The organism is Serratia sp. JSRIV006 (assembly GCF_019968685.1).
Lineage (GTDB): Bacteria > Pseudomonadota > Gammaproteobacteria > Enterobacterales > Enterobacteriaceae > Chania > Chania fonticola_B.
In genome coordinates this window covers 1-110864 of the sequence record NZ_CP074138.1, presented here as the reverse complement: position 1 = coordinate 110864, position 110864 = coordinate 1, and the positions used below count along the sequence as shown (strand labels likewise).

127 protein-coding genes, 1 tRNA gene and 5 pseudogenes are annotated in these 110864 nt (G+C 51.8%); 113 read left to right on the top strand and 20 right to left on the bottom strand.

Features of this window, described 5'->3' with window-relative positions; translation table 11 throughout:
- The first annotated feature begins 24 nt into the window (after nucleotides 1–24).
- Nucleotides 25–828: an N-6 DNA methylase gene (locus tag KGP16_RS27215; protein WP_371822733.1), complete on the top strand. Its 804-nt coding sequence runs from the start codon at nucleotides 25–27 to the stop codon at nucleotides 826–828.
- A gap of 835 nt (nucleotides 829–1663) precedes the next feature.
- Entirely contained in the window at nucleotides 1664–2533 is an 870-nt protein-coding gene (locus KGP16_RS27210; protein WP_223501668.1) for an LPD29 domain-containing protein, read from the top strand.
- A 247-nt stretch (nucleotides 2534–2780) separates the two neighbouring features.
- Here KGP16_RS27210 and KGP16_RS27205 read toward each other — a convergent pair whose 3' ends face one another.
- On the bottom strand, nucleotides 2781–3269 hold the full coding sequence (locus tag KGP16_RS27205; protein ID WP_223501667.1) for a transglycosylase SLT domain-containing protein: 489 nt from the start codon (nucleotides 3267–3269) through the stop codon (nucleotides 2781–2783).
- A gap of 422 nt (nucleotides 3270–3691) precedes the next feature.
- Between KGP16_RS27205 and traM the strand changes: the two genes are divergently transcribed.
- Nucleotides 3692–4087 (top strand): conjugal transfer relaxosome DNA-binding protein TraM, encoded by a 396-nt coding sequence (gene traM, locus KGP16_RS27200; protein WP_223501666.1) that lies wholly within the window; start codon nucleotides 3692–3694, stop codon nucleotides 4085–4087.
- Between the two features lie 191 nt (nucleotides 4088–4278).
- Nucleotides 4279–4623, top strand: a complete 345-nt coding sequence (locus KGP16_RS27195; RefSeq protein ID WP_223501665.1) for a hypothetical protein — start codon at nucleotides 4279–4281, stop codon at nucleotides 4621–4623.
- Between the two features lie 351 nt (nucleotides 4624–4974).
- Here KGP16_RS27195 and KGP16_RS27190 read toward each other — a convergent pair whose 3' ends face one another.
- The 3 genes from KGP16_RS27190 to KGP16_RS27180 all read right to left on the bottom strand — a co-directional run bounded on the left by KGP16_RS27190 (nucleotide 4975) and on the right by KGP16_RS27180 (nucleotide 6230).
- Nucleotides 4975–5568, bottom strand: coding sequence for a hypothetical protein (locus KGP16_RS27190; RefSeq protein WP_223501663.1), 594 nt, complete (start codon nucleotides 5566–5568; stop codon nucleotides 4975–4977).
- An 81-nt stretch (nucleotides 5569–5649) separates the two neighbouring features.
- On the bottom strand, nucleotides 5650–6027 hold the full coding sequence (locus KGP16_RS27185) for a type II toxin-antitoxin system VapC family toxin (protein WP_223501661.1): 378 nt from the start codon (nucleotides 6025–6027) through the stop codon (nucleotides 5650–5652).
- Nucleotides 6027–6230: a type II toxin-antitoxin system VapB family antitoxin gene (locus KGP16_RS27180; protein ID WP_223501659.1), complete on the bottom strand. Its 204-nt coding sequence runs from the start codon at nucleotides 6228–6230 to the stop codon at nucleotides 6027–6029. The genes KGP16_RS27185 and KGP16_RS27180 overlap by 1 nt, the downstream gene beginning before the upstream one ends.
- A gap of 1036 nt (nucleotides 6231–7266) precedes the next feature.
- Here KGP16_RS27180 and KGP16_RS27175 point away from each other — a divergent pair.
- From KGP16_RS27175 to KGP16_RS27165, 3 genes and pseudogenes are all read left to right on the top strand, one after another.
- A complete protein-coding gene (locus KGP16_RS27175; protein ID WP_223501652.1) occupies nucleotides 7267–7641 on the top strand; it encodes a hypothetical protein in 375 nt (124 codons plus the stop codon).
- Nucleotides 7642–7795: 154 nt separating this feature from the next.
- Nucleotides 7796–8104 (top strand): annotated as a pseudogene (gene trfA, locus KGP16_RS27170) (plasmid replication initiator TrfA); the annotation flags it as partial.
- 72 nt (nucleotides 8105–8176) lie between these two features.
- A complete protein-coding gene (locus KGP16_RS27165; RefSeq protein WP_223501650.1) occupies nucleotides 8177–8386 on the top strand; it encodes a hypothetical protein in 210 nt (69 codons plus the stop codon).
- A gap of 34 nt (nucleotides 8387–8420) precedes the next feature.
- Here KGP16_RS27165 and queF read toward each other — a convergent pair whose 3' ends face one another.
- Genes queF through KGP16_RS27150 form a run of 3 tightly spaced genes read right to left on the bottom strand, consistent with a single transcriptional unit; the run spans nucleotide 8421 to nucleotide 10703 of the window.
- Nucleotides 8421–9236 carry an NADPH-dependent 7-cyano-7-deazaguanine reductase QueF gene (queF, locus tag KGP16_RS27160; RefSeq protein ID WP_223501649.1) on the bottom strand — a complete coding sequence of 272 codons (816 nt, stop codon included), beginning with the start codon at nucleotides 9234–9236 and terminating at the stop codon, nucleotides 8421–8423.
- Nucleotides 9237–9246: 10 nt separating this feature from the next.
- A complete protein-coding gene (locus KGP16_RS27155) occupies nucleotides 9247–10110 on the bottom strand; it encodes a queuosine precursor transporter (RefSeq protein WP_223501647.1) in 864 nt (287 codons plus the stop codon).
- Nucleotides 10110–10703, bottom strand: a complete 594-nt coding sequence (locus KGP16_RS27150) for a helix-turn-helix transcriptional regulator (protein WP_223501646.1) — start codon at nucleotides 10701–10703, stop codon at nucleotides 10110–10112. The genes KGP16_RS27155 and KGP16_RS27150 overlap by 1 nt, the downstream gene beginning before the upstream one ends.
- Before the next feature lie 173 nt (nucleotides 10704–10876).
- Here KGP16_RS27150 and KGP16_RS27145 point away from each other — a divergent pair, with 173 nt between their 5' ends.
- From KGP16_RS27145 to KGP16_RS26975, 35 genes are all read left to right on the top strand, one after another.
- On the top strand, nucleotides 10877–11080 hold the full coding sequence (locus KGP16_RS27145; RefSeq protein ID WP_371822731.1) for a TraY domain-containing protein: 204 nt from the start codon (nucleotides 10877–10879) through the stop codon (nucleotides 11078–11080).
- Nucleotides 11081–11432: 352 nt separating this feature from the next.
- Complete coding sequence (locus KGP16_RS27140) at nucleotides 11433–11651, top strand: TraY domain-containing protein (protein WP_223501644.1); 219 nt, start codon at nucleotides 11433–11435, stop codon at nucleotides 11649–11651.
- A 52-nt stretch (nucleotides 11652–11703) separates the two neighbouring features.
- Complete coding sequence (gene traA / locus KGP16_RS27135; protein ID WP_223501643.1) at nucleotides 11704–12054, top strand: type IV conjugative transfer system pilin TraA; 351 nt, start codon at nucleotides 11704–11706, stop codon at nucleotides 12052–12054.
- A 149-nt stretch (nucleotides 12055–12203) separates the two neighbouring features.
- Nucleotides 12204–12509 (top strand): type IV conjugative transfer system protein TraL, encoded by a 306-nt coding sequence (traL, locus tag KGP16_RS27130; RefSeq protein ID WP_065684418.1) that lies wholly within the window; start codon nucleotides 12204–12206, stop codon nucleotides 12507–12509.
- Between the two features lie 14 nt (nucleotides 12510–12523).
- Complete coding sequence (gene traE / locus KGP16_RS27125; protein WP_223501642.1) at nucleotides 12524–13090, top strand: type IV conjugative transfer system protein TraE; 567 nt, start codon at nucleotides 12524–12526, stop codon at nucleotides 13088–13090.
- The gene (gene traK / locus KGP16_RS27120; protein ID WP_223501640.1) at nucleotides 13077–13820 is read left to right on the top strand and encodes a type-F conjugative transfer system secretin TraK; all 744 of its coding nucleotides are present in this window, start codon (nucleotides 13077–13079) and stop codon (nucleotides 13818–13820) included. The genes traE and traK overlap by 14 nt, the downstream gene beginning before the upstream one ends.
- The gene (gene traB / locus KGP16_RS27115) at nucleotides 13807–15201 is read left to right on the top strand and encodes an F-type conjugal transfer pilus assembly protein TraB (protein ID WP_223501639.1); all 1395 of its coding nucleotides are present in this window, start codon (nucleotides 13807–13809) and stop codon (nucleotides 15199–15201) included. Before traK ends, traB begins: the two co-directional genes overlap by 14 nt.
- A 21-nt stretch (nucleotides 15202–15222) precedes the next feature.
- Entirely contained in the window at nucleotides 15223–15765 is a 543-nt protein-coding gene (traV, locus tag KGP16_RS27110; protein WP_223501637.1) for a type IV conjugative transfer system lipoprotein TraV, read from the top strand.
- Nucleotides 15766–15901: 136 nt separating this feature from the next.
- A complete protein-coding gene (locus KGP16_RS27105; RefSeq protein ID WP_223501634.1) occupies nucleotides 15902–16141 on the top strand; it encodes a hypothetical protein in 240 nt (79 codons plus the stop codon).
- Entirely contained in the window at nucleotides 16138–16635 is a 498-nt protein-coding gene (locus KGP16_RS27100; RefSeq protein ID WP_223501632.1) for a conjugal transfer protein TraP, read from the top strand. Before KGP16_RS27105 ends, KGP16_RS27100 begins: the two co-directional genes overlap by 4 nt.
- Entirely contained in the window at nucleotides 16628–19255 is a 2628-nt protein-coding gene (gene traC, locus KGP16_RS27095) for a type IV secretion system protein TraC (protein WP_223501630.1), read from the top strand. The genes KGP16_RS27100 and traC overlap by 8 nt, the downstream gene beginning before the upstream one ends.
- A gap of 106 nt (nucleotides 19256–19361) precedes the next feature.
- On the top strand, nucleotides 19362–19772 hold the full coding sequence (locus tag KGP16_RS27090; protein WP_223501629.1) for a hypothetical protein: 411 nt from the start codon (nucleotides 19362–19364) through the stop codon (nucleotides 19770–19772).
- Nucleotides 19769–20116, top strand: a complete 348-nt coding sequence (gene trbI, locus KGP16_RS27085) for a type-F conjugative transfer system protein TrbI (protein WP_218520561.1) — start codon at nucleotides 19769–19771, stop codon at nucleotides 20114–20116. The genes KGP16_RS27090 and trbI overlap by 4 nt, the downstream gene beginning before the upstream one ends.
- Nucleotides 20113–20769 carry a type-F conjugative transfer system protein TraW gene (gene traW, locus KGP16_RS27080; RefSeq protein WP_223501627.1) on the top strand — a complete coding sequence of 219 codons (657 nt, stop codon included), beginning with the start codon at nucleotides 20113–20115 and terminating at the stop codon, nucleotides 20767–20769. The genes trbI and traW overlap by 4 nt, the downstream gene beginning before the upstream one ends.
- Nucleotides 20770–20821: 52 nt before the next feature.
- Nucleotides 20822–21769 (top strand): conjugal transfer pilus assembly protein TraU, encoded by a 948-nt coding sequence (traU, locus tag KGP16_RS27075; RefSeq protein WP_223501726.1) that lies wholly within the window; start codon nucleotides 20822–20824, stop codon nucleotides 21767–21769.
- Nucleotides 21770–21783: 14 nt separating this feature from the next.
- Nucleotides 21784–22413: a type-F conjugative transfer system pilin assembly protein TrbC gene (gene trbC, locus KGP16_RS27070; RefSeq protein WP_223501626.1), complete on the top strand. Its 630-nt coding sequence runs from the start codon at nucleotides 21784–21786 to the stop codon at nucleotides 22411–22413.
- The gene (gene traN / locus KGP16_RS27065) at nucleotides 22410–24284 is read left to right on the top strand and encodes a type-F conjugative transfer system mating-pair stabilization protein TraN (RefSeq protein ID WP_179251073.1); all 1875 of its coding nucleotides are present in this window, start codon (nucleotides 22410–22412) and stop codon (nucleotides 24282–24284) included. Before trbC ends, traN begins: the two co-directional genes overlap by 4 nt.
- Nucleotides 24285–24293: 9 nt before the next feature.
- On the top strand, nucleotides 24294–25037 hold the full coding sequence (gene traF / locus KGP16_RS27060) for a type-F conjugative transfer system pilin assembly protein TraF (protein ID WP_223501625.1): 744 nt from the start codon (nucleotides 24294–24296) through the stop codon (nucleotides 25035–25037).
- A gap of 16 nt (nucleotides 25038–25053) precedes the next feature.
- A complete protein-coding gene (gene traQ, locus KGP16_RS27055) occupies nucleotides 25054–25317 on the top strand; it encodes a type-F conjugative transfer system pilin chaperone TraQ (protein WP_223501623.1) in 264 nt (87 codons plus the stop codon).
- Entirely contained in the window at nucleotides 25307–25873 is a 567-nt protein-coding gene (trbB, locus tag KGP16_RS27050) for a type-F conjugative transfer system pilin assembly thiol-disulfide isomerase TrbB (RefSeq protein ID WP_223501621.1), read from the top strand. Before traQ ends, trbB begins: the two co-directional genes overlap by 11 nt.
- The gene (gene traH, locus KGP16_RS27045) at nucleotides 25870–27237 is read left to right on the top strand and encodes a conjugal transfer pilus assembly protein TraH (RefSeq protein WP_223501620.1); all 1368 of its coding nucleotides are present in this window, start codon (nucleotides 25870–25872) and stop codon (nucleotides 27235–27237) included. Before trbB ends, traH begins: the two co-directional genes overlap by 4 nt.
- On the top strand, nucleotides 27237–30065 hold the full coding sequence (traG, locus tag KGP16_RS27040) for a conjugal transfer mating-pair stabilization protein TraG (protein WP_223501619.1): 2829 nt from the start codon (nucleotides 27237–27239) through the stop codon (nucleotides 30063–30065). Before traH ends, traG begins: the two co-directional genes overlap by 1 nt.
- An 8-nt stretch (nucleotides 30066–30073) precedes the next feature.
- Nucleotides 30074–30589 (top strand): hypothetical protein, encoded by a 516-nt coding sequence (locus KGP16_RS27035; RefSeq protein WP_223501618.1) that lies wholly within the window; start codon nucleotides 30074–30076, stop codon nucleotides 30587–30589.
- A 293-nt stretch (nucleotides 30590–30882) separates the two neighbouring features.
- Nucleotides 30883–33078: a type IV conjugative transfer system coupling protein TraD gene (gene traD / locus KGP16_RS27030; protein WP_223501617.1), complete on the top strand. Its 2196-nt coding sequence runs from the start codon at nucleotides 30883–30885 to the stop codon at nucleotides 33076–33078.
- Nucleotides 33078–38324: a conjugative transfer relaxase/helicase TraI gene (gene traI / locus KGP16_RS27025; protein ID WP_223501614.1), complete on the top strand. Its 5247-nt coding sequence runs from the start codon at nucleotides 33078–33080 to the stop codon at nucleotides 38322–38324. Before traD ends, traI begins: the two co-directional genes overlap by 1 nt.
- Nucleotide 38325: 1 nt before the next feature.
- Nucleotides 38326–39063: a type-F conjugative transfer system pilin acetylase TraX gene (traX, locus tag KGP16_RS27020; RefSeq protein WP_223501611.1), complete on the top strand. Its 738-nt coding sequence runs from the start codon at nucleotides 38326–38328 to the stop codon at nucleotides 39061–39063.
- Between the two features lie 63 nt (nucleotides 39064–39126).
- Nucleotides 39127–39543 (top strand): hypothetical protein, encoded by a 417-nt coding sequence (locus KGP16_RS27015; protein ID WP_223501609.1) that lies wholly within the window; start codon nucleotides 39127–39129, stop codon nucleotides 39541–39543.
- Nucleotides 39544–39605: 62 nt separating this feature from the next.
- Entirely contained in the window at nucleotides 39606–39914 is a 309-nt protein-coding gene (locus KGP16_RS27010; RefSeq protein WP_223501608.1) for a hypothetical protein, read from the top strand.
- Between the two features lie 224 nt (nucleotides 39915–40138).
- On the top strand, nucleotides 40139–40699 hold the full coding sequence (locus KGP16_RS27005; protein ID WP_371822728.1) for a phospholipase D family protein: 561 nt from the start codon (nucleotides 40139–40141) through the stop codon (nucleotides 40697–40699).
- Nucleotides 40700–40888: 189 nt separating this feature from the next.
- The gene (locus tag KGP16_RS27000) at nucleotides 40889–41149 is read left to right on the top strand and encodes a replication regulatory protein RepA (RefSeq protein ID WP_223501606.1); all 261 of its coding nucleotides are present in this window, start codon (nucleotides 40889–40891) and stop codon (nucleotides 41147–41149) included.
- A 231-nt stretch (nucleotides 41150–41380) separates the two neighbouring features.
- The gene (gene tap / locus KGP16_RS27750; RefSeq protein ID WP_074423337.1) at nucleotides 41381–41455 is read left to right on the top strand and encodes a RepA leader peptide Tap; all 75 of its coding nucleotides are present in this window, start codon (nucleotides 41381–41383) and stop codon (nucleotides 41453–41455) included.
- On the top strand, nucleotides 41448–42530 hold the full coding sequence (locus KGP16_RS26990) for a Replication protein (protein ID WP_371822727.1): 1083 nt from the start codon (nucleotides 41448–41450) through the stop codon (nucleotides 42528–42530). Before tap ends, KGP16_RS26990 begins: the two co-directional genes overlap by 8 nt.
- Nucleotides 42531–43662: 1132 nt before the next feature.
- The gene (locus KGP16_RS26985; RefSeq protein ID WP_218520574.1) at nucleotides 43663–44142 is read left to right on the top strand and encodes an Hcp family type VI secretion system effector; all 480 of its coding nucleotides are present in this window, start codon (nucleotides 43663–43665) and stop codon (nucleotides 44140–44142) included.
- 14 nt (nucleotides 44143–44156) lie between these two features.
- On the top strand, nucleotides 44157–44879 hold the full coding sequence (locus KGP16_RS26980; RefSeq protein WP_218520575.1) for a hypothetical protein: 723 nt from the start codon (nucleotides 44157–44159) through the stop codon (nucleotides 44877–44879).
- Entirely contained in the window at nucleotides 44876–45214 is a 339-nt protein-coding gene (locus KGP16_RS26975; RefSeq protein WP_218520576.1) for a DUF2645 family protein, read from the top strand. The genes KGP16_RS26980 and KGP16_RS26975 overlap by 4 nt, the downstream gene beginning before the upstream one ends.
- A 186-nt stretch (nucleotides 45215–45400) precedes the next feature.
- Here the strand turns inward: KGP16_RS26975 and KGP16_RS26970 are convergent, their stop codons facing one another.
- Complete coding sequence (locus tag KGP16_RS26970) at nucleotides 45401–46018, bottom strand: TetR/AcrR family transcriptional regulator (protein ID WP_218520517.1); 618 nt, start codon at nucleotides 46016–46018, stop codon at nucleotides 45401–45403.
- Between the two features lie 131 nt (nucleotides 46019–46149).
- Here KGP16_RS26970 and KGP16_RS26965 point away from each other — a divergent pair, with 131 nt between their 5' ends.
- The 7 genes from KGP16_RS26965 to KGP16_RS26935 all read left to right on the top strand — a co-directional run bounded on the left by KGP16_RS26965 (nucleotide 46150) and on the right by KGP16_RS26935 (nucleotide 52138).
- The gene (locus tag KGP16_RS26965; protein WP_223501605.1) at nucleotides 46150–47406 is read left to right on the top strand and encodes a Tm-1-like ATP-binding domain-containing protein; all 1257 of its coding nucleotides are present in this window, start codon (nucleotides 46150–46152) and stop codon (nucleotides 47404–47406) included.
- A complete protein-coding gene (locus tag KGP16_RS26960) occupies nucleotides 47403–48230 on the top strand; it encodes a phosphoenolpyruvate hydrolase family protein (RefSeq protein ID WP_223501604.1) in 828 nt (275 codons plus the stop codon). Before KGP16_RS26965 ends, KGP16_RS26960 begins: the two co-directional genes overlap by 4 nt.
- 209 nt (nucleotides 48231–48439) lie before the next feature.
- The gene (locus KGP16_RS26955; protein WP_223501603.1) at nucleotides 48440–48934 is read left to right on the top strand and encodes a hypothetical protein; all 495 of its coding nucleotides are present in this window, start codon (nucleotides 48440–48442) and stop codon (nucleotides 48932–48934) included.
- Nucleotides 48935–49273: 339 nt separating this feature from the next.
- A complete protein-coding gene (locus KGP16_RS26950; RefSeq protein WP_223501602.1) occupies nucleotides 49274–50131 on the top strand; it encodes a hypothetical protein in 858 nt (285 codons plus the stop codon).
- A 72-nt stretch (nucleotides 50132–50203) separates the two neighbouring features.
- Nucleotides 50204–50440, top strand: coding sequence for a hypothetical protein (locus tag KGP16_RS26945; RefSeq protein ID WP_223501600.1), 237 nt, complete (start codon nucleotides 50204–50206; stop codon nucleotides 50438–50440).
- A 278-nt stretch (nucleotides 50441–50718) separates the two neighbouring features.
- Nucleotides 50719–50988, top strand: coding sequence for a hypothetical protein (locus KGP16_RS26940; RefSeq protein WP_223501598.1), 270 nt, complete (start codon nucleotides 50719–50721; stop codon nucleotides 50986–50988).
- Between the two features lie 805 nt (nucleotides 50989–51793).
- The gene (locus KGP16_RS26935; RefSeq protein WP_223501596.1) at nucleotides 51794–52138 is read left to right on the top strand and encodes a colicin E1 immunity protein; all 345 of its coding nucleotides are present in this window, start codon (nucleotides 51794–51796) and stop codon (nucleotides 52136–52138) included.
- Nucleotides 52139–52148: 10 nt separating this feature from the next.
- On the opposite strand, the gene KGP16_RS26930 is transcribed toward KGP16_RS26935, so the two are convergent.
- Nucleotides 52149–53288, bottom strand: coding sequence for a colicin-like pore-forming protein (locus KGP16_RS26930; RefSeq protein ID WP_223501594.1), 1140 nt, complete (start codon nucleotides 53286–53288; stop codon nucleotides 52149–52151).
- A gap of 490 nt (nucleotides 53289–53778) precedes the next feature.
- Here KGP16_RS26930 and KGP16_RS26925 point away from each other — a divergent pair, with 490 nt between their 5' ends.
- The 15 genes and pseudogenes from KGP16_RS26925 (at nucleotide 53779) to KGP16_RS26855 (ending at nucleotide 65589) form a co-directional block, all read left to right on the top strand.
- Nucleotides 53779–54024, top strand: coding sequence for an AbrB/MazE/SpoVT family DNA-binding domain-containing protein (locus tag KGP16_RS26925; protein ID WP_223501593.1), 246 nt, complete (start codon nucleotides 53779–53781; stop codon nucleotides 54022–54024).
- Nucleotides 54024–54356 (top strand): endoribonuclease MazF, encoded by a 333-nt coding sequence (gene mazF / locus KGP16_RS26920; RefSeq protein ID WP_223501592.1) that lies wholly within the window; start codon nucleotides 54024–54026, stop codon nucleotides 54354–54356. The genes KGP16_RS26925 and mazF overlap by 1 nt, the downstream gene beginning before the upstream one ends.
- Nucleotides 54357–54369: 13 nt before the next feature.
- Nucleotides 54370–54681 carry a hypothetical protein gene (locus KGP16_RS26915; RefSeq protein WP_223501591.1) on the top strand — a complete coding sequence of 104 codons (312 nt, stop codon included), beginning with the start codon at nucleotides 54370–54372 and terminating at the stop codon, nucleotides 54679–54681.
- 50 nt (nucleotides 54682–54731) lie between these two features.
- Nucleotides 54732–55055 (top strand): hypothetical protein, encoded by a 324-nt coding sequence (locus KGP16_RS26910; RefSeq protein WP_223501716.1) that lies wholly within the window; start codon nucleotides 54732–54734, stop codon nucleotides 55053–55055.
- 112 nt (nucleotides 55056–55167) lie between these two features.
- Complete coding sequence (locus KGP16_RS26905; RefSeq protein ID WP_223501714.1) at nucleotides 55168–55437, top strand: hypothetical protein; 270 nt, start codon at nucleotides 55168–55170, stop codon at nucleotides 55435–55437.
- A gap of 354 nt (nucleotides 55438–55791) precedes the next feature.
- Nucleotides 55792–56337 (top strand): plasmid pRiA4b ORF-3 family protein, encoded by a 546-nt coding sequence (locus KGP16_RS26900; RefSeq protein ID WP_245398329.1) that lies wholly within the window; start codon nucleotides 55792–55794, stop codon nucleotides 56335–56337.
- Between the two features lie 179 nt (nucleotides 56338–56516).
- A pseudogene (locus KGP16_RS26895) lies at nucleotides 56517–57358 on the top strand (ISKra4 family transposase); the annotation flags it as partial.
- A gap of 529 nt (nucleotides 57359–57887) precedes the next feature.
- A complete protein-coding gene (locus KGP16_RS26890; RefSeq protein WP_223501712.1) occupies nucleotides 57888–58283 on the top strand; it encodes a hypothetical protein in 396 nt (131 codons plus the stop codon).
- Nucleotides 58284–58785: 502 nt separating this feature from the next.
- Nucleotides 58786–59355, top strand: coding sequence for a fimbrial protein (locus KGP16_RS26885; protein ID WP_223498391.1), 570 nt, complete (start codon nucleotides 58786–58788; stop codon nucleotides 59353–59355).
- A 71-nt stretch (nucleotides 59356–59426) separates the two neighbouring features.
- Nucleotides 59427–59966 carry a fimbrial protein gene (locus KGP16_RS26880; RefSeq protein ID WP_371822215.1) on the top strand — a complete coding sequence of 180 codons (540 nt, stop codon included), beginning with the start codon at nucleotides 59427–59429 and terminating at the stop codon, nucleotides 59964–59966.
- Between the two features lie 152 nt (nucleotides 59967–60118).
- A complete protein-coding gene (locus tag KGP16_RS26875; RefSeq protein WP_223499712.1) occupies nucleotides 60119–60763 on the top strand; it encodes a fimbria/pilus periplasmic chaperone in 645 nt (214 codons plus the stop codon).
- 136 nt (nucleotides 60764–60899) lie between these two features.
- Entirely contained in the window at nucleotides 60900–63485 is a 2586-nt protein-coding gene (locus tag KGP16_RS26870; protein WP_223500371.1) for a fimbrial biogenesis usher protein, read from the top strand.
- A gap of 5 nt (nucleotides 63486–63490) precedes the next feature.
- Complete coding sequence (locus KGP16_RS26865) at nucleotides 63491–64021, top strand: fimbrial protein (RefSeq protein ID WP_223501722.1); 531 nt, start codon at nucleotides 63491–63493, stop codon at nucleotides 64019–64021.
- 13 nt (nucleotides 64022–64034) lie between these two features.
- On the top strand, nucleotides 64035–64547 hold the full coding sequence (locus tag KGP16_RS26860) for a fimbrial protein (protein WP_223501710.1): 513 nt from the start codon (nucleotides 64035–64037) through the stop codon (nucleotides 64545–64547).
- 88 nt (nucleotides 64548–64635) lie between these two features.
- Nucleotides 64636–65589 carry a fimbrial protein gene (locus KGP16_RS26855; protein WP_223501708.1) on the top strand — a complete coding sequence of 318 codons (954 nt, stop codon included), beginning with the start codon at nucleotides 64636–64638 and terminating at the stop codon, nucleotides 65587–65589.
- Between the two features lie 258 nt (nucleotides 65590–65847).
- Here KGP16_RS26855 and KGP16_RS26850 read toward each other — a convergent pair whose 3' ends face one another.
- Nucleotides 65848–67071 (bottom strand): IS91 family transposase, encoded by a 1224-nt coding sequence (locus tag KGP16_RS26850; protein ID WP_223501706.1) that lies wholly within the window; start codon nucleotides 67069–67071, stop codon nucleotides 65848–65850.
- Between the two features lie 29 nt (nucleotides 67072–67100).
- Here KGP16_RS26850 and KGP16_RS26845 point away from each other — a divergent pair, with 29 nt between their 5' ends.
- From KGP16_RS26845 to KGP16_RS26830, 4 genes are all read left to right on the top strand, one after another.
- Nucleotides 67101–67358, top strand: coding sequence for a hypothetical protein (locus tag KGP16_RS26845; RefSeq protein ID WP_223498395.1), 258 nt, complete (start codon nucleotides 67101–67103; stop codon nucleotides 67356–67358).
- Nucleotides 67359–67732: 374 nt separating this feature from the next.
- Nucleotides 67733–67912 (top strand): AAA family ATPase, encoded by a 180-nt coding sequence (locus KGP16_RS26840; protein WP_223498396.1) that lies wholly within the window; start codon nucleotides 67733–67735, stop codon nucleotides 67910–67912.
- Between the two features lie 371 nt (nucleotides 67913–68283).
- Nucleotides 68284–69258 carry an IS30 family transposase gene (locus KGP16_RS26835; protein ID WP_223498397.1) on the top strand — a complete coding sequence of 325 codons (975 nt, stop codon included), beginning with the start codon at nucleotides 68284–68286 and terminating at the stop codon, nucleotides 69256–69258.
- Between the two features lie 45 nt (nucleotides 69259–69303).
- Complete coding sequence (locus KGP16_RS26830; RefSeq protein WP_223498398.1) at nucleotides 69304–69960, top strand: AAA family ATPase; 657 nt, start codon at nucleotides 69304–69306, stop codon at nucleotides 69958–69960.
- Between the two features lie 45 nt (nucleotides 69961–70005).
- On the opposite strand, the gene KGP16_RS26825 is transcribed toward KGP16_RS26830, so the two are convergent.
- On the bottom strand, nucleotides 70006–70965 hold the full coding sequence (locus KGP16_RS26825; RefSeq protein ID WP_223498399.1) for an Rpn family recombination-promoting nuclease/putative transposase: 960 nt from the start codon (nucleotides 70963–70965) through the stop codon (nucleotides 70006–70008).
- 401 nt (nucleotides 70966–71366) lie between these two features.
- Between KGP16_RS26825 and KGP16_RS26820 the strand changes: the two genes are divergently transcribed.
- Both KGP16_RS26820 and KGP16_RS26815 read left to right on the top strand, forming a co-directional pair.
- A complete protein-coding gene (locus KGP16_RS26820) occupies nucleotides 71367–72062 on the top strand; it encodes an IS6 family transposase (RefSeq protein WP_223498400.1) in 696 nt (231 codons plus the stop codon).
- A 114-nt stretch (nucleotides 72063–72176) separates the two neighbouring features.
- Nucleotides 72177–72416: pseudogene (locus KGP16_RS26815) on the top strand (recombinase family protein); the annotation flags it as partial.
- Nucleotides 72417–72597: 181 nt separating this feature from the next.
- On the opposite strand, the gene KGP16_RS26810 reads toward KGP16_RS26815, so the two are convergent.
- From KGP16_RS26810 to KGP16_RS26800, 3 genes are all read right to left on the bottom strand, one after another.
- A complete protein-coding gene (locus KGP16_RS26810; RefSeq protein ID WP_223499784.1) occupies nucleotides 72598–74730 on the bottom strand; it encodes a TonB-dependent receptor domain-containing protein in 2133 nt (710 codons plus the stop codon).
- Nucleotides 74731–74882: 152 nt separating this feature from the next.
- Nucleotides 74883–75371 carry a DUF2946 domain-containing protein gene (locus KGP16_RS26805; protein WP_223499785.1) on the bottom strand — a complete coding sequence of 163 codons (489 nt, stop codon included), beginning with the start codon at nucleotides 75369–75371 and terminating at the stop codon, nucleotides 74883–74885.
- A 331-nt stretch (nucleotides 75372–75702) separates the two neighbouring features.
- Nucleotides 75703–76401, bottom strand: a complete 699-nt coding sequence (locus tag KGP16_RS26800; RefSeq protein WP_223498385.1) for an IS6 family transposase — start codon at nucleotides 76399–76401, stop codon at nucleotides 75703–75705.
- A 62-nt stretch (nucleotides 76402–76463) separates the two neighbouring features.
- Here KGP16_RS26800 and KGP16_RS26795 point away from each other — a divergent pair.
- From KGP16_RS26795 to KGP16_RS26780, 4 genes and pseudogenes are all read left to right on the top strand, one after another.
- Nucleotides 76464–76619, top strand: a pseudogene (locus KGP16_RS26795) (helix-turn-helix domain-containing protein); the annotation flags it as partial.
- Between the two features lie 287 nt (nucleotides 76620–76906).
- Nucleotides 76907–76983: transfer RNA gene (locus tag KGP16_RS26790), tRNA-Ile, on the top strand.
- Between the two features lie 339 nt (nucleotides 76984–77322).
- Nucleotides 77323–77580 carry a TraR/DksA family transcriptional regulator gene (locus KGP16_RS26785; RefSeq protein WP_223498386.1) on the top strand — a complete coding sequence of 86 codons (258 nt, stop codon included), beginning with the start codon at nucleotides 77323–77325 and terminating at the stop codon, nucleotides 77578–77580.
- 226 nt (nucleotides 77581–77806) lie between these two features.
- Nucleotides 77807–78139 carry a hypothetical protein gene (locus KGP16_RS26780; RefSeq protein ID WP_223498387.1) on the top strand — a complete coding sequence of 111 codons (333 nt, stop codon included), beginning with the start codon at nucleotides 77807–77809 and terminating at the stop codon, nucleotides 78137–78139.
- Between the two features lie 638 nt (nucleotides 78140–78777).
- Here the strand turns inward: KGP16_RS26780 and KGP16_RS26775 are convergent.
- Nucleotides 78778–79287 carry a phospholipase D family protein gene (locus tag KGP16_RS26775; RefSeq protein ID WP_223499710.1) on the bottom strand — a complete coding sequence of 170 codons (510 nt, stop codon included), beginning with the start codon at nucleotides 79285–79287 and terminating at the stop codon, nucleotides 78778–78780.
- A gap of 27 nt (nucleotides 79288–79314) precedes the next feature.
- Between KGP16_RS26775 and KGP16_RS26770 the strand changes: the two genes are divergently transcribed.
- From KGP16_RS26770 to KGP16_RS26715, 12 genes are all read left to right on the top strand, one after another.
- A complete protein-coding gene (locus KGP16_RS26770) occupies nucleotides 79315–80013 on the top strand; it encodes an IS6 family transposase (protein ID WP_223501704.1) in 699 nt (232 codons plus the stop codon).
- A 514-nt stretch (nucleotides 80014–80527) separates the two neighbouring features.
- On the top strand, nucleotides 80528–80743 hold the full coding sequence (locus KGP16_RS26765) for a hypothetical protein (RefSeq protein ID WP_065684367.1): 216 nt from the start codon (nucleotides 80528–80530) through the stop codon (nucleotides 80741–80743).
- A gap of 59 nt (nucleotides 80744–80802) precedes the next feature.
- Nucleotides 80803–81015, top strand: a complete 213-nt coding sequence (locus KGP16_RS26760) for a hypothetical protein (protein WP_223501702.1) — start codon at nucleotides 80803–80805, stop codon at nucleotides 81013–81015.
- 93 nt (nucleotides 81016–81108) lie between these two features.
- Entirely contained in the window at nucleotides 81109–81411 is a 303-nt protein-coding gene (locus KGP16_RS26755; RefSeq protein ID WP_223501701.1) for a hypothetical protein, read from the top strand.
- Nucleotides 81398–81613, top strand: a complete 216-nt coding sequence (locus tag KGP16_RS26750; RefSeq protein WP_223501699.1) for a hypothetical protein — start codon at nucleotides 81398–81400, stop codon at nucleotides 81611–81613. The genes KGP16_RS26755 and KGP16_RS26750 overlap by 14 nt, the downstream gene beginning before the upstream one ends.
- Before the next feature lie 33 nt (nucleotides 81614–81646).
- Complete coding sequence (locus KGP16_RS26745; protein ID WP_223501697.1) at nucleotides 81647–81931, top strand: hypothetical protein; 285 nt, start codon at nucleotides 81647–81649, stop codon at nucleotides 81929–81931.
- Between the two features lie 42 nt (nucleotides 81932–81973).
- A complete protein-coding gene (locus KGP16_RS26740) occupies nucleotides 81974–82789 on the top strand; it encodes a tyrosine-type recombinase/integrase (protein ID WP_223501696.1) in 816 nt (271 codons plus the stop codon).
- Nucleotides 82790–82792: 3 nt separating this feature from the next.
- On the top strand, nucleotides 82793–83002 hold the full coding sequence (locus KGP16_RS26735) for a hypothetical protein (protein WP_065684373.1): 210 nt from the start codon (nucleotides 82793–82795) through the stop codon (nucleotides 83000–83002).
- A 61-nt stretch (nucleotides 83003–83063) separates the two neighbouring features.
- A complete protein-coding gene (locus tag KGP16_RS26730; RefSeq protein WP_065684374.1) occupies nucleotides 83064–83534 on the top strand; it encodes a hypothetical protein in 471 nt (156 codons plus the stop codon).
- On the top strand, nucleotides 83518–83841 hold the full coding sequence (locus KGP16_RS26725) for a chromosome segregation protein ParM (protein ID WP_223501695.1): 324 nt from the start codon (nucleotides 83518–83520) through the stop codon (nucleotides 83839–83841). Before KGP16_RS26730 ends, KGP16_RS26725 begins: the two co-directional genes overlap by 17 nt.
- Nucleotides 83842–83970: 129 nt before the next feature.
- A complete protein-coding gene (locus tag KGP16_RS26720) occupies nucleotides 83971–84453 on the top strand; it encodes a hypothetical protein (RefSeq protein WP_223501693.1) in 483 nt (160 codons plus the stop codon).
- Between the two features lie 2 nt (nucleotides 84454–84455).
- Nucleotides 84456–84893, top strand: coding sequence for a hypothetical protein (locus KGP16_RS26715; RefSeq protein WP_223501692.1), 438 nt, complete (start codon nucleotides 84456–84458; stop codon nucleotides 84891–84893).
- Between the two features lie 731 nt (nucleotides 84894–85624).
- On the opposite strand, the gene KGP16_RS26710 is transcribed toward KGP16_RS26715, so the two are convergent.
- Nucleotides 85625–86890, bottom strand: a complete 1266-nt coding sequence (locus KGP16_RS26710; protein WP_223501720.1) for a DUF1173 family protein — start codon at nucleotides 86888–86890, stop codon at nucleotides 85625–85627.
- A gap of 552 nt (nucleotides 86891–87442) precedes the next feature.
- Here KGP16_RS26710 and KGP16_RS26705 point away from each other — a divergent pair.
- The 13 genes from KGP16_RS26705 to KGP16_RS26645 all read left to right on the top strand — a co-directional run bounded on the left by KGP16_RS26705 (nucleotide 87443) and on the right by KGP16_RS26645 (nucleotide 97115).
- Nucleotides 87443–87682 (top strand): hypothetical protein, encoded by a 240-nt coding sequence (locus KGP16_RS26705; protein ID WP_223501691.1) that lies wholly within the window; start codon nucleotides 87443–87445, stop codon nucleotides 87680–87682.
- A gap of 2 nt (nucleotides 87683–87684) precedes the next feature.
- On the top strand, nucleotides 87685–88017 hold the full coding sequence (locus KGP16_RS26700; protein WP_083196345.1) for a hypothetical protein: 333 nt from the start codon (nucleotides 87685–87687) through the stop codon (nucleotides 88015–88017).
- A 369-nt stretch (nucleotides 88018–88386) separates the two neighbouring features.
- A complete protein-coding gene (locus KGP16_RS26695; protein ID WP_065684380.1) occupies nucleotides 88387–89070 on the top strand; it encodes a DNA methylase in 684 nt (227 codons plus the stop codon).
- Complete coding sequence (locus KGP16_RS26690; RefSeq protein WP_065684381.1) at nucleotides 89067–89291, top strand: hypothetical protein; 225 nt, start codon at nucleotides 89067–89069, stop codon at nucleotides 89289–89291. Before KGP16_RS26695 ends, KGP16_RS26690 begins: the two co-directional genes overlap by 4 nt.
- A 5-nt stretch (nucleotides 89292–89296) precedes the next feature.
- A complete protein-coding gene (locus KGP16_RS26685; protein WP_218520529.1) occupies nucleotides 89297–89710 on the top strand; it encodes a DUF1380 family protein in 414 nt (137 codons plus the stop codon).
- A 59-nt stretch (nucleotides 89711–89769) separates the two neighbouring features.
- Nucleotides 89770–90570: a hypothetical protein gene (locus KGP16_RS26680; RefSeq protein ID WP_218520530.1), complete on the top strand. Its 801-nt coding sequence runs from the start codon at nucleotides 89770–89772 to the stop codon at nucleotides 90568–90570.
- Nucleotides 90571–90751: 181 nt separating this feature from the next.
- Nucleotides 90752–91369 (top strand): IS66-like element accessory protein TnpA, encoded by a 618-nt coding sequence (gene tnpA / locus KGP16_RS26675; RefSeq protein WP_223500317.1) that lies wholly within the window; start codon nucleotides 90752–90754, stop codon nucleotides 91367–91369.
- Nucleotides 91366–91713 (top strand): IS66 family insertion sequence element accessory protein TnpB, encoded by a 348-nt coding sequence (gene tnpB / locus KGP16_RS26670; protein WP_223499772.1) that lies wholly within the window; start codon nucleotides 91366–91368, stop codon nucleotides 91711–91713. The genes tnpA and tnpB overlap by 4 nt, the downstream gene beginning before the upstream one ends.
- A 19-nt stretch (nucleotides 91714–91732) precedes the next feature.
- A complete protein-coding gene (locus tag KGP16_RS26665; RefSeq protein WP_223499771.1) occupies nucleotides 91733–93304 on the top strand; it encodes an IS66 family transposase in 1572 nt (523 codons plus the stop codon).
- A 320-nt stretch (nucleotides 93305–93624) separates the two neighbouring features.
- A complete protein-coding gene (locus KGP16_RS26660; RefSeq protein WP_223501690.1) occupies nucleotides 93625–94053 on the top strand; it encodes an antirestriction protein in 429 nt (142 codons plus the stop codon).
- 80 nt (nucleotides 94054–94133) lie between these two features.
- Complete coding sequence (locus tag KGP16_RS26655; RefSeq protein ID WP_065684455.1) at nucleotides 94134–94391, top strand: hypothetical protein; 258 nt, start codon at nucleotides 94134–94136, stop codon at nucleotides 94389–94391.
- A gap of 735 nt (nucleotides 94392–95126) precedes the next feature.
- Nucleotides 95127–96503, top strand: coding sequence for a DUF3560 domain-containing protein (locus KGP16_RS26650; protein ID WP_223501689.1), 1377 nt, complete (start codon nucleotides 95127–95129; stop codon nucleotides 96501–96503).
- 45 nt (nucleotides 96504–96548) lie between these two features.
- Nucleotides 96549–97115: a methyltransferase gene (locus tag KGP16_RS26645; protein ID WP_223501688.1), complete on the top strand. Its 567-nt coding sequence runs from the start codon at nucleotides 96549–96551 to the stop codon at nucleotides 97113–97115.
- Nucleotides 97116–97514: 399 nt separating this feature from the next.
- Here KGP16_RS26645 and KGP16_RS26640 read toward each other — a convergent pair.
- Nucleotides 97515–97640: pseudogene (locus tag KGP16_RS26640) on the bottom strand (hypothetical protein); the annotation flags it as partial.
- Nucleotides 97641–97938: 298 nt separating this feature from the next.
- Here KGP16_RS26640 and KGP16_RS26635 point away from each other — a divergent pair.
- The 7 genes from KGP16_RS26635 to KGP16_RS26605 all read left to right on the top strand — a co-directional run bounded on the left by KGP16_RS26635 (nucleotide 97939) and on the right by KGP16_RS26605 (nucleotide 102809).
- Nucleotides 97939–98283, top strand: a complete 345-nt coding sequence (locus KGP16_RS26635; RefSeq protein WP_223501686.1) for a hypothetical protein — start codon at nucleotides 97939–97941, stop codon at nucleotides 98281–98283.
- 79 nt (nucleotides 98284–98362) lie between these two features.
- Nucleotides 98363–99226: a DUF4942 domain-containing protein gene (locus KGP16_RS26630; RefSeq protein WP_223501685.1), complete on the top strand. Its 864-nt coding sequence runs from the start codon at nucleotides 98363–98365 to the stop codon at nucleotides 99224–99226.
- Between the two features lie 102 nt (nucleotides 99227–99328).
- Nucleotides 99329–99649: a hypothetical protein gene (locus KGP16_RS26625; RefSeq protein WP_223501683.1), complete on the top strand. Its 321-nt coding sequence runs from the start codon at nucleotides 99329–99331 to the stop codon at nucleotides 99647–99649.
- Between the two features lie 521 nt (nucleotides 99650–100170).
- The gene (locus KGP16_RS26620) at nucleotides 100171–100800 is read left to right on the top strand and encodes a ParA family protein (RefSeq protein ID WP_065684391.1); all 630 of its coding nucleotides are present in this window, start codon (nucleotides 100171–100173) and stop codon (nucleotides 100798–100800) included.
- A gap of 5 nt (nucleotides 100801–100805) precedes the next feature.
- Entirely contained in the window at nucleotides 100806–101189 is a 384-nt protein-coding gene (locus KGP16_RS26615; protein WP_223501682.1) for a hypothetical protein, read from the top strand.
- Nucleotides 101190–101442: 253 nt separating this feature from the next.
- Nucleotides 101443–102414 (top strand): plasmid segregation protein ParM domain-containing protein, encoded by a 972-nt coding sequence (gene parM, locus KGP16_RS26610; RefSeq protein WP_218520534.1) that lies wholly within the window; start codon nucleotides 101443–101445, stop codon nucleotides 102412–102414.
- Nucleotides 102415–102416: 2 nt separating this feature from the next.
- Complete coding sequence (locus tag KGP16_RS26605; protein ID WP_223501681.1) at nucleotides 102417–102809, top strand: plasmid partitioning/stability family protein; 393 nt, start codon at nucleotides 102417–102419, stop codon at nucleotides 102807–102809.
- Nucleotides 102810–102917: 108 nt separating this feature from the next.
- On the opposite strand, the gene umuC is transcribed toward KGP16_RS26605, so the two are convergent.
- From umuC to KGP16_RS26590, 3 genes are all read right to left on the bottom strand, one after another.
- The gene (gene umuC / locus KGP16_RS26600; protein ID WP_223501680.1) at nucleotides 102918–104177 is read right to left on the bottom strand and encodes a translesion error-prone DNA polymerase V subunit UmuC; all 1260 of its coding nucleotides are present in this window, start codon (nucleotides 104175–104177) and stop codon (nucleotides 102918–102920) included.
- A gap of 7 nt (nucleotides 104178–104184) precedes the next feature.
- Nucleotides 104185–104604 carry a translesion error-prone DNA polymerase V autoproteolytic subunit gene (gene umuD / locus KGP16_RS26595; RefSeq protein ID WP_065684396.1) on the bottom strand — a complete coding sequence of 140 codons (420 nt, stop codon included), beginning with the start codon at nucleotides 104602–104604 and terminating at the stop codon, nucleotides 104185–104187.
- A gap of 394 nt (nucleotides 104605–104998) precedes the next feature.
- Nucleotides 104999–105151, bottom strand: coding sequence for a hypothetical protein (locus KGP16_RS26590; RefSeq protein ID WP_218520539.1), 153 nt, complete (start codon nucleotides 105149–105151; stop codon nucleotides 104999–105001).
- 309 nt (nucleotides 105152–105460) lie between these two features.
- Between KGP16_RS26590 and KGP16_RS26585 the strand changes: the two genes are divergently transcribed.
- The 7 genes from KGP16_RS26585 (at nucleotide 105461) to KGP16_RS26555 (ending at nucleotide 110246) form a co-directional block, all read left to right on the top strand.
- Nucleotides 105461–106015, top strand: a complete 555-nt coding sequence (locus KGP16_RS26585) for a single-stranded DNA-binding protein (protein ID WP_218520540.1) — start codon at nucleotides 105461–105463, stop codon at nucleotides 106013–106015.
- Nucleotides 106016–106070: 55 nt separating this feature from the next.
- Complete coding sequence (locus KGP16_RS26580) at nucleotides 106071–106307, top strand: DUF905 family protein (RefSeq protein ID WP_218520541.1); 237 nt, start codon at nucleotides 106071–106073, stop codon at nucleotides 106305–106307.
- A gap of 66 nt (nucleotides 106308–106373) precedes the next feature.
- Entirely contained in the window at nucleotides 106374–108416 is a 2043-nt protein-coding gene (locus KGP16_RS26575) for a ParB/RepB/Spo0J family partition protein (protein WP_223501674.1), read from the top strand.
- Between the two features lie 38 nt (nucleotides 108417–108454).
- On the top strand, nucleotides 108455–108901 hold the full coding sequence (locus KGP16_RS26570) for a conjugation system SOS inhibitor PsiB family protein (RefSeq protein ID WP_218520543.1): 447 nt from the start codon (nucleotides 108455–108457) through the stop codon (nucleotides 108899–108901).
- Nucleotides 108898–109620, top strand: a complete 723-nt coding sequence (locus KGP16_RS26565; protein WP_223501672.1) for a plasmid SOS inhibition protein A — start codon at nucleotides 108898–108900, stop codon at nucleotides 109618–109620. Before KGP16_RS26570 ends, KGP16_RS26565 begins: the two co-directional genes overlap by 4 nt.
- 2 nt (nucleotides 109621–109622) lie before the next feature.
- On the top strand, nucleotides 109623–109937 hold the full coding sequence (locus tag KGP16_RS26560) for a theronine dehydrogenase (RefSeq protein ID WP_223501718.1): 315 nt from the start codon (nucleotides 109623–109625) through the stop codon (nucleotides 109935–109937).
- Nucleotides 109938–110030: 93 nt separating this feature from the next.
- The gene (locus tag KGP16_RS26555; protein WP_223501671.1) at nucleotides 110031–110246 is read left to right on the top strand and encodes a hypothetical protein; all 216 of its coding nucleotides are present in this window, start codon (nucleotides 110031–110033) and stop codon (nucleotides 110244–110246) included.
- The last annotated feature ends 618 nt before the right edge of the window (nucleotides 110247–110864 follow it).

Genomic DNA, 110864 nt, shown 5'->3' with positions numbered 1-110864 from the left:
GAGCGGCTTTTTAAGGACGCTATCATGTCACAACTGAGTTTTGCCGATCTGTGTAACGCGTTTGAAAACGCACCCGTGAGAAAACCCTCGTTAGTCAGTGAGCCAGTCAAGGCCATGCCGCGTATGATTAGCACCGCTGAGGCCCGTAAGCAGTTTATCAGCGTGTTTGCGCATACCGCGCATAATATGCGGCGGTGGGATGTATTTAGCGATTTCATCTCACTGGCGGCCAGTGAGTTAGATCTTGCTCGCATCAGAACGCCTGAAAATATCGAGCGCAGCCGACAGATTTGCGACCGCTACAATCCAGGCGACCAGGACAACCTGAAAAAGCTGTTTTGCCTGCTGGTCGCGGCGCTTGAAGGTAAATACCATGACTTTCTGGGTTCGGTTTTCATGGAACTGGAGCTGGGTTCTGACCGTATGGGGCAATTCTTCACGCCGTATGATATTCAACTGATGATGGCAAAAATGCTCACAGGGGATATCGCTGAGAGAGTACAGAAAAAAGGCTGGGAAGAAATGCAGGAACCTGCCTGTGGTGCGGCGGGGATGGTCGTTGCTTATGCTGAATGTATGCTCGATGCAGGCTTAAACCCGTCTGAACACCTGTTTGTTACGGGGATTGATCTTGATCCCATCGCGGCAGATATGGCGTTTATCCAGTTGAGCCTGTTAGGTATCCCTGCCGAAATCATTACTGGAAATACGCTTAGTTGTCAGTTTAGCCGTGTGCGGTATACCCCGGTTTATTACATCAACAACTGGCAGGAACGCAGAGCGTTGCGGCGCAGAGTGGAGGCCATGAAAGCGATCTTGGCAGCCTGAAGCACAGGGCAGGGGAGATCCTGCCCAAATGGCGCCCAAAAGCGACGCGTGCCGTGCCGGCACTGAAGAACAGCAGCGCTAACGCGCTGCTCTCATTCCGCCGCGCCTGCATCGCTCCTGTTTGCCATGGCAGTATTGATCCCCCAGGTAGGATGCTTCTCTTTTTCATTCTCTTCTGTTTCCTTTCGGCCTTCTATCACTGGTGATGCAGCTGGCTGACAAACCACGTCAAGGGCCACCTGGATACCTTCGGCTCCCCAGCTTTGCTGGGTCGTCACCCCTACTCAGCTAACCCGGCACGGGGTGCCAGGTAAGCTTCTGCCGAACCCCGCGAGCGGGTTTCGGGCCTGACGGCTAGGGCCTGATATCTAACGGCCAGGTCAACCCCGGCAGTTGGCCAGGGCCAACGCATTCACTGCCCTACGATAGGGCCGTAGGGCGCTAAGGACGCCACGGCTGTTTGCCGTGTCGGGTGTGTGCTCGTTGTTTGCCCCGTGTCAGTCACATCACCGACTGAGTCCCTCGCCCCGCTAAAAACTACCTGCCTGGCGGCTGAATTCAAGTCTGTCGCCGGCACCCGTTCGCACTCCCTGTGGTCGCTTGCGCTGCGGCTTTGTCGCCACACTTGATTTCATCCTTTTACCAGGCAGGTCAATTTAGCGGTTGCGGCGAGAGGCTCAGTGGGATGTGACAGTAAACACTAACAGGAGAAATAACGTGCACACACAAAACGTCAACGTCAACAGCGCAGCGGAAGCTAGCAGGATATTCATTTGCCGTTAAGAAGACATCATCCGCTTGATCGAAAAAAGCAACCAGAAATGGGAGAGTAACTATGAGCGCTAATATGAAAAATATCGATAAAACTCTGATCGTTGTTGGGCAGGTCGTCAGCACTAATCTGTATGGCCGGGGGCGTGGCGTTATTTATGGTATTCATGGAGAACAAAAGCCAGAAAGTGTTCTTTTATTCGGCAATGGGGTAGGGGTACGCGGGGGTAATGCAGAATTTGACATAGCATTTGAATCTGGCTCATTAAGCAAAAAACTGCCCGAGGGTATTTTGCGTGGAATACAATGGAAAATTTATGATGAAGTTGTCGATGAAAAGGAAGTTGTCATAATTTACAGCAAAGCATTAGCCGCAGAAAAGGCCAAAAAGGAAGAGGAAGAAGTGCAAGAAATTGCCTTTAATCTGGCTGTTGAAAAAATCAAAACAGCACCAGAGTACAAAGATCTGGCCCAAGGGATTAATGGAGCAAAACAAGTAGGATGTAATATGAGAAAAGAGTTAAAAGCAATGTTTCCAGGGTTTAAATTCTCAGTGAGAAAGGGCCATGGTGATAGTATTTATATTAAATGGACTGATGGGCCGCAGGAAGAAAAAGTTAAGAGCATAGTTGATAAATACAAGGCGGGGCGTTTCAATGGAATGATAGATCTCTACGAGAATAACGAAACACCTTTTAATAAAGTTTACGGCGGGGTGCAATATGTATTTACAGATAGAGAGTATAGTGATGCGTTAACAGAAAAGGCTATCAGCATATTTAATGAAAAATTCTCAAACCAGTTTAACACCGAAATCACTTTGGAAAAGTACAAAAAAGGTGAGTTGTGGAGAATAGGACAAGATAGTTTCTGTGGGCGTAATGGGGTAGATGGCGAGATAAACAAGATACGAAGAAATTTGTCTAGCATCTAAAACCAAACCCCTCCTGAGAATTTCTAGGGGGGGTATTGTGGTGTTGTAAAAAATTTAGGAAAAAAACTCAGAACGCCAGGAAAGGTGTTCATTCAAGTGAGAAATGAATGACTCATTGAGTTTATGGTTTTCGGATTGCACTCAAGAAAAAGGAATCGTTATTTATAGAAAGGATGTTGTTCATGTTTTATTTGGAAGCTCTCGTTTTTAAGGAGTTGTAAAGTATACTTAATTTATAATCTTTGACTTAATCTCTCCTATTTTGATTGTTTTGTAAATTAAAATTTTTCTTGCTTTCTTTAATTGCTCTGTAGGTGGCCTCGATTTTCTTGGCATAAGTGTAGCGTCGTTGGGCCTGTTTCTCTGACTCTTTAAATCCTGCGTTATATGCTCCTACAGCATGCCAGCCTATTCCCCACTTATTAAATGCGACGGCAAGAAAGTATGCGCCAGTATAAATATTCATGCACGCATCAGTCATGAGGGTTTTACGGGAGATACCCATTGCGGCAAGTTTAGGGATATGCTGGGAGTTAATCTGCATTAGGCTCATGTCAATACTGCCATCCTTATTGGTTCCGATAGCTGACATGTTAAACCGAGATTCATTCCAGGCAATTGCGCGGAGTAAGTCCGGATCGATCTTGTAATCCCTTCCTGCCAAATCAAAACAATCCGATGCGTTTACTATACCTGAAAAAAGCAGAGATACAGTCAAAGCGGCCATTTTCTTCATATACTTCCTCCGGTCTGATTTCTAGGTAGTAGGTTAATCTATTCAAGTCCGCAGTTCAATATATATGCACTCGTCACCACAAAAAGCACCACACCCCACGCAAAAATTACTTTTTGCTGACTTGCTTTTAAATACAGTAAGTTAAGAAAGTAATAATGTGAAATAAATTATAATAGTGTTCATTAACGACTCTAAGGCGATACAAACCGAGTCGGTAATGACTCTACGACAAATCATGAACGAATCAGAGCCGAAGAATCATGAGGTTGAGACGAGTTGACCCTAGAGTCAATTCTATATAAGATTCGCCGTGTGACTCTCCGTGTATCTAGATTCGACTTGCGATTCGATTTTTGGGTGATTCGTTATGTTTATGATATTTCAGGGTCAAATAAAATCCTAATAATATAAGGAAAAGTGCCGTGGCTAAGATCCAGGTGTACGCCAGTGATGATGTAGCAGACAAGATAATGGCAATAGTAGAAAAACGCCGTCAGGAAGGTGCTAAAGATAAAGATGTCAGTTTTTCGAGTGTCACTACGATGCTCATTGAACTGGGGCTTAGGGTGTATGAAGCCCAGATGAAAAACAAAGAGACAGGATTCAATCAGGCTCTCTTTAATAAGACGATGCTAGAAAATATGCTGAAAGCGCAGATGGCGACAAGTAAGCTGTTAGGCATGATGTCTCTCAGTCCACATTTAGAAGGGAACGATAAGTTCATATTTAAAGATATGGTCACAACAATCCGCGAAGATGTAGACCAAATCGTATCAAATTTCTTCCCTAAAGATGAGGGTGGTGAAGATGATGTCTAATTGAAACAATAATTTTTTGCGGTTCATTTTACCTTAAATTTAGCATGGCAAAAATAATTTTCTTTGCTACATTATTATCGGATTTAATGAAAATTTGATTATCGGCGATTTAGTTTGCTGAATCGCTGGTACGAAGGGATAGAGCCCTACGTACCAGCCACCCACTCGACCTAAAAGGGAGGTTGTCATGAGTGCTGTTAGATCCTAGAGATCTAACATCTACAAGTCAATCCTTAGCTGATATTGTTAATCGTTTTGATAAGTATTATTCGTCATCACCGTTACCTTTTTGTATTCGCGATCAGGCTCGATGTTATATTTATTCAAACGCCGCATACCTGAAATTTATTAAACCTGCACCAAGTAAATTGCCGGGGGCAGGTTTTGATGTAACGACTGTTGAAGTGATATTGTCAGCCATTGAATTAGATGCATTCTTAATGGGGGCGAATGCCGCCATGTGCCGTACATTTATGCGCAATGGTGACTTGTTTCAATTGCGTATCGAAACTCGTCATGTTCAAGGGGAAATGTAATCTCTTTGGATTATTAATCCATTTCCTGCATACCTAATTCGGTTTGAGAAACCGTCTGTAGATGGCAGTGGAGATATCAATGATATCTGGGGTATTGGGTGAGTAGACTACTAGCCCACCCAACAGGGGCAAAAACGGGTAGAAAGTATTATCGAAGTGGCTTGATGTGATGCTCAGGGACGTTATCAGTTCAAGTGTACTAGCTCGCCGGTTTGAATTAACCATCGGTAGTCTGTTGTTCGCAATGTGCCTGCCGTGCTTCTGCCCAATTCTGATTGTCTTTGTTCCGTGCAAACGTCGATGCTTTTGCCAGAAGTCCGCGCCCTGCTTGAAATTGCCACTTTGTTACTTCTAGGGCTTTGGATAGAGTTCCATCCTGTATTTTGTTAAATTCAGATAATCCCAGTTATTCCTGCATACCCATTTCAGCACGTTTTCAGGCTGATGGATGTTTTTGTTAAATTGGGTCACTGTTTGTTCGTATCTTTCATCCGAGCAGATAGCACGCCAAAAAACATCATGAGTATTCTGGAGCTGCATGAGCATTGTGCCATCTAACGGGGAACGAAATGCAGTAATAGAGTTATCTGGATTGATGGCAAAGAAAAAATAATCCTCGGTCTCCAGCATGGTGTTGAGCACAGCCTGGATGATGGGGTTGCCGGAGGGAACAAGACCGTGATATGTCGCATGTCCATAAAATTCAAAAGCAAAATGAAGTACCGGTTCTTCCATTGTTCCAATAACAGAATGCCCAAAGTGCATCCCTTGCTGAGTGGACTCAGTAGGGATCGATATTTCTGGCCTCAAGGCAATGAACCCACATTTTTCGCCTCGTTCTTCTACATATCCAAAAGCAAAACATGGAGGGTTATCTAACATTAAATCTTCAATAAATAATGAGTTAACGCTTAATAGAGGTAAATACTTTTTGAGATCGCCCATTTTTTATTCCTTTCTGCCCGGCAACTATTTGTTTTGTCTTCTTGATTGTCTTTCGTACAAACACATTGGGTTTTGAATACGTCAATGAACCGGCTGATAGCTCGCATTAAGACGTTTAGCAAGCCTCTCAAGTCGCTTATCCAGCGTCCAGAGTCTCGCACCTGGTGTTATCAGGGTCGATGCAAGTAACGTAATATCAACCAGTCCACATCCAAGCCCGTACAGCTTCTCGTTTTCAATAAACGTCATAACTTCGGTAATATTAGCCTGATGACACTCTGGTAACAGCCCCAGATCGCCAATCGTTCGCAGTCTTGGCGCCGGTGGCGTTCCACAGGCTATCTCTGCCAGTATCATTGGGTGAATCAAAACCAGATCCCAACTCAGCAACTGAATCAATCCATCATTCCGGTTTCTGAAATGGTCAACCCAGACAGACGTATCAACCAAAATAGTCATTATGCGGATGGCTCCTCGCGGCGGCGATGGATCACCTGCATTTCAGGCGATGAGCCGCCAAGCGAAGCAAGCCTTTTTGCTGCCTGTACCCGAACAAACGTTTTCACTGCTTCCCGGAAAATATCAGCCTTGTCCATACCCGGATCTGCCATTTCCAGAGCCTGCGCATACAGCAAATCATCAATGGTGACTGTCGTTCTCATAAAATAGCCTCCCAAGAATTATATTGATGTTATTTTGCATCAAATTATACATCATGGCAATGGGCAATATGTGCATTTATACGGCAGCTAAAACGCGCTGTACGCGATTTTTCGGGGTAAGTTTGATTCAACACTTAAAAATCAATTTTATGGCGATTCAGGACGCAGGAAAACGAGAGGTTTGACCTTGTTGACACTCTCTGGTACTGCAAATCTGCTGTTTATTTTTGTTGAAGCTGGTTCAGTTGTGAAAACAATGTTCCCAAAATCACCACCACCGCTCGCCGCAAGAGCGGATTAGGGAGCGGCAACGCCGCGAGTCTGCCCGATCGAGGAAGCGGCATTTAGTCTGTTGGTACATGCAAACTCCGTCACTCAACGGCTAAAAATCCGCTCCCTTGCAGGATTTAAGTTATCCACAGGCTCAACTCTTATCGCACATACGCGAAGATTAAAAGATCATTATATTTTTTGATTATTAAAAGATTACTAGAAAAATGAATTGTTTTATTTTAAATATAAATCAATACATTATGTTTCTTATTGCTTTTTTTTGGTACTCGCTATCCCGTGATGTGGTACTCGCTATTTTTGTATTGATTTATCTATGTATTGGTTGTATTGTTATGTTCTGTTTTTTGATCGTGAGGTATCTGGTTATGTCTTTGGAGTTAGGGGAACCTCGAGCTGTGCTTAGGGGAAGAATGAAGTCTAATAGACAAAAAATCATTGAACTACGTACAGAGGGGTATTCTTTTGCGCAGATTGCGAAATGGTTGAGTAATAACGGGATTAAAGTGACTCCAGATGGGGTTAGAAAATTTCTTTTGAGAGAAGAAAGTAAGTAACTTTATTTCAGCCCCGCCCTCGCCAAAGTTAGGGGCTGACCAACGAAGAGGTATTACTATGTCGGCATTATCGATTGTAGTCTTGTGTGAGCGTCTGTGTAAAGGTGTGCTAGCCAGAATCCCTGCAATGTCAGCGGAGGAGTTAAATGATTTCCTCGATGTTCTGGCCTTTGTTAAGGCTGCTAAAAATGGCTGAATTACCAAAAGCACTTCAAGCCAAGATGGATGCTATTATAAAGGGTATCCAGCAAGCTAAGCGTTGTTATGCTGTTGAAGATCTTGTTCAAAACTTCACTGAATTGCCAGAATCTATCCCCGTCCTATCGGAACAGAAGCGAGCTGTCCCAAATGCGATTCTACGTTCATCGCTTTTTGGCGTGGTGGGGAAGGGGCATCGTGAGTATAAAGAAAATGAACTTAAAGCGAGTGTTCAGGGGTTAACTGTGAAGTTCACAGGGAAGCAGTTAGATCAAGCCGATTTGGATGTTTATCTTGAATGTATACGACGTTGTTCTAATTATGCATTAGGGGGGGGGTACGATTTTCAATCTATGATTTTTTAAAATCGATAGGTCGTAATACAGGAAAAAGTGATCATGAATGGGTAAAAAAATCTTTTTTGTGACTATCTGCTAATGCTGTTGAAATTGGTGATGGCCGTTTTTTTATCGAGGCAGTCTTCTAAATGAGGAGTTTAGCGATGAAAAAACAGATGATTTTGTGATTGCTTTGAATCCTAATATTGCTGCGTTTTTCTCTAGTGAGGTTTGGACTGGACTATCATTGTTTGAACGAAACAAGCTGAAAGGTAAATCATTAGCACAATGGTTGCACGGATTTTACAGTAGCCATGCAAGGCCGTTCCTGTACAAGATTGATACTATCAAAGATCTTTGTGGTAGCGATGTTCAACTATCAAAAAAAATCAAACAAATGCTAAAAAAATCTCTTTCCGATCTATCTTCCGCTACTGGTTGGAAGTGCTGGATTGACGATAACGATCTGGTTAATGTGAAGAAAAAATAATGTATTAGCGCCATCAGCGAGTGTTCGAGCACCCACTGATGGCTGACCATAACAACCTATCTAGGAGGCCGTATGGCTGCGTTTGATCCTACCCAAGATCGCCAGACGATCAATGTTTCTTTTTCTGACTTTGAAAGATTGGAGCAAAATCTATTTATTTCTAATAAGTTACTTGAGTTATCAGAGCGAGGGGTGTTTGTTAATCACCATATTGATTTGTTTTCTATTTTATCGCTGCTTATTTCCGATTCGATATCAATTATGAAGCATTCAGATTATTAATACTTGCGTGGCGGTTAATTTCCGCCACGATTTATTATTGGTTTTCCAACCTACCTACAGGTATTTCACTTTCAAAATCACTCCTGAATGGGTTGATGTCTAAACCACCTCGGCGAGTATATCGCGCAAAGACGGTTAATTTTTCTGGGTTGCAATACTTTTTTATGTCTGTAAATATTCTCTCAACACATTGCTCATGAAATTCGTTGTGCTTTCTAAATGAAACTATGTACCTTAATAATTTTTCTCTATCAATTGCATTGCCTTCATATTTTATGAAAACAGTGCCCCAATCAGGTTGGTTTGTCACCAAGCAATTTGATTTTAAAAGACGTGAGTAAATGGTTTCTTTTGCATTTTCTTCTCTGGTTGCATTTTCAAGAATGGATGGAGTGAATGAGTAATCAACAAAGTCTATATCTATATCATCTATGCAATCACCAACGGGTTCATTTATTTTGTTTGATCCTGTTGTTATTTTAACGCAAACGCTGCTTTTCGTTACTAGGCCAAGGTCGCTCTCGATTTTTTTTTGTAATTCATCTACAGATGATACTTTTGTTTGGTTGAAACTGTTTAAATATAGCTTAAATGATTTTGACTCTATCAAGAAAGGCGATTCACAGGGAACTTTTATTTCAGCTATCGCTACAAGTGGTTTGCCTTTTTGATTTAGCCATGATAGTTCAAATGCTGTCCATAGATCAAATCCATCAAAATTAAGTTTTTGACCATCTAACCCAATTTCATTTCTTCCAAGATCTCTTGGTATCGGATCTAGCAAACTACAGTCGTATAAATCAATATATTTTGATTTTTGCCCTAAGTTTTTAGTATTAATGCTTTTCATTATCCCACCATCATTTCATAACGATATGTTTGTTAAATAGCCATCTTACCCCGTAGATCGGAAAGACACCAATGAATGCGTATACTGTCTTTATAATAAACTGCGTTAATATCATAACTTCCATTACATTCCAGCTAAGGACTCCATAAAATGCAATAGTTATAAAAAGAATGCTATCTATTGCAGAAGCAATCAATGTGCTTGTTAGCACCCTTAAATAAAGATATTTTGAGTTTGTTAGTATTTTTAATTTGTATAAAAAATAGGCATTTACATTTTCAGATACAAGATAAGATACTGATGATGCTATCAAAATTGAAATGATACTTTTGACCATGCTGGAGAATTCAGAGTCCATATCCCAATCTGACATGGACGGTAGAAAACTAACAAGCCACAATGATGAACAGAAAAAAACGTTTACTATGAAGCTAAGTAGGATGGCTACTCTTGCTAATCGCAACCCGTAAAACTCATTTAAAATATCCACAAGTATGAATGATATTGGGTATGCAAAAATAGCGGCTGGAATTATCATGTTCAATAATTGAACTTCTACTATCTTTACTCCTGATATACTGCAAAATGTAAATAGTGATGTTAGAAATATACATATTACTGTGTAAATCATCCAGTAACTGTCGCGTCTATCTTTGATGTCATAAATAGTTTTTGTCTTTATTTCATTCTTATAAAGCTTTCTATATATCTCCCTGCTTTCTTTGTGGTTTAAATCATCTAAAATCTCGCTATTAACCAACTCATCCAATGGGATATCAAGCACTCTTCCAGTGGAAAACATCATTATGGTTGCTGTTGTTTTTCCATTCATCTTGAAACCAATTAGTTTGTACTTAATGTTGTACGTATTCATTAAAGCCTCTCTTCTATTATTACCCCGATAAGCTTTCCCTTTTTTGTGTTTTCAAATTTTTCATCTAAAACGACATTATTGTCTTCTGTCAAAATTAATTTAATTCCAACAGCGTTATTTGCTGGGAATCTTTTTATTATAAGTATATCTCCAATGGAAAATAGTTTGGAGTGATTACTGCCAATTTCCATTGCAATAATATTAGAGTCTGTTTCAAAATGATATGTTAATGGGTATTTAACAACTAACTCTCCGATAGGTTTGTTTAAGGTTTTAAGTAAATCCTTTTCAGGGATTACTGGGACCGCTGAGGGGTTTTTATTCCCAGATATATCCATTAATTGGTTTTTTAACTCAATTTTCTCTATGTCTGAATTTTCTATTACGTCGTAAGTCGTACCAAAAAAGTTCGCTACTTTTTCAACCGTTGAGTGCTGAACATTATTAACCTTACCATCAAGTATCCTGTACAGGGATGCCCTTGTAAGGTTGATCCGCTCAGCGAAGGAAAGCTTTGTTTCTCCTCTAGATCTTATTAAGTAGTTGATGTTTTTAATTATGTTTTCTTTTCTTTCATTATTTGACTGTGCCACTTATCTACTCTCAGCAGAATATGAACATTTCAAGTTTATACACAAAAAAAGCCAAAAAAAAAACAAAACTGTGATGTTTGTCACAATAAATACAAAAAAAGATACAATAAGAGTGTTTATGTGTATCATTTATTGATGGTTAACATGAGAACCCTACGAGAGGAATGGGAACAGTGAGCGAACCTAAGTATAAATCAGTATCAGTAGGTTTTCAGGTTTCGGCTGAGACAAACAAGCTTCTGACTGAGGCCGCAGAACGCAGCCGCAGGCCCAAGGCAAAGGAAGCTGAACTTCGCCTTACTGATCATTTAATAAATTTTCCGGATATCGCAACACCGGGGCGTCGTTTTGGTCATCAGAAGGATAGTCAAAAATGAAACATTTTTTATCTCAGTGACGTTGTTAGCACTTGGGTTGTCTGCGATGCCCGCACATGGGGTATTGGTTGAGTAGACCCGCTAGTTACCTGGACGGGCCCCTCCTCAGAACCGGACTTGCGGAACTACCGCATCCGGCTCCCGACAGACCAGTGTCCCCACACATATTCAGCGGGACTGGAACATTGATCGGGTTTTCCATAACGATGGATAACCCAGCATTTTCAGGATCAGATCTAGCTTTCCCCACGTCATCGGGCGGTGGCCGGCTGAGGTATTTCCGCACGTCCGGGTAACCTGCGGGTCTACTCACCCACAACCCCTATCTGCTTGTACGCTTTAAGGTGGCAGAATGATTAAACGACAATCTTCACGCGGTTCTATTGTAACTATGTCGATTTACTTAGATCCGGAAACCGATCTCAAGCTTCGTAAAGCAAAAGATCGGAGTGGTCGTTCCAAGTCAGCAGAAGTGTTAATCCGGCTTCGTGATCATTTGGGAAAACATCCTGATTTTTATAACGCAGAACTTGCGGAGGTGATGAACAATAAGACGGAACCAAAATCCTGATTTATCAACGTAACGATGTAATTAACTCACAAACTATCGAAGGAACAATGAAATGACAGAAGTCTCTGTGATGAATGCAACACCGGCACCCGCTGCTAAAAAGAAATTCAGTAAATTTGGCGTTCTCAAAGCGCTGAAGTTCGGTCTGCCAATTGCGGCGGTGTCGGCTTTCTTCCCAGAAACGGTGATGGCAGCCGGAGCCGGTAAAGACCTGATGGCAAGCGGCGACGGTACCGTTAAGAGCACCTTTGGGTCCGGTTCAAGCGTGGTGAAATGGGTCATCCTGGCTGAGGTGCTGGTCGGAGGGGTGATGTATATGACCACCAAGAACCTCAAGTTCCTTGCCGGCTTCGCCATTCTGTCGGTGTTTATCGCCATCGGTATGTCTGTCGCCGGGTACTAATTCCCCGTTAGTGGAAATAGAAAGCGTCCCTGATTATTAATTTTATTTAATTTCGAATGCGTTTATTCGCGTTCACAGGATTGCTTTGACTGAATTCTGGTGGGCAGAGATTTCTCGGCTGCCCACCAGTTATCCGGAGGCCTATTTAAATGGCAGACGAGTCTCTCAAAAAATACCGATTCCCCGAAACGCTCACCAATCAAGGGCGCTGGTTTGGTCTGCCTGTGGACGAACTCATCCCGGCCATTATTTGCCTGGGATGGGGGATCTGGTCGCAGCATTACCTTTTGGGGATTGTCGCGGGCGTCCTGGCGTATCTGGCCATTAAGAAACTGAAAAAAGGGCGTGGCAGTACATGGCTGCGGGACCTGGTGTACTGGTATATGCCGACTTCCCTGTTGAGGGGCATTTTCCACGACGTACCAGACTCCTGCTATCGGCAGTGGATCAAATAGACAGGATTATTCAGATGGATCATGGAGCACGCCTCAGTACACAGCGCGTTATCGCCATCGGGTTTCTCTCGCTGGGGACGCTATTGCTGCTGAGCCTCAGCACCAACGTCATTCAGGGGATCAATAACTATCGCCTGCAGAACGAACAAAAGGTGGCGGTTACGCCGATGCTCTACAACGCACCGTTCGCCGTATCACAGAATCAGGCCGATGCGTCGTACCTGCTACAAATGGCCCTCTCTCTCATTGCCTTGCGCGTCAACGTCACGCCGGAAACCGTGGATGCCTCACACGAACAATTGCTGATGTATGTCCGTCCGGCCTCCCAGAACGCGTTAAAAATCAAACTGGCAGAAGACGCCACGCGGATCAAGGACAACAACGTTAACTCGGCCTTCTACATGACCAGCGTGAAGGTGTATCCGGGCAGCAGCCGCGTTGACGTTCGCGGACAGTTGAAGACCTGGATTGGCGATTCCAAACCTTACCCCGAGCTTAAGCAGTACGTCTTGCAGTTCGAACGCCAGGACGGGGTTAGCTGGCTGGTTCACTTCGGAGAAATTAGCGATGAACAAAAATAGCCGTATTACGCTGACCGCGTTGCTGATGCTGGTTACCGGGCATACAGCGGCAGCACCGGCGGCGGTGTCCGCTACTGTCGTGCCGCTGGCGAACGGGGGGCAAGCGAGTATCGCTGTCAGTAACACTGACCCCAATCTGTTTACCGTGGCCGGAGACCGCGTGACAGCACTGACCAGCCTCGACGGTGAACTGACCAGGCAAGAGCAGACCGCCAGCGGCGGCGTCATCGTCAGCACCCTCAACAAAAAACCGTTCACCTTCATTCTGGAAACGGAACGCGGCCTGAATTTCTCTGTGCAGGCGGTGCCCCGTGCGGGTGTGGGCCGGACGATACGTCTGGTCAGTGAACTCTCTGGTACCGGTGACGCGGCGCGGAGCTGGGAAGAATCTTCCCCGTATGAAGCCATGCTGGTGTCGCTGAGTCAGCATCTGCTCGGCGGCAAGCTGCCGTCTGGTTGGCAGAGTATTCCAGTGACGAACGAACTGCTGAACGCCCCCGTGGGCCTGGTCGCCCGCGCTGAGCGCGTATGGGTGGGCAACCATTTGAAGGTGGTCAGCTATCGCGTCACCAACAGCACCTCCAGTGCCCGCAGCCTGACAGAGAGTGACTTCTGGCAGCACAGCATCCGGGGTGTGCTGTTCGCCGAGCCTGCACATCAGGTGATGGCGGGCGGTGCACTGCAGGTCTTCATCATCAGTGGCGGAGGGGCAGTGGATGGCCAGTATTAATGCAGTCGTAAAACGTAAACAGTTTATCTGGCTGGGGATTGTATTGGCCACCCTCGGCGTGGTCGGGGGGGGGGGCTGGTATCTGGCGGAAGCCCGTTATGAGGGAAGCGAAGCAGCGCCCGCGACGGACGAGCCGGCCCCGGACATGACCGGCGTGGTGGACAGCACCTTTGACCAAAAGGTGCAGCAGCATGCGACGACCGAAATGCAGGCGACCGCCGCTGGCATGCAGAAACAGTACGACGCGATGCGTCGTGAGATGGAGTTGCTGAGTAAGGGGCAGGCGGACTACCAGCGCCAGATTGACAAACTCAACGGGGATAACGCGGCGTTGGCGGCGCAGGTGAGTGCGCTGGGGGCGAAACCCGTCACCGGATCGGGCGAACCGGCACCGCAGCCACCATCACCGCCACCGGGACCAGAAGGTGAGCCGCAGCCCGTGGGTTTCCCGCCGCAGGGCAGGGGCGCGGTACCCCCGCCGACAGCTTTCTATCCCGGTAATGGCGTGATGCCACCGCCGCAGGTGAGTTATCAGTCCATCCCGGTGCCAAATCAGGTGCGACGTAAAACGTTCAGCTATGGCGACGGGAACAAAGGCCCCTCGCTGCCGTATATCCCTTCTGGCAGTTTTGCCAAGTCGATGCTGATTGAAGGGGCTGATGCCAATGCGTCCGTCACCGGGAATGAATCCACGGTGCCGATGCAGGTGCGCCTGACCGGACGGGTTGAGATGCCCAACAGCAAAACCTACGACCTGACCGGCTGCTTTGTCGGCCTGGAAGCCTGGGGCGACGTTTCCAGTGAGCGGGCCATCGTTCGCACACGCAACATCAGTTGCCTGAAACACGGCGTCACCATCGACCAGCCGATTGCCGGGCATGTGAGCTTTATGGGCAAAAACGGCATCAAGGGCGAAGTGGTAATGCGCAACGGAAAAATTCTCGGTTGGGCCTGGGGCGCCGGCTTCGTTGACGGTATCGGGCAGGGGGCGCAAACCGCCTCTCAACCGGCAGTGGGTCTGGGGGCAACCGCGTCGATAGGGGCCGCGGATGTCCTGAAAATGGGCATTGGCGGAGGGGCATCGAAAGCCGCTCAGACGTTGGGTGACTATTACATCAAACGCGCGGAGCAGTATCACCCGATCATCCCTATCGGGGCGGGTAATGAGGTCACTGTGGTCTTCCAGGATGGCTTCCAGCTGAAAACCATTGAAGAGCTGGCGCAAGAGGCTTCACAGCCAAAAACAGAGGGCGAAAGCAGTAGTCCGGTGCCATCGCCATCCATGCCCAACAACATGAATGGATTTAATACCGACCAGATGCTCCAGCAGTTGGGGAAAGTCAACCCGAACCAGTTTATGCCCGGCACTGGGGCACAGTAATCACGCACAGAGGAACCGACCATGAACAAGATACCGCTACTCACGTTGACCCTGGGCAGCATCCTGACCTTGTCAGGCTGTGCAGGGACGTCTAGCGACTTTGAATGCAATGCCACCACGTCAGATACCTGTATGACCATCGAACAGGCAAACGAAAAAGCCAAACGGCTGGAAGAGGGCAGTGGGGTAAAGCCGGATGTGGCCGCGTTGCCTCGACTGGCTGAAGGCAACTTCCGCACGGTCTCTGCGCAGCCACTGGCAACACCGACAACCCCGGTAACGACGATCGCCATGACGTCCGTGAGCACGCCGCGTCAGAATGCGCCGTTTACCCGCAGTGTGCCAGTGACAACTCCGCCCACCGCGACCGTCACCTATCAGCCACGGCCGGTGTCGATATCGACTCACGACATGATTGTCGACCCTCGACCATTGCGTGTGGGCGAAAAGACGGCAGGTCTGTGGATTGCGCCCTATATCGATACGCAAGACGTCTATCACCAGCCGACTCGGGTGTTTTTTGTTGTTAAACCGTCAGCGTGGGGACAACCGCGCGTTCAATGACGTATTCCCCCTGTAAAGGGGGCTTTTTCAAAATCCGGTTCTATCACGCGTGCCCTGAAACGTGAAAAGGGATGGGCGGTAGCGTGTCCTGAGATGCATGCCGCACCAGGCCAGATCCAAACAAGGAGACTGTAGAATGAAAGCGAATAAGTCGGGTGAGTCAGGAAATTTCGTGGTGCTGGCTGAAAGTCAGGAAGAGCTGGGATGTGGCAAAACGGCTATAGGTGTTGAGGTTGTGCGGGTGTTTCTGGCGCACGCTGATGTCAGCCAGCTTAAAGAACAGTACAGCGGCGAGGCGGGTGAAACGTTCGCTAAGGCGATACACGAGAACTGCACTGCCAGGGTTTCGTTAAAACAGAATAAGGAACATAAATGATGAACAAAACGCTGTACGGCGTGCTGCATGCACTGAGATGGTTGGGCTGGCTGATTAAGTACGTTTTCATCTGGCCAGCCGCCATGCTGATGCTGTTGCTTATCATGCTGTTCTGGCTGGATAACACTACGCCGGGCACCCTGATGGCGGAGGAAATCGCGTCAGTTTCCTGGAACGCGCAGACGGGGGAATACCGCATCCCTGTTTGTGCGGAAAGGACGGTTGGTACGGCGGTTACAGACGTCATGGGGGCCGCGCCCACGGATGTTTGTCGCGATACGGTACTGACCAACGCGGAAGGCTATGCGGCGCACATTGACGGATCACTGCGAGTGCTGCAAACGTTATGGGTGGTGTTCGGGCTTTTCTTTGTCTTAGGGGCGTTTGCCCTTGGATGCCGCCCGTTCACCTACCGGACATGCCGTCCAGGAGTGAAATTGGCGGCGACGCCTGTAACGGTTGAGGAAAGCCAAAAGGGTGGTCGCCATGAGTAGCCCAATGGACGCGGTGACCCGCACGGTCAATGCGTTGGTCACTGCGCTGAAAATGCCCGATGACTCGGCGAAAGCCAATGACATTCTCGGGCAGATGAACTTCCCGCAGTTCAGCCGTCTGTTGCCATACCGTGATTATGACGCCCAAACCGGGCTGTTTATGAATGACAAAACGATGGGGTTTATGCTGGAAGCCCAGCCCATCAATGGTGCGAATGAGACCATTGTCTCGTCACTCGAAAACCTGATGCGCACCAAACTGACCCGGGAGGTACCGCTGGCCATCCACCTGGTGTCCAGCCCTCTGGTGGGGCAGGACATCCAGTACGGTCTGCGCGAATTGTCCTGGACCGGCGAAGAAGCCGACAAATTCAACGCCATCACCCGTGCCTATTACCTGAGAGCGGCGGAAGAGGGGTTTCCCCTGCCAGAACACCTTAATCTGCCGCTGACCCTGCGTAATTACCGAGTCTATTTCTCCTGCTGCGTCCCCCGCAAACGGGGCAGCAAGGCCAGCGTGATGGAGTTGGAGAACCAGGTGAAAATCATCCGCGCGTCCTTGCAGGGAGCACAGATTGTGACCCGGGGCGTGGATGCCGATGCCTTCATCCGCATCGTGGCGGAAATGGTGAACCACAATCCAGATGCGCTGTACACCAAGGATCGTGAACTAGATCCGCTCAAGGACCTGAACTATCAGTGCGTGGATGACAGCTTTGACCTGAAGGTGAAAGCGGATCACATGACGCTGGGCCTGCGTGAGAACGGGAAAAACAGCACGGCACGTATCATGAACTTCCAACTGACCCGCAACCCGGAAATGGCGTTTCTGTGGAATACGGCTGACAACTACAGCAACCTGCTGAGTCCGGAGCTGTCCATTTCCTCTCCGTTTATTCTGACCTTGATCCTGTCGGTAGAAGACCAGGTGAAGGCCCAGAATGAGGCCAACCTGAAATTTCTCGACCTGGAGAAAAAATCTAAAAACAGCTACGCCAAATTTTTCCCGGGTGTGGTTCAGGAGGCGCAGGAATGGGGTGACCTTCGCCAGCGGTTGGCCTCGGGTCAGTCTTCACTGGTGAGTTATTTCCTGAACATCACTGTTTTCTGCCGGGATGAACAAGAAACCGCGCTTAACGTGGAGCAGGACGTGCTGAACAGCTTCCGTAAAAACGGATTCGAGCTCATTTCCCCGCGTTTTAACCAGATGCGTAACTTCCTGGCTAGCCTGCCGTTCACCGCCGGTGGCGGTCTGTTTAAGCAGTTGAAAGCGTCCGGTGTCGTGCAGCGTGCCGAAAGTTTTAACGTGGCCAACCTGCTGCCCGTGGTGGCTGATAGCCCGTTGGCCACCGCCGGGCTACTGGCACCCACCTACCGCAACCAACTGGCATTCATCGATCTGTTCAGCAAGGGAATGGGCAACACCAATTTCAACATGGCGGTCTGTGGCACGTCAGGGGCCGGGAAAACCGGTCTTATCCAGCCGCTTATCCGCAGCGTGATCGACTCCGGTGGGTTTGCGGTGGTGTTTGATATGGGCGATGGCTACAAATCCCTGTGCGAAAACATGGGCGGTGTGTACCTCGATGGCGAGAGCCTTAAGTTTAACCCGTTTGCCAACGTCACCGACGACACCATCAATGAGATGGCCGAGCGTCTGCGTGACCAGTTGTCGGTGATGGCCAGCCCCAACGGGAATCTGGATGAAGTCCATGAAGGCCTGTTACTCAAGGCGGTGAAAGCCACCTGGTTGTCGAAGAAAAATCAGGCACGCATTGATGACGTGGTGGACTATCTGGTGATGGCTCGTGACAGTGAAGGATACGAAGGGTCGCCGACTATCCGCAGCCGTCTGGACGAAATGGTGGTGTTGCTCACCCAGTACACCCGTGATGGTGTGTACGGCAATTATTTCAATTCGGATGAACCGTCGCTGAGGGATGATGCGAGGATGGTGGTACTGGAGCTGGGCGGTCTGGAAGACCGGCCGTCGCTACTGGTTGCGGTGATGTTTTCGCTCATTCTTTATATCGAAAACCGCATGTACCGCACGCCACGCAGCCTCAAAAAGCTCAATGTAATTGATGAAGGCTGGAGACTGCTGGATTTCAAAAACAACAAGGTCGGGGCCTTCATCGAAAAAGGCTACCGTACCGCCCGCCGTCATACAGGCTCGTACATCACCATCACCCAGAATATCGTCGACTTCGACTCGGACACCGCTTCCAGTGCGGCGCGCGCGGCCTGGGGGAACTCGTCGTACAAAATCATTCTCAAGCAGTCAGCCAAAGAATTTGCCAAATACAACCAGCTTTATCCAGATCAGTATTCGCAGATGCAGCGCGACATGATCGCCCGTTTTGGCAACGCAAAAGACCAGTGGTTCAGCAGTTTTATGCTGTCGGTGGAGCACCTCACTTCCTGGCACCGGCTGTTTGTCGACCCGCTTAGCCGGGCAATGTATTCGTCAGACGGGCCGGACTTTGAGTTTGTGCAGCGTCGTCGACAAGAGGGATTGACCATTCACGAAGCCGTCTGGGAACTGGCCTGGCAGAAGTCCGGCCCGGAAATGGCGTCGCTGGAGCGGTGGTTGCAGGAGCATGAGGGGATAACCCTTTGACTGCGCATCGTTCTGAAAAGCCAGAGATACATGGAGTATCTGCGCACTGTGACTACGTATCAAATCCCTGCCAGCGGTTGCGCGGGGCATTAAGAAGGAAACATCGATGTTTGTGAAGAGAAAAACCTTTGATGCCTGCTTTCATCAGCTCACCAGTTGCAGGCTCTTATTGTCCGCCAATCATGAATCGCTTGCGCAGTTGCGCTCAGCGGCAGAGGTCGGTGGTGGGATTTATAAACGCATCCTGGAATGTCGTGAAATGGCTGAAGGCGTTCGTCGTATGACGACGCCCGGCAGTGACCAGCGTCGCCTGCTTGACCATCTGGTCTATATGGATGGATGGCTATTGCAACTGGCGAACGCATTGCCGCTAAGCGGGCATACGCGGCAAATACGGCAGGCGGTATTGAACGGCGACGTTGCAGGGATATACGAGGGTGAACATTGGCTGGGGGCGGTGATGGAACAACAAACCGAGCTCCAGGAGCGAGTGCGCATTGCAGGAGGGAAAACGTGAAAAAAACAACAGTACTTACGGTGTCACTCATCGCCGGCACGCTGCTCGCCAGCGCCGGTATCAGTTGGCTCACTTGTCGCCTGAATGCCCCTGTGGTGGCGGCATTTAACATGAAGTCCACGGTGGATGCCTTCTTTGAAAGCACCACACGCCGGTCGCTGGACGAGGCGCAGACCAAGGCGCTGTCAGAGCGCTTTAATGCCGCGCTCGAAGCCAGCCTGCAGGATTGGCAGACCCGTCACAACGGTCTCATCCTGGTGGCGCCAGCGGTTGTGCAGGGCGCACCGGACATTACCCGCGACATCCAGAAGGACGTGGCCCGCCGGATGAAGGCCTCCTCATGAGGGCGGTCGTTGCCCTGAGCCTGACGTTGTTTGCGGGCAGCGCACTGGCCACGGATTTGGGGACGTGGGGCGACCTCTGGCCTGTGGCCGAGCCGGACATGCTGAGCGTTATCGAGCAGCGACTGCAGTCCCTGCAGCAATCCGGGGAAATGGACAAAAAGATGACAGAGTTTAAAGACCGTGTGGTGCGCAATAGCCAACGTCCACCGGCTGTGGAAGGGATAACGCGTGCCTTGCGCTACGAACGGCGCTGGTTCGACCCGAGTATCCGCCTGGACAAGGACGTGTCCGATCATGAAGGCCGGGTGTTTGCCCGGGCCGGTGAGGTCTTTAATCCCCTGAACGTGGTGCCGTTCAACGAGACCCTGATGTTCATTGATGGCGACGACGCAGAGCAGGTGGCCTGGGTGGCGCGTCAAAAACCGGCGACGCTGATTGCCCGCATCATCCTGGTGAAAGGCAACATCCCTGAGACGTCGGAAAAGCTCGATAGCCGTATCTTCTTCGACCAGAACGGGGCACTGACGACCCGCTTCGCCATCAGCGAAGTGCCGGCCCGCGTGACGGCAGCACCCAGCGGGCTGCGCCTGAAGGTGGAAGTTATCCCGCCGGAGATGACGCAGTACGACAGCCAGGGAGCAACGCATGAGTAAGGTGCTGGCCACCCTGGGTGGTCTGTTATTACTGGGGGTGAGCTACGGGGCGATGGCGGTGCCGGGCGCAGGAGCCGTGGCCTGTGAGGGGCGGTTTGTTAATCCGATCACCGATATCTGCTGGCGCTGCATGTTTCCGTTGTCGCTCGGCAGTGTGCAGGTGACCGGTGGTGACCTGCCGGACACACCCAACCCCGCCAGTCCCATTCAGTTCTGCCCGATGCCGCCGCCGATATTCCAACGCATCGGACTGGCCATCGGGTTCTGGGAGCCCATGGCCATGACGGACGTGACCCGCTCACCGGGCTGCATGGTCAATCTTGGCGGGTTCTCCATTAATCTCGGCAAGATGGGTATGGGCACCGCGAAGAAGGACGACAAGCAGGTCAACGGCGCGTTCTACCATGTGCATTGGTACAAATACCCGCTGACTTACTGGCTCAACATCATCACCTCAATGGGGTGTTTGCAGGCGGGTGACCTGGATATCGGGTATCTGTCCGAGATTGACCCCACCTGGGGGGACAGCGCTCTAACGTCCATTCTGAACCCGGAAGCGGTGATTTTTGCCAACCCGATAGCCCAGGGGGCCTGCGCGGCAGACGCCATTGCCAGCGCGGTGGGCATGCCGCTCGACCCGTTGTTCTGGTGTGCCGGTTCGCAGGGCTCGATGTACCCCTTTAACGGCTGGGTGAGCAATGAGTCCAGCCCCCTGCAGTCGTCGGTGCTGCTCAGCGAGCGCATGGCGTTCAAGTTGCACAGGCAGGGGCAGGTGCTGGAGAGTATCGGCGCAGACGGTGCCGTCTGCCAGCAGTATCCGTCCCCCATCATCCCGAAATCGCGCTGGCGTTATCAGATGGTGAACATGATCCCCGATGTGCTGCAGTGCCATCCGTTCGGGCGCACCGTGATGCGCTGGGAAGTGGGACACAATCTCCCGTCAACGCGAAAAAACTACGGCTACCTGTTGTGGCGCAAACGTAACTGCGTCTTCCTCTGAGAAAGGATCTCCTGATGAATACCCTACACCGACTGGCGGCAGCGATATGGCTGTCGGCCTACTGCACCTCTGCGCTGGCCACCGGGATACACGAGGACAACCGAGAGTTCCTGCGCCAGCAGGAAAATCTGAGTAACCAGCTGCGCCAGCAGGACAATGCGCCGCTGCGCCAGAGGCTGGAACAGCAGGTACGCCAGAACCCCCTGTCCGGAGGAGACCGGCAGTTTATCGACGGCCTGAAACAAGGACAGATGGACGCCCAATCCGATAAACCGGCGCAGGGGGCGCTGTACTTCGTGTCGTTCTCCATTCCCGAAACCGGCCTTAAACGCATGCTGTCGGAAGCCCGCCGTTTCGGTATTCCGGCGACACTCCGGGGGATGGTGCAAAACGACATGAAAACCACGGCTGACGCCATCATGGCGCTGGTCAAAGACGGCAGCACAGACGGGGTGGCGATTGACCCCACTCGCTACCGCGAGTACGGCATCACCAGCGTGCCGTCTCTCGTGGTGTTCTGCCCGGCGGGTCACGATGTTATCCGGGGCAACCTGCGGCTCAAGCAGGCGCTGGACAAAGTGGTCGAGAAGGGCGACTGCCGGGATGAAGCCCGCCGTCTGCTGGAAGAAGGAGCGAAGAAATGAACCGCGTGTGCCTGGTTTCTGTGGCCGTGCTCCTCATGGTGGGGATGGCCAACGCGCAAACCGATGCGGATGCGCAGTACAAAGCCGGGGCTGATTTTGCCCGTGAGATAAAGGGCAAAGGTGACAGCAGCCTGAACAACTTCAATCCGGCCGACAGTATCCCGAACTACACCGACTCCCCCGGCGAGAAAAATTACTACGGGGGCGTGAAGGCGACCAGCGATGGCGCATTGAAAACCGACGGCGGTCACGCCTGGAGCCAGACCGAAGCGGGGAAAGCGGTGACCGACTCCATGATGAATAACCCGAAGGAACCGATTTCACCGGATGCGCCGTTCATCCAGTCCGGGAAGGAGGTTCAGTCCCAGGCAGACACCATTATCGGTAAAACGGGACAGCTGCAGTGTGAAGCCCAACAGATCAACCGCAGCGAATTCACGCGCCATGTGTGCGAACGCGATACGGCGGTGCTGCGCACCTGCGAACGCGCTGCTGAAATCGGTGGTTATTACGATACCCGTGATGAAACGAGGAACGGTCACTATGGACGCCAGAATATTAATTGGTGGCGTGAGGGAGGCATCATTCGCGGGCAGTTCTCAGCGCCGTTTACTGGCCCTGTTCATTGGGCGTCGTTAAATAATGAAGTGATGAATGACCTTCATTCTATCAGTTTCCCCATAACCGTCTCGATATGGGGAAATAACATTCACTATGGAAACAAGGATTGGGGAGTGAGAAGTATCAACACTGCCGGTTTAATGCTTACGCAAGGCCAACCCGTCGATATCGTTATTTCCGTAGATGGAGGAGGGGGCAGCAATCAAAGTAGCATCGTTGATTCGGTGCTTAATCTGCTTAAGAACGGCGGCCGTTGGGAATATGTCTTCGACATCGATTTTACCGGTAGCACCAAAGTGCAATTCTGGGTGCCCACCACCTCAGTACCGGCGGAATGCGCGCTGGCACAGGAAGCCGGTGCTGTGAAGGTCAATACCGTATGCAGTGAACCGGGCGGTGAACGTCCGGTGGTGGTTAACGGGCAAACCTATATCGTCGGTGCCAGCTGCTGGCGTTTTACCGATACGTATCGCCTGCAGGAAGTCGATGTGGGCAGTTGCGGAAAGTTTGCCAACAACCCGGCCTGCACGGTGGCGGAGCATGCCTGCGCGTTCAATGACGAACAGGGGGCCTGTCTGCGCGAGAACGTGACCTACTCCTGTGAACAACGCACCACCGGCACGGTGATGATTTGTGGCGGCGAGACCTTCTGTCTCGATGGTGAATGTGAACGTGCTCAGAAGGGAAAAAACAATGATTTCGCGCCGGTGGTGTCGGCGCTGGCGGCCCTTGCAGCGGCGGGGAAAGACGTGGCAGACCTCAACGGCGTGAATGTACGCGCATTCACCGGCAGTGCGAAGTTTTGCAAGATGGCGGCGGCAGGATTCAGTAACTGCTGCAAAGACTCGGGCTGGGGGCAGGATATCGGGATTGCCAACTGCAGCACCGAAGAGAAAGCGCTGGGCAAAGCCAAAGAGAAGCAACTCACCGTCAGCGTCGGGGAGTTCTGCTCGAAAAAGGTGTTGGGTGTGTGTCTGGAGAAAAAACGCGGTTACTGCCAGTTCGATTCAAAACTGGCTCAGATTGTTCAGCAGCAGGGGCGTAATGGCCAGTTGCGTATCGGCTTCGGGGCTGCCAAAAGCCCGGACTGCCGGGGTATCACCCAGACCGAACTCCAGCAGATTAAATTCGACAATCTCGACTTCTCCAACTTCTTTGAAGATTTACAAAACAACCAGAACATCCCCGACAACAACGCGCTGACGGAACGTGTCCGTGAGCAGATAGCCACGCAGTTGCAGAGTAAGTAAGGCGGCCATATGAAAAAACGACTCTCCGTGACGGCGGCCGCGCTGCTGCTCAGCCTGCCGGTGCTGGCGAAGGATGCCGGCTGGCAGTGGTACAACGAAAGCCTGAAGCGGAAAACGGAAGAACCGCCCACGGCCACAGCACCGCCCGCACAACCGGACATCATGGAAAAACTGGCCACGCTGCAACAGGCCACGAAACGGGCGATGTATGAAGCCATCCTGTACCCGGGCGTGGAAAACTTCACCCGCTATTTCCGGTTGCAGAATTACTGGACGCAGCAGGCCGGATTGTTCTCGATGAGCGCCAAAAAAGCCATGCTGGTGCACCCGGAACTGGACTACAACCTGCAGCACAGCCACTACAACGGCACCGTGCGCAATCAGCTGGCGGCGGATTTTGCCGACCAGCGCCGGGCTATCGAAACACTGGCTCAGCATTACGGGGTGATGTTCTTCTACCGGGGGCAAGATCCCATCGACGGACAACTGGCGCAGGTGATCAAGAACTTCCGCGAAACCTATCACCTGAGTGTTATTCCGGTGTCCGTGGACGGCATCATCAATCCGCTGTTGCCCGACAGCCGCGTTGACGCTGGCCAGGCCGAGCGTCTGGGTATTCGTCACTTCCCGGCGCTGATGCTGGCCGACCCGAAAAGCGGCACCGTGAAGCCCGTGTCCTACGGGTTTATCAGTCAGGACGACCTGGCCAAACAGTTCCTGAACGTTTCCACCGATTTTGCCCCCAACTTTTAGTTTTCGGAGAGTCTGTATGCGTAAATTCCGCTTTCGTCTGCCTGAGTTTGACAACGTCGGGCTGTGGATACTGACACTGGGCGTCTGGTTTCACATTGTTTCCCGCCTGATCCGCCCCAATCCATCAATGGCCATTTTGCTGGCGCAGATTATCGGGGTGTCGCTCACCCTGTGGGGAGGCTACCGCATCCTCAACGTCTGGATTGCCCGGGCACGGGCGGCAGAGCAGGACGCCACCGACCGTAGGCCGGTAACAGGAGCTGAACACCATGAAGGTTAAACCACTGTTACTGTTGACCGTACTGTGTGTCTGCCCTCCGGCCATTCAGGCAAGCACGATGGACGAACTTCAATCGTTATGGAGTCCCAAAGGCCTTGGCGCCGCCGCACCTGAAACCAAAACAGAAACCCCAGCATCTGCCGCGACGGCGGTCACTGCAGCTCCAGCCCGCCAACCGGTCTGGTTCCGGCTGAGCAACGGGCAGCAGGCCAACCTGGCGGAATGGAAGGTGGTGCTGTTTATGCAGGGGAGTTGCCCGTATTGCCACAAATTCGACCCGGTGCTGAAGTCGCTGTCTGAACGCGTGGGATTTGGCGTGATGGCCTACACCATTGATGGGCACGGCGACGAAGCGTACCCCGAAGCCTTACCGGTGCCGGCAGATGTTATGCGGACATTCTTCCCCAACCTGCCGGTCGCTACCCCCACCACGTTTCTGGTTAACGTGAACACCCTGGAAGCGTTGCCGCTGTTGCAGGGGGCCACTGACGAGCAGGGCTTTATGGCTCGTCTCGATACCGTGTTGCAGATGCGTCAGGGAGGGCGCGCGCTATGATGAAAACCCCACGGGCCGCCCTGTGTGCGGCACTGCTGACGTTGTCGGTGACGGCTGCAGCCGATGTGAACAGCGATATGAATCAATTTTTTAACAAACTCGGATTTGATTCCAACACCAGTCAGCCCCAGGTCTGGCAAGGGCAGGCGGCAGGTTACGCCTCCGGTGGATCGATGTATGCCCGCACCCAGGTGAAAACCATCCAGCTGGTCTCGATGACCCTGCCGGACATTAACGCCGGCTGCGGTGGTATCGATGCCTACCTGGGTTCGTTCAGCTTCATCAACAGCGAGCAGCTGCAGCGGTTCGCCAAACAGATCATGTCCAATTCTGCCGGGTACTTCTTTGACCTCGCCCTGCAGACCACCGTACCGGAAATCAAAACTGCCAAAGATTTTCTGCAGAAAATGGCCAGCGACATCAACAGCATGAATCTCAGCTCCTGTCAGGCCGCACAGGGCATTGTCGGCGGGCTGTTCCCGCGCACGCAGGTTTCCCAGCAAAAGGTCTGTCAGGACATTTCCGGAGAGAGCAACATGTTTGCCGACTGGGCGGCCTCACGGCAGGGCTGTACCGTGGGCGGCAGCCTGGACAAGGTCCGTGATAAAGCGAGTGATAAAGATAAAGAACGCATTACCAAAAACATCAATGTTATCTGGAGTGCGCTCGGTAAAAACCGGATGTTTGACGGCAACAAGGAACTGAAAGAGTTCATCATGACCCTGACCGGCACGATGGTGTTTGACGAAAACGGCAACATCACCCCGCTGCCCGCCAGAACCACTGACCGTGACCTGATACGCGCCATGATGGAAGGCGGCACGGCGCGGGTGTACCACTGCAACGACAGCGATAAATGCCTGAAGGTGGTGGCGGATTCGACGGTCACCATCAGCGAGAGAAACGCGCTCAAAAATCAGATTAAAGACATCCTCGCCGGCATTCAGAACAAGGCCGTGACCGATGAGAAGCTCACCGAAAAAGAGAAGGGCTTCATCACCAGTACCACCATCCCGGTATTTAAATACCTGATCGACCCGCAAATGCTGGGGGTGTCGAACAGCCTGGTGTATCAGCTGACCGATTACATCGGTTACGACATCCTGCTGCAGTACATTCAGGAACTGGTTCAACAGGCACGGGCCATGGTGGCCACGGGGAATTATGACCAGGCAGTGATTGAGAGCATCAACAACAACCTCAACGAAGCGACCCGCCAGATAGCGTCATTCCAGGCGCAGGTGCAGGTCCAGCAGGATGCACTGCTGGTTGTGGATCGGCAGATGAGCTACATGCGTCAGCAGGTCTCGGCCCGCATGCTGCAACGCTATCAGAATAATTACCACTTCGGGGGGGCGCGCTAATGCAGGAAATCTATGTCATTGCCGGCGGCGATTGGCTGCGGGCGACCCTCAATGCCATCGTAACCTTCATGAACGGCGGCAGTTGGGCGACGATACAACGCATGGTGATCGCTTTTTCAGTGCTCCTGGTCGCGGTGAACTGGATACGCCGCCACAGCGTGATGGATATGCTGGGTTGGGCCGGAGTGATGGTACTGATATCCCTGCTGGTCGGGGTGCGCACGCCCGTGCAGATCATCGACAACAGCGACCTGACACGGGTTTATCAGGTGGACAACGTGCCGGTGGGGCTGGCGCTGCCCGCTTCACTGACTACCAAAATCGGTTATGCCCTGGTACAGGGCTATGAAATGGTGTTTTCGCAGCCCGACAGCGTCACCTACAGCAAGACCGGGATGATATTTGGGGCGAATCTGGTGTCGCGCAGTACCGACTTTCTGTCGCAGAACCCGGAAATCACCACGCTGTTTACCGACTACGTCCAGAACTGCGTGATGGGTGATATTTTCCTGAACGGGAAATACAGCATGGAAGACCTGATGAACAGCCCCGATCCCTACACGCTGATTTTCTCCCGGCCCAGCCCGCTGCGCGGTGTGTTCAACGACAAAAATCAGTTCATGACCTGTGAGGAAGCGGCCGCTGTTATCAAACCGAAGCTGGCGCTCGATACGCAGACCGGCGGCAAGACCTGGAGCTACTATGTACGTCAGGCATTTGGTGGCCGCCCGAACCCGGATGCGTTGTTTAGCCAGATGGTGGGCGACAGCTACAGCTATTTCTACGGGGCTGGACAGGGTGCCGCGCAGATTATGCGTCAGAACGTCACCATGAACGCGGTGCGCAACGGCATCATGAGCTACGCAGCCCGTAACGGCGACACTGCGAGCCTGCTCAATATTTCCACCACCTCGTCGATGGAAAAACAACGGCTGGCGCATGCCACTGTCGGACAGGTGGCGTTGCGCTCCCTGCCGATGTCGCAAACGCTGATTGTGGGGCTGACGATTGGGCTGTTCCCGCTGATGATTTTAGGTGGGATGTTCAATGCCGTGACGCTGAACGTGCTCAAGGGCTACGTGCTGGCCATCATGTGGGTGCAGAGTTGGCCGCTGTTGTATGCCATCCTGAACAGCTGCATGACGTTTTACGCCAAAGCTAACGGCTCGCCGGTGGTGCTGTCTGAACTCTCACAGGTGCAGATTAAATATTCCGACCTCGCCACCACGGCCGGTTACCTGTCGATGCTGATCCCGCCCCTGGCGTGGGGCATGCTCAAGGGACTCGGGGCGGGCTTCTCGAGCCTGTACAGCCATCTGGCGTCCTCAGCCATCAGCCCTGCAGCCACGGCAGCGTCCGGCGCGGTCGACGGCAACTACTCTTACGCCAATATGCAGACCGAGAACGTCAGCGGCTTCAACTGGAACACCAACAGCTCGACGGTGTTTGGGCAGATGAGCCACCAGTTGGGGAATGGTGCAATGACCACCCGCACCCGTGGCGGTGATACGGTGGTGGACAGCTCCGGGGCCATGTCAAAACTGCCGGTTGATATCAACGTGTCGCGCCAGATTGCGAGTGCGCAGCAGCAGATGTCCCGAGAGTCTGAGTCTCAGGCGCAGACGGCAATGAGCGGGTTTAACAGCAGTATCAGTAGTGCCTGGAACTCCCTGCAGCAATTTACCGGCCAACGCGGCAACAGCAGCACGACGACCCAGGGTGCCGACAGTTCGCAGGGCGGACAATCAACCATGATGGCCGGCAAAATGCGCAGCGCCGTAGAAAGCTATGCCAAAGCCAACAACATCAGCGAAGACCAGGCCACGCAGGAACTGGCTCAACGGTCGGTAAATTATACAGCAGGACTGAACGCCTCAATCACAGGTAAAGGCAGTATGGGAGTTAAGATACTTGGTACTGGTGCGACAGTGGAAACAGCAGTAAGTGGAAAGGTTAGTCGAGACGGGGTAGATCACGATAGTCACTCCGCCAGTTCAGGAACCCGGGCCAGTCAGGATGCCCGCCACGATGCCAGCGCCCAGGCGGCGTCGGACTTCAAAGAGGGTATGGACTATTTTACCAGCCAGAAAACCAGCGAATCCGGTAGCCACAGCCAGAACAATGCCGATTCACGGGTAGACCAACTGGCGGCCTCGCTGAACAGCGCGAAAAGTAGCTACACCCAGTACAGCGATGCACACACTCGCAGTCATGAATATGCGGAGATGGCCTCGCGTACGGAGACGATGTCCGGGCAGATGAGCGAAAACCTGACCCAGCAGTTTGCCAACTTTGTGGCGAAACGCGCCCCGGATAATGCCGAAGCGATCCTGACCAACACCAGTTCACCGGAAGTCGCGGCGCAGCGTTCGGCGCTGGCACGGGAGTTTGTGAATGAGCAGGTGGCACCGGGCGTTGACGCGCACTATACCAGCGGAAAAGCCGCACTGGGCAGCGGAATGGGGACGGTCTCCGGCGGTGGTAATACGGATGCGGTACTGGCCGATTTTGCGAACAATAGCCAACAAATAGACCGCCATACGACCAATGCTGGCATCGCTAATAACGTTGGTGATAAAGTGGACACAATGATTAGTGGTAATAAAAACGCGCAGACGGAAACTCGTCATAAGATAGAGGGTCAGTCGAGTGAAATCAGTGACCAGCATGACAGTTTGAAAGAGAATCACTCTGAAGTGCGAGCAACACAGAATAAAAAATATTCTGACGAGAAAGACAAGCAGACAAGTATTCCGGGGGCATCTTCGAAGGGAGAACTCATGGAACGGGCGAGGGAAGCACAGGATCAGTTTAATAAGAAAAAGTGAGGTCAGTAATGCTAACGCAAAAGATCATCCGGCAGGAAATAGAAGAACTGAAGGCGATTATGGCCAGTGACTCACTAGTTGTTCCTAGCATGTGGGAATGTGCAAAACCCGGAGTATTAATCCTACTGTGGTTGTTTATTTGCCCCCTGTTGGCGTTCTCATTAAGCGACGTAATTTTATCAGAAGTGGCTAGTGCCGTGGGTTTTAGTACATTTATTGGTTTTATCATTGCGTTTGGGATTACAAATGGATTGGGTATGGTCTATGCAGTGCCAAGGCATTTTAGGGAGAAGTCAATTGTAATGATGTTAATTCAACGTAAGGTGGTCAAGTATTCTACAGTGTACATGTTAACTGTGTTTGCTTTGGCTTTATTTGGTGCTTTCGGTATTCGTGATTCTTTTGGCTATTTGATGCCTCTAATGTTTATTACCGGTGGTTTTGTATTCTTTTTTAATGCAGACATCTCCCGTTATAAACTTTCTGCATTCACCGAGATCGTGAAAGCCGTTAAAGCACAATAATTGCACCCTGCCTGCTGGGGCGACTGAGTTCCCCAGCAGGCAATTCGGCCCCTGCTCTGCTGACAACCCAATTGCCTTACTGACTCCCCGCCTTTAACCGTAAACGCAGAACGACTGTGCAAATCCTTTGTGCAGTCGTGAAGTGTTGCCGGCGAAGTTGGAATCTGTGGTCGAATTAAATGTGCGATCGGTTTGGTTCTGAATAGGCAAACGCAGCGGCAGAAATAGTTATCAGCGCTGCAACCAATTTTGCTTTTTTCGTTTAATCCTCTCTTTTATACCGGATGGATATCATGAGCTTTAATGCCAAGGATATGACCCAGGGTGGTCAGATTGCGAGCATGCGCATCCGTATGTTCAGTCAGATTGCCAATATTATTATTTACTGCCTCGTTATTCTGTTTGCCATTATTGTCGCGCTGACCTTCTGGGTGAAACTGTCCTGGCAGACATTTGTTAACGGTATGCTGTATTTCTGGTGCCAGACGCTGTCGCCAATGCGCGATATAGTTAAATCCCAGCCAGTCTATACCGTGCGCTATTACGAGAAAGAGCTTAAGTACAACGCGCTGCAGGTATTGCAGGATAAATACCTTATCTGGTGTGCCGAGCAGGTCTGGGCGACGTTTCTGTTGGCTGCCATCATCGCTGCCGTGGTCTGCGTGGTGGCGTTCTTCGTCACCACCTGGGTGCTGGGTCATCAGGGTAAGCAACAGAGTGAGGATGAGGTCACCGGGGGACGTGAGCTGACCGATGACCCGAAACGCGTGGCGAAGATGCTTAAACGCGACGGTATGGCGTCCGACATTAAAATTGGCGACCTGCCGCTCATCAAGAACTCCGAAATCCAGAACTTCTGTCTGCACGGCACGGTCGGTTCCGGGAAGTCCGAGGCGATACGTCGCCTGATGAATTATGCTCGCAAACGTGGCGACATGGTGATTGTCTACGACCGTTCCTGCGAATTCGTCAAAAGCTATTACGACCCGGCCACCGATAAAATTCTCAACCCGCTCGATGCCCGCTGTGCGGCCTGGGATTTGTGGCGTGAGTGTCTGACTCAGCCGGATTTTGACAACATTTCCAACACGCTCATCCCTATGGGGACCAAAGAAGACCCCTTCTGGCAGGGGTCCGGGCGTACCATTTTTGCCGAGGCGGCGTATCTGATGCGTAATGACAAAGACCGCAGCTACAGCAAACTGGTCGATACATTACTGTCGATTAAAATCGAAAAGCTGCGTGCCTATCTTAAAAACTCGCCGGCGGCCAACCTGGTGGAAGAGAAAATCGAGAAGACCGCCATCTCTATTCGGGCGGTGCTGACCAACTACGTCAAAGCCATTCGCTACCTGCAGGGTATTGAGGGTAACGGCGAGCCGTTTACCATCCGTGACTGGATGCGTGGGGTGCGGGAAGACGGGAAAAACGGCTGGCTGTTCATCTCATCCAACGCCGACACCCATGCGTCCCTCAAGCCGGTCATTTCGATGTGGCTATCCATCGCCATCCGAGGGCTGCTCGGGATGGGTGAGAACCGGGATCGCCGGGTATGGGTGTTTGGCGACGAACTGCCCACCCTGCACAAGCTGCCGGACCTGGTAGAAATATTGCCGGAAGCCCGTAAGTTTGGTGGTTGCTATGTGTTCGGTATTCAGTCCTACGCGCAGCTTGAGGACATCTACGGCGATAAAGGCGCCGCCACGCTGTTTGACGTCATGAACACCCGCGTATTCTTCCGTTCACCGACGCGCAAAATTGCCGAATTCGCTGCTGGGGAGATTGGCGAGAAAGAAATCCTCAAAGCCTCCGAGCAGTATTCCTACGGGGTAGACCCGGTGCGTGACGGGACGTCGGTAGGCAAGGACATGGAGCGGGTGACGCTGGTTAGCTACTCCGACATCCAGACGCTGCCGGATCTCTCCTGTTATGTCACGCTACCGGGACCCTATCCGGCAGTGAAGATGGCCCTGAAGTACCAGCCACGACCGAAGGTCGCACCCGAATTCATCCCGCGCACCCTGGATGAGCAGGCGGATGCGCGTCTGAACCTCGCCCTGGCCGCACGCGAAGACGAATCTCGCAGTCTGGCAGTGCTGTTTACGCCGGATATTCCGGTTGAAGCGGTTGTGTCAGTGGTAGCCAGCGCACCTCCCGCGCCTGTGGACGTCCCTGTCGCGCCGGTTGCACCTGCAGCGCCCATGGAGCGCCCAGCGACGAGTGGCGCACCTGCGGCTACATCCGGTTCATCGGAAGCAGCGGTGGGCGTTGGCGGTACCGAGCAAGAGCTGGCCACCAAAGCCGAAGACGCTGAAAAGTTGCCGCCCGGTATTGATGTCAGCGGCGAAGTGGTGGACTGGGATGCCTTTGAAGCCTGGCAGGCTGAGCAAGATAGGCTGTCAGGGAAGGATATGCAGCGCCGTGAAGAGGTGAACATCAATGTGCATCGTTCGCCTGAAAAAGACCTCGAACCGGGAGACAACCTCTGATGCTAAGTTTGTGGAGAGTTAAATCGGCCGGCAGTGCCGGCAACTACTACACCGACAAGGATAACTACTACGTCATTGGCAGTATGGGAGAACGCTGGGCGGGCGAGGGGGCTGCTGAGCTGGGGCTTAAAGGCGAGGTGGACCAGAAAATCTTCACCCAACTGCTGGAAGGTCGCCTGCCGGACGGAAGTGATCTCAGCCGTATGCAGGAGGGTGCCAACAAGCACCGCCCTGGCTATGACCTGACCTTCTCAGCCCCCAAAAGTATTTCAGTGATGGCCATGCTCGGCGGCGACACGCGGCTGATTGACGCACACAACCACGCGGTGGATACCGCTGTGAAGCAGGTGGAGGCACTGGCCTCGACGCGGGTGATGACCGACGGTAAAAGTCAGACCGAGTTGACCGGCAATCTGGTGATGGCGCTGTTTAATCACGATACCAGCCGTGACCAGGAGCCGCTGTTGCACACCCATGCCGTGGTGGCCAACCTCACCAGGCACGGTGATGATTGGCGCACGCTCAGCAGCGATAAGGTCGGCAAAACCGGCTTCATCGAAAACGTGTACGCGAACCAGATAGCCTTTGGCAAAATTTACCGCGCCACACTGCATCAGGATGTCACGGCGCTGGGCTATGAGACTGAGATAGTGGGAAAGCACGGCATGTGGGAACTGAAAGACGTACCGGTCGTCGAATTCTCCAGTCGCACTCAGGCGATTAAGGAGGCCGTAGGGGAAGATGCATCGCTAAAATCACGCGACATGGCCGCGCTGGATACGCGGCGTCCGAAAGAAAAGGTCGATCCAGAGCAACGGATGAGCGAGTGGATGCACACACTGAAAGCCACCGGCTTCGATATCCGGGGCTACCGCGAGTACGCTGACCAGCGTGCGCAGGCGGGTGACATCCCGGCCCCGGCCGTGGAGGCCGTCGACGTCAGTGCGTCGGTCGGCCTGGCCATCGGCATGCTGAGCGACCGGCGGGCGCGCTTCACTTACTCTGAACTGCTGGCCACCACAATCGGTCAGTTGCCCGCGCAGCCGGGGGTGGTGGCGCAGGCGCGCGAGGGCATCGAGTCGGCGATTAAAAACGAACAGCTTATTCCGCTCGATAAAGAAAAAGGCCTTTTCACCTCAAGCATTCATGTACTCGACGAACTGTCGGTGGCGGCCCTGAGCCGTGACCTGCAGCGGGCCGGGCCGATTGATACCTTTGCGGATAAAGCACAGCCCCGTACTCGAGCGTACTCTGACGCGGTCAGTGTGCTGGCGCAGGACCGTCTGCCGGTGGCGATTGTGGCCGGTCAAGGGGGGGCCGCTGGTCAGCGTGAGCGTGTAGCGGAGTTGGCCATGATGGCGCACGAACAGGGGCGTGAGGTGCAGATAGTGGCGGCAGATCGCCGCTCGGCCCGCAGCCTTGCGCAGGATGAGCGCCTTGGCGGGGAGCACATTACCGACCGGCGGGCACTGACGGAGGGGATGACCTTTTTGCCGGGCAGCACGCTGATTGTCGACCAGGCCGAAAAGCTGACACTCAAAGAGACGCTGACGCTGCTCGATGGTGCCCTGCGTCATAACGTGCAGCTATTGATGACCGACAGCGGGCAACGCAGCGGCACCGGCAGCGCCCTGACGGTGATGAAAGAAACGGGCGTTAATACGCTGAGCTGGCAGCAGGGGGAGAAAACCCGGGTGGACGTCATCAGCGAGCCTGACCGGCGTCAGCGTTATGACCGGCTGGCCACCGACTTTGCCCGCAGTATACGGGCGGGAGAACACAGCGTGGCACAGGTTGCCGGTGTCCGCGAACAGGCGGCACTCACCGGTGCGGTGCGTAATGCCCTGCGCGCAGAACGCGTGCTGGGTGAGAAAGAGCACACCATCACCGCGCTGGAGCCGGTGTGGCTGGACAGTCGCCATCAGCAGGTGCGTGACCACTACCGTGACGGGATGGTGATGGAGCGTTGGGATGCTCAGGCGCGACGTCATGAACGGTTTGTGATTGACCGCGTTACCGCCCGTAATAATAGCCTGACATTGCGCAATGCGCAGGGTGAAAGTCAGGTGATCCGGCTGGTGTCGCTCGACAGCAGCTGGTCGTTGCTTCGTGCCACGCAAATCTCGGTGTCAGAAGGGGACCGATTGGCTGTGTTGGGCAAAACACCAGGCGCACGGCTTAAGGGGGGCGATACCGTGACCGTCACCGGCTTTGATGATAAAGGCATAGCCGTGACCCTGCCCGGTCGCAAGGGAACGGTAACGCTGCCGTCCGGAGACAGTCCGTTTACGGCGCCGAAAGTCGGGCAAGGCTGGGTGGGATCGCCCGGGCGCAGCGTGAGTGATAACGCCACGGTCTTTGCCTCACTGAGCCTGCGGGAGATGGACACCACCACCCTCAACAAGCTGGCCCTGAGCGGTCCGCAGGTGCGGCTGTACTCGGCGCAAACCGAAGCGAAAACCACGGAGAAACTGGCCAGACAGTCGGCCTTCAGCGTGGTGTCGGCACAAATCAAGGAAGCCGCCGGGCATGACCGACTGGAAGATGCGCTCACACACCAAAAAAACGCGCTGCACACCCCGGCGCAGCAGGCCATTCATTTGGCCATCCCTGAGCTGGAAAGTCGCAACCTCGCCTTCACAAAACCTCAGCTGATGGCGGCGGCCAGCGAGGCAGTGCCGACAGGACCGGGACTGGCGGCGATTGAGCGGGAAATAGACCAGCAAGCCCGGGAGGGGGCGCTGATGTCGGTACCGGTCTCACCGGGGAACGGCCTGCAACTGTTGGTTGCCCGTGCATCTTATAACGCCGAGAAAAGCATTATCCGCCATGTGCTGGAAGGTAAGGATGCCGTTGCGCCGTTGATGCACCGTGTGCCAGGGGCGCAGATAGAGGGGCTTACATCCGGGCAACGCAATGCCACGCGGATGATCCTTGAGTCCTCTGACCGTTTCACCCTGGTACAGGGCTACGCAGGGGTGGGGAAAACGACCCAATTCCGGGCGGTGATGTCGGCTATCGGCACACTACCGGAGGAGCAGCGGCCCCGCGTCATTGGCGTGGCACCCACCCACCGAGCAGTGAGCGAAATGCGCGATGCCGGCGTGCCGGAGTCGCAGACGCTCGCTGCGTTTATTCACGACACGCAACAGCAGCTGCGCGGCGGCGAAAAGCCGGATTTTCGCAACGTGCTGTTCCTGGTGGATGAAAGCTCGATGGTCGGCAATGCCGATATGGCCCGGGCCTATGGCCTCATCGCCGGGGGCGGCGGACGGGCGGTGTCCAGTGGCGACACCGATCAGTTGCAGTCTATCGCACCTGGCCAGCCGTTCCGTCTGCTGCAAAACCGCAGCGCCATCGACGTGGCGGTGATGCAGGAGATCGTTCGCCAGACCCCAGCCCTGAAACCGGCGGTCTACAGTTTGATTGACCGGGACATCGACAGCGCCCTCAACACCCTTGAGCAGGTGGCACCCGCACAGGTGCCGCGTCAGGCGGGTGCCTGGCAGCCGGAGAGTTCGGTGGTGGAATTCGGCGCGGCGCAGGAGAAGGCTATCGAGAAAGGTCTGGCTGACGGGAGCCTGACGCCCGGCGCACAACCCGCCACCCTCTATGAAGCCATCGTGCGTGACTACACCGGGCGCACACCGCAGGCGCAGGCACAGACCATCGTGGTGACAACCCTGAATGCCGACCGGCGGGCGCTGAACGCGCAGATACATGAGGCTCGTCAGGCGGCCGGTGAGCTGGGTGAGCAGGAGGCCCGACTACCGATACTGACCTCCGCCAACCTGCGTGACGGTGAGCTGCGTAAAATGGCCACCTGGCAGGCGGCGCACGACAATCTGGTGCTGATGGACAGCACCTACTATCGGATTGACAGCCTGGATAAGGACGGGCAGTTGGTCACCCTGAAAGATGAACAGGGCAACACCCGCTCGCTGTCGCCCACCCAGGCTGTGACAGAGGGGGTGACGCTGTATCGCCCGGACACCCTTACGGTGTCGCCCGGCGACCGGATGCGTTTCTCCAAAAGCGACAATGAGCGGGGTTTTGTGGCCAACAGCGTCTGGACAGTATCCGAGATTGACGGTGACAGGGTCACGTTGTCAGACGGGCACCAGACCCGGACGGTGAACCCCGCTGCCGAGCGGGCAGAGCAGCATATCGACCTGGCTTACGCCGTCACTGCCCATGGGGCGCAGGGGGCCAGTGAGCCGTTTGCGATTGCGCTACAGGGCACCGAAGGGGCACGAAAAGCCATGGTGAGCTTCGAATCGGCCTACGTGGCGCTGAGCCGTATGAAGCAGCATGCGCAGGTGTATACCGACAACCGTGCGGCCTGGGTTGAGGCGATGGGAAAATCCCGCGCACGCAGCACGGCGCATGACATTCTGGAGCCTCGCGGTGACCGGGCAGTCAGTAATGCTGAGCGTTTGATGGGCACGGCAAAGCCGCTGGGAGAAGTGGCGGCCGGACGCGCAGTGCTGCGCCAGGCTGGATTATCGCCGGACGGGTCTATGGCGCGTTTCATCTCGCCTGGCCGTAAATATCCGCAGCCCCATGTGGCTTTGCCTGCCTTTGACGGCAACGGTAAGCCGGCAGGTATCTGGCTGAGTTCGCTGATGCCCGTTGAGGGTGAAGTGCGGGGGTTAACGGACGAAGGCCGCGTGATGGGCAGTGAGGCAGCCACCTTTGCCGGCCTGCAGGTGAGCCGTAACGGGGAATCACTGCTGGCGGCCGATATGCCGGCTGCGCTGAAGCTGGCGCGGGAAAATCCACACAGCGGCGTGGTGGTGCGTCTGCCTGGCAGCGAGGGGCGGCCCTGGAACCCCGGTGCTATCACCGGGGGCCGGATCTGGGCGGATGGTGTATCGGACGATATGGTCACCGGCACACAGCATGGCGAAAAGCTGCCGCCGGAGGTGGTGGCGCAGCAGGCGCAGGCCGAACAGCAGCGCCGCGAAATGGAAGAACGGGCCGCGCAGGCGGTGCGGGAAATGGCGCGCAGCGGTGATAAGGGCAGAGAAGGAACAGACCCGGTACGGGAAGTGGCGCGTGAACTGGAACGGACGCAGGAACCCACCCCTGACGCGGTCAGGGTACCGGACAATCATGAAGAACGTCGCCGTGATGACGCGGTGGCACAGGTGGCACACGAGAACGTGCAACGTGAACGTCTGCAACAGATGGAGCGCGAGGTGGTGCGTGACCTCGACCGGGAAAAAACACTGAGCGGAGACTGAGATGCGGGCAGAGGATAATGTGTTCTTCCCCCTGGTGGTGGTCACGGACAACTGGCTGCAACGGTTGCTGGTCTGGACGCCGGGGCAAACCGATCTGATTAAAACTGTGGCTCTGCTACTGATGGTGGCCGACCACACCAGCCTGCTGTTCGGGCTCGACAACGACGCGCTTCGGCTACTTGGACGGGGTGCTTTCCCGCTGTTCGGCCTGGTGTGGGCGATGAACCTGGCCCGCCATCCACGCATCCGTCAGTCGTCGCTGAACCGGTTGTGGGTGTGGGCTGTGGTGGCACAGGGCGGCTGGATACTCGCCGGGCTGCAGCCGTATGAGGGCAATATCCTGTTTGCCTTTGCGGTCAGCGGGCAGGCGCTGGCGCTGATGCAGCAGCACGGTCCCCGCGTGTGGCCGCTGTCGTTGGGACTGGTTCTGGTGTGGTATCCCTTTTCGGGCGGCAGCTATGGCCTTGCCGGCATCATGATGCTGTTACTGGCCTGCGGGGTGTGCATGACGGCCAGGCGCACCACGCGCACCGGACTGGCGTGCTGTCTTGCGCTGGTGATGCTGGCGCTGAACGCCGGCGACGGTGCGGCGATGGTGATAGCGGGGCTAGTGATACCGGGCGTCACCCTGACAGTGCTGAGCAGCTCCTATCGTCTGGTCACCCGCTTCTGGCCCCGGGAATTTTTTCCGCTGTTCTACACCGTACATCTGGCGGTATTGGGACTGATTGCGATGTAACGTAACGGCCAGAAAGATAGGTTACGCGAATTAATTTAATATATCAATGGGAGTTATGAATTCATGAGTAATGAAATGAAAAGTAATAAAGCGCAATTGTCCACGTTGCCACAGCGAATTCTTCTCGATCCACGCATCGCCTTGGTACAAATGCTGAATATTCTGCTGGCTGGCAGCAAAATTCTTATAACCGCGTTGTATGTTATGCCTTGCGCATTTTTCTGGTTACATGTGTTGCTCATTAATTTCTTCCCGCAACTTGTTACAGAAATGATGGCAGGGATTAGCCATATTTCAACAACCGAGGAGGCGATGGTTGCATTGCAAGCGACATTCGGCCCCCACGGAACCGCAGCGCATTTCCTCTTGGTTACCTGGGTACTGTGGACTGTGTTGCGATTGGTTATGGGGTGGAACCCAGGGTTTCGTAACTGCTGGCGTGATGCGCACAATCGTGAGTTACAGGGGCCGAATGAGTGACTTTTGTTTACAGGAATCACAGTCAAGTGACTGATAATTAAATTTAATGCTAAGGGCTAGACATGCGAACAATAACCACACGCGAACAGTTATTAGTGAACGGAAAAGTCAGGGAAAGAGTAGCCACGCATATTGTGACGGGTGCTCACGGATATGAAACGCTTTGCACAAGCGGTTATAACGTCAGTTATAACGACAAGCGGGGACTGATTGAAAATTGCGAAAAGCAAGAGGAACTGCCGATCACCTGCCCTACCTGTTACGTTGTCTGGCATGATGTACACAAATTTAATTCTGGCAATTTCGACACGGAATCAGGAAAGGGAAGTTTTACAGAGATAGACCTAACAGAGATTTCGATAGGACGATAACACTCGAACCTAGGCGATAAACGTCAACTCAATACCATCATTGGGTGGAAAATAATTCTACGGGTCGACACTAATCGTAATTAACTTTGCATAAAAGCCTGACGCCTCCGCAATGCGTCGTTGTCCAACCGCGCTCGGGGAGAAAAACAAGTTTTCACTCCGAACGGGTTCTCATTACCCATCTTCTGGCGGTTGACGCCAGTCCGTATTAAAAAAGGAACGCTATGTATTCCCCTAACCTCGCGATGCACAGAAAGGTACTGGCCGGCCTGTTCTGCATGACCTTGTTTGTCGCACAGCCTGTTGCCACCGCAGCGGTGATTGAGACCGGTTTCTCACCGGAAGGAAGCGCATTGCCGCTGGTACTGAAAGCCATTTCGACCGCACAGACAGAGGTTCGTGTGATGGGGTACTCCTTCACGTCACCTGAAGTGGTACGCGCATTAATCAACGCCCGAAAACGTGGGGTGGACGTCAGGGTGGTACTGGACCACAAAGCTAATGCCGGCAAGCAGAACAAAGCCAGTCGGTCAGCCATGAATTTACTGGTAGGCACGGGCATCCCGGTTCGCACAGTGAGCGCATTCAAAATCCTTCACGATAAGGTGATCGTCACCGACAGGCGCAACACGCAACTGGGGTCATATAACTACAGTCGAGCAGCAGAAAAATCCAATTCCGAGAACGTGCTGGTCGTGTGGGATGACTCTGTGGTGGCTCAACGCTATTTGCAGCACTGGATGTCGCGATGGGATATCGGAAAGGAGTGGCGTTCGTCGTATTGAGAACTTTCCTCATGCCTTTCAGTAACCCTATGACGATTTGATCCTCCCGGCTCAGGTCGTCCGCTCATCCTGCATTTTTATCTGTCACCCGCGCCAACGGGACTGAAAAATGCTTTTTATGCTGCTAACTTACGGATTCTGTAGTACGCTTTGCCAAACGATTCTTGTTTGATCCTTGAGGAGGCAAAGATGTCACCACAGGTTAACGCAGTATCTTCCTCAACTAAAACCAAGCGTATTTACCGTAAGGGTAACCCGATGACCGCGACTGAAAAGCAGTTGGCATCCGTTGCTAGGAAACGCGTAACGCACAAAGAAGTTAAAGTGTTTGTTCGAAACCCACTGAAAGATCGCATGATTAAGGTCTGCGAAGAAGATGGTTTGACCCAGGCGCAGTTCATCGAGAGGTTAATAGAACAGGAACTTACCCAGCGAGGATTGCTCGGGTAAAGTCTTTACCTTCTTGCGGGTTGATGTATCGAGTGCTAGATTACTGATCGTTTAAGAATTCTTGGCTGGCCACGCCGTAAGGTGGCAAGGAACTGGTTCTGATGAGGTATCTACCCGGAGCCAGAAAAGCAAAAACCCCGAAAATCTTCTCAACTTGGCGGTAGGGAAAGATTATCGGGGCCCACTTAAAACTGTATAGAAGCTGTTGCTCTATACGGGGAGTATAGTTTCATGCTCAGAAAAGTTCAAGACCTTCTGTGTGCAATACTCTTTCAGTGCAACTTAAGCGCAGGGCTATTTGACTAGCCTGAATTACGCTTCTGATGCACCGATAATCGAACCCAATCGTACCCGGCGTGGGGAGGCTAATGCCTTACGCAAAGGGACGTCAAAAATCCATCGTCGTTATCAGCCTGGGCTGAAGTGTGCTGTACCACGTGGCATGGCGTCGAAAGTGGTCGCCCGCGTGAGCAGTCACAATTGGCATCGCAATCCCGACCTGGTTGAGCTGCGTCAAAATGGGTATGTCCCCTATACCAAACGCAATGATCCCTATTACATTCCCAAACCGATGCGCGTTCACGCACGTTCCGAGGCCTGTGAGGCTCTGACGGCTCTGTCACAGGTGATGGCGGCCAACTGCGACTTTAACCCGGACAGCGACTATCCTTTCGAAATCATGGCTCCGATGGAGCAATTGGCGCATTACATGGGTGTGTTGCATGTCTACGACAGTGGCCGCAAAGCCTATGACGTGGCGCTCAACGCACTCTCGGTGATGGAGCAGCTGCAGTACGCGATCGTCCTGCATGGCAAAGATACCGACAGTGGCCAGAACAAGCCGTTGCGTGTCTGGCTCAGTGAAAGATTCTTCACTAGCCGTGGTATTGCCGTCGATGAAATTCGCCAGTGGCTCGGCCAATTCCGCACCTGGGCGATTAAGAACGGCCTGACGGAAACGCTACGCACCAAATATGAGCGCCATTTACTGCGTATCGAGCACATTGGCATCGATATCAAGAATCGTCACTCCTTGCGTAACCGGCTTAAGCAGATCAAGCGCTGGGTGGTCAACCCGGACTTGGCCCGCGAGAAAGAGAAGGTGGTTGGCCAGCTCGAAGACGCCCTCGATACGCTTGAGCAAGGTGATCGTCTCGATCTGCTCCTGGACGGTCTACAGAGCAAAATCAAAGCCGATGGCAAAGGCCACAAAAAGGCCCAGAACCGGATGTATCAAGCCTATGTCGCCTGGTCGAACAAAACCATGCGCCACGAGGTTGTGCAGCTGGAAATGGCGCTACAGCGCGATAATCCGGGGCTGCTTCACAGCGATCCGGAAGCCTATTATCAACGGCTGCTGGAACGGGCCGGCAAACTCTAGTCACCAAAACCAGACTGAAAAAAACCGTGTCACCCTGACGCGGGTTTTGTGCTGCCTGGCGTTCAGGAATTGCTGTTTTTGCAAGCGATGCGCGCGCCGACGATGGCGAAAATGAGGCGGGGTGGCCATCATCTTCCAGACCCAGATATCCGAGAGCGTAAACAACAGCAGTTAATTTCGAAGAAGGCAGTTAATTTCGAACCATAACGTACTGATATCCTTATTTTCGAACGTTAATCCATAACAAAATAAGCCTTTTAAAAAAGGGGATGTCATCGCGCTCAACAGCGCTCGATGATACGTCCTTCGCTCTGCTCAGGCAGAACACCCCGGGAAACTCAAACACCGAGCAAAAACGCAGCTCTTGTAACAAAAACCCCACCGGCTACGCCGGTAAAGTAGCTCCCGCAAAGCGGGCTATGTCGCTGCACCTGATTGCTCAATGAAACAAGACTATCGTGGCCAAAATACATCAGAGGTTCCTTCTGTTACAAACACCTCCCCACCCACTGCAAAGCCGCCGCCGCCCCGGCCTTTGGCCGGGAACAGCAGTGGCTTTAAAATGGGTGTTGTAACTAACAATAGAGTAGCTGCGGGAAATGTCGCGATAAGCCTGACATACACGCTCGTAAGCGGCCCTTACGGCCCGCATAACGCGGAGATACGCCCCGGCTGCGGCTACGCCTTGCCGTGACCACTCCGACAGCGCAATTTAACTCCTGTATCGCGATAGATAGGTTTGGCTTAGCAGGGCGAGGGATGGGATAGGTGAAACCTATCAGAACAGGGCGGCGATGCCGCGTTACCGGCGACCTAAACCTACGGTGTTCTCTAAAGCTACTGTAGTCGCCTCCATGCGCGATGCGCATAAATACAGGCGGGTTGCCAAACCTCACGTCGCTCATTAGCGCCGGTGCGGGCAGCCAGCATTTCCATTGAATTGATCCAGATACTTACCTAGAATCGGGAGCATAAGAAACAGTCATTGCGCCAGTAAAAATCATCGATAACAAACGGCGACCATCCTTGCGATACTTTTGCCCACTTTTCCACCAGTCGAATTGAGCAGTACCGAATTTACCCCGGCAAGGAATGGCCTTTCGGGGGGAAACTACCCAAGGACAAGACTGACATGGCAAATAACATCTACCTCACCATCAAGGGCAAAAAACAGGGGCTCATCTCAGCGGGATGCTGCACCCTGGACTCCATCGGAAATAAATACCAGATCATGCATAAAGACCAGATCCTGGTCCTCCAGTTTGACCATGCAATCAGCCGCAGCCAGCACACCAACCATCACCCGATCAAATTCTGTAAACCTATCGACAAATCCTCCCCCCTCTTTGGCATCGCCATCACCAACAATGAAGAGCTCGAACTCCTGTTTGACTTCTACCGCACAACACAAACCGGGGCACAAGAAAAATACTATTCTATCCAGCTCACTGGAGCGACCCTGAAAAATATCGCTGTATCCTACCCGCATGCCCTGACCCATGCAGAAAACCAGCCTGAAGAAATGATCACGGTTGCCTACAAGAGCATTGACTGGAAACACCACATCGCCGGAACCGGCGGCTACAGCATCTGGGATGATCGTGTGTATTAAGAGGAAAGGAAGCCATGCAAAACAACATCGTTGCGCGGAACAAATTCTGTGACATCACCCAGATCAAATTCAGAAAGTGGGATGAGATCGACGCGATGTATTGGAAACTGACCAAAAATAACCCTGAGAGGAAAAGCGGAGAATATTACTCAAACGCTTACAAAGATGCCTACGTTCAGTACAACAGAAGACTCATCATTGAATCCGCCAATGCCTTCGGTATTCCGCCAGAACTGCTGGGGGGAGTTGCCTGGATAGAAGCAGGAGGAAAGCCGGAAGAATACAAACCGCTGACCATGATCTGGCGGGAACAATTCAGCTTCATGAAAAATGTCAAACCGGCAGACCATACCTCTGTTGGCTCAGTAGCCATGCAAATTCGTGTCGCGGCTACTACGCTGGGACTCGATCCGGGAACGCTGACCACTCGCGATCAATTAGAACTCGCCACTTGCCTGCTGGAAGACGAATTTAACCTGCGTCTGGTTGCACAGCACCTGAGAGACCTGATCCTCTATGACTACCCAGATGCCGCGACACTTCACCCAACAGATATACAGTACAGAATGGCCGGGATCCGCTACAACCGGGGTATTGAACGCCAGCGAGATGACTTTATCCGGTGGATGAATGGCAACCTCCAAAAAGGTGATCCTAACTGGCCCTATATATCCTATGGTGAGCGCCTGCTCTCTATCCGGCCCCACATCAAAAGACTGCTGGAAATAAACTGGTGAAGACATACCAAAAAAGGCTGGTCGAAATCCTCTCCCTAGTTGGATATTTTATCCTCGTTTATCTATGCATGCAGGTTTTTAGCATAGGCGAATATGACTGGATGCGGGAACCAGGCGACAGCGTGTGCAGCGTGCTGCTTGACCCGGATGACACGAAAGACATCACAGCACCACTGTTCCTGTTCTTCCTGGGAACGCCGCTCCTGATAGCCCTGGTACGAGATATCGTATTTAGGAATGTCTTCAAGGCTGTACTTTATTGCTTTGGGCTGACTGTGGTTATTGTCTACTGGTGGTGGTCTTTTTGGGGACAATACGGCGCGTGTGTTAGCTGAATTTATTCCTCATTTTCTTCAGAGCATAACGGAAAAGTATTAAAGGCCGGATCCACTTCCGGCCTTTAATAAAATAGATAAATTCATATGCTATTTTCACCCACACACTTACAGACCAAGGTGGTTAAATAATACGTTACACATACATGTATTTCAGATATCCAAACCGTCCCTTATAACTCACAGTTAATTATTCTCTTCCAGTGCCTGGCGCAGTAATAATTTGGTTCCCCAGACGGTTAGATCAATAATCTCTTCCTTGTCGAGTCCAAAGCTATCTTTAAGTACTGTCATCGCTTCAGTACCATAAAGAACCGACATCAACATCACCAGCTTTTGGCGTGTTTCTTCTGGTATCTCGCTTTTTAGTGGTTCCAGGGCTTCGGTTAAAGCAAACTTTCGGTTGCTCTTTTTGATATACCTCACATCTTGGTTTTCAGCGTCTCCCGAGAAAGACTCCTGCCAGCGTTGCTGAGAAATTCGTAAGGCATCACGCATTAGCGCTTCATGCGTGTCCAGTTCGCCAAATCCCCAAGTCAGCAGTTTTTCTACATTTTCTTCAGCAGCATTGTTCATTGGAGGTTTGTCAAACGAGTTGATCACTTGCTTAACCACATACTCCACGAACTCACTGTGTGTCGAAAAATAGCTTTTGAGAGTTACTTTGGCGTACTCGGCTTCTCGTGTGATTTCTTCTGGGGAAGGGAATTTTTGCTCCTGATAGAGCTTTAAAGCCGCACTCGTCATGCGTTCCAGCGTTCTACGGCGAACTGGTGACAGGTTGTTTTCATCGAACAAGATCATCGTGATGCCTCATTTTTTCAACAAAAATATCCCATGACATAAAAATATCTTGCGAGATATAAAATATTAGCATAGCTTTATATTGCACTATATCAACAAATCTTTCACGTCTTACATGGAGTGAGTCGTCTATGTCTAAATTCGTATACATCATAGGGACCGCAGATACCAAGCTGGAAGAACTGCTCTGGCTGAAGTCCTGTCTGTGTTCCGCAAGTGTAGATTCTCATATTATTGATGTTTCTACCGGTTCATCCAATGCATTTCATGTAAATAATCAAGTAGATATCAGTGCTGCACAAATTGCAGCATACCATCCTGAAGGCATGGACGCTGTTTTTTGTGGAGAACGGGGGAAAGCTGTTACCGCTATGGCTACTGCGTTGGCTCGCTTTTTACAGAGTACGGTGGAGGATATTTCCGGTCTTATCGGTATTGGGGGGTCGGGAGGGACGGCATTGATAGCTTCAGCCATGCAGACAATGCCAATCGGAATGCCCAAACTCATGGTGTCCACAATGGCGTCGGGTAATGTTGAAGGGTATGTCGCCGGCATGGATATAGCCATGTTGTATACTGTTACCGACCTCAATGGCCTGAATTACTTATCACGCACTATTCTGGCTAACGCGGCTAATATGATTGCTGGCGCCGTAAATTTTGCAATTGATCACGACCACATCCAAAAGCCTGCTTTAGGGCTAACAATGTTCGGTGTAACAACGGCCTGCATTAATCAGTTGGTAGCATTGCTGGGTGAAGAATACGAATCATTGGTCTTTCATGCTACCGGCAACGGTGGAACGAGCATGGAACGATTGATTGAAGGCCGTGGAATTGTCGGTGTTCTTGATATCACGTTGACCGAAGTGGCAGATTTATTGTTTGGTGGCGTTCTCGCATGTAATGAAACACGCCTCGATTGTATTGCGCAGACGCAGACGCCATGGGTAGGGAGTGCCGGAGCTCTCGACATGGTAAATTTCAGCGAAAGGAACAGCATACCTGAGCGTTATGCTCATCGACAATTTGTAGAGCATAACGCTCAGGTGACACTGATGCGCACAACACCAGAGGAAAACTACCAGCTCGGAGTTTGGATTGGCAATAAGCTCAATCGATGTAATGGGCCGGTACGCTTCATCATCCCAGAAGGCGGATTTTCAGCGTTAGATGCCCCTGGACAGCCATTCTTCGATCCGAATGCAAGACAAGCTTTTGCAGAAGGATTGGAATCTACGGTGATCCCGACGGCACAACGCCAAATTATCAGAACGCCTCACCACATCAATGCACCTGAGTTTTGTTCGCTTGTAATTGAGCAGTTCCAGAATGTAATGCAACACCAGGGAACCGCTTATGATTCAACACCAGGGAAATCCTTATGAAAAACTACAATATAGTGAAAGAGAAGCTGCAACTGAAAGTCCTGCGTCAGGAACCGATTATCGGTGCCGGGGCAGGAACGGGCCTATCAGCACGATGTGAAGAAGCTGGCGGAGTCGATTTGATTGTGATCTACAACAGTGGTCGCTTCAGAATGGCTGGGCGTGGTTCGCTGGCGGGATTAATGCCGTACGGTAACGCCAACCAGATTGTGCGTGAAATGGGTAATGAAGTGCTGCCAGTGGTAAAAGATACGCCCGTACTGGCTGGCGTTTGCGGAACAGATCCCTTCTGCAATATTCCGCATTTCCTGGACGAACTAAAAGCACAGGGATTTGCCGGTGTGCAAAACTTTCCTACTGTCGGGCTGATTGATGGAAACTTCCGTAAAAATCTAGAAGAAACTGGGATGGGTTATGGCCTGGAAGTAGACATGATCCGCCAGGCTCATGAGAAAGGGATGCTGACCACACCGTATGTATTTAACGAGCAGGATGCAGTTGCCATGACTGAAGCCGGTGCTGATGTCATTGTGGTGCATATGGGGTTGACCACTGGGGGCGATATTGGAGCAGATACCGCACAGAACTTAGAGTCTTGCGTCCCAGTGATCAATGCTTGCGCCGCAGCTGCAAAAGCAGTACGAGAGGATGTGATCGTGCTGTGCCACGGAGGTCCTATCGCAGAGCCAGATGACGCAGCCTATATACTGTCCCATTGTCCTGACTGCCACGGTTTTTACGGGGCAAGCTCGATGGAACGTTTACCTACAGAAGTAGCGATTAAAAATATCGTTAATGAGTTTAAGAAAATAAAAAGGAAGTAATAATCAGTATATTAACCCTGCTAATAAAAAGACATGTGAAGTAAAATGTAAAAACAAACAACTAGGCATTTTTGATGCGTAGTTGTTTGCCTTACCGCCTGAGACCAAGCGGTCTCCGTTCGAATCTATTAGAATCAGTTAATATGATGTTAATCTAATCGCTTTTGATTAAAGTTATCAATCAATAATGGCTGTATAGGAGTTTGCCGATGAGTATATATGAGAGTGAGTGCAAAAAATATTCAGAGTTATTTTTATCCAAGATGGAAGAGAAATTTAAACTGAAGGAGGCTGAAAATAATGAAATACGCAAACATCAAATGCGGTATCTTTTTTTGGTGTTACTGGTTGAGCAAGTGGTTAAATCAAGCAGTTGGGGCATGTTGACCTCTTTAAGAGCAACTGAAACATGTAAAAAGCTGGTTGATAATAAATATATTCCCATTGATTTGTGCTATAGCATTATCGCAAATTCGTCAGGAGAAAAGTTAATTTTATTACCTAGCGATGTCAGTTGTGACAAGATTACTATGCGCTGGGAAACACCTGAAAAAGAAAGCAGTGAGCGTGATGATTTATTGATTTATTGGAATGATGGCCAGTGGGATCTCAGATTTGGGAGAAATTCAAACGACCAGGGACGGGTGGATGAGAACGCTATCCGCTACATTCTGCATAAACACTTTTTCAATGATTCACACTGATGTGATCGAAGACCACCAATCCGTATGGATGAGATGTTCTCCCTCGTACCAGATTGGTCGTTTCAGTTCTCTGCAGTTTTCGGAAGGTTCGATGTCTAGGGGGGCCGCTTGGAAAACGGAAAATAAACTACGCTAAGAGGGAGCAGTTTGGAGATAGGGGATTTTTGTACGCTAAGCGTATAAAATACATAGGGTTACGCTCTTTGCGTTCGTTTTCGTTCCATTGGGCTCCGAACACCGCTATCTATGTCTTTCAGACGTTATTTACGCATCACTGTTTACTTGTTCGTAAGTTAGGTCAATAATGCGTAAGTTGATTAACTTACGTGGAATCTGTTTATGTTTAGAGCCAATGAAGATTCGGAAAAACTGCGCATCAAGGCATTCGACTACCTGCTAATGAAAGAGAGCTTTCCATGGCGTAAGGACAATCGCGGGACTGTTTCCACTGAGGACAGAAATCGAGCGGAGCACGCTTTGACTGTCATTCATGAAAAGTTCGGGCCTTTTGTTACGTCTTATCCTGAGTGGCATCCGGTTATTGCTCTTGGGCGTGATGTGCATAGTCGTTCAGGTACTCAAACTACCCCCAGCTTCGCGCATCTTGATCACACGAGTTATATGGCAAATGCGATTATTACTTGCCCGTATGGCAGTACGGATGAGCTGATTGCTACGGTGAAAAGTTCTTACTGGGGGTTAGTTCAGTACCTGAATAGTGATGATGGGCGTTATAGCAGCATCGCTGGCTGGTTACGTATGGCTGCTGATTCCATTGAATTACGTGCTGCGTATATAACTGATGAATTAATCGAATCGTTTACAGATGGTAATTATGACTACGACGATAGTGATGTTTTCAGTGATGTTTCTGACTTGATTCCCCTGTATGCACATGACGCAAGACCAATCCTTATATGGTGGAGTTGGAATAAACATCAACTGGAGTCTGACGGCACAATTTCGCCAGCTATCGCTGTTCCGTTAATGCTTTCCCGTACCTTGGCTGATATGTCATATGCCGAGTTCGCTGAGTCGTGGGAAGATATGCGCTATCTGCTTCTCGGAAGCCCACATGGTGCTCGCTCCTCGCTACTCCTCAACCAGTTGACAGTTAAACAGCTTCGCACGATGTTTAACGGGTTAATGGAGTCTGGTGCGTTTGGGCCATCCAGAAAACACCTTACAAGCTACTAGCCATTGCTGAATTGCTCTCAAACGTAGTTCGCCGGATTGAGGTTTACCGGCAAATTACCTAAAGGATTATGTATGGATAAAAAAATATTTTCTTATCAAGAAATAACGGAAGTGACTGAAAAGTTTATACGTAATGAAAGGGATTCATTAAAAGAGCTCGATATCGATATGGTTAACATATTCGACACGCGGCCAGATCGTTGTGCGGCGGCAGCTATGGGCGCTTATGAGCTGTGGAACCAGTTAACGGCAGACTTTCAGACGCCAGTGGATAAAGCGCGCTTGCTCGATTTGGCATTCTCCATATGATCACCGTATTGATAGCATTTCTGCGCTCGAGGCCTCGCGCCTGGTGACTCAAGTGCTATCAATTTTAGCGACCGGCAGCAGATGGAGTCCACGTAAACGCTATCAAATCGGTGTTGGCCGCTAGCTCCGGGGGGCAAGAGTGATAGCGCCGCCCTGATTGGGCAATACCGGAAAATCACCCAAGCAGGTGTTCATGTGATTGGCCCTCAAACACACCTTGCAAAAAAGTATTATCTGGATGTGATAAAATGCCTGAACAAACAAAATGAGGTGTTTATATGACAGACGTAAATGTGGGTGGGACTGGACTAGAGCTATATCCTGATGAGTACAAAGACCTTTTAAAGAAGGTGCTTGCTTGTATAAATAACAACGATGGATCATTTGATATCGATTCGCTATCCCTTGAGTTGAAATTCATTGATAGGGAATATCTCTCTGCTTTAGTGGGGAAGCTAAAGTTTCACCAGCTTATTATGAAAGATGAGCGCGAGAAAATGTGCCTTTCGGATAAGGGCAGAGAAGCTTTCCCTTTGGATCATTGGTGAATTGGGCTTTACCGGCAAACAGCCTAAAGGAACGGTGTTCTGCCTGGTTTATTAAAATGTTGATATCGTGGGCTATAACATGAGACAGGATGGTTATGCTAACTAAAATACTAAATAAAATTCTTGTAATGCTGTGCTTCTGTTTTATTGCAGCATTTTTACTGCTTATGGTGTCGGTGCCTTTTCTCGTTACATGGGAACCCGATACCGTTCGTAAGGATATCCTAATCACTGCGGTATCTTATGGCTTGCTTGCCTATGGTAGTTATCATTATCTTGCCGGACGTCGGAGCCGTTAAGGAATTATTGTTAGCATTTCCTTTCTCGATACCTAGTGCCTGGTCAAGAGAGTGCTATCAATATTATTTTTTCATATTCATATTTTTTACTTTAAAGAAGGTTTAGAGTTATGAAAAAATTTTTAGAACTGGGCGTGATTGACCTGTTGATTACTATTTGCCTGCTTACCGCGGGTATAAATCTTCTCAGGTACCTGTTTGGCTGATCTCGCGTGCTACCTGCTCATTGCCGATCGCCGAACACGTTGGCCTGGAGTGTAATGGTTTATAGATGGACCATGGGGGGGGGATGCGCTTTCTCTGTTCCACGATCGTCCTTTCCGACCTCTGCCGATCTCGGAAAGCCTCTTACAGATGCAATTTGCCGTTCATGCCAGCGTACTGGTTAGGATGCCTACTTTTCAGTGAGCATGACATTTATCATTTCAGCATGACTACGTCTTCACACGGTAAGAGTGGTAAAGTAGAAATCAAGGTGCAGGAACGGGAGTGACAACACGGGAGAGATGATGATGACCAAGGCATTTTATCTGAAGAATATAGTGTATGGTTCTCTGTGGGCGGTCTTGGCCGCGTTTATCTATTACAGTGGTTTCAATCAGGGCCATTCGGTAGGCATGTATCTTATCTTTGGGCTGTCTGCCGTCCTCTTTCCTTTCGCAAAATGCCTGGTTGAAACGCTGGCCCTTAAATACACCACGCGTGAGTTCTGGTCGCGGGGACTGTTTGTTGAGACCCCGGCAAAGAATGGCCTCTACGCCCTGTATCATATGGCTTGCTTCGTGGTTTCCATCCCGCTTGGTCTTCTCTATCTGCTGCTGAATAAAAACGCCCTACAGGGTAAAGTGTAGGGCGCTAGTTTTATCTAAAGATTTTGTCGTTGATTTTTTGGATCAACGCATCATTGATGAGCGTGCTGGTGATGGCCAGTAACAACCCATAACCCAGAATGCCCAACGGTGTGGCGGTTAACACCGCAAAGGTAAAGGCAACAAGGGCCGATGCCGCCAGTGAGGCACCAATGGTCTCAGCCCTGACATAAAAGGACCGGTAATCGCCGGTCCGGATCCCTTTGGCTAACTCCACGGCCAGAGATACGGCGTCTATGGTGTACCCAACCGCGCCGAAGGCTTTACTGAATTTGGCCAGATTTTGGGCCACCAGATCGCGATTCACAGATTCCAGGGCACGGGCAATGGCCTCACGATCCTGCACACTGAATTTACGATGTATCGCAAGCCCATACTTTTCATACGCTTGCAAGGCCTCGGTGACATTCCTGATCTTTTTCCCTTTTGCCGAATCCGCCAGTTCCCGTGCGATGGCGGCCGAGTTAACCCCGTATTTCGCAGTAACCTCTTTAAAATAATCAGCAGTGAATCTCACCGCCGAATTGATTTCATTGAGATAGGCGCGAAGCAGATCCTCCGCTTTATTCTCTTGAGCTCGCCTCGCTGATGAGTTGCCACTATGATTGCCAAACGCCAGTCTGGGATGAAGGTCCTGTTTCTCATTTAATACTGTGACAGAGTAAATATTATCGCCACTTCGAACGTAATACTCGGGCTTGTTACTATTTTCACCGAGGAATCGACCGGTATCGACCACGTTCGCATGTCCTGAGAGTGGATAAAAAACCCCACCCATGTTCCATTTATTAACGTTGTCTCCGCGAGCTGTTGGACTATTTCCGATTAGTGAATTTAATACGCGAGTAACTCCATTCGCGCCGTCATCGACCAATGATGAATTAAAACTAGTCATCACGATACCATTCATAACAGGATGACCTTCGGCATTGATCGTCACTGTCCCAAATTTACTTTTGTGAGATTCACCCGGTTTTAACATTTTCACACTGGTTGACGCTGCCCCGCCACCATTACCGCCATTGCCCCCATTACTGCCGCCGCCCCAGTGAACGCCAGTTTGGCGACCACTCCCTCTTTCTGAACTCCAATTGGTCCCATCACCATTACCGCCCCAACTAAATCCGGCCATGTTATTTCCTTAATTTATTGTTTTGAAATACTGTTGTGTGTAAATACTTTTCGATTTACGTTCGCGGATATATAATCGTTTCTATCATTCACAAGACATAACTAATTTAACACTATGTCTGCCTTAGATAATACGCGTGATACCTCGGTAGATATATGTGAGCCGGTTGTGTGGTTAATGGCACAGAATTTAAATAAAAAATGTCTAATAAATAATGGGCTTTAATGAAACGGCGACGGGGATGAATCCATCGTGGATGATGGTGAAGGCGAGGGGGGACTCGTCGTTTGGCGGGCGATCCTCTTCTCATAGCCGTGGGAGTGGTCTTTCCGCTTTGTGCTTTTCTCGGAAGGTGTGCTTTCTGGCCAGTAACGGCCTTTCCGACCTCTGTAGAAGTCGGAAAGCATCGTATCAACATTGTTGACATTTCGCAGTAATTTGACTAATGTTTCTACAGTGTCGATACATTACGGCTGATAAGGAGGAGAACATGTCTCAAGTTGTGGTAAAAAAATGGGGCAACAGCCCGTCAGTCAGGCTTCCTGTAGCCATCATGAAAGCGGCATCGCTCAACGTGGATGATACTGTTGAGGTCAGCGTCGAAGAAGGACGTATAGTCATTGTACCGGTGCGGGCAAAGGTCTATTCGCTTGACGGCCTGTTGGCAGGCGTGACGGACGAGAACATTCACCAGGCCGTTTCGTTTGGTGAGCCTGTTGGCAATGAGGCACTGTAATGGTTAAGGGTTACGTTCCTGACGCCGGTGATATTGTCTGGCTAGAGTTTGATCCCCAGGCGGGGCATGAACAAGCGGGCCATCGCCCTGCATTAGTGCTAAGCCCAGCCGTATACAACGGGCGGATTGGGTTAATGCTGTGCTGCCCGATGACGACCAAAATTAAAGGGTACCCTTTTGAAGTCATTGTCCCTGGTGAACGTGAGAGTGCAGTCCTTGCAGATCAAGTTAAGAGCCTGGATTGGAAAGAACGTAATGCCATAAAAAAGGGAAAGGTGCCTGCGTCGGTACTATCAGATGTACGTGCAAAGGCAAAAGCCTTAATTGGGTAAACATGGAGGTATTATGAAAGATAAAATTACAGTTTTTACACGCGATAAAATACAAGGTGATAATAATATTTTAAATCCTATTTCTGAGCTTCGTAATGAACCATTAATTATAATGAACCTCATGCAAGAGTTATCTGATAGTAAATTATCGGAAGATGAATTTTCACGCGCTAAAAAAATTGTTATTGATGTTTGTCATAAAGTCGAAGAGCCAACATTACTTACTTTAGTGAATGCATGGAAGACTGAGCCTATGCTTGCAGACTTTGCAGAGTCTATTGCTGAAAATGCTTTGCCACGTGCACATGGCAACCTTTTTAATTAATAGGATTATATAGGATCCAAGTAATTGGTAAAATCATAAGGAGATGGGAAATGCAATTTCAGTTTCAAACGTTTGTTAGTCAGGTGGTGACAGTGGCAGTGCCAATCATCATTTTAATGGCGTTGATAATGTTTATTTGTCTAAAAAGAAACTTATTGTCTGTTTCGTGTTTATTCATCTATCTCGCCATGGCGTGGCTATTTTCCCATGGCTTCTATTATAATCCTGAATTATGGTCGTCAAAGCCAGATATGGCTACTGCTATCCTATATGGTTCCGCATTTTCAGCAGTGATTTTCGGCCTTTTTTGGTCCTTGGCTTATGCTCTGACTTCAATGGATAAACAGGAAAATAAAGTGCATATTGATAAATAATGAAGGTAAGAAATGGAGAGTGCAATATTATCGATAACGTTTGATAGTGCCTCTCCTAGTAGTATTTAACTATATATCAATCTTAATGAGTTGATGAATACAGGATACCGCAATGATTTTATTGACTGTCGATAAGTTTCCGGATGAATATAAAATAGTGAAACTGCATGGAATGATACAAACTGTTTTTTCTTTTGAGTCTAATAGCCGAGGCGTTATTCCCTCAAGACTCAGCCGCTTCGCGCTGGAAGAATTCACAGGCGCTGCAGCAGACATTTCTGGCGGTGAAGCAAATGCGGTCTATGGAATAACGGTGATCCCCCTGGATGAGGGCAACGTTCTCTATACCGGTACTGCCGTCACTGTGGAGTCAGTGGGTTAATCATGTCGGGGTTCGTGAACCGCCGTTGCCTGTCGTGGGATCGGCCTTTCCGATTTGCGTGGTTTTCGGAAGGTTCGATGTCTAGGGGGGCCGCTTGGAAAACGGAAAATTAACTACGCTAAGAGGGAGCAGTTTGGAGATCGGGAATTTTTGTACGCTAAGCGTATAAAATACATAATGTTACGCTCTTAGCGTTCGTTTTCGTTCCATTGGGGAGAGCATGAAAAAGTGTGGGGCAGTCACCGAATGTATCGCCTGCTGGGGCTAGAATATCCAACATTATTTCATAACAATACCTGCTATCTGGCTATGAAGATCTACGTCATCAAAATTACTGTTCGTGGCGTAAGTCCCATGGTCTGGCGTCGGCTAAGAATCGCTGTTGATACGTCGCTGGCCGCACTTCACTCCATTTTCCAGATCGTGCAGGGCTGGGGTGATGATTACCTCCATCAGTTTCATATTTACGGCAAAGATTACGGTATCTCTTACGACGGTGGCATTGGCTTTCCGGATAACCCGTTCCAGACCGTGATTGATGATTTTAGTTTTGATATCGGCGATCGCTTTACCTACGAATACAACTTCTTTGAGCACTGGCTTCATGACGTTCGGGTTGAGGCCATTCATGAAGACTCAACGCTGAAAACACCATTTTGTATGAGCGGCCATGGCATGCCCGGAGCAACGGCTGCGGATGAAGCGGATAAGACGCTGGCTTTTCTGGAGGCCATCGTTAATGCGGATGATGCAACAACGGTCGGAGAAATCCGGATCTTTGTTGACGACCTGGATGCTGTTCGGTTCAATCGCAATAAAATCAACAGGCAATTGAGCAAACTCGACCTGGCGGCGCCAGCACTGGAACCTGAAGTGATCTGGTTGGATCGCCGCCGCTGACGGATATCTATAAAGGTGTCCTTCTCTAATTCAGGAAATTGGCGCGCTCAGGACCAGAGGTGTCAGACTCAGGATCGCCTGCGACCACGTAAGCCTCGGCATTTCAATATATTATAAACTTCGCAACCAGATGAAAAACCAGTAACCAGGAGATAATCCCACCACCGCAGGAGGCAACGATGAAATTGACGCTCCAGATAGTTATAACCGATGAGTCAGGCGTGAGCCGAACGGAAGAACTGATGACATTACAGAAGTCAGGAGATGCCCGAAATGATATCGGATTATCGCTTTCAGAGTCGAAGAGCTTGCTGAATACCGTCCAGCAGTCAATGGTTCAGCAGCAGGCGGACGAATACACTCACCAGCATATCCAGTGTCCTCACTGCCTTGCAGCGCGCAGAATCAAAGGCCGGCAGAAAATACAGTACCGGACACTGTTTGGCATTATTCCCGTATCGGGGCTCCGGGTGTACAGATGCCGCTGCGAAAAAAGTACAACAAAGACCGTCAGCCTTCTCAGTGACTGGGCGGGCGATCACACTCATCCTGCCCTGAAATATATAGAAACCCGCAGGGCCTCAATGATCTCGTATGAAATGACGACCCGTCTGCTGAAAGATATTCTGCCAGTGGGAGACAGCCTAAATGCCTCAACGGTGAGGAATAACTTATGTCAGGTGGCGCAGCGCCTTGATGCAGAGGCAGAAGCGAATTCTGGCTTTCTTTCCGGTTGCCCCCGCGACTGGGGGAACCTGCCCAGACCAGGTAAACCGCTTGTGGTAGGTATTGATGGGGGTTATGTTCGGGATCGGGACGACAAAAAGCGAAATTTTGAAATTATTGCCGGCAAATCCTTTTCAGTCGGGTCTCCGACAGACACGCGCCGCTTTGGTTTTGTCCAGAATGACGACTGCCATCCGGAACGCAGACTAATGGCACACCTCTCCGCCCAGGGAATGCAGGCCAACCAGCAGATATTTTTTTATCCGATGGCGCGGATAACCTGAGGGAACTGCAGTAATTTTGTTGCGTTAATGACATATAAGCAATACGACGCAATAACGCGTATAAGACAAAGCATGTGTCGATTTCGCGTCGGAATTTATGGTTTTGACGCTATCACTGTTCAAATGCTCCCGCTGATCCAATTTGCAGCCGCGAGGTTGCCATGCTCAATAAAAAACACCATTTTTCAATTGGTTATTTTTTTCTGAACCTGTTGTTTCTTAAAAATACAATAGCATTAAACGATCGATAGTGTATTTTCAATTTGTTTAACCTATAGATTAAATCAATCAATCAAGACTGATTGATCTGTTAAACCGATCAATGTATGATGCGTTTCAAGATAAGTGCCAATGTCAGTCCAAAGCCGTTCGCAAGCATCACAGACTCATTGGGCGTTAAATATACAGGGGCGAACTTCCATGGTGTTGTATTTCAAACGTGTTATTTAGAGGCTCAAATTCGGTAACCTGTTGGTCTCTGTGCATGTTCGTCCATTTTTAGGTTTCCACACGAATCCGTGTGATGTGCGTGTTACTGCCATGACGATGGCCATGCCCCTGATACCCAAGCAGAAAAACAGACAGCGTGGTGTTATGACACAAAAAATTCTCAAAAATGCAGCGCTGCGCCTTCTGGTTGAAAGCGGCAGCGTCAGTGCCTTAAACGTGGTTGGGACTGATGGCGGCTGGATATTAAAGGTTAAGTACGGTCTGAGTGAGCAGACCCTGGCGTCACAGGCTCGCCCGGTCAGGGTGTTCAAAAAGCTGGACACATTGGTCATGTACCTCAAAAAAATTGGGTTTGAACAATTTGATATCGATACATCAGGTTATTCCATTGATGCACGCGCCGGCCTCACTCGTCCGGATCGCTCAGTGGCGCTTAAGCGGATACATGAGGCTGCAGCAAGTCATGTGGAACCAATTAAAAGATAACCTGACGATTAACCTACGTCATGAATGGAATAATTAATGACAATTGTTTCAAGGAAAACACGAACTCCCCCAATGATAGAGGGTGATGGTAAACTGAGTTTTCTTGCCACCACCAAACGGAGGGTATTCTGAATAATATGTCATTGTTTTCCGGCGTCGCAGGTGATGGCTTTGTTGCCTTTTTCACTCTCACTCTCACCCTCACTGATTAAGTGGTGAGAATAAAAAAGTAAATATATATCATAAAAATCTTACAGTTAAATGGGTGACTGGAATCTGTAAGTTACGTTTCAATAATGAGATAAGTGAACAACACCATGATGAGAAAATGAAGATAATCCACCTGTGAAATCATTGTGATTTTCACAATGTAAACAATCATTCTTTACTGGGCATTTTAACGCTCAATACAGTGTATGAGTGAGAGCTAAATTATTATTTCTCCTCATACTGCATTCGATATGCACACTTTTTCAATAAACTCTAAACATGGCTAAACAGTATGAAAATTAAGTTAATTTCTTCTATCATCGCAGTCTCGTCACTTGCATTTCCGATGATCTCTTCCGCTGCAACAACAGTTAATGGTGGAACCATCAAATTTACAGGTGAAGTCGTTAACGCCGCCTGCGCAGTTGATGCCGGCTCATCCGATATGACAGTTCGTCTTGGGCAAGTCCGCACGGCCATGCTTAATCAGGCAGGAGCAAAAAGTGGTCACCAGTCTTTTACTATCGTCCTGAAAGACTGCGACACTACCGTATCAACTAAAGCATCTGTGGCTTTCCAAGGAGTTGCGAGTGGTTCAACTGGGGGAGCGATACCAACACCTTTTGATAACGTTTTGGGGTTGAGTGGCGGTGCCGCAGGGCAGGCGACAAATGTAGGTATTCAGCTTTTCTCTGACAATGACACAACGCCATTGAAAGTCGATGGCACTCAGTTCTCCACGCCGAAAACACTGAGTGATGGTGAAAACAGGCTTTCTTTCATGGCTGCATACTATGCAACCGGCGTAGCTACTGCGGGCTCGGCTAACGCAGAAGCAAACTTTAAGGTTCAGTACCAATAATTCTCACTGCAAGGAAGCACTCAAGGTCAGGATGACCTGTTTTGCGTAGCCCGCCCAGGAGAAAAGCTATGTTGAAAATGCAATCGGCGTTTTTTTTGATGCTGCTGCCTCCTGTTGTCTTCGCTGGTAATCAATGGAACGTGACAGTCGCAGGTGGAAACATGCGATTTCAGGGAGAGATTATTGCTGAGGCCTGCCGTGTTGAAGCGGGGAGTCATAACATGACCGTGATTATGGGACAGGTTAGCAGCAACCGGTTTCACGCTGTAGGAGAGGACGCGGGACCTACCCCCTTTGAAATTAATCTGTTGGACTGCAGCACCGCGGTAAGCCAACGGGTTAGCGTGGCTTTTCATGGTATAGCCGATGGCAAAAACCCGGAGCTCCTGTCAGTCGGCGAGGGGAATGGTGTGGCATCGGGCGTTGGAGTGGCCATTTTTGATGAAAAGAACCAGTTAATCCCGGTCAATGGCCCCGTGCGTTCTTGGACCACATTACCCAATGACGGCCCTTTATCTGTGCATTTTGTCGCTAAATACCGCGCTACCGGGCATACCGTAACGGGTGGTGCAGCCAATGCTGAGGCCTGGTTTTCCCTGACATATGAATAACGCGTGGTTTTTGCAATACATCACACGTTCACCGAAAAGACAAAATCACTATACCGGAGTTGTAGTAATCCATGTTTACCAAAATGAATCCCCAACATATGCCAGTATCAGTGGCTCGCCTTTTGCTGACCGCTATTGTCGGTACGGCTATCATGCTTGGCGCCACTCATGCAGATGCCGGTGTGGCTCTTGGCACCACACGCGTGATATACCCGTCTGACCAAAAGCAAGTGCAATTGGCGGTCACTAACAACGATGAAAAAAGCACCTTTCTGATACAGTCATGGGTGGAGAATAGTGACGGAAAAAAAGATGGGCGTTTTGTGATTACACCGCCGCTGTTTGCCATGCAGGGAAAAAAAGAAAATACCCTGCGTATTATCGATGCAACCAATAACAAGCTTCCCCAGGACCGCGAAAGTCTCTTCTGGATTAATGTGAAGGCCATTCCCTCTGCCAGCAAGGTCGAGAAGAGTGAGAACACCTTGCAACTGGCTATTACCAGTCGTATCAAACTCTATTATCGTCCTGTCGGACTGACGTTGAAACCGGAGATTGCGGCAGAAAAGCTGCGCTTCAGTCGTCAGGGGACGGAGTTGAAACTCATTAATCCCACGCCGTATTTTCTGACGGTCACTGAGTTGAACGCCGGTACCCGCATCCTGGAGAATGCACTCGTGCCTCCGATGGGAGAAACCACGGTAAAAATGCCCACAGACGCCGGAACAGCCATCACCTATAAAACCATCAACGACTACGGTGCAGTGACGCCCCAGATGAAAGGGGTGATGCAGTAATACGGTGTCTGTCACATCGGTAGTGGATGCCACCGAGTGATGAAATATCAAGTTCCCCTTGAGCGATGTGTGTTGTCGCAGAGGTGGGGGTCTTTTACTGAAGTAGGGAGCAGGCCGTTTCGGCTCACAGACCGTTATGTTTTCAGAAAGAATCTCTGTACGTCGTTACGTGCTGGCGCCACTTGCTGCGTTGATGGTACCGGTGTTTCCGATCAGCGCCGAGTTATATTTCAACCCCCGTTTTCTGTCTGACGACCCGGCGGCAGTGGCTGACCTCTCGCGGTTTGAAGGTGGTCAGGAACTGCCACCCGGCACTTACCGGGTTGATATTTATCTTAATAATGCCTTCGTTGCTACCCGAGATGTTGCATTTCAGGCACAGGAGGGGCAACAGGACTTGATGGCGTGTCTTACCGCCAAGCAGTTGCTTGGCTTCGGCGTCAATACTCGTACCATCCCCGGCGTGTCAGTGCTGGCTGCTGATGCCTGTATCCCATTCAAGGAGGTGATGCCTGATGCCACACAACAATTTGATACCAGCCAACAACGACTGTATCTGACTGTGCCACAAATCTATATGGGTAATACAGCGCGAGGCTATATCTCACCCGAGTATTGGGATAGCGGTATAACTGGTGCACGTCTGAACTACAGTCTTACCGGTAACCAAGCCCGCAGTCGTCACGGAGGCAATAGTCAGTATGCCTATATGAACCTCAATGGTGGGGTGAATATGGGGTCCTGGCGCCTACGAGATAATAGCACCTGGAGCTACAGCAGTGGCGGGGGGGCGACTGCACAAAAAAACACCTGGCAGCACATTAATACTTATGCCGAACGTGACATCGTTCCCTTGCGCTCACGCCTGACGCTGGGTGACAGTACCACCGCTGGCGATATTTTTGACGGTGTCCAGTTCAGAGGCATCCGTGTAGCCACCGATGACAATATGCTTCCAGACAGCCAGAAGGGGTTTGCGCCGGTTATTCGTGGTATTGCCAGGGGGACGGCCAAGGTATCGGTCCGCCAGAATGGCTATGAGATTTACCAGACAACGGTCCCGCCCGGCCCCTTCGAGATTAACGACCTGTATGCAGCAGGTAACAGTGGCGACTTGCAAGTGACTATCCGTGAGGCTGACGGCAGTACGCGCAGCTTCAATGTGCCTTATTCCTCCGTTCCAGCATTGTTGAGAGAGGGGCATTCTCGCTTTGAGTTGACGGTGGCGGAATACCGTAGTGGGAGTAGGCAGCAGCAATCACCGACGTTTGTTCAAGGGTCGCTAATGCGCGGTCTTCCCGATGGGTGGACCCTGTATGGTGGGGCGCAATTGTCTGACAAATTCCACGCATTCAACGCGGGTGTTGGCAAGAATATGGGATATTTTGGGGCCATGTCCCTTGATATCACTGATGCCAATGCCACGCTGCCGGATGACAGTGAGCATCGGGGGCAGTCAGTACGTTTCCTTTACAACAAGTCGCTGAGCGATACGGGGACCAACCTCCAGTTGCTCGGCTATCGCTATTCGACGCAGGGTTACTTTACGCTGGCTGACACTGCCTGGGAGAAAATGAGTGGTTATACCATCCAGACGCAGGACGGCCCGCTGCAAATCGAACCGAAATACACGGATTATTACAATCTTGCTTACAGTAAGCGTGGCAGGCTTCAAGTGAACGTTTCGCAACAAATTGGCCGAGAAACCTCATTGTATCTGAGTGCAAGTCGGCAGTCCTACTGGCGTACACGCAAAGCGGATGAGCAGCTTCAGGCGGGACTCAGCTCTGTCACGGGGGGCGTCAACTGGAGTATGAATTACAGCCTGACGAAAAATGCCTGGCAGGATGAGCGTGACCATCTGGTGTCATTCAACATGAGCATTCCATTCAGTTACTGGATGGGCTCCAACAGCAAATCGGTCTTGCGAAACTCGCGGGCCAGTTACAGCACATCGAATGACCTTGATGGAAAGATGACCCAACTTGCCGGTGTCAGCGGTACGCTGACCGAAGACAACAACCTGAATTACAGCGTACAGACCGGTTATTCAGGGGGGGGCAATCAGGGCAGCGGTTCAACAGGGTATGCCGCGCTGAACTACACCGGCCGCCTGGCGAATGCGAATGTCGGCTACAGCCAGAGCGACAGTTATAGCCAGCTCTATTATGGTGTGAGCGGCGGTGTTTTGGCCCACGAGAATGGCGTTACCCTCAGCCAACCGCTCAATGACACGGTGGTATTGGTCAAAGTACCTGGTGCAGGTAATGTGAAAGTGGACGGTCAGAAAGGCGTGCGAACAGACTGGCGTGGCTACGCTGTTATCCCGTATGCCATGAATTACCGTGAAAACCGTATTGCACTGGACACGAACACCCTGGCGAGCAACGTTGATTTGGAAGACGCCGTCACGACGGTCATTCCTTCGCAGGGGGCTATTGTTCGTGCTGATTTTCAGGCCAACGTGGGCCTAAAAGTGCTTATGACACTCAATAAAAATGGCAAACCGGTTCCGTTTGGGGCTATCGCAACCGCGTCGGGCAACCAATCCGGCAGTATTGTGGCTGACGGGGGGCAGGTTTATCTCACCGGCCTGCCATTGACGGGGCAGGTATTTGCCAAATGGGGGGATAGCCCCGAAGCGCAATGCAAGGCGGACTACCGGTTGCCACCGGAGAGTGCGCAGCGTGCGCTGAACGAAATCAGTGCGGAGTGCGAGTGAACAAGATGATGAACGGACGACTTTACTCCCTGTGCCTGTGTGGGGTGCTGTTCAGTGGTATCAGCCATACTGTTGACGCAAGCACGATAACGATTACCGGCAACATACGCGATAACGCCTGTGCGGTTGCAGCTTCTTCCACCACAGTGAATGTGGACCTGTTGGTGAATGCAGCCAAGCAACTCAGTTCGGCCGGAGCGACTACGCCAGCGGTGCCCTTCAGTATTGAACTCGCCCCTTGTGGTCCAATGGCGACGAATGTGAAAGTCGGGTTTACCGACACTAGCCGTATACCCGACACCCCCCTGCTGGCGCTGGATAACACGTCATTGGCAGCTGGAATGGGGGTACAACTGCTGGACAGCACCAGGACTGGCATAAAACTGAATGCCGACTCAACTAATCTCCAGTGGATCCCGTTAAAGGGGGGGCAGCCCAATACGTTGAACTTTTATGCAAGACTGATGGCAACAGGGGCGACGGTGAGTGCTGGCACAGTGAGTGCCACCGCCGGTTTTACCCTTGAGTTTGAGTAAATGGAGCTTGGAAATGAAATATAAAAGTGCCGGGCTCTTGCTTGGCCTGTCTCTGATGTTGCCGTGGCTGGTACACGCTGCTGATGTCACAATCACGGTTAACGGCAGTGTTGTTGCCAGGCCTTGTCAAACGCCTCCGGGCGATACCACGGTGGATTTTGGCGATGTCTATACCACGTCGCTGAATACCGCTAGGAGCACTACTGCATGGCAAGACATCACGTTGATTCTGAGCGGATGTCCCGTGGGAACATCAACCGTCAAGGCTACGTTCACTGGGCCGGCAGCGAGTAACGCGAACTATTACGCCAACAGCAGCATTACCGGCAGCGCTGGCGGTATTGAGCTGGAATTACAGGACAGTGCAAATGGTCTTTTGAATAACGGGGCGTCGAGGGATATACCGGTGGATTTTACAACCGGTACAGCGGAGCTGCCAGTCAAGGTGCGGGTGCGTTCGGAGAGTGGACAGCCCACCGAAGGCAATATTGAGGCAGTGATTAACGTGACTTACACGTATTTATGAATGATGGATAAGTTTATCTATGGTATTTCTGAATGCTGTATTTTAATACACGGTAATAATGTAGTTATAGGTTATGAGGTCTGATTTTATGATTAATTTAATAAAAATCACGGCGATAATTATCGTTAGCATGATATATTCACCATCAAGCTTAGCTCTTGCTTGCTTTTTGGATAATAATCGCATTAATAATATAGGGGGCGGTGGTGGGCAGAGCTTCACTGCGGAATTATATTTAAATTTAAATCCGACAATAGGCGTAAATGAAAATGTCATTATCGATCTTTCATCTCGGCTAATGTGTGAAAATGAAACTGGTTCTGGATGGACGGACGAATTCTATATAAAACAGGGATCTCGACTGGTTGATATACTAGGGACGTTGAAGGCGGTCATGAGATATAATGGAACGCCGTATGATCTCCCATTAAATCAAGATACACCTAAGACAGTGTTAAGAAACCGTGGTGACAGTGCAGATCTAAATGTAGTACTTCTACTTAGTCAGGTTAATAATGCGGGAGGAGTAATCATCAATAGCGGTGACGTGATTGGTGAGATTATATTATTTGCATCTGGATCGAATTCTGGTGCTAATTACGACTTTTATACAGTAAATTGGAAAATTATTTCCAATAACAACGTTATAGTACCAACAGGAGGCTGTGATGTTTCAGCACGCGATGTAAGCGTTACTCTTCCCGCGTATGATGCAACCTCAAATCAAACGTTCTCAGTGCCACTGTCGGTCAATTGCCCCAGTGGTAACAAGAATTTGTCGTATTTTTTATCGGGTACGACAGCCGATACCGCAGGGAAAATATTCAGTAATACGTCAACCTCTTCTCCTGCCAGCGGTATAGGGATACAGATGTTGGACCAAAACAATAATGCGATTACGGTCAATAATGCCGTACCCCTGGGAACAGTCGGTAATACGCCGGTCAATCTGAATCTCAAAGCTACCTATGCACAAACCGGTGCTCAGGTTACTGCAGGCAATGTCCAGTCCGTTATTGGGGTGACATTTACCTATCCGTGAATGAGCTCTGTTGCATTAGATAGGATGCTGTTTTTATGATCTCATCTGCCTGTGTCTCTGAGCTGAAACGTCTTCTGTCGCCTGCATTATCGCGTCGATATTTTAGCTCAATGTGTTCATGGTTAGGAATTTGGAAAGGCGTTTTAAAAACTTCCTGACCATAAATTGCAGCGTGATACATGCCCGTTTAGCGTGGCATAGCAAGATGTTATTGATAAAAATACCGGTTTTGATGTGTTTTAATCTAAAAACCATTTTTCAGGCGCACTTATCCAACACCGTGGTCTGAAGCCAGCGTTTTTTTGCCATCTTCTGCAGCCTGTCAGAGAGTATTTTGGTGGCGTGATCGCCCGCCACGGCGCCGGCAAAACGCAGTCGGCCCTTGCACAGGATGCACTGGTACGGGTCGGTACCCAGAAAGGCTTTCATCAGCACCGCGAACCCTGGCTTCTGTGGTTTCTCGCGCGGCGTCATCTCCAACGCGTCGTAAACCTTTGGCAACAGCGTGCCGCGTTTACGGTTGGCCAGAAAGCCGTAGTAACGCACCATTTTAAAGTGTCGGGACGGGATGTGGCTGACATAACGCCACAGCATCTCCTCCTGGCTCAGTTTCTGGCGTTTGTGCTGCTGCGTGTTGTGGTCGTAGTACTGGTGAACGACCGAGCCGCCACGGTAATGACGGAGCTGCGACGCCGCCACCGGCGGGCGTTTCAGATAGCGGCCCAGGTATTTCACGCTGCGCCAGGCACCGCGGGTCTTTTTGGCGAAGTGAACCTTCCAGTGGCGCTGATATTGCGCCTGCAGGTAGCGCTGCCACTGTTTCTCATCGCGGATATGGCCGAGACCTGGCAGCGCGGCGGGGCTAACGCGGTCATGGCTGGCGCGCAGTAAACGGATGACGGCGCCGCGCCAGATTTCTTCGACCTGCTGTTTTTTGAAGAACAGGTCACGCCAGACCCCGTGTTTGACATCGAGGCCGCCACGGGTAATTGAGACGTGGATATGCGGATGCTGATTGAGCTGGCGTCCGTAGGTGTGTAGTGCACAGAAGATGCCGACTTCGACGCCCAGCTTGCGCGCGAGTCTGAGCATGGCGCGGGTGGCGCAGCGAAAAAGGTCGTTGAGCAGCGGCCAGTTGTTATTGAAGAACGGCCAGAGCAAGTGCGGCATGGTGAAGGTGATATGTTGCCAGTCGCAGTCGGGGAGAACATGTTGCTGCCCAGCAATCCACTGCTCGGTGCCTTTGAGGGCGCAGCTGCTGCAGGCTTTGGATTTGCATGTCTGGCAGAGGAAACGCGAATGTGTGCATTCAGCGGAGCTGCAGCAATAGCGGCGAACGCCCATGGCGCAGGTCCCGCAGGCAAGCATGCGCTCGACAGAGAGTTTGGTCCAGTCGGTGAGCTGATGGCCATTCTTCTCAAGGAAGCGCTCCCAGCCTTCATCGTGCTGGAACAGGAGCTTTGCGGGTCGCGGTATGTACATGAAAGACAGTATAAAATACGGCGATGAGGGTGGAAAGGACTTCGGCTGCGCAGCAGACGAGCTCACGCCGCAGGCGTGCTACCGTTCATGCTGCCTTTGATGATGAAGGGAAGCAAATAGCACCGATCATGGCCAGAGTGACCGGCAATGTTGAAGGGCTGGCGAAACTACTGGATCGCTGCCGCTGGCAGTTAGCTCTCTGTCAGGATAAACAGATGCCCTACCTGTTTCAGTTGATTGCCTCGCTAAATGGGGTTCCGCGCCCATTAGCCCCACATTCTTGGTAAAATTATATATATCAATACACTATGGTGATATTCTGTTACTCATTGATGGAGCACATTAAAAAATGTTGTTTATTTCACAATATCACATGTCGTGATATCTGAAACTGCATTTATTGGTCTGAAATGGGTTATCTACTGTCGTTTTTTGCCTGTTTTGATACTACGTGGTGTCAAAACCAAATTTTGGCACTTCTCCGGGCGAATTTTTCGCAGAATGAAGCACCGAACTTACCAACAAACTTACAAATTAACGGAAATATCAAAAAAATGATATTCTATTTAATTCATAAAGATAGATATCAAGCTTGGGACCTTGGGGGCAAATGGGCGAGAAACGCCATAATGGAATTTCTCAGGTTCAAGGCGTCATCCCCATGTTGAGCGAAATCTGGATCCGTGGTTACCGCTCTGTGCGCAAGCTCACTATGCCCCTTGGCAGGATCAATCTGGTTCAGGGGGCCAACGGCTGCGGCAAGAGCAACCTCTACAACGCCATCCACCTGCTCGCGAGCGCCGCTAGTGGTGAGCTGGCCCGCGCCATCTGTGCCGAATGAGGGATCCACCAAACCATATGGGCAGGAGGCCTGCGTCCTGACGATCGTGCCGATGCGCCCAAACGCATCATCCTCGGTATGCAGGCCAAGCAGTTTGGCTACGAGTTGCAGATAGGCTTGCCCCCGCCGCCGGTCAGCCCGTATTTCGGCTTCGATCCCGAGATCAAGCAGGAGGAGGCGTGGCTGGGGGAGCGACGCTCCCCCTCAAACCTGTTACTCATGCGGAGTAATCAGGCGGTCAAGGTGCTTGGTATCGATGGGGACAACGTGGACTATACCCCCGCCCCATTCCCAGTTGAAATGCAACAAAGTGACCCACTGGCTAGACCCGGATAAAATCACCGTTCTGGCCCTACTGGAGATCCCTTTGCATGCAGGGAAAACATCTGACTCAGAAAGAGCGGTTCTACATCGAAAAACGTCGTGATGATGGGGTTAATCAGGCCACCATTGCCAGGGAGCTCCAGCTTCCGCGCTCTACCATCAGCCGGGAACTCAGACGCAATACCGACGCCGCTTTCAACGGCGTTTATTCCTGCAGAAGGGCAGAAAAACTGGCCAGAGGACGGCGTCAGAAAGCACGTCCGGATAACGTGGTTAACCAGTTTGAACCGCACATTCAAGAATTTATCAGGCATGCGCTATCTACCCACACTTCACCTGAAGTCATCAGTGGACGCCTGTTCCTGGAATTGGGTTTATCGGTCAGCAAGAACTCGCTCTATCGCTATATCCAGCAGGAGCGCCAGGCCGGCGGAGACCTGTATCAACAGCTCCCCCATCGGGGTAAGCGGTATAACTATCAGACCGACCAGGCCAACCGTGGTCCTATTCCCAACCGCGTTGGCATTGAGCACCGGCCTGCCGAAGCGGACCTCAAACAACAGCCCGGACACTTTGAAATTGATACCATTTTTGGCAAAGACCAGAAGTCATTCCTACTGACCGTGGTCGATAAAGCCGTCAAGCTGGTCATCATTCGCAAACTGCCCAACAAGCGTGCAGAGACGGTGGTCGCCGCGTTCAGGGACATCGTCGCCAATACTTTCTGCGAGTTTAAAACCCTGACCGCCGATAACGGCCCTGAGTTTTCGCAGCACGAGGAAATAACGAAAATAACGGGAGCCACGGTCTACTTTGCCCGGCCTTATCATTCCTGGGAGCGTGGATTGAATGAGCACACTAGCGGGCTGATACGGCGGTTTTACCCGAAAGGAACAGACTTCAATCAGGTCACCCATCGCAAGGTCGCAGCACTCGAACACCTGCTCAATACGCGAGGGAGAAAATGTCTGGGCTATCGTTCTCCGAATGAGGTATTTTTAACGCACTTACAGGCGGCATAATGCCCTACCGTTTTGTTGCGTTTCGACTGGGAATGGGGCCCCGGTATGTTGCCCCACGAGTCGGTGTTCGGGCATCTTGCGGAGCCTGAGCGCTATCCCGAGATTGCCAGATTGCGCCACCTTATCAACCAGTGGCGCTTCTATCATCACTTCGATATCGCCTCCGGCTCGCCCCTACGCATTCCCCAGCCTTGCATCAGAACCCCGGTTCTGAGCCATGACGGGGGGGATCTCGCGGCGGCCTTTGCCACTATCGTCGACATTGGGGATGTCGAATTGCTGCACGGCATCCTCGCCCGTGCCTTTCCCGATGCCCGTTTCCACGTGAGCAACAGCGAAGCGGGACTCGAGATGATGATGACGCGTGAGGGGCTGCGGCGACCGCTGCGGGCCCGTGAGCTCTCCGATGGCACCTTGCGTTTTCTCTGCCTGACCGTGGCACTGCTCAGTCCGCGTCCGGCACCCTTGGTCGTGTTGAACGAGCCGGAAAGCAGCCTACATCCCGATATGCTGCCGGCGCTCGGTCAGCTGATTGGCGAGGCGTCGCGTTACTCTCAGCTCTGGGTGACGACTCACAGTCCGGTGCTGGCACAGGCGATTGAAGCCCATGCATCGTGCCGTTATATCCCGTTGCAACTGATTAACGGGGAGACCTGCCTACATGATCCGACGCGCCGTGAGTGGCGATTTGACGAGAACTAGCCAAGGCGTGTTGTCCGGCAAGGTCGTAAGTCTCTCCAAAACGGGTTAATGACGGATCTGCGCCAGCTCATCGGCAGTGAGACCCGTGGCGTTCATTACCGTCGCCAAATCAAGGCCACTGTCGAGCAGCGAACGGGCGATCTTCAGTGCGGCTTCGCGCTCGCCTTCCTGCCGCCCTTTCTCGATGCCCTTTTCGATGCCCTTTTCGATGCCGAGCTGGAGGCCTTCCAGGCGGCCTTTCTCGAGCCCTTTTTGCTCCAGTTTTTGTGCAATCGTCATAAGTACCTCTTCGTGCTGTGGCGCGCGGCGGGCCAGTTCTCGGATAAAAGCCTCCGGGGCGGCCGTATCGCCAACCTGCAGCATGTAATTCATCAATGATGCCAGTTGATCACTCGTAGTGTATCCGGCCAGCAGCAAAGTGACCAGTTGTTCCATCAGTTCAAACAGATCGCGCTGTCGGATGTGTTTCTGCAGCAGCGTCAGCGCCGCCATGCTGCGGTGGCCCATAATCTCTTCGTCGGGGATGACTGTCACATCAACCAGCGGAAACGCTGCGGTGTACAGTTTTTCCGCCAGCACGGGAGCATCAAATTCCTGCAGCCAGTTGGTCGAGTACGGATAAGGGCTGCGTTTACCGGTATAGAACAGTACCGGAATGACCAGTGGCAGCTTCTTATGGCCGGCATCGAGGTGACGCTGCATGGCGGCGACCGCATAGCGTAGCAACCTGAACGCCATGTGTTTGTCCGCCGTGGATTGGTGCTCGATAAGTACCATCACGTAACCGTCAGTACCGGCGGTAGTTTTCAGGCTGTAAAGCACGTCGCTGAAATACGGGCGCAGGCTTTCTTCGACAAAGCTTCCGGACTCCAGCTTCAGCGTGCTCAGATCACAGATAGCCTGCAGCTCTGCCGGCAAGTGCAATTGCATAAAATCCCGGGCGGTATCGGGATGCGTCAGAAACTGTTTGAAGGCCAAATCATGTGGCGTAGGGGTCTTTTTCATGAGGCTATCGTAACATGTTGGTCCCCCGGCTCACTATCGCAGCGTTGGGTTTTGTCGGTACCACGGTCAGCGGAGTCCGCTGACGCCAGCCAGCAGGTTATATGCTCGCTGACGGCGACGTCATGTAGAGCCACGCCGACTTTTTGGCCGTAAAAACGCAACTGGCAGAAGCAGAAGCCTGGGCAGTTGCCAGGAACAATTCGGTATCATGTAGTTTTTCGCGGAGTAGAGTGAGCGTCATCCCAAGACGTTGATAGGATTTGGCCGCCGGGTGTGGAGTGTTGCGGTGCTATTTAAGTATCCCTGTACCGAACCGGTTCAATCCGGTACTGTTTAAGCGGCTCTGTCGCGTTAAGGCGGCGTCAGGTAATATGCTGTTTTTTTTGTAATGTTGCCTATTAATGTCTCTGATCAGGAATGCCTTTAAACGCTTGCATTATCCCATCGATATCATCGCGCAATGTGTTCGTTGGTATCTGGCTTATGCCCTTAGCTTGCGCAATCTCGAGGAAATGATGGCTGAACGCGGCATTGCTGTTGACCATGCCACACTGCATCGCTGGGTTATCCGTCTGGTGCCGTTGTTGGACAAGGCATTCCGCCGGCATAAACGTTCGGTGGGTCGTCGATGGCGAATGGATGAAACTTACATCAAAATGAACGGGCAGTGGAAGTATCTGTACCGGGCTGTTGACACATCAGGCCAGACAATCGACTTTCTGCTCACTGCCAAACGTGATGCCGCCGCCGCATTGCGCTTCTTCCGCAAGGCCATACGTCATCACGGCGAACCCGAGGGGGTCACTATCGATAAAAGTGGGGCCAACACAGCGGCTTTGGCCACGCTCAACGCCGACAAACCCGATGAGGAAACGATTACAGTGAGGCAAAGTAAGTACCTAAACAATCTGGTTGAGCAAGATCACCGCAATATCAAACGCCGGATAAGACCGATGCTGGGATTCAAATCGTTTCGACGGGCACAGGGGCTTTTGGCGGGCATCGAATTGATCCACATGATACGCAAAGGACAATATCAGCATCCGGAAAGTGAGGTATTGTCACCTGCGGAACAATTTTATCTGTTGGCTGCCTAAATAATCGGCAACACCCACTTTGGCTGGCCTGTGCCCGTTAATGCGACAGAACCCTTTAAGCCTTACTGACCTACTTTAAACGAACTGGTTTCGTTAAAGGACTTAAACAGTACCATGACCATGTTTGTTCGTGCCTACCTCCGTGCCTCAACCAGTGAACAGGACGCCCAGCGCGCCCGGGACATGCTTGAACGATTTGCCCGTGAGCATAAAATCACTATCTGTAACTATTATGCTGAAAATTAATCCGGTGCCCGCCTCGATCGTCCGGATCTGTTTCGTCTGCTGAAAGACTGCCAGCGTGGTGACGTTCTCCTCGTTGAAGATGTTGGAGAGCATGAAAAAGTGTGGGGCAATCATCGAATGAGTCTTCCGCTGGGGCTAAAATAACCAGCATCCTTTAGTCACCATGCTTGTTATCGGGGTTTGAGGGCCAATGATGTAAAAAACCACGCTAAGGAGATAATTTATTGTTTATGTTGAATGTGATGGCCCTGGTAACTATCAGGGCCGACTGCCATTGTCTCAGACTGCGTCAGAACTTCACGTTAACTTTTGCCCACAAGGTGCGGCCCGGTTCATTAACAGACGTATTCGCGGAATAGCCGAAACTGCTATTTCCAGCAAGGTTCAGGTGTTCACTGTAATCCTTGTTGAACAGGTTATCGACACCCGTGCTGACTTTGACGTACTTATTGACTTTGTACGCCGCATTCGCAGAAAAGACCGCAAAACCCGGGCTGGCGACAAAATCCTTGCCAACGACATTCCCTTCATTCTCGGCAATCCGGTTCTGGCTGCTGACCAGACGTAGCAAACCGGTACTGCTCCAGTCCCCTTTTTCCCATGACAGCCCTAGGCGGGCTTCCAGCGGTGGGATTTGTGGCAATGGTCTGCTGTCACGGGTATTTTCAGCCCACGAATAAGCCAGACTGGTCTCGGTTTTCCAACTGTCCGTCAGTTTATAACTGAAACCAGTCTCTCCCCCCATAATACGGGCATTAACGTTATCGGCTTCGCTAACGCGCGCATTGTTGGGATCATAACGGAACAGAATAAAGTCGTTAACATGCCCAACGTAGGCGGACACCCACCCGTTCAGTTTCTTGGTGCTGTACTGTGCACCTATATCCAACTGAGTGGTTTTCTCCGCTTTTACACTATTAAAGGCGCTGGTATTGCCACCAGGCCCATAGGTTGGAGAGAACAGTTCCCAATAATCAGGGAAACGCTCGGTATAACCCACACCGGCATACAGCATCAGTGGCATGTCTGCCAGCGAGTGTTCTATGCGGGCAAACCCGGCATGTAACACATCGTTGCGTCCTGCAAGGCCGGTGTCGGTAAAGTTATCTACCAACACACGATCCAGACGCGCACCGCTCACGACGTTATCTTGATCGGTGACTGTCCAGGTCAACTCACTAAAAACGCCATAATTACGGAAGCGAGCATCTTTCACCCAGCTATCGCTTTCTTTGTTACGGTGCGTGTTCTGCTGCATGTCTGCGCCGCTTTCAAGCTTGATATCACTCCACAGCCAGGTTCCCATCATGCGGCCACCGACGGTCCGGCGATCAAGTTGCATAGCCATGGGCATGCTCATATTCATGCTCGAACTGCTCGCCGTGTTCATTGAGGATGACATGTCCATAGCCGATGACGTCCCCATGCTCATTGATGAACTGTCGTGCATGGCGCCCATGGACGAACCCATGCCGCCCATTGACAGGCTGCCGGGGGTTCTCAGCGAGAAATTATCCATGATGTGATCGGCGTAGTTGTAATAAGTACTGGCTTCAAATTTGTCGAACACGTCCCCGATGTTGGACTTTTCAAAGCGCATCCCCAGGCTTTCGCGTTTGAATTGTGAACCATCCATACTGCGCCCGGCATAACGCGCTTCGCCATCGCCTTGCCCTGCGGTCAGCTCCAGCCAGGTGTCTTTATCCGGCGTCCACCCCAGTGCCATATCCGCGTTCCACTTATCCCACTGAGAAGGCACTCGCTGGTTGTTACCATCCTTGTAGTCGTCAGAACGTGATTTGTTACCGATCAAGCGCAGGTAACCTTGCTCATTCCCCAGACTGAGATCCGCATTTTGATCCCAACGATTATTTGATGCCCCGAGCAGGCTGGCATCACCCTGAATACCGGCTTTCTGAAAAGAAGGTCGCTCACGTTCGAAATGCACTGTCCCCGCAGAGTTACCCGGCCCCCAAAGCACCGTTTGCGGCCCCTTGGTCAGCGTCAGAAGATCATAACTTTCCGGTGAAATATAGGAGCTCGGTGCATCCATACGCGCGGGACAGGCTCCGAGCATTTCACTGCCGTTGGTCAAAAGGCGTAAACGCGAACCGAACATACCGCGAAAAACCGGATCGCCATTGGTTCCGCCGTTACGGATTTGAGAAAACCCCGGGATGGTTTTCAGATAATCAGACCCGTCACTGGCCGGAACCGGCTGGCGCGGTGTTTTAGGTGAAGTCACGATCGTCAGTGGAGAAATGGCCGGTGCAGTAACTACCATCACCGACACATCATCTGGGGTAGCAGCGCTATTCTGATGCTCTTCATAGCCGTCTTCAGCCTGAACAAACACGGGTAAGGTGAACATCAAAGCCATCACCGTTGCAAGCGGTGATAAAGAGAATCGAGTATTTTTCATGGTTAAAGCCTGTTTTTATCGGCCTGCCTTTCCCAAGCAGGCACTCGCTGACCACCATATGAAATGGCCAACATAAAGCGTCACAAAACGGTGAGCCTGTATCCGGCTCTGTTTCGTGCTCGGTGAATTATTGTCTTGCTGAACGGCAAAACTTAATGCAGTGAAAACAGGCTAGGCGGTGCTCGGGGCTGGTATTCGGAGTAACAAGCGGACAGTAACGGAGCAACAATGACAGGCAAAAACGGTGCCTGTGAAACAAGCCGTATCAGCCAGATAAAAGGAATGAAAACAGTCTGGATCAGCGGCAAGTGAATAAGGAGTTGACAATAGCCGCAGGCGATGTCCTCCATCGGTGAACTGCCCGGCTTTGAAACCAGGTGATGGGACATGCCCTGATCAATAGCGCAAGCAGAGCCTAAAGAAGAATGGAGATCATGCTCCATACCTGGCATGGCGTGATGCATGGCCGCCATATCAGGCATATTATTGTGTGTGCTGGTGATCGCTGCCGAACAAGGCTGACTGGCACGCTGGTGCTCCAGCGATTTCGAAATCACCGGGGCCAGGAACAGCATCAATATCGCCAGCAGAGACAGATAAATGGGGAACTGGCGGCGAGAAAGTAAAAAAAGCGATAGCAACCGAACAACCGCACTTTAAAAAAATGTTGCGCTATAGTACCGAATGAGGAAGGGGATTGTTACAAAAACTCTATTCATCTATCAAAATAAAGAAGTTGATCATGGTTCAATACGAAATCCCATCTCCAATCCTACACAAATCCGAAGGATCACCAGATGCTGTATCTGACGCTAAAAGTGGCAGAAAACCAACGTGCCCTATACGCAACTTGTAGATCCTGTCGTTCAGGTTAACCGGGACCATCACGGCGGCATATTCGGAGAAACCAAGCTTAAAGGGTTCTGTCGCATTAACGGGCACAGGCCAGCCAAAGTGGGTGTTGCCGATTATTTAGGCAGCCAACAGATAAAATTGTTCCGCAGGTGACAATACCTCACTTTCCGGATGCTGATATTGTCCTTTGCGTATCATGTGGATCAATTCGATGCCCGCCAAAAGCCCCTGTGCCCGTCGAAACGATTTGAATCCCAGCATCGGTCTTATCCGGCGTTTGATATTGCGGTGATCTTGCTCAACCAGATTGTTTAGGTACTTACTTTGCCTCACTGTAATCGTTTCCTCATCGGGTTTGTCGGCGTTGAGCGTGGCCAAAGCCGCTGTGTTGGCCCCACTTTTATCGATAGTGACCCCCTCGGGTTCGCCGTGATGACGTATGGCCTTGCGGAAGAAGCGCAATGCGGCGGCGGCATCACGTTTGGCAGTGAGCAGAAAGTCGATTGTCTGGCCTGATGTGTCAACAGCCCGGTACAGATACTTCCACTGCCCGTTCATTTTGATGTAAGTTTCATCCATTCGCCATCGACGACCCACCGAACGTTTATGCCGGCGGAATGCCTTGTCCAACAACGGCACCAGACGGATAACCCAGCGATGCAGTGTGGAATGGTCAACAGCAATGCCGCGTTCAGCCATCATTTCCTCGAGATTGCGCAAGCTAAGGGCATAAGCCAGATACCAACGCACACATTGCGCGATGATATCGATGGGATAATGCAAGCGTTTAAAGGCATCATTTCTGATCAGAGACATTAATAGGCAACATTACAAAAAAACAGCATATTACCTGACGCCGCCTTAACGCGACAGAGCCCAAAGGCGTCAGGTTTGGCCGCAGGCGCACCATCGACCGTAACGCAGTGCTTGCGCTTCGTCAGGAAGGTAATGGTGCTACAGCTATAGCCAGGGAGCTAAGCATCGCCCGCTCTACGATATATAAAATTCTGGAAGACGATAATCTTACACAATAGAGCCTGTTTTTTAAAGTTAAGATAATGATAAAAATAACTTTTTAGACGTTAGGTGGCACTTTTCGGGGAAATGTGCACGGAACCCCGACCTTTGTGCTTTCCTCATGTGATTTGTTGGAAGTATAAACATATCTTTACAATTTGAAGACAAAAAAATACCTGTCTTGGGGTATAAAAACGATGCCTGACATGCCCATATGACCAGGTACCCCAACTATTTTGAGATTTGGAAAATCTCCTCACGCAGGTAATGCATACCTGCGTTTTTTTTACTATTTTTTGATGAAGGCCCTTTAGCTCAGTCGGTTAGAGCGCGCGACTCATAATCGCTCGGTCGCTGGTTCGAGTCCAGCAAGGGCCACCAATTACGATTATCGCATATTGGCTATTCGCTCTGTGTCCAGGCTGATGGTGTGGCGAAGACGGTAGATGGCTTGATACACAGGCAAAGGGGACATTCTGGTTTAGGGATCTCCACTCTCTGAATTTGCGGACAGCTGAATGTCCCCTTTGCTGTGATGAGTGTCTCTCCCCGACTATGATGCCTGCCAGCGGTATGTTTCTGTCGTTACGCGCTTTAACGATAACATCATCAACCTAAAAAATGGCGGTTGTTGAGACAAGGGGCTACGTTTACAAGCTGTAATCGTGTTAGGCGGGCCACCCATTGGCTCAATGTGTATTTACCGGGATTGATAAAATCATGGCAGATATTGCTGATGAAGCACAGAATGAACATGAAAAGATGATCGAACGTGGCTTGATGGCCATACGGTCACAGTTTACAGCAAGCAGTGCGCTTGTCTGCCAAGATTGCGGTGAGCCGATACCGGAACGACGTCGTCACCTGTTACCTGGTGTCAAGACCTGTGTCCTGTGCCAGGAGCGAAAAGAGTTCCAGCATAAGGTTGGGGTTTATCCTTTGTTGACTCGCCATGCTGTCAATCAGGACGAAGAGTGATTGGTGGATCTATAGGGGGATGAAGCCCAACTGATTAGAAAAGTACGTTAGCGTGTCAACATTTTTATTTCCAGACAACCTATATATATCTATGAAGCTAATCTGGTAAAACTTTCAAAAAAAATTGCCGTGTTTTTCCCTGCGGTTGTGATCCCAATCCCTATAGGCGACAGCTGACGTTTATTTGTTTATCCCGTTATTTTTAAACTATTTTGGTGTGGTTCTTATGAAGCTAAGTACAAAACTACGTTCATTTACTTTTTTAGTTGTCGGCGGGTTATCGATATTAACATCTAACGCTGTCGCATCAACTCCGGATGTATGGGACGAACATAATAAAATGGTTATAGCTAGCTGTATTAAAGCAAGCAACTTTAAGGAAATAACGCCAGTTGTAAGCAGGTTGATGGGATTTTCAGATGAAGTTGGTTATACGGCACTATTATTACAGGGTTTTTATCCTCAACAACATATGGAAAATCAAAAGGGGCGGGAACTTTGCCTTTTCAATAAAAAAACGCAAAAAGCCTATATCAGCGAAGTTGACGGTTATCAATAATAGATAGGGGGTGTTGGTACCAGCGTCCATACTGAGCAATGGGCGGTTTTTTGCTTACCATTCTGATGTTCATTTATGGGATCTTTGCCGCGATGACGCTACCAATACTGCAGATCAGGAAGAAACATCTTGATGATTAGGTGGTTGGTCTTAGCGAGGCAGAAACAAAAAAACCACCAAAAAAGGTGGTTTTTTTGTGCTGTTCAGGTTAGCGGCCTTCCCAGCAGGGCTGTGTTACCAACGTAACGCAAGCGCATCCAAGTGCCTATATTTTGGGCTGCTTTACATGCACTGTCAAGTGCCTGTTCGCGAAAGGTTAGTGTACAATATGGTGGGGCCTTCCCGCTGTGTAGCAACGGGCATCGGATTCAGGGAGGGATTTCCAACGGCCGTAAACGCAAGCGCATCCAAGTGCTTGTATTCGCGGTTTCATCTCCGGTGGTGGCATCGTGAAGCGGTCTTCGCAAAGGACCGCACAATGAAACGGTACATTTGTATTGTCATCGTTGTATCTGGTGCATTGTTGTCATCTGGGAATGGGGGTTGGAGTATTTCCAACAACTCAATTTCGGTGATCATCAACGCAGCAGACAAGTAAGCCAGGTGACCGCCCCTATATTGGGGCGGTTTCCTTACGCTCAGTATGACGACTGCCAGTCTGTACCGTCATCCCAGCGTGACTGCCAGTGTGCCAGGTACGACTGAGCCAGTGCAGGCATCTCGCGTATGACCAAGACACTTTCTGAGTTGGCCCGGGCCGCAGCTCTCGTGTAGTTAAAACTTCCTACTTCAACAGTATGATTATCCTGAATAATTACCTTATCGTGCATAATGGCGTAGTGACCGTTCGTCCGTAACTGAATTCCTGCGTTCACCACGATGTTTATTGCGGCCTGATTAGCCTTATTCCGGTTTCCTTTATCATCAAGCACGATTTTTACGTCCACTCCGCGCTGATGTGCATTGACCAGTGCTTTTACGACCTCCGGTGAGGTGAAAGAGTAGCCCATCATGCGGATGCTCTGTTTTGCTGAATCTAAGGTGTTCAGAACCAACTGCAGTGCGCTGCCTTCCGGAGAGAATCCTGCTTCAATAGTCGGTGTCGCAATGACAGGGCTCTGTCGCGTTAAGGCGGCGTCAGGTAATATGCTGTTTTTTTGTAATGTTGCCTATTAATGTCTCTGATCAGAAATGATGCCTTTAAACGCTTGCATTATCCCATCGATATCATCGCGCAATGTGTGCGTTGGTATCTGGCTTATGCCCTTAGCTTGCGCAATCTCGAGGAAATGATGGCTGAACGCGGCATTGCTGTTGACCATTCCACACTGCATCGCTGGGTTATCCGTCTGGTGCCGTTGTTGGACAAGGCATTCCGCCGGCATAAACGTTCGGTGGGTCGTCGATGGCGAATGGATGAAACTTACATCAAAATGAACGGGCAGTGGAAGTATCTGTACCGGGCTGTTGACACATCAGGCCAGACAATCGACTTTCTGCTCACTGCCAAACGTGATGCCGCCGCCGCATTGCGCTTCTTCCGCAAGGCCATACGTCATCACGGCGAACCCGAGGGGGTCACTATCGATAAAAGTGGGGCCAACACAGCGGCTTTGGCCACGCTCAACGCCGACAAACCCGATGAGGAAACGATTACAGTGAGGCAAAGTAAGTACCTAAACAATCTGGTTGAGCAAGATCACCGCAATATCAAACGCCGGATAAGACCGATGCTGGGATTCAAATCGTTTCGACGGGCACAGGGGCTTTTGGCGGGCATCGAATTGCTCCACATGATACGCAAAGGACAATATCAGCATCCGGAAAGTGAGGTATTGTCACCTGCGGAACAATTTTATCTGTTGGCTGCCTAAATAATCGGCAACACCCACTTTGGCTGGCCTGTGCCCGTTAATGCGACAGAACCGGCTCGCCCCGTTGTCCCCTCCGCGGGATCGGCCTTTCCGACATCCGTGGTTTCCGGCAAGTCGGTACCCCGCCCCGGAAAACACCACATGTAGGAGTTCACCCCTGATAGAGCCACTGTATGTGGTGGTTTACCCCGCCAGAACCGGTTCAGAAATCACGGTGTTCATGATTAATTTGATTCCGAGTTAGGGTATAATTCCAGAAAGCGGAAGCCAAAAAAGGATCCATAAGGATCCTCACGACGAATTACTTTTGGTGCAGCCGCGCCCCGCTTGGGCGATAATTTGGGGCACCGGCGATCGCCATCGATGCACTCGGCGAAAAAACGGGCGTTTTAGGACAAGATTGCGCTACGTGAAATCTGAACGTCGACGTGGGGCGTAGATGGGCAGATTTTACGTAGCGCTACCCAATGAAGTATGGCGGTCGTGAGACGAGGAATTTCAACAAGGAGTCTTTATGTTCGGGTTCAGTAACGCTGGTGACACAGGAAATGTGAACGATTGGATGCTGTTTGCGGTTATTTGCTTTTTCGTGGCAAGTGCCTACTTCATTTTTATGGCGACTGATCAGGCGCGTGAACGTCGGTGGAAAGCCTTTACGGCTACCAGCATCGTAGGTATTAGCTTTTGGGCCTTATCGGGCTACGTGGGCTGGTTTATCAGCAACATGTGAGCAAAACCAGGTAGCGCAGCGTTTTCGCATGCGAAACGATAGGGGTCAGGGAGGAAGGGATGTTTGAACATGCCGTCGAGAGCGGTAGTCCACTGGATATGTGGCTTAAGTTGTCGTCTGTGTTGTTTGGTGCAGGTATTGTGATCGCGATTTTGATTTTCACCTTTATCCTGGCGGGGCTCGTGCGTGACCGCAGGTGGATGGCGGCATGTACGTTGGGCTCCTGCAGTGCCGCTTTGGTGGGTCTGATGTTTGCGGTGTGGAACATTTAGCGCAGCAGCATTTTGGCCTACCGGCATGTGTAAGTGTACAACGACAGGGTATCAACCAGAGAAGTGTTATGGAAATTATTCTCGGAGACGTTTATGAAAACATTTTTAGTGTATACCGAAGACCTAAGGGGTAGAGAAACATTGACATCTATTTTGAAAAAACACTTCAACAACGGTATTTTCGAACAATTATCCATCGCTTATGAAAATGAGAGAAATTTTATCCGTATAGATTTATCCGACAATGTCACTATCGAAATGATGAAATTCTTCATTTCAGAAGTACCTGAAGGTCATCAAATGCATCAAATTCTTGCAACTAATTTTAAAGAATCCGAATTAAATTGGCGAGAGGTGTACCCGGCATCTGATGGCTACATCTATGGAAACAGCTGATTTCTTCAGTAAGTTTGCACGCATGGGGCCTTTCGTCGCGGGTATTGGCCTGTCACGAATACTCTGGCAAACGACCAGTGGCCACGGTCGTACCGTCACCCACCTGGTTAACGTCGGCGTGGTTACGCTTCAGGAAGGGCGTTTGTTGAAAATGACGGTACTGTGGTTGTCCCTGGGCATAGGTATTCGTGTTCCGGGATGAGTCGAAACATAATGAAAGGCAAAGGAGATAAGTATGGGACAGAATTTAACGCCTGAGCAGGCCCGCTTTGCAAAGATGGTGGTCGGTTATCCGCGACTGTCAGGGTACTGGGATTTTGACCAACGCATTTGCCATGAAACCGAATTGCGCAAGGCGCTGAATGCCATGAGCAGCGGTGAGGAACATCTGGCGCGCTTCTTTCTGGGACTGTGGAATGGCAACGATGAAGGGTTTGACATGCTAGACGCGGTACGCGATCTGGATCACCAGGAACGCCAACAGCTGATTGACTGGCTGCGCGATCCGTTCTGGCCATAACAATGTATATGAACATGCAACAACGTCGCCTGGCTTATAAATATGAATGAACAAGCCAACTACCGTGCAAAGCTGGTCACCACCGGTACGCCAACAGGCCAGGCAACACCCCTGCTGGCCTCCGAGAACTACCAGCATGCGCTGGCATTGCGCAAAATGGCACTGGTTTATGAAGAGTTGCCGCGCTATCTGCTGGCACCCGAGGTGGCTGCTTTGCTCCATTATCTGCCGGACTGGCCACAGCATGCATTGGTCAACTTGCTTTGGAACACCGGTGCCCGTATCAATGAAGCGCTGTCCCTGCGTCGGCGTGATATCCGCTTGACCGTCGAGATGCCCCATATTGTGCTGCGCACAGCAAAACAACGCCGTAATGGTCCGGGACGTCCCGCAAAAGGGAAATCCGCCAATCGGTTGATACCGTTGACCGATCCGCACTTTGTCGACGAGCTGCGCCGGTTGTTTGCTAGCACGAAAGAGCAGTTCGAGATTGACTCCGTGACAGGCGAACGTACACCGCTCCCGATTTGGCAGGCCACCGATCGCACGGTACGCAATTGGCTCACCAAGGCGGAACGGCAGGCTAACAGCGAGGGAGTTTATTTCAGCGTGCCGGTCACTCCCCATGTCTTTCGACACAGTTACGCGATGCACATGCTGTACCAAGGTACGCCACTGAAGGTGCTGCAGGGACTGATGGGCCACGAAAAAGCCGAGAGTACGGAAGTGTATACCCGCGTGTTTGCGCTCGATATCGTGGCCAACCGCCAGGTGCAGTTCTCTGTGCCGGCACAGGATGCGATCGAGATGATGCGCACCGTTCACGCTCAACCAGGTCTACCAGACAACGGACAATGAAAGATGATCCCAGAGCTGACTCACGAGCTGCGTGCGCGGTTGCGCTACACCGCAACGCAGGCCTTAGCCCAATTTGCCAAAGAAACACCTGAAGCCAAAGAGGCCATTCATGATTATATGGAAGCCGTGGCACCGGCGACAATGATAGCGCTGTTGGACGAAAACGAACGGTTCCGGGCAATGATCGCGGACTTATTGGCAAAAGCTGAATAATCTCTCTTATTCATGTCCACATGAATAAGGTGCGCAACACAAAGGCAGGAACAACGTGAAAATGGAAAGTCGATGGTTGGCGCTGCAACGCAAGGTGCTCAACTTTTACGATAACAGACCTGTGATGGCATGGGGCTGTTTCATCGTGGTTGCCGCTCTGGCCACCTGGCATGCCTGGGCCGTGTTTCTGCCGATTTTATCTTCGGCTGAACCCGAGCAGCTCGGTTACCATTTTTTGATGGCCACCCTGTTCACGGCCATTGGCCTGTTTATGGCGTACTGCCGAATTCAACGGCTGGAGATTATCCTCAGTGAGCCTGGCAATCTTAGCAAAGTGCTTGAGGCCCATGATGGTCCTGTCTCGCCTGAATTGCTGGACACGTTGCGCTCAGTGGCGGATGAGTTCGGGGTGAGAGGAAAGTTTGAGGCCTTTCTTGCCCAGTACGACGTTGCTGCCCTGCCCACCACACAGGTGGTGTATAACCGGTTGGTCACCCTGGCAGAAGAGGCCGCGCATGACAAGCCACACTGACATGCCAGCACCCTCAAAACCGGGCAGGCTGTCAGCTATTCAAAAAGACGTCCTGTTCTTATTGGCCAGCATTGAAGCCCGAGGCAATGACCGGCCGGTACCGGTGGCGACGTTGCTGCAGATGATCAATCGTGTCCGGGTAGAATCGGTGTTTGCCACCAACTTCAGGGCATCCTGCCACACCCTTGGCGCACGGCAGCTGGTGAACACGTTTCGTAATGAACAGCGTCACCTGGCATTGATGTTGACAGATAACGGGCGTGAGTGTGCGGCGCTGATCGTGGCGAAGCGTACCCAGGTCTCCTGAACACCCATCTAAAGCAACTAACGCTAACGCCCTGCGGTTGTTCAAACCCCTCCCGCGCGACAGGCAAGCTGACGGCACGGAAGGGATTTATCGATAAAGGAAACAGCGTACGAAACAGGGAAATGTGAAATGACTGAAAAACGCGTATTTGTTCACAGATTACACCTCTTTATCATCAGAGGATTTGTAGACTACCCCGTACTCACCTGGGGCAGTGTCGTGTTGTCACTGGCGATCGCCTGCTGGGGATGGCTGAATTTTGTGTACCCTGAGTGGTTCGCAGAAGGACCTTTCATCTCCGCCTTGCAGGTTTACTTTGCGGGGTTAGTGGGGGTGGTATTTACGGTTTTCTGCCTGGTACTGCTGTTTGACTTCAGCCAGCGCAAACGGATCATGTGGATGGATATGGCATGGCAATTCCATCATTATCAGAATGCCACCCCGCCTCCTCATTTGCTGGACTACATGATGCGGATGGCGGACGTGTTCAATGTGGGGGGGCCGTTTAGGGCGTTCCTGGCCAGCTATCCGGAGGACGCAATGCCCACGACAGAAGTGGTGAGGAATCACCTGAAAATGTTATTGGATGAACAACGGAATAATAAGGGATGAGCATGCGAATAAATGGAAACCCGCTGCAGGTACTGCAACTCAGGATGATTGATTTTCTCGATAACCATCTGGTGTTGTCCAGGCTCTGTATCCTGCTGCTGCTGAGCATGGGGTCGGTGTATTGGTGGCTAGGGTTTGAAGCCACGGGGCTCTCGTTGCGCCATTGCCTGTTCGCCGGTATGTTAACCGTTCCCGCCTTGTTCATGATGTATTGCCTGACCAACCGATTCAACATCCTTCTGGCTTCACCGTCTCATACCATGTTGGGTGACGACGATCTGGCCACACTGAAAGATCTGGCTGCCGATCGAGGCTACCTGGACGAATTTGAGACATTTGTTGCACGCCATGACACGGCTACCCCGCTGACCGTGAATGCAGCGTGTCGCATGGTTGTCAAATTGGACGAGAAAAGAAGGAAAATACGGCGTCAGAAGTGAGCCGAAAAACAGGTTTTGTATCGGCGATCAGTGTGACGTTTATCTAGTGATGACCGTGATGTTGACCAGCTGCAAATCGCAGCCGTACAACTGGGCGTCCAATGCGAGATCGCTGAAGGCCTGCAGCATGTCATCGAGTACAGATGGGGGCACCTGATTTTGAGACGAAAAAAAACCCGGTCTGGTAAACCGAGTTAATTTTCTGTACCGGCATGAGTGGTTGTCATACACGGTACGGTGCTACTTGTACCTGCTAACTGTATATAATTTTAACGCTGTTCGGTGATCCAGTCAATGTTGCTACGGGTATCGAAGGCCTTTATACTCCCTGCCGTTGGTAGTGCGACGTTGTTGCAGCCTCTCTAGCGTGGATACGGGTTATTCGTACAGGTTTTTTATCCCGATTGGAACCAGGTGGTGCTGTCCGATCTGCTTCCACCCAAAAGAGTGCTGCTTGTACCTGCTAACTACTGGTATGCGCCGTAAGGGGGAACCCAAAAGCACTTGCTGCGTGTGGCGCTCTCCTGAATAAGGAGGCTGCCAAGTGATAAGTCTGACAACTATCCTTGTGGTGTTGAATATCATTCACGTCACATTGCAGATTATCGTTGCCATCAAGCAACTGACCGGACGCCCGTAAGGGAGAAAGGAACTTGAACAAAGGCGGGGGTTAACCACCCCGCCTTTTTTCGTATCAACGCAGAACCGTGAAGTGATAAATCACGGGTGATTTATCTGGCTTGGGGAAAACTACGCATATTCTCACCCAAAGGATCAGCGGTCGCGTCCCAAAACCACCATCCCAGCGGGCCAAATTTGTCGTTATACCAGGTTGCCTTCACGTGTCGGTGAGCAAGATAGTCCGGTGTGGCCATGCCGAAAACTTCCAGGGGCAAGGACGGGCAGCCCGGAACGTCGATCAGGCAAAAGTCGGGGAGGTACTCATCCAGGGCGGCATCATAACGCAGCGGTTTGGTGAAATGACGGTTTTGTGCATGTAACCGTGATTCAAGGTGATGTTCATGGCTTGAATCCACGGGGATGTAGCGATCGCTGACCAGCATCAATCCCAGCTGAAGAATATTGGCGCCGGCGATATTGTTTTTGGACAGGAAAGGTACGTCTGTCAGTGCAATGGCCATAACGCGCTGACCAGCTTGCCATCCGGCAGCTGCTGCAGGAAAACGTGTCAGGGTTTTTAGCCACAGTGCGGTGTTGATGTTCAGATGGGGCAGGCCATGGTAATCCTTCACCCACAACTTCGCAGGATCGCGAGCTCTGTCTTCTGTGTAAGTTGCCAATTCAGCAATAGCCACCATGCGGTTTTTCTTTTGAATGGCCTGCTGCGTACGGGTTTCGTTTTTCAGAGCGGTAACTTTCTGTCGTTCTGCAGGGAGAAGCAAGACATCACTGAGACACGTCTTTCCCGCATCGATCGTGCTGGCCTGTTGGTTTAAAAGGTAGCTGACAAGACTCGCCGTTCGCTTGCCTTCCATCCTCGGACGCCACAAATTCAACCCGGCAGATTCCCACAACAGATGCAGCAAGCCGAGGATCGACATGCTTGGCTGCCCCTGAGTTGATCGCCGTGCCGGCGCGATAGGTGGAACCCCATCGACGTCAGCCTGGTCGGCTTCCCTGCTTTGCAGTGCGTAGGTCAATTTGATTTGCAGGCGAGCATTCGACTTTTCCTTGATGACCCCTTCCGCGTAACCCTGCTGCCCCCCTTCTTTGTTCAAACGGCTGTAGAAGCTGCAGTTTTCTGCGTGTTCGCTGCCAGTATGGGGGTGTTTGGCCAGATGATATTTTTGATTGATGTATTTGATCATTAATCGAGGCCCGCCATGCAGTGTCTTGCATTGGCAGAGCGCGTACCCATCAACCGCATACGCTTCTTGAAGCCTGGTCTGCATGGCTGGAGAGGTATGCCGTTCCGGGCTGAATTTGTATATCCCGCAAACCGAATGAACATGTATCCAGTGTGATGCCTGTTTCATCATTCCCTCGACTGAACGTGGTTTAGACAATGAGAGTGCGTTTTTACAGCGGCTATTTCAATAAATATTAGCCGAGCAGCTTACCCACCCTGGCCGCAGGTTTGCATACCTTGCGAGTAGACAGCTATACTCCGCGCCAGTCGCGGGCTTGCATACCTTGCGACTGACGGTGGCCCGTCTTCAATGCACTGCCGTGGCCACCGTCTCTCAATTCTCCTTGTCTGAACGATCACCACATTATCCCTTTTCCGTTGCGGCCAGGATGCGTGCAGGTCCATAAATCTCAGTTTATGGACCTGCGGGGATCGGACAACCGCAGGGCGTCAGCGTGGGGCTTGCGCCGTAGCCCAACGTAGTCGTGCCGTGTCGTCTGCTCAGGGACGCGTTGCCACCTTCTCACCCGTTCGCACTTACGCCGTTCCGTCGTTCGCTTGCGCTGCGGCTTGCGGCGGTGCCCTGGCATACGCCACTTTCCGCCCGACTGTGTTTTTGCTACGGCGCAAGCCGGTATCCCATTCCACTTTTACCGGAGGGGGCGAGATCCTCGCCCAGATGACCATGATGCGAAAAATGACTGTCCATGCCTTCAAACAACGTCTCTCTACTTACCCGGACGAGGCGTTGTGCTGTGGCACGTTCTGGTTGGCTGCAGACGTGCTGGCGCTAGACAACACCCTGGATGAGGACGCTATAGAAGCTGTTATGGAGCGTGCTGAAGATTCTCACGATGCCAATATCGGGTTCAATAGGGATCACCTGCAGGCGGCCATTGACACAGTCAAAAGGGGATGAACATGACCTGGTTGATCAGCTTTGACATAAAAACCGCTGGGGTTGAAACCGAAAAGCACCTCATCGTGCAGGCCGATTGCCTGGCCATGGCAGAACACGGGGTAAAACAGATGGGCGCCACCTGGTGGCCAGAACTGCAGCAAGACGAAGGAGAACATTGGTGGTGCTTTGACCAGGGTGAAGTGTGGTTCAGTGCGATCACGCTCCTGGAGGATGTGGAGTTTTCTATCCTCCGGGGGCTGGGGTTCTTAAGTCTCTGGCAGGTCAGTGAAACACCTGACGGGGTGATCGTCAGGGATGAGTTTGGCCACTGCTGGCAGGATTACAGGCGGTAACAATCCGTATCGGGCAGGGAAACCTGTCCGTTCTTGCCTGAAGGAATAAGGATGTCGCGGTGCTCCTCCTTCTCGCCGCTGCGCGGGGTGTCAACTGCCGGTGCCAGTGTGCCTCACCCTGCGGCCACGGGGCGGGCGCTTTTTCCGCTCCTGCCCTGCGTAGCGGAGAGTTTACGCAGGTCACTCGCCTGCTTGATGAACGCCCTTCAAGCCGCTTTCGCGGCATATCCTTGCCGCGATACCCCTGCGGCTGCGGTATTCCACGGTCGGCCTGACCCGTTGCAGGGTGCGGCGTACAGGCACCGGCAGCAGGGAACGGGGGCCGTACCGACCCCCTCCTGTCGCCGTCTGACCATAAGGAGTACCCCTATGTCTCGATTTCTTTTGGGTAACTGTGTCCCGATCATGTCCGAATTCCCGGCTAACGCCGTTGACTTCATTCTCACGGACCCGCCGTATCTGGTCGATTTTCGCGATCGTTCCGGCCGTTCTATTGCCGGCGACAAAACCGGCGAATGGCTCCAGCCAGCCAGTGATGCCATGTACCGCGTGCTGAAAAAGAACGCGCTGATGGTCAGTTTTTATGGCTGGAACCGTGTCGATGCATTCATGGCCGCGTGGAAGCAGTCTGGTTTTAGGGTGGTGGGCCACCTGGTCTTTGCCAAGACCTATGCCTCAAAATCCGCCTATGTCGGCTATCGCCATGAGTGCGCCTATATCCTGGCAAAGGGCCGTCCTGCATTACCGGAAAACCCGCTAGCCGATGTATTGGACTGGAAATATACCGGCAACCGTCATCACCCAACGGAAAAGCCCGTGACCAGCTTACAACCCCTGATTGAGTCATTCACACACCCTGGTGCCATTGTTCTCGACCCGTTTGCGGGCAGTGGCTCGACCTGCGTCGCCGCGTTACGGGCAAAACGGCGTTATATCGGTATCGAGTTATTGCCCCAATACCACGCGGCTGGCGTCCAACGGCTGGCCGCAGTACGCCGCGCCATGCAATACCCGGCTGCCAATGATGGTGAACACTACCCGGAGGCGGCATGAAGAACTACGAGGGCTTTGAGGCGCTTCGCGAGGATATCGCCAAGGTCGGCCACATGATGGATGAATTGCATATGGCGCTGTTCAAACTGACGAGCACGTATCCCGTCACGGAAGACGCACTGGTAATTCGACTCGCAGGACAGAGCCTGCGGCGGATCAACACGCTGTGTCTCGAGGCATATCGCGAAATGGCCGCACTGGATCACTGTTTTGAGGAATGAAGACGATGTATGGAACCCGATTAGAAATTATCCGTGAATTGAAACGTATGTTCAGTGCTGAAGAACCGCTGGCGGTGCTGGTCTGGACCACTGAAAGCGTGATGTCTCTAGCGCAATCCCACGGTATTACCGAGTCAGAGGCGACAAAGGTGTTGGCCCGGATTGGCGATATACCCATGCAAGAATACCAGAACCAAGGTGTTTCCTTCTCGTCGGTGATTAATGTGTTGAGGCTCGTTCGCAATGAAGATCGAGTGGTAGAAGTGCCAGCGGATGTGCTGGCGAGGCTGACCGTGTTTGCCGGTATGGCACTAGAAATTGAGAGCGGTATTGCACAAGACGACAAGATTGAGTTGTTACCAGAGCTTGTTCAGGGATTTGAAGATCTCGACAGAGTAAAAGCCCTGTTAGCCGCCTGATAGTCCAGTGCCATGCCACAAAGGTGGCGTGGCCTTACCGAATGTAAAGGAACACATCAATGACAGCGAATAAAACGCTTACTACGTTAATCCATTACCGGGCACTGGAGCTACTTGAATCCCAAGGCTGGCCTGAACATACCGATGCCGTGGCGGTATCGGCAAAATGGCCCTGTTGGTTAGGTATCTGTGTGCGCCTGAATGCGGGCGACCTGGTGAGGTTGCTACCCAAACTTGCCACACAGTTGGTGATTACGGAGCAGCAAAATAAACGACTGTATCGAGCGGTTAGAAAACTCAGAGGCACGCAAGCCGAAATGGTCTTGAGCCTGGACCAACTGGTCACGCCGGCAGTACCGGGAGACAATACCCTTGTGACCTTCCCCGATGCACACCAATGGCTGACCGATAAGGAAATACAGGCCGTGTTGAACGTCATGAAATCCGCCATTCGTAAAGTGTGCATCCAGATGTTAGATGATGCTTGCCTTATCCAGACGGCCGTGATGCCGTCCCAACAGGTGAAATTGTTCGAACGCAAAACGCGCTATTTTCGGATGGTTGCCGAAGAGTGCGACGGGGAAAGTTGGTTTGATGCTACAGACACGGAAGAAACAGATCGTGTGCTGGACGCCATACTTAACAAGGGCGCGAGGTATGGCTGTGTGCGGTTGCTCGTCGTAAATGAGTTGGTGGGGACCGTTGTCGCTTATGAAGACATCAGTGATGTTTTGCGGTGCCCTGGACAATCACCACGGCATTGGATGTGCCGGGAAGCGCTGCATAATGTGTGTAGTGCGGCACGTCAGGATGTGTTGAGCCTGCTGAATGCGTTCCGTCCCTTCCTACAGAAAGTCTGATCGCCCTGGGCAGGTTGTGACCTGCCCACTTCAACACTTTGCATAAGGATGTCGCCTGGCTCCGCTGTTTACCCGGCCACGGTGTGGCCTTGTGACGTAATACCCCTTTGTTGCGTAAGCGTCTCATCCAGACCGTCTTTCATTTTCGCCCGTGTTTCCTACCATGGACACTTTCGCGAACATGGACACTACCGTGGACAAAAATACGCCTTACTCCAGAAGAACCTGGATCACCACTGCACTCAGCCTGCGATTTAACGACGCACTGACCTACCGTGAAATCGCTGAACAACTCAATGTCAGCTCTTCTGCCGTTCATAAAATGTTTACGCGTTTTCGACGCACCGGCATTAACTGGCCACTGCCGGAAGGGTATACGCCGGAACGCCTTGAGGATGAGCTTTACGCCTTCAACCTCGAAACCAACCTTCCCGTCAAAAAACGTCGTCCGGACTGGCCTCTGGAGTTCAGGATCCGTATGGCGGAGCTGAGCCTGCAGCCGGGGGCCTGTGTGGCAGAGCTGGCGCGGCAGCATGGAGTTAACGACAATCTGGTGTTTAACTGGCGTAATCTGCATCGCCAGGGGCTGCTGGATCCTGCCAGCAGAGCCACACTCATCCCCGTCACCGTGGAGCCTCTTTCGCCTCCGCCAGGGCGGACCGGGACCGTATCAACGGACCTTCCACCGGTCATCAGTTGCAAGCTGACGCTACCGGGCGGAAGCCTGAGCCTGACCGGGCCGCTGACGCCGGAGCTGTTGCGCGTACTGGTCAGCGAACTCAGGGAGGGTGAGGCATGATTAACTTTCCCGCAGGGGCGCGCATCTGGCTGGTTGCCGGCGTGACGGATATGCGCTGCAGCTTCAACGGGCTGGCGTCGAAGGTGCAGAACGCGCTGCGGGATGACCCGTTCAGCGGGCATCTGTTCATCTTCCGCGGCCGTCGCGGCGACATGATAAAGGTGCTGTGGGCGGACCGGGACGGCCTGTGCCTGTTCACCAAACGGCTGGAGCGGGGGCGCTTCGTGTGGCCGGTGACCCGCGACGGTAAGGTGCACCTGACGCCGGCGCAGCTGTCGATGCTGCTGGAAGGCATTAACTGGCGGCATCCGCAGCGGACGGAACGCCCTGGCCTGCGGGTGTAACCTGCGCTAAAGTGGGTTCATGGACACCTCATACCCCGATGAAAACGCCCGGCTCAGGGCGCTGCTGCAGGAGCAGCAAACGACCATCCGCAAAATGGCGGAGTATAACCGCCTGCTCTCGCAGCGGGTGGCGGCGTACGCCAGCGAAATCAGCCGGCTGAAGGCGCTGGTCGCTAAGCTTCAGCGTATGCAGTTCGGCAAAAGCTCCGAAAAGCTGCGTGAGAAAACAGCGCGCCAGGTCAGTGAGGCGGAGGAGCGCATCGGCGCCCTGCAGGAGGAGATGGCGGAGGTGCTGGGTGAGCAGCACGACCCGGTACTCCCGCAGCCGCTGCGCCAGTCTTCCGCCCGCAAGCCGCTGCCCGCCTCGCTTCCCCGCGAAACCCGCACGCTGCCGCCGGCAGAAACCGCCTGCCCGGAATGCGGCGGCGAGCTCACTTCGCTGGGCTGCGACGTGTCGGAGCAGCTGGAGCTCATCAGCAGCGCCTTCAAGGTTATCGAAACGCAGCGGCCGAAGCTGGCCTGCTGCAGCTGTGACCACATCGCACAGGCCCCCGCGCCGTCAAAACCCATCGAGCGCAGCTACGCAGGCCCCGGCCTGCTGGCCCGCATCGTCACGGCGAAGTTCGCGGAACATACGCCGCACTACCGCCAGTCGGAAATATACCGCCGGCAGGGCGTGGAGCTGAGCCGTGCCACGCTGGGGCGCTGGTCCGGTGCGGTCAGCGAGCTGCTTGAGCCGCTGTACGACCTGCTGCGTCAGTACGTTCTGATGCCGGGTAAGGTGCACACCGACGATATCCCTGTGCCAGTGCAGGAGCCGGGCAGCGGCAAGACGCGCACGGCCCGGCTGTGGGTCTACGTGCGTGATGACCGCAATGCCGGTTCACAGCTGCCGCCCGCGGTGTGGTTCGCGTACTCGCCGGACCGTAAGGGCGTGCATCCGCAACGTCACCTTGCCGGGTACGGCGGCATCCTGCAGGCGGACGCGTACGGCGGCTATAACGCGCTGTACGAAGACGGCCGCATCACGGAAGCGGCCTGCATGGCCCATGCCCGCCGAAAAATCCACGACGTTCACGCCCGCACGCCGACAGATATCACCACCGAAGCGCTGAGGCGCATCGGTGAGCTGTACGCCATCGAGGCGGAGATACGCGGCAGCCCGGCAGAAGAACGGCTGGCAGTACGTAAGGAGCAGACTATCCCGCTGATGCAGTCGCTGTACGACTGGATACAGGTGCAGATGACGGTGCTGTCGCGCCACTCGGATACGGCAAAGGCATTCGCGTACCTGCTGAAGCAGTGGGACGCGTTAAACCTGTACTGCAGCAACGGCTGGGCGGAGATAGACAACAACATCGCGGAGAACGCGCTGCGCGGCGTTGCCCTGGGCCGGAAAAACTGGCTGTTCGCGGGTTCAGACGCGGGCGGAGAGCGTGCTGCCGTACTGTACTCCCTTATCGGCGCCTGCCGGCTGAACGGCGTAGAGCCGGAAGCTTGGTTGCGTCATGTGCTCACGCATATCCAGGACTGGCCGGTAAACCGGCTGCGCGACCTACTGCCGTGGAAAACCGACCTCACATCTGAATAAACGTCAATACGGTCTGGATGAGACGCTTACTTTGTTGCTCTGGTGTCGTGACGGCCGGGTGCCATGCCTTCACTGTAGCCCGGCTGCGACGAATACAAGGGTTCGCGTGCCGTTATCCTCGCCCGTTCTCGCTCACTTTCGCCGTCATTTTCCCGTCGTTCGCCCGCTCAATTTTCACGGACTCACCGTACAAATACCGGCTTTCGTTCGCTGCGCTGCGGCCTGCGGTAACGCCCTTGTATTGCGCCGCTGCTCGCCGGGCTGTCGTGTCGGCACGGCACCGACCGGTGTCGCGGAACATGATATTTCGGAGGTATTCCATGCACTATGTCGCAGCTCAGCCCGTTTTGAACGTTGAAGAAATCGACCGGCTTTCATTCCTGCCTTATTTGTTTGGTGACGATTTCATGATCGCAGAATTGCAGGTGTACGCCTTGGCCCGTAAACACCTGACCGACTACGAGGACTGTTTTTGGCACTTTGTACGACTGCCGCAGGGCGGCGGCTACATGATGCCTACTGGCGATCGCTATCACATGATTAATGGCAACGGCTGGTTTGACCGCCCTGTCAGCGGTGAGGTGGCGGGGATCATCCTCACGGCGCAGGCCATTAGCCGCCGCTGCTGGGTACACAAAGACTGTGGGGACAAGGAACAGCTTCAACACTATCTGTTGAGAGAGTTCCAGCTCTGGAACTTTATCGAAAGCCATCCCGACAGTGCCGCGATTAGCGCAGCGCTGGAGTGACGAAATAAAAAGACCTAGGCAGGCAGCAACGCTGCTTGCCTCAATGGATAGTGCCCTTGAGCGTGCAATGAGGAAACAGTATGGAAATGGAAATGACGGTAGGCAACCTGATAGACCGACTGCAAAAGAATTATTCCCTAGATGACTTGTGCGTGGCTTCACTCTGGTTTGATGAAGACTTTTTGTCGAAAGCGTATGGAGAAGAGTTAACAAGGGAAGAGATCCACGCCGCGATGGTAATGACCAATAACTATGATGCGAATGAAGGTATTAACTGGTCAGTGATCGAGGATGCCGTGGAAAACGTGCTTGACGGTCGTGAAGACCCCAAGGCGTGACCCGTTAACCTATAAATGGCAGGGGGAAACCGCCTGCCTAACACCGCCAAACCCCCAGGCATTCTGTACCCTGCCGCTGAAGGTAGGGAACGCGCCTTCGGCGCTTTACCCTACCCTCATGCGTTGATGTTTCTTCAAGACCAACCGAGAACGGGGATAGGGGGCAGACCTAATTATCATCGTCTTTCTATACGGTGTTCTCTCTGTATGCCTGCATTGCTTCTTCTTCTGGATATTCTTCCTGCTGTACATCCAGTTACGCCATTTTCTACAGAGCAGACTCTTCGGCCCCCTTCGGCTTCCTGGCATAGCCAGGTCGTCACCCCGACTCAGCTAACCCGGCACGAAGTGCCAGGTAAGCTTCGCCGAACCCCGCAAGCGGGTTTCGGCCTGACGGTGCGGGTCTGATGTCCAAGGTCAACACCTGCAGCTGGCCGATGGCCACCGCATTCACCACGCCGTCGATAACCCTGCCGGCGCTCTAAAGTGCGGAACGGCTTTCGCAGACGCGCCGCCATTCCGCATTGCGCCCTGTTTCATCCTCGGCATGGGGGAGGCCTCCGTGAGTAATTCCGACCGTCGCTGCGCAGCAGACCACATTCCCTCGCTCCTTCTGGCAAGCCTGTAATGAACGCCTGTGGCGGGCTTGCCAGCGCTCCTGAACGTGGTCTGGGCCAATGCGCGACGGCGAATACTCACAGAAGCATCACATCAACCCATAAGGAGAGTCAAAACATGTCACAACAGAACGTCCAGGGCGCGACAGCGAAGCCTACAGAAGCATCTTTTGAAATTCACGGGCAGGATTACCGGGCGACCTATTCCCCGGATGACAATAAATTGCGGTTGTATACCTCTCAACGCCTTGATGATGAAACCTACGCGATAGTGAGCAAAGCAGGCTTTAAGTGGGCACCTAAACAAGACCTATTCGTTGCCCCTGCGTGGACACCCCGCCGGGAAGATGTGTTGATCGCGCTGGCCGGAGAAATCGAGGACGACGACAGCACGTTGATCGAGCGACAGGAAGAACGCGCCGAGCGTTTCAGCGGTTACAGTGACAAACGGGCCAGCGAATCCGGTCAAACCCTGTCCCACGTGGATAAACTCGCCGCTGCTGTGCCTTTTGGGCAGCCTATTCTTGTTGGCCACCACAGCGAACGTAAGGCGCGACGCCATGCCCAAAAAATCGAAAATGGCATGCAAAAGGCGGTCATGCTGTTTGAACAGGCCGAGTATTGGCAGCACCGCGCCAAAGCCTCTCTGTTGCACGGCAAATACAAAGAGCGCCCCGATGTGCGCTATCGCCGTATCAAGGGCATCAAGGCAGATCTGCGCAAGGCGGAAAGAACGATCGAAGAGGCTAACAAGTATCTGACGCGCTGGCGCGCCGATGGACTGGATTTAAAGCGGGCATTGGCCATCAGTGACTTTGAGCATGTAGCGGCTTGCTTCAGTCTGGAACAGTACCCACGCCCACCGGAGAAAAGCCAGTATGAGGGGATGATGAGCCTCTATTCCGCGCTCAAAAATGACATCATTACACCGGAACAGGCCCGTAATATCGCCGTTTCTTACCATGAAAGCACCATCCGCCATTATCGGCGCTGGGCGACCCATTACGAAAATCGCCTGAACTATGAACAAGCGATGTTGAATGAACAGGGCGGTGTATTCGCGCGTTCACAAGAATTTCAGGTGGGCGGTCAGGTCAAAAGCCGGGGGGAATGGCTAAAAATCATCAGGATCAACAAAAGCGCGGGAGAAGTCAGCACGGTAGAAACGCCCTGTTATACGTTCCTGGGCTATGAGGGAACGATGAAACTGACCGTCGATAAAATCACGGACTATACCGCCCCCACGGAAGCCGATGCGGCACAAGCCCCCGTGACGGTAAAACGTCCCCCGATCGTTAACTATCCTGATGAGGGATTTGTAACGATGACCAAGGCCGAATGGGCCGCTAAACCGAGGGATTACAAAGGGGTGCGCCTTCAAGCCGCCACAGAGACACACGGTGCCTACCGTTATCGCCGCGTAATGACCGCAGGTTGCAGCCTGAGCACTGTCTACATTACTGACTTAAAAATTGTCGAAATCCCGAATAAATAACAGCAGCTCCCCGGAGTCCATCCGGGGAGTCATGGAGAGGCTGAGATGCACACTGCATTAAAACAACGTATCGAGATGATGCGCGGAAAAATTCAACAGAGCGCCCCGGTGATGACCGTTCCGGCCAGTTCACAAGTGTTTGTGACGCCCGAAAACACATGTCACCGCCTGGTATCGCTGGCGGGGATCACCGATCAGGACACGATACTGGAACCCAGCGCCGGCACAGGGGCAATTTTACGGGCTATCCGGGCCGTGGCTCCCGCTGCGGCGTGTGACGCGGTAGAACTCAACGCGCAGTTGTGTGACTACCTGCGCAGGGAATTTGATGACGTCAACGTGATCTGTAGCGATTTCCTGCACTATGCGCCCCAGAAGCGCTATAGCCATATCATCATGAATCCGCCGTTTAACCGGGCAGCCGATATTCACCATATCCAGCACGCTTGCACGCTGCTTAAACCCGGTGGCGTGCTCACGGCTATCTGCCTGAACGGGCCACGCCAGAATGAAATCCTTAAACCGCTGGCTGAGCACTGGGAGCCTTTACCGGGTGGCCTGTTTGCCTATACCGGGGTGTCTACAGCCATACTGCGCCTGACAGTAGCATAGCACCGCGCCACGATACCGGCAGGGGTGAACGCCCCTGTCTCAGCGCCGGAAAAAGCCGCGCGCCTGCGGCGCTGGGATGGCCGCGCTAACGCGCAGCCAATCCCGTTGCGCGGTAGGGATATCTCGACTGAACGCAGATCATGTGTGTTGCCAGTGCTGTCTATTCTCTTCCTGGTCTTTCGTCTCTCCTCACTCTGGGTATCCCTCAAAAACGGAAAAGGCCACCTTTGGGGTCCCTTCGGCTTACCGCCCGTTCCGGTCGGCTCGTCGAGCCACACTCCGCCCGTTGTGCCGATAAATCGGCACGCCAGTCTCCGCTGAACCCCGCTAAAGCGGGTTTCAGCCCTGCGGGTAGTGTCTGATACCGAACGTCAAGGGCATCGCTTGCGTGTCTCCGCGACCGGAGACTGCCGCTCTGTCGCGCCGTGGCCTGCGCTCTCTGCACCCCGCCGAACCCCTGCCGGGGTGTAAGGGGCAACGCCGTTTCGCCTCGCTTCTTCGGCGTTGCGCCGGGTCCCTGCTCACTCATACCCGTTACAACGTCACCGTTTAAGTCCCTGTCGCCGGGGCTGATTGAGCCACAGTCTTCCTGGCCGTCCAGGTACTGCTGAAGCACAGTCTCAAAACTTTTTGCCAGCAAAAACTTTTGCGCCCGCCCTGGACGTCTGCCTCAGACCGTTGCTCTTTCGCCCTTGCGGCGCAGGTTCTCAAACGGGTGATGGCAATACCGGAGGAAAAAGAGCAGCAGGTACCCGCAAAACGTCAACACCGCGACGAGGAAACTCAACGGGTGATGGTTTTTTAACACAAAAGGAGAAGTAAGATGAACGCTACCACGATCCAGAAACCGGCTTTCAACGCGACCCCTGACAGCCACCGTAAAACGTGCATGGTCATTTATTGCGTGATCAAAGGCACGCCCTCTATCCACTTCTGTAGTTCTCCCCTATCTGGCGCAGACAGCAACCTGTGGATAGCCATCAATCCCGCCAGTTCTTCAGTGTCTCCAGTGGGGCAAAAGGTCGAAAGAAGCGATCTACACGCCGCCATCGAACAAATCATGACCATCAACAATATGGCGCATAACGTTGTGCGTGTAGAGGAAGTGCTACGCCGAAAAGAATATGTCGATTATTGCGTCACTTACAACGCCCTGAGTCGTTCCTGAGTCCATTGCGCCCGATACGAAACAACGTCAACACCCCCGCGAGGAACCTCGTCGGGGGAATACAGAAAGGAGAAATCGAATGAACGCTACCACGTCCCTCACCACCGATATAAACCCTACTCAGGCCGCTGGAGAAATGATCCCCTCGGTCGCCGTCGATCGCATTATCGCGCAGCGTAACAGCGGTATTGCAACGTTCTTGCAGGCGATTGCCCTGCTTCAGCAGGCGCGTGAGCAACTGCTGAGTGCGTCAGGCAAAACCTACTTCCCTGACTTTAATCGCATCATCGAATACAGCCTTTCCAGCCCGGTTGCCACTGAGCAAGATAAAATCCGACGTAACATCAGCCGTGCGGCAGACCGTGAAGTTTGGCAACGTCTGATGAACGATACAGGTATGTTTACCCTGATGAGCACCAAGCAGCGGGACGCGTGGGATACCAGCCTGTACAGCGATGCTTGCCCGGAAATTTCGCTTGATAACGTACTGGCGACCTTTAAAAACCTTCACGCCAACAAGGCTGATACGTTCGAACAGGGGCTGATCGATGTGTTCCGTTCCCTCTCTTGGGACTACAAGACGAATAACCCTTGCTGCCTGGGCAAAAAAATCATCCTCAATGGGATGGTGAGCAGCTTTCAGGATAAATTCTATTCGTTAGGGAGTTACGGCCAGACGCGGATCAATGACCTTGCGCGGCCTTTCTGGATATTGGACGGTAAGAACGTGCCAGATTTTCGGGTGTCCGAAGGGGCGCGGTTTAGTGAGTTTATGTCTCGGGGGCCAAAGCAGGTAAACCAGCTCTTTACCTGTGAATACTTCACCATTAAAGCCTTTAAAATTGGCACGGCGCACATTGTATTTACCCGCCCGGAGTTGGTCGATAAAATCAATGATATTGTCGCCCGGCGCTTCCCTGGTGCGTTACCGCCTGCGGTCTAAAGTATTGGCGGGGGAAACCCCGCCTTAATGTTTCTTGGTTGCAAACTTTCAGAGAGATTGCGATCATCACGTAGGCGGTTACCAGGAAGGGAGGAACTACCGGTGAGCAACAACAAGAAGGATGTGCAGAGTGCAGTGCAACAGATCCTGAAGAACGACAGTTCTGCCAATACACGGATGCTGTTCGATGACAATGCCAGTAATGGCTGGGCCTTGCTTCATCAAATCAAGCGCAACAGAAACCGCTTTCTCCGATGGACTTTATACCTGTACATCATTTTAGGTGTGGTGCTCTACGGGTGTCATCTGATGTCCAAGCAGAAACCTGATGGCATGTGGAACTCGCTCTATTTTGCAGTAGCGCTCAGTGCTCCCTTTGTTGCCTATGTTGTCGGTAAGCGGGCATTCAAAAGGGACAGGTAGCAACCAGATCGGCACGGATACCCAGCCCCCTGTAAGTTTGCGCCGGAAAAGCAGCGCCTGCGGCGCATAAGGCGTAACAGACAGCGCTGCCGCGCTGTTCTCTTCAGCCTTATGGTTTCGTTGATGCATACCGGGTGTTCCCTCTCTACCACGGCGAATTCCCTCCCTCTTACTTCTACCTTGCGCGCCTCCCCATTCTGGGGAACGAGCTGGCGTGAACGGAGCCAGGTAACCCTGTCTCCGCCCTTCGGGCTTTCATCTCTGACGCAAAATTTGTTGGTATCGCACATATGATTGTTGCAGCAATCTTGCAGCAAGATATTTATTTGTGGTTTGACTTTTTGAAAGGATCGTATCTCTTGTGTTTTATGTAACGTAATGAAATATATATCTAATTTTATAAAATGATTGCGGCAATCTAGCTGCAATCTTGCAGCTAGATTTTGAGTTGTTGCAAGATTAAAGATAGCCTATATAATCATCATATTGCAGCAATCTTGCAGCAAGATAATGGGGGCGTTATGGCTTGGATTGTTGGGTTTGTTTCTCAAAAAGGCGGGGTAGGTAAGAGTACCCAGGCAAGGGCGCTGGCCCGTGAGGCTACCGAGGGGGGCATAAAAACCAAGATTGCTGACCTGGATACGGACCAAGCCACATCAGCGGATTGGCACCGGAGAAGGCTAGCCGCAAATCTGAAACCGGCTGCTTCTGTCGAAGTCTTTTCAACATCTGAGCAGGCGATTGCGGCAGCTGAAGGATTTGATCTGTTGATTATCGATGGCCCGGCGAGAGCCAGTAAAGGTACCTTGGAAATCGCAAAAGTGGCCGATTTGATTGTGCAACCGACGGGGGCCTCTCTTGATGATCTGATCCCTGCTATTAAAGTGTTTCATGGCCTCGTTAACGCCGGTATCCCCCGTGCTAAACTGGTCTTCTCACTTTGCCGCATTGGTACCGAAACGGAAGAGGCTGACGCAAGGGCATACATCCAGGAAGCCGGATACGAAACCCTGGACGGCTGCCTGGTCGAAAAGCCTGCCTACCGACTGGCACAGAACGCGGGATTGGCGGTAACTGAAACCCGCTTTAAAGGCCTCAGAGAACGCGCCGACAAACTTATCCAGGCGCTGATTGATAAAATAGGAGAGTGATTGCAATGGTCGATGTTTCTAGACTAAAGAAACGGGGAGGCCTGGGAACTCCTCCTACTCTTGATGAAGCGGCAACCAGCCTGACGGCACCAGAGGTTGCCCCAGCACCGTTGGAAGAGTCACCAACAACGTTAACACCTTCACCAGTGCCGGATGCTAACAGTGCAAATCCTCCGGTCAAGAGCAAAGCACCAGCTCGGCAGATTTTTCGTGATGGACGTTCCGCCAGAACAACAAACCGCACACTGGCGTTTGCAACGCGGGTGACACCAGAGTTTGACAGAGAGGTCCGCTACATTGCTGAGCGCGAGAACCTAAAGCTTGTTGAGGTACTGGAAAAGGGTATCGAAGCACTCAAAGAAAAACTGAATTACAAAAACCTGAAGTAAAACAATAGCCGTAACTATGATTGCAGCAATCTTGCAGCTAGATTGCTGCAATATTTTTGAATATATAATCTTGCTGCAATCTTGCAGCTAGATTGCAGCAAGACTTAAATGTATAATACTCAGATTGAGTATCAATGTTTGCTATGTAAATACTCAATGTGAGTCTTTATGATGAGATAACTATTATTAACACTCAAATTGAGTGTTAAACTACAAAGGATAAATACTCGAGTTGAGTATTAACGGAGATGGCATGAAACTATTTTGTGATGATGGTTCAACGAACGTAAAACTGGCATGGTTCGAAGCAGGCACGTTAAAAACGTCGGTGTCTGTAAATTCGTTTCGCAACGGTTGGAAAGTCGATGGTCTGGGAAGCCGTAAAACGTACAACTACAGCCTTGATGGTCATAAGTACACCTATGATCCGGTAAGCGAAGCGGCAATCAGTACCACGCACATCGAGTACCAATATACCGACTCAAATGTGTTGGCTGTGCATCATGCGTTGCTCAATAGCGGTCTGGAGCCACAGGAAATCTCACTCACGGTGACGTTACCTATCAGCGAATACTACACGGCTGATTGCCAGAAAAATGAACTTAACATCGAGCGCAAGATCAAGAACCTGTTGCGACCGGTTAGCCTGAATAAGGGTGAAGCCTTCACTATCACCTCGGTGGACGTGATGCCTGAATCATTGCCGGCAGTCTTTACACGTCTGGTCAGTGACAACGTAGGCGAGTTTGAAAAGTCATTGGTCATCGACCTGGGTGGGACAACGCTCGATGTCGGGGTGATTGTCGGCCAGTTCGATGATGTGTCTGCCGTACACGGGAATTCTAAAATCGGTGTGTGTCAGGTAACCAATGCGACCCTGACGGCCCTCAGAATGGCCAGCAGTGACACAAGCCCGATGATCGCTGACGAACTCATCAAGAAGCGCCATGACGCCACGTTTTTCAGTCAGGTTGTCAATGATGAAAGCAAGCAGTCGTTGGTGCGGGATACGATAGAAACGGCGATCCACAAATTGGGTGAGCATGTCGTTGACGATTTGACTAAATTCCGCAACGTGAACAGGGTTTACATTGTCGGCGGAGGTGCAACACTGATAGCACCTGCTGTAAGCAAGTTTTGGGCGCATCTTGGCGATAAAGTGGTACTGATGGATGAGCCTCAAACCGCGCTTGTTAAAGCAATAGCCCGATTTAAAGGAGAGTGAACATGGAGCCTGATGATATGGAGGGAAGAAAAAAAATCTCTCTCTATCTGCATCCGGAAGAATTGTCAGACCGCATGGCGCTTGACCAGGTCGATACTGTTCCACGCAAAAAAAGAGGGGAACTGTATCGGCATGCACTGATCGCCGGGTTGGCATTGCATCAGCTGGATCAAAGGCTACCTGAGTTACTGACCCTGTTGTTCACCAGGACGCTGACACCGGATGAGGTGATCAACCAGCTGGCTGCAATGACAGGGTGGAAGCCATCGCAGGTACAGATCAAGGATGTGCTTGCCGCGCTTAACATGGAAATTCCCAAGGAACCATCAGAGCCAGAGCCTGATGAAAAGGTGAATGTGGAACTTGTCAGGACAAAACTGAAGGGGCTTTTATGACAGACTTATTGGAAGGTGATTTTCGCGCTGGCAAATGAGAATAGTATTTTCATTAAAGGGGAATGCTCCCCAGCTTGCTGAAAGTCACACGCCAGCGCTTGCTGGCGTTTACTTTATCACGGCAACCGGGAGATCCTTCCAGCGTGTCGTATAGGCAGGGGAGAGCATCTCCTGCTTCATTTTCCAGCCTTTGTTGATACCTTGACCCGCAAACCATATCTTGCCCATCCCCGTTGCGTTGATGTGATCCACAACCGTCATCAGTTTCTCACTGTTCGCCCTGGGCGGTAAATCGTCAAACAGGTCTATCTGTCCGGGCCGGTGACAAAAGTCATTCAGGATGATGCCGGCTTTTTGGTACCGGTACCCGTCGCGCCAGATTTGCTCCAGGGCTTTCATCGCGGCCGCAACGATATCACGTGTATCTTGCGTGGCCAGCATCAGTACCTGGTTCGCATTATTCCCGTAATACGGATCATTGGCGTATGGACTGGTGCGTAGAAATACGCTGACGTGTCGGCAGTATTGCCGTTCCTCACGCAGTTTTTCTGCGGCGCGCTCTGCATATTGGCAGACCGCCTGCCGCATGTCCTGCAGCTGCGTTACGCGTTCGCCAAAGCTGCGGCTGCAGATGATTTGCTGCTTTGCCGGCAGGGTATCGATCGAGATGCACGCGGTACCGTTGAGCTCACGAACGGTACGTTCTACCACCACGCCAAAGGTTCTTTTCATCAACTGCAGGTTGGCATCGGCCAGCTGCAGCACCGTTTCTATTCCCATCACTCTGAGCTTGGCCGAAAGCTTGCGGCCTATGCCCCACACCTCCTCGATCGGGAGCAATGCCATCAGCTTGCGCTGCCGTAGCCGATCGCTCAAATCCACCACGCCGCCAGTCGCTGGCCACGTTTTTGCTGCGTGGTTGGCCAGCTTTGCCAGTGTGCGGGTTTGGGCTATGCCAATGCCACAGCTCAGCCCGGTTTGCTGCTTTACCGTCGTTCGAACGCGCTGGCCAAAAGCGAGGAATGGCTCACAGGTGTTAATGCCGGTGATGTCCAGGAAGGCTTCATCAATCGAGTAAATCTCCAGTTTCGGTGCCAGGGCTTCCAGCACGGACATGGTGCGGGCACTGATATCGCCGTAAAGCGCATAGTTACTGCTGAACGTCGCTACCTGGTACCGGGTGATCAGCGATTTCATTTGGAAATAGGGGGCACCGCGTTTAATACCCAGCGCTTTCGCCTCGCGGTTGGCCGCCACGATCGCACCATCATTATTACTGAGCACGATCACCGGTTTACCCTTCAGGTCTGGCCGAAACAGCTGCTCACAGCTGGCATACATCGAATTGACATCACAGAGCAGGTACATGGCCAACTCAACGGAAGGTATGAATGCCGTGTATCACGACACCAAATATATCCAGATCGTCTGGATCAACATAAATCGGGCTGTAGGCAGCATTCATTGGCTGCAGGCAGAGTTGGGGGTGAACACACAGACGCTTGACCGTAAATTCACCACCCACAGAGGCAACTACAATATCGCCGTGCCGGGGTTCCAGGGCTTTATCAACGATCAGCAGATCGCCGGAGAGAATACCCGTCTCAATCATGGATTCACCTTCAGCACGAACGAAATAAGTCGCTGAAGGATGGTGAATTAAAAACTGATTCAGATCCAGCTGGGCTTCTATCCAGTCTTGGGCTGGGCTGGGAAAACCTGCAGGGCAACTTTCTCCAAACAGAGGGAGCGAAAGCCGGCTTTCAGTCAGGGCAGCGATCAGTTCTGCTTTCATCTTGTATTGAAACCTTGAATATATACTGTATGAATTAACAGTATTATGAATGCCGTGTTAGCCAAATAGCAAGGTGGCCAGGGAGTCAATCAGGTAGGTGGATGTTTTGCCATTGAAAATAGTTTCTTTGCAAATTAATGACTGGCTCAGCAAAAAACGCAGGGCCAGGGTAGCAAGGGGGTATCCGAGGACGATCGGCAGGGTAGCAGGGCCAGGAAAGGAACTGCCGGAAGAAAAAACCGTGTTGGCCCCCAGGGGCTTCCCGCCCGTTCCGGTCGGCGCGTCGCCTGCATTCCGCTAAGCCCGTCAATTGACGGCCTAAGCTCCACGGAGCCACGGGTCGTGTCTCCGCCTTCGGTAGCAACCGAGGCTGGATGGAAGGTCAACACCAAGGTCAGGGGCGCGCTTGCAGCGGCCAGGGCCGCGCCGCTTTCACTGCCCTGCGGTAAATCAGCAGGGCGCTGAGGGGCAACGCCGTTTCGCGCCCGCGCGTTTCGTCGTTGCGGCGGGTTCCTGCTCGTTTCATTACCTGGATATCTTCACCCATTTGAGTTCTTTCGCCGGGGCTGAGACAAGCACAACCCGTCTTGCTGTCCAGGGGCCGGCCCTGCCTTTCGCAATAAATTTTTCCCGGCCATTTCATTAGACCGAAAAAAATTTCCCGCTCACCCCCAGACATCTTCACCGGGCCATGCTCGTTTCGCCCTTTGCGGCGAACGACTCTCAAACGGGTGAAGGTAATACCCAGCGGGAAAGTCCAGCAGGTCCCCGCAATAACATCAAAACCGCGGCCCCGACAACTCAACGGGTGATGGTTTTCAAAAGCGAAAGCTCAACGGAAATAAGGAGATTCATCATGGCAGAACGTGGCGTAAACAAAGTGATTTTGGTCGGCAATCTGGGTCAGGCTCCCGAAATTCGTTATATGCCCAATGGGGGTGCGGTAGCCAATCTGACGTTGGCAACTTCCGAAACATGGCGCGACAAGGCAACGGGCGAACAAAAAGAAAAAACCGAATGGCATCGCGTCGTCTTGTTCGGAAAGCTGGCCGAAGTGGCCGGGGAATACCTGAGCAAAGGCTCAAAGGTCTATATCGAGGGGCAACTGCAAACCCGCAAATGGCAGGACGAACAGGGTGGCGATCGCTACACCACCGAAATCGTGGTGAAGGTCAATGGCACCATGCAAATGCTGGGCGGCGGCGAGCGTCAGACCAGCGGCAATGCACCTCAACCTCCGGCTGCCGCGCAGCCAGCAGCCAGCAGCGCACCGGCCAAGGGCAAGCGTACTGGTAAAGGGAAAGGTACGCCAAAGGGAGCAGATGCCGCGCAAGCACCATCAGCGCCACCATCGCAGCCGCAAGGTGGTCAATACCCGCCGATGGATTTTGAAGACGATATCCCGTTCTAGGATTTACCTTTTCGCCCTGTGCAAGCAGGGCATCACTAACAGGAGTTTATCGCCAATGGCTGACCAAACCGATCAACACGTTTTGCTTCCAGAGGGGACGTTTACGCATGAAGAGGCCTGCGCTGTAACAGCTGCCTACAGCAATATCACCATCGAAAACTATCAAGGGGGGCAATTTCAGCTCGTTATCAGGGACAACGGCCACTTGGTCAAGCGTTATTGGAATTTTGAACCTGATGCCGGGTATTGGCTGAATCGCGGTATCACGGATTACGGTGTGAAAAAGCAGTAAGCAAAAGGGTGCCGGACGTGAGCCGTCCGGCAGACAGTAGTCAAGACCATAAGGAGAGTTTCAACTATGTCAGTTACCGAGTCTAAAGCAAAAACTACCAAGAAATCCAGCAGTAAGGCAAAAGCAAAACAAAATGTGGTGGCAGAAACACTGCTCACTTTGCTTGAAAGTACCCCTGTAGAACTGGTGCCCTATTCCCGTTTGGCAGATAGCGAGTTGAATACCCGTATCGTGCCGCATACAGAGAAAGAAGTCAGGGAATTGGCAGACAGTATCAAGGGGGTCGGCATTCTACAAAATCTGATCGTCATGGCGTTGCCGGACGGTCAATTGGCAGTAGTCGGCGGCGGCGGTCGCAAAAAGGCGACCGGGTTGTTGGTAGCCGAGGGGCTGGTCAGTGCCGATCAGCCTTTTGTTCCCGTAAAAATCGTACCCGCCGAAATGGCGGTCGCAGCGTCATGGATTGAAAACAACCACCGGAAAGGGATGCACCCTGCCGAGCAGATCATCGGCTTTCGCACGATGGCAGCGGAAGGGAAGACACCCGCGCAAATTGGCGACCTGCTGGGTTTTGGTGCGCACCACGTTCAACGCATGTTGAAGCTGTCCAGACTGGCCCCTGCCATTATTGATGCCGTGGCAAAAGACGAACTGACCGCAGAGCACTGCCATGTACTGGCGCTGGAAGATGACCATGAACGCCAGTTGCAGGTGCTCGAATTGGCGAAAGCGCGCAGCTATAGCGGCAAACCGCAGGTTAATGATATCCGCAACATTATCACCGCCAGTGAAGTCAGTATCAGCAACAGCCCGAGGTTTGCGTTTGTCGGTGCTGACGTATTTGAAGAGGGGCAGATCCGCCGCGACCTGTTCAGCGGGGAGAATGACGGGTATGTCGATAGCGTGTTGCTCGATACCCACGTCATGAACAAGTTGGAGAAAATTGCCCAAGAAATTCAGGCGCGTGAAGGCTGGTCATGGTGTCTGCACCGATTGAATGCGATCAGCGAGTGGGGAAGGGATAGCAACGATTATACCTTGCAGCAGCCACCCGCACAGGAGCTTACTCCGGAAGAACAGGCCCGGATGGAGGAATGGAACGCGGCGCTAGAAGCCACAGACAACCATGATGATGAGTACGAAATCCAGCAACAGATAGATGATCTGGAAACAGAAGTCGAGATCCGTTCATGGACGCCTGAGCAGAAAGCGCAATCCGGTATTGTCGTTTCCTATGAGCAAGGTGACTTTCGCGTCCAGCGTGGGGTGTTAAAGCAGGAGCCAGAGCCGGAAGAGGCAGAAAATACACCGCAGGAGGGCGAGGAAACAGCAGCAGCGTCAGGCGAACCTCGGGGAATAACGTATACCAGAGCACCGGATCCGGCAGACGATATCAGCTTGCCGTTACTGACCAAAATGTCCTCTGAGAGAACACTGGCGGTTCAAGCGGCGTTACTCCAAGACACCCCCAAGGCCGTTGCGTTGCTGGCATGGAAACTGTGCCAAAACGTGTTGGGAACATACTGTAGCCCAACGTCGGCGCTTAAAGCATCAATATCATACTCTCACTCTTCCCTCACCAGTAATGCACCATCAGGGAGTGAAGGTACCGCATATCTTGCGCTGGAGGCTGAAAAAGAGCGGATTAGCGCCTTGTTGCCGAAAGGGTGGGAAAAAGATTTCACCACTTTCTTTACCCTGAGCGGTGAAACCCTGATGTCTATCCTTGGGCTGTGTACTGCCTGTGCGCTAGATGGCGTACAAACCCGTGAATGCGGTCATACCTCACGCAGTACGCTCGATCCGCTGGAAACGGCGCTGGGCTTCCATATGCGTGACTGGTGGCAACCGACCAAGGCCAATTTCTTTGATCACCTCAAAAAGCCTCAAATCATTGAGTTTCTGACCGACGCCGGATTTACAGGGGCGGCAAGTGATGCAGAGAAGATGAAAAAAGGCGATGCCGCCGAACTGGCTGAAGAACGGATGAAGGGGAATCGTTGGGTTCCGGTGTGGTTAAAAGCGCCAGAGGCCAAAACTGAAACGGCGACGACCGAAGAAGACATCCAAGAAACCGCTGACACCAACCCAACCCCTGACGCAGCCTGATAACGGAGGTGCCGCTCGTCAAGGGCGGCAATAACACCATGACGAAAGAAGAAAAATTTACCCTGGCCAAACTGCAAGCGTTTACCGCCACAGATTTTGAACAATACCGCGAACGTGGTGATAAGGCCCGCATGACGTTGTCCAGTGCGGTCATCACTGAACTGGCACTGCCTGACTGTTGGCAGATTGACTGTGAGCAGCGGCAAGAGTGGGGCGGTGTTCATCCGGTACACCTGCGCGTACATCACCCATTGGCCTCACAGGTACCGTTCGAGATCCTTTGTCCGTGTCACGAGTCGCCTTACTGGTATTGCCGTCTGCCGTTTGAGGAGGGAACCTCGGTAGCGTGGTTCTACAGTGCTGACAGTTTCGACCCGGATGCCATCAGGGCGGTGGTCAGGCGGCTGGATGAGTATATCCGCGCCGGTTACACCGAAGCGAACATGCTGGCAGCGGCGTTGCGTATGGGAGGGCTGACAGTATGATCCCGAACCATTTAGCGCTCGTTCCTGTTAATTCGTATCAGCGTGCAGCCATGCAGGCCATTATTACCGTAGAAGATAAGATCCAACGGGGTAAAAGAGTGGGCCAATATCCCTACGCGCGTGAACTGCTTCGAGAGTTATACGGAAGCAGCCACAGAGTATCGGCAGAAAATGTGCATAGAGCCGCTGGAAGATACGATCATCAAGGACGAAAATCCGCGACCAAGGACGACATAATCAGGGCGTTGGATATCCTGATCGCCAGCCATGGAGAAATTTGCCCACACCCACTTTCCACCGATCATGGCTACTTGTATTTTCCTGAAGTGCGTTATCGCTTACGCGAACGCCATCATCGTAAATGCGATCTGAAAGTTGCCCGCAGGTTAAGCAATGAGGAACGTGAACGCCAGCAAAAACGCCGACGTTATCAGGTTCAGGTGGCGCAAGCGGAAATTGAACTGGCCTTTATTACACCCAGTGAACTTGCCGCATGGTATAAGCGACAGGAACGTCAGGGGGTCCATGATGAAGACCTGATGGGCATGGTGCAGGTGTGGAGCCAGCGCTTTACCAATGTGCTCCAATGGTCCTTTGTGGTCGGGCAACCGCTATGGGCCATTGTCGGTGAAATGCGTGGCGAGATGGAAAGCCGGTCAGTGATAGACCAATGGCTTGATGCGTTGATGCTACCGAACAAGCTGGAGAGCGTGGCGTGAATATGTGGCGCTATTCGCTGCGGTGGGCGTATCCCCATCTGCCTTGTCCTGGTGAAGAGGTACTGGTCTTTGAGGATGTGCCTGCCGGTGAGCGTGCGCCAGCCAGCGTGATGGCACTGTTCATACCTGGTGGCGACTACATGGTGTCTCTGGATTTTTTGGACGATAAGCCAATACGCCGCTGGAGTCCAGAACGCAAGGCACAGGCACGCCAGCGGAATCTGGAACGCCGGGTAATGAAGGCCGCGCCATTGTTTGCCGATGAACTGATCACCCGCGAACTGACAAATCGTCCCGATTACTTCAAAGGCAAATGAGCACTATACTGATCACAATCACTCGCTAAATGGGAGGTGGGTATGTGGAAATTCATAAGACATAAAATCGCAAACAACTCCAAAGTGAAAAAGATGTCTGAGGCAGAGAGAAAGCGTATCGGCGGAAAATTTATCATGTTTGGTACCTTTACGTTGCTGGTACCGCTCACTGCCATGATGTTCTCATACCATAGTGTATTGATGCATGTCGTCTCTCAGGTCGTTTGGATTTCAGCAATGATCGTCGGCTGTGGTATTGCTTTCGAGTCCGGCGAAAAGCACCAGGGCCGCAATAGGGCACAGCGGTAGGGAAGAAGGCAGCGCTAACGCGCTGCTTTCTTATTTCCGCTCCTGCCTGTTTTCTCTCTCAGTTCTCTGGGTAGCACTACCAGGTAGCTCTATACACATCCTTATCATCTTCTGCAGTCTCCTTTACCTCTATTTTCTTCACCGCCGACCCTGGTGATGCAGCTGGCTGACAAACCACGTCAAGGGCCACCTGGATACCTTCGGCTCCCCAGCTTTGCTGGGTCGTCACCCCTACTCAGCTAACCCGGCACGGGGTGCCAGGTAAGCTTCTGCCGAACCCCGCGAGCGGGTTTCGGGCCTGACGGCTAGGGTCTGATATCTAACGACCAGGTCAACCCCGGCAGTTGGCCAGGGCCAACGCATTCACTGCCCTACGATAGGACCGTAGGGCGCTAAGGACGCCACGGCTGTTTGCCGTGTCGGGTGTGTGCTCGTTGTTTGCCCCGTGTCAGTCACATCACCGACTGAGTCCCTCGCCCCGCTAAAAACTACCTGCCTGGCGGCTGAATTCAAGTCTGTCGCCGGCACCCGTTCGCACTCCCTGCGGTCGCTTGCGCTGCGGCTTTGTCGCCAGTCTTGATTTCATCCTTTTACCAGGCAGGTCAGTTTAGCGGTTGC

Excerpts from the sequence above, each read along its gene's own strand:
- KGP16_RS26695 (WP_065684380.1), top strand. The coding sequence starts at position 88,387 with ATGTCTCGATTTCTTTTGGGTAACTGTGTCCCGATCATGTCCGAATTC.
- KGP16_RS27180 (WP_223501659.1), bottom strand. The coding sequence starts at position 6,230 with ATGAGAACGACAGTCACCATTGATGATTTGCTGTATGCGCAGGCTCTG.
- KGP16_RS26955 (WP_223501603.1), top strand. The coding sequence starts at position 48,440 with ATGAGTATATATGAGAGTGAGTGCAAAAAATATTCAGAGTTATTTTTA.
- KGP16_RS26885 (WP_223498391.1), top strand. The coding sequence starts at position 58,786 with ATGAAAATTAAGTTAATTTCTTCTATCATCGCAGTCTCGTCACTTGCA.
- KGP16_RS26940 (WP_223501598.1), top strand. The coding sequence starts at position 50,719 with ATGACAGACGTAAATGTGGGTGGGACTGGACTAGAGCTATATCCTGAT.
- tnpA (WP_223500317.1), top strand. The coding sequence starts at position 90,752 with ATGGACACTACCGTGGACAAAAATACGCCTTACTCCAGAAGAACCTGG.
- umuC (WP_223501680.1), bottom strand. The coding sequence starts at position 104,177 with ATGTACCTGCTCTGTGATGTCAATTCGATGTATGCCAGCTGTGAGCAG.
- KGP16_RS26760 (WP_223501702.1), top strand. The coding sequence starts at position 80,803 with ATGTTTGAACATGCCGTCGAGAGCGGTAGTCCACTGGATATGTGGCTT.
- KGP16_RS26570 (WP_218520543.1), top strand. The coding sequence starts at position 108,455 with ATGACGAAAGAAGAAAAATTTACCCTGGCCAAACTGCAAGCGTTTACC.
- KGP16_RS26960 (WP_223501604.1), top strand. The coding sequence starts at position 47,403 with ATGAAAAACTACAATATAGTGAAAGAGAAGCTGCAACTGAAAGTCCTG.
- KGP16_RS27100 (WP_223501632.1), top strand. The coding sequence starts at position 16,138 with ATGATGAACAAAACGCTGTACGGCGTGCTGCATGCACTGAGATGGTTG.
- KGP16_RS26735 (WP_065684373.1), top strand. The coding sequence starts at position 82,793 with ATGATCCCAGAGCTGACTCACGAGCTGCGTGCGCGGTTGCGCTACACC.
- parM (WP_218520534.1), top strand. The coding sequence starts at position 101,443 with ATGAAACTATTTTGTGATGATGGTTCAACGAACGTAAAACTGGCATGG.
- KGP16_RS27010 (WP_223501608.1), top strand. The coding sequence starts at position 39,606 with ATGCGAACAATAACCACACGCGAACAGTTATTAGTGAACGGAAAAGTC.
- KGP16_RS26710 (WP_223501720.1), bottom strand. The coding sequence starts at position 86,890 with ATGAAACAGGCATCACACTGGATACATGTTCATTCGGTTTGCGGGATA.
- KGP16_RS26985 (WP_218520574.1), top strand. The coding sequence starts at position 43,663 with ATGGCAAATAACATCTACCTCACCATCAAGGGCAAAAAACAGGGGCTC.
- traB (WP_223501639.1), top strand. The coding sequence starts at position 13,807 with ATGGCCAGTATTAATGCAGTCGTAAAACGTAAACAGTTTATCTGGCTG.
- KGP16_RS26575 (WP_223501674.1), top strand. The coding sequence starts at position 106,374 with ATGTCAGTTACCGAGTCTAAAGCAAAAACTACCAAGAAATCCAGCAGT.
- KGP16_RS26820 (WP_223498400.1), top strand. The coding sequence starts at position 71,367 with ATGTCTCTGATCAGGAATGCCTTTAAACGCTTGCATTATCCCATCGAT.
- KGP16_RS26655 (WP_065684455.1), top strand. The coding sequence starts at position 94,134 with ATGGAAATGGAAATGACGGTAGGCAACCTGATAGACCGACTGCAAAAG.
- traA (WP_223501643.1), top strand. The coding sequence starts at position 11,704 with ATGACAGAAGTCTCTGTGATGAATGCAACACCGGCACCCGCTGCTAAA.
- KGP16_RS26765 (WP_065684367.1), top strand. The coding sequence starts at position 80,528 with ATGTTCGGGTTCAGTAACGCTGGTGACACAGGAAATGTGAACGATTGG.
- KGP16_RS26900 (WP_245398329.1), top strand. The coding sequence starts at position 55,792 with ATGGTCTGGCGTCGGCTAAGAATCGCTGTTGATACGTCGCTGGCCGCA.
- KGP16_RS26585 (WP_218520540.1), top strand. The coding sequence starts at position 105,461 with ATGGCAGAACGTGGCGTAAACAAAGTGATTTTGGTCGGCAATCTGGGT.
- KGP16_RS26645 (WP_223501688.1), top strand. The coding sequence starts at position 96,549 with ATGCACACTGCATTAAAACAACGTATCGAGATGATGCGCGGAAAAATT.
- KGP16_RS26565 (WP_223501672.1), top strand. The coding sequence starts at position 108,898 with ATGATCCCGAACCATTTAGCGCTCGTTCCTGTTAATTCGTATCAGCGT.
- KGP16_RS26635 (WP_223501686.1), top strand. The coding sequence starts at position 97,939 with ATGAACGCTACCACGATCCAGAAACCGGCTTTCAACGCGACCCCTGAC.
- KGP16_RS26865 (WP_223501722.1), top strand. The coding sequence starts at position 63,491 with ATGATGAACGGACGACTTTACTCCCTGTGCCTGTGTGGGGTGCTGTTC.
- KGP16_RS26560 (WP_223501718.1), top strand. The coding sequence starts at position 109,623 with ATGTGGCGCTATTCGCTGCGGTGGGCGTATCCCCATCTGCCTTGTCCT.
- KGP16_RS26725 (WP_223501695.1), top strand. The coding sequence starts at position 83,518 with ATGACAAGCCACACTGACATGCCAGCACCCTCAAAACCGGGCAGGCTG.
- traV (WP_223501637.1), top strand. The coding sequence starts at position 15,223 with ATGAACAAGATACCGCTACTCACGTTGACCCTGGGCAGCATCCTGACC.
- KGP16_RS26770 (WP_223501704.1), top strand. The coding sequence starts at position 79,315 with ATGTCTCTGATCAGAAATGATGCCTTTAAACGCTTGCATTATCCCATC.
- KGP16_RS26555 (WP_223501671.1), top strand. The coding sequence starts at position 110,031 with ATGTCTGAGGCAGAGAGAAAGCGTATCGGCGGAAAATTTATCATGTTT.
- traW (WP_223501627.1), top strand. The coding sequence starts at position 20,113 with ATGAGGGCGGTCGTTGCCCTGAGCCTGACGTTGTTTGCGGGCAGCGCA.
- KGP16_RS27165 (WP_223501650.1), top strand. The coding sequence starts at position 8,177 with ATGGCTGCGTTTGATCCTACCCAAGATCGCCAGACGATCAATGTTTCT.
- KGP16_RS26780 (WP_223498387.1), top strand. The coding sequence starts at position 77,807 with ATGAAGCTAAGTACAAAACTACGTTCATTTACTTTTTTAGTTGTCGGC.
- KGP16_RS26950 (WP_223501602.1), top strand. The coding sequence starts at position 49,274 with ATGTTTAGAGCCAATGAAGATTCGGAAAAACTGCGCATCAAGGCATTC.
- KGP16_RS26650 (WP_223501689.1), top strand. The coding sequence starts at position 95,127 with ATGTCACAACAGAACGTCCAGGGCGCGACAGCGAAGCCTACAGAAGCA.
- KGP16_RS26800 (WP_223498385.1), bottom strand. The coding sequence starts at position 76,401 with ATGTCTCTGATCAGAAATGATGCCTTTAAACGCTTGCATTATCCCATC.
- traF (WP_223501625.1), top strand. The coding sequence starts at position 24,294 with ATGAAAAAACGACTCTCCGTGACGGCGGCCGCGCTGCTGCTCAGCCTG.
- trbB (WP_223501621.1), top strand. The coding sequence starts at position 25,307 with ATGAAGGTTAAACCACTGTTACTGTTGACCGTACTGTGTGTCTGCCCT.
- KGP16_RS26690 (WP_065684381.1), top strand. The coding sequence starts at position 89,067 with ATGAAGAACTACGAGGGCTTTGAGGCGCTTCGCGAGGATATCGCCAAG.
- traG (WP_223501619.1), top strand. The coding sequence starts at position 27,237 with ATGCAGGAAATCTATGTCATTGCCGGCGGCGATTGGCTGCGGGCGACC.
- traL (WP_065684418.1), top strand. The coding sequence starts at position 12,204 with ATGGCAGACGAGTCTCTCAAAAAATACCGATTCCCCGAAACGCTCACC.
- KGP16_RS26605 (WP_223501681.1), top strand. The coding sequence starts at position 102,417 with ATGGAGCCTGATGATATGGAGGGAAGAAAAAAAATCTCTCTCTATCTG.
- KGP16_RS26875 (WP_223499712.1), top strand. The coding sequence starts at position 60,119 with ATGCTTGGCGCCACTCATGCAGATGCCGGTGTGGCTCTTGGCACCACA.
- traK (WP_223501640.1), top strand. The coding sequence starts at position 13,077 with ATGAACAAAAATAGCCGTATTACGCTGACCGCGTTGCTGATGCTGGTT.
- KGP16_RS27105 (WP_223501634.1), top strand. The coding sequence starts at position 15,902 with ATGAAAGCGAATAAGTCGGGTGAGTCAGGAAATTTCGTGGTGCTGGCT.
- traH (WP_223501620.1), top strand. The coding sequence starts at position 25,870 with ATGATGAAAACCCCACGGGCCGCCCTGTGTGCGGCACTGCTGACGTTG.
- KGP16_RS27005 (WP_371822728.1), top strand. The coding sequence starts at position 40,139 with ATGTATTCCCCTAACCTCGCGATGCACAGAAAGGTACTGGCCGGCCTG.
- KGP16_RS26730 (WP_065684374.1), top strand. The coding sequence starts at position 83,064 with ATGGAAAGTCGATGGTTGGCGCTGCAACGCAAGGTGCTCAACTTTTAC.
- KGP16_RS26750 (WP_223501699.1), top strand. The coding sequence starts at position 81,398 with ATGGAAACAGCTGATTTCTTCAGTAAGTTTGCACGCATGGGGCCTTTC.
- KGP16_RS26580 (WP_218520541.1), top strand. The coding sequence starts at position 106,071 with ATGGCTGACCAAACCGATCAACACGTTTTGCTTCCAGAGGGGACGTTT.
- KGP16_RS26700 (WP_083196345.1), top strand. The coding sequence starts at position 87,685 with ATGACCTGGTTGATCAGCTTTGACATAAAAACCGCTGGGGTTGAAACC.
- traU (WP_223501726.1), top strand. The coding sequence starts at position 20,822 with ATGGCGGTGCCGGGCGCAGGAGCCGTGGCCTGTGAGGGGCGGTTTGTT.
- KGP16_RS26980 (WP_218520575.1), top strand. The coding sequence starts at position 44,157 with ATGCAAAACAACATCGTTGCGCGGAACAAATTCTGTGACATCACCCAG.
- KGP16_RS26705 (WP_223501691.1), top strand. The coding sequence starts at position 87,443 with ATGACCATGATGCGAAAAATGACTGTCCATGCCTTCAAACAACGTCTC.
- KGP16_RS26935 (WP_223501596.1), top strand. The coding sequence starts at position 51,794 with ATGATGATGACCAAGGCATTTTATCTGAAGAATATAGTGTATGGTTCT.
- KGP16_RS27155 (WP_223501647.1), bottom strand. The coding sequence starts at position 10,110 with ATGAATACGTACAACATTAAGTACAAACTAATTGGTTTCAAGATGAAT.
- traX (WP_223501611.1), top strand. The coding sequence starts at position 38,326 with ATGCGGGCAGAGGATAATGTGTTCTTCCCCCTGGTGGTGGTCACGGAC.
- traQ (WP_223501623.1), top strand. The coding sequence starts at position 25,054 with ATGCGTAAATTCCGCTTTCGTCTGCCTGAGTTTGACAACGTCGGGCTG.
- KGP16_RS26685 (WP_218520529.1), top strand. The coding sequence starts at position 89,297 with ATGTATGGAACCCGATTAGAAATTATCCGTGAATTGAAACGTATGTTC.
- traE (WP_223501642.1), top strand. The coding sequence starts at position 12,524 with ATGGATCATGGAGCACGCCTCAGTACACAGCGCGTTATCGCCATCGGG.
- KGP16_RS26970 (WP_218520517.1), bottom strand. The coding sequence starts at position 46,018 with ATGATCTTGTTCGATGAAAACAACCTGTCACCAGTTCGCCGTAGAACG.
- traD (WP_223501617.1), top strand. The coding sequence starts at position 30,883 with ATGAGCTTTAATGCCAAGGATATGACCCAGGGTGGTCAGATTGCGAGC.
- traI (WP_223501614.1), top strand. The coding sequence starts at position 33,078 with ATGCTAAGTTTGTGGAGAGTTAAATCGGCCGGCAGTGCCGGCAACTAC.
- KGP16_RS26660 (WP_223501690.1), top strand. The coding sequence starts at position 93,625 with ATGCACTATGTCGCAGCTCAGCCCGTTTTGAACGTTGAAGAAATCGAC.
- KGP16_RS26810 (WP_223499784.1), bottom strand. The coding sequence starts at position 74,730 with ATGAAAAATACTCGATTCTCTTTATCACCGCTTGCAACGGTGATGGCT.
- KGP16_RS26965 (WP_223501605.1), top strand. The coding sequence starts at position 46,150 with ATGTCTAAATTCGTATACATCATAGGGACCGCAGATACCAAGCTGGAA.
- KGP16_RS26930 (WP_223501594.1), bottom strand. The coding sequence starts at position 53,288 with ATGGCCGGATTTAGTTGGGGCGGTAATGGTGATGGGACCAATTGGAGT.
- KGP16_RS27000 (WP_223501606.1), top strand. The coding sequence starts at position 40,889 with ATGTCACCACAGGTTAACGCAGTATCTTCCTCAACTAAAACCAAGCGT.
- traN (WP_179251073.1), top strand. The coding sequence starts at position 22,410 with ATGAACCGCGTGTGCCTGGTTTCTGTGGCCGTGCTCCTCATGGTGGGG.
- KGP16_RS26740 (WP_223501696.1), top strand. The coding sequence starts at position 81,974 with ATGAATGAACAAGCCAACTACCGTGCAAAGCTGGTCACCACCGGTACG.
- KGP16_RS26840 (WP_223498396.1), top strand. The coding sequence starts at position 67,733 with ATGTTGAGCGAAATCTGGATCCGTGGTTACCGCTCTGTGCGCAAGCTC.
- KGP16_RS26630 (WP_223501685.1), top strand. The coding sequence starts at position 98,363 with ATGAACGCTACCACGTCCCTCACCACCGATATAAACCCTACTCAGGCC.
- KGP16_RS27210 (WP_223501668.1), top strand. The coding sequence starts at position 1,664 with ATGAGCGCTAATATGAAAAATATCGATAAAACTCTGATCGTTGTTGGG.
- KGP16_RS27215 (WP_371822733.1), top strand. The coding sequence starts at position 25 with ATGTCACAACTGAGTTTTGCCGATCTGTGTAACGCGTTTGAAAACGCA.
- mazF (WP_223501592.1), top strand. The coding sequence starts at position 54,024 with ATGGTTAAGGGTTACGTTCCTGACGCCGGTGATATTGTCTGGCTAGAG.
- KGP16_RS26715 (WP_223501692.1), top strand. The coding sequence starts at position 84,456 with ATGCGAATAAATGGAAACCCGCTGCAGGTACTGCAACTCAGGATGATT.
- KGP16_RS26850 (WP_223501706.1), bottom strand. The coding sequence starts at position 67,071 with ATGTACATACCGCGACCCGCAAAGCTCCTGTTCCAGCACGATGAAGGC.
- KGP16_RS26755 (WP_223501701.1), top strand. The coding sequence starts at position 81,109 with ATGAAAACATTTTTAGTGTATACCGAAGACCTAAGGGGTAGAGAAACA.
- KGP16_RS27090 (WP_223501629.1), top strand. The coding sequence starts at position 19,362 with ATGTTTGTGAAGAGAAAAACCTTTGATGCCTGCTTTCATCAGCTCACC.
- KGP16_RS26910 (WP_223501716.1), top strand. The coding sequence starts at position 54,732 with ATGCAATTTCAGTTTCAAACGTTTGTTAGTCAGGTGGTGACAGTGGCA.
- KGP16_RS26835 (WP_223498397.1), top strand. The coding sequence starts at position 68,284 with ATGCAGGGAAAACATCTGACTCAGAAAGAGCGGTTCTACATCGAAAAA.
- KGP16_RS26720 (WP_223501693.1), top strand. The coding sequence starts at position 83,971 with ATGACTGAAAAACGCGTATTTGTTCACAGATTACACCTCTTTATCATC.
- KGP16_RS27175 (WP_223501652.1), top strand. The coding sequence starts at position 7,267 with ATGGCTGAATTACCAAAAGCACTTCAAGCCAAGATGGATGCTATTATA.
- KGP16_RS26620 (WP_065684391.1), top strand. The coding sequence starts at position 100,171 with ATGGCTTGGATTGTTGGGTTTGTTTCTCAAAAAGGCGGGGTAGGTAAG.
- KGP16_RS26890 (WP_223501712.1), top strand. The coding sequence starts at position 57,888 with ATGACGATGGCCATGCCCCTGATACCCAAGCAGAAAAACAGACAGCGT.
- KGP16_RS27205 (WP_223501667.1), bottom strand. The coding sequence starts at position 3,269 with ATGAAGAAAATGGCCGCTTTGACTGTATCTCTGCTTTTTTCAGGTATA.
- KGP16_RS26745 (WP_223501697.1), top strand. The coding sequence starts at position 81,647 with ATGGGACAGAATTTAACGCCTGAGCAGGCCCGCTTTGCAAAGATGGTG.
- queF (WP_223501649.1), bottom strand. The coding sequence starts at position 9,236 with ATGAAAAGCATTAATACTAAAAACTTAGGGCAAAAATCAAAATATATT.
- KGP16_RS26825 (WP_223498399.1), bottom strand. The coding sequence starts at position 70,965 with ATGAAAAAGACCCCTACGCCACATGATTTGGCCTTCAAACAGTTTCTG.
- umuD (WP_065684396.1), bottom strand. The coding sequence starts at position 104,604 with ATGAAAGCAGAACTGATCGCTGCCCTGACTGAAAGCCGGCTTTCGCTC.
- KGP16_RS26590 (WP_218520539.1), bottom strand. The coding sequence starts at position 105,151 with ATGGGTGAAGATATCCAGGTAATGAAACGAGCAGGAACCCGCCGCAAC.
- traC (WP_223501630.1), top strand. The coding sequence starts at position 16,628 with ATGAGTAGCCCAATGGACGCGGTGACCCGCACGGTCAATGCGTTGGTC.
- KGP16_RS26830 (WP_223498398.1), top strand. The coding sequence starts at position 69,304 with ATGTTGCCCCACGAGTCGGTGTTCGGGCATCTTGCGGAGCCTGAGCGC.
- KGP16_RS26905 (WP_223501714.1), top strand. The coding sequence starts at position 55,168 with ATGATTTTATTGACTGTCGATAAGTTTCCGGATGAATATAAAATAGTG.
- KGP16_RS26615 (WP_223501682.1), top strand. The coding sequence starts at position 100,806 with ATGGTCGATGTTTCTAGACTAAAGAAACGGGGAGGCCTGGGAACTCCT.
- KGP16_RS26925 (WP_223501593.1), top strand. The coding sequence starts at position 53,779 with ATGTCTCAAGTTGTGGTAAAAAAATGGGGCAACAGCCCGTCAGTCAGG.
- KGP16_RS26680 (WP_218520530.1), top strand. The coding sequence starts at position 89,770 with ATGACAGCGAATAAAACGCTTACTACGTTAATCCATTACCGGGCACTG.
- KGP16_RS27185 (WP_223501661.1), bottom strand. The coding sequence starts at position 6,027 with ATGACTATTTTGGTTGATACGTCTGTCTGGGTTGACCATTTCAGAAAC.
- KGP16_RS26855 (WP_223501708.1), top strand. The coding sequence starts at position 64,636 with ATGATTAATTTAATAAAAATCACGGCGATAATTATCGTTAGCATGATA.
- KGP16_RS26945 (WP_223501600.1), top strand. The coding sequence starts at position 50,204 with ATGGATAAAAAAATATTTTCTTATCAAGAAATAACGGAAGTGACTGAA.
- KGP16_RS27035 (WP_223501618.1), top strand. The coding sequence starts at position 30,074 with ATGCTAACGCAAAAGATCATCCGGCAGGAAATAGAAGAACTGAAGGCG.
- tnpB (WP_223499772.1), top strand. The coding sequence starts at position 91,366 with ATGATTAACTTTCCCGCAGGGGCGCGCATCTGGCTGGTTGCCGGCGTG.
- KGP16_RS26860 (WP_223501710.1), top strand. The coding sequence starts at position 64,035 with ATGAAATATAAAAGTGCCGGGCTCTTGCTTGGCCTGTCTCTGATGTTG.
- trbC (WP_223501626.1), top strand. The coding sequence starts at position 21,784 with ATGAATACCCTACACCGACTGGCGGCAGCGATATGGCTGTCGGCCTAC.
- KGP16_RS27015 (WP_223501609.1), top strand. The coding sequence starts at position 39,127 with ATGAGTAATGAAATGAAAAGTAATAAAGCGCAATTGTCCACGTTGCCA.
- KGP16_RS26915 (WP_223501591.1), top strand. The coding sequence starts at position 54,370 with ATGAAAGATAAAATTACAGTTTTTACACGCGATAAAATACAAGGTGAT.
- KGP16_RS26665 (WP_223499771.1), top strand. The coding sequence starts at position 91,733 with ATGGACACCTCATACCCCGATGAAAACGCCCGGCTCAGGGCGCTGCTG.
- KGP16_RS26870 (WP_223500371.1), top strand. The coding sequence starts at position 60,900 with ATGTTTTCAGAAAGAATCTCTGTACGTCGTTACGTGCTGGCGCCACTT.
- KGP16_RS27140 (WP_223501644.1), top strand. The coding sequence starts at position 11,433 with ATGATTAAACGACAATCTTCACGCGGTTCTATTGTAACTATGTCGATT.
- KGP16_RS27190 (WP_223501663.1), bottom strand. The coding sequence starts at position 5,568 with ATGGGCGATCTCAAAAAGTATTTACCTCTATTAAGCGTTAACTCATTA.
- KGP16_RS26785 (WP_223498386.1), top strand. The coding sequence starts at position 77,323 with ATGGCAGATATTGCTGATGAAGCACAGAATGAACATGAAAAGATGATC.